Annotated in this window: 110 protein-coding genes (1 of these 110 only partly in view); 32 read left to right on the forward strand and 78 right to left on the reverse strand. The window is 65.4% G+C overall.

Annotation, left to right across the window (positions count from 1 at the left end; translation table 11 throughout):
- Positions 1-44: 44 nt before the first annotated feature.
- The 3 genes from smeF to smeD are packed head-to-tail and all read right to left on the reverse strand — an operon-like array spanning position 45 to position 5,802.
- The gene (smeF, locus tag VER16_RS16715; RefSeq protein ID WP_414716062.1) at positions 45-1,430 is read right to left on the reverse strand and encodes a multidrug efflux RND transporter outer membrane subunit SmeF; all 1,386 of its coding nucleotides are present in this window, start codon (positions 1,428-1,430) and stop codon (positions 45-47) included.
- The gene (gene smeE, locus VER16_RS16720; RefSeq protein WP_324809846.1) at positions 1,423-4,602 is read right to left on the reverse strand and encodes a multidrug efflux RND transporter permease subunit SmeE; all 3,180 of its coding nucleotides are present in this window, start codon (positions 4,600-4,602) and stop codon (positions 1,423-1,425) included. Before smeE ends, smeF begins: the two co-directional genes overlap by 8 nt.
- 12 nt (positions 4,603-4,614) lie before the next feature.
- The gene (gene smeD, locus VER16_RS16725; protein WP_324809848.1) at positions 4,615-5,802 is read right to left on the reverse strand and encodes a multidrug efflux RND transporter periplasmic adaptor subunit SmeD; all 1,188 of its coding nucleotides are present in this window, start codon (positions 5,800-5,802) and stop codon (positions 4,615-4,617) included.
- Positions 5,803-6,039: 237 nt separating this feature from the next.
- Between smeD and VER16_RS16730 the strand changes: the two genes are divergently transcribed.
- Positions 6,040-6,693 carry a TetR family transcriptional regulator gene (locus tag VER16_RS16730; RefSeq protein WP_200733975.1) on the forward strand — a complete coding sequence of 218 codons (654 nt, stop codon included), beginning with the start codon at positions 6,040-6,042 and terminating at the stop codon, positions 6,691-6,693.
- A 148-nt stretch (positions 6,694-6,841) separates the two neighbouring features.
- On the opposite strand, the gene hslU is transcribed toward VER16_RS16730, so the two are convergent.
- From hslU to VER16_RS16770, 8 genes are all read right to left on the reverse strand, one after another.
- A complete protein-coding gene (gene hslU / locus VER16_RS16735; RefSeq protein ID WP_324809854.1) occupies positions 6,842-8,215 on the reverse strand; it encodes an ATP-dependent protease ATPase subunit HslU in 1,374 nt (457 codons plus the stop codon).
- 60 nt (positions 8,216-8,275) lie between these two features.
- Positions 8,276-8,827: an ATP-dependent protease subunit HslV gene (gene hslV, locus VER16_RS16740; RefSeq protein WP_079223431.1), complete on the reverse strand. Its 552-nt coding sequence runs from the start codon at positions 8,825-8,827 to the stop codon at positions 8,276-8,278.
- Positions 8,828-8,912: 85 nt separating this feature from the next.
- Entirely contained in the window at positions 8,913-9,809 is an 897-nt protein-coding gene (xerC, locus tag VER16_RS16745; RefSeq protein WP_324809858.1) for a tyrosine recombinase XerC, read from the reverse strand.
- A gap of 16 nt (positions 9,810-9,825) precedes the next feature.
- Complete coding sequence (locus tag VER16_RS16750; RefSeq protein ID WP_324809861.1) at positions 9,826-10,500, reverse strand: DUF484 family protein; 675 nt, start codon at positions 10,498-10,500, stop codon at positions 9,826-9,828.
- Complete coding sequence (gene dapF, locus VER16_RS16755) at positions 10,497-11,348, reverse strand: diaminopimelate epimerase (RefSeq protein WP_324809864.1); 852 nt, start codon at positions 11,346-11,348, stop codon at positions 10,497-10,499. The genes VER16_RS16750 and dapF overlap by 4 nt, the downstream gene beginning before the upstream one ends.
- Positions 11,341-11,592: an LPS translocon maturation chaperone LptM gene (lptM, locus tag VER16_RS16760; protein WP_324809867.1), complete on the reverse strand. Its 252-nt coding sequence runs from the start codon at positions 11,590-11,592 to the stop codon at positions 11,341-11,343. Before lptM ends, dapF begins: the two co-directional genes overlap by 8 nt.
- A gap of 118 nt (positions 11,593-11,710) precedes the next feature.
- Positions 11,711-12,133: a YbaN family protein gene (locus tag VER16_RS16765; RefSeq protein ID WP_324809870.1), complete on the reverse strand. Its 423-nt coding sequence runs from the start codon at positions 12,131-12,133 to the stop codon at positions 11,711-11,713.
- A 54-nt stretch (positions 12,134-12,187) separates the two neighbouring features.
- On the reverse strand, positions 12,188-14,299 hold the full coding sequence (locus tag VER16_RS16770) for a S9 family peptidase (RefSeq protein WP_324809873.1): 2,112 nt from the start codon (positions 14,297-14,299) through the stop codon (positions 12,188-12,190).
- Positions 14,300-14,428: 129 nt separating this feature from the next.
- On the opposite strand from VER16_RS16770, the gene VER16_RS16775 reads away from it, so the two are divergent.
- The gene (locus VER16_RS16775; RefSeq protein WP_324809876.1) at positions 14,429-15,616 is read left to right on the forward strand and encodes a pyridoxal phosphate-dependent aminotransferase; all 1,188 of its coding nucleotides are present in this window, start codon (positions 14,429-14,431) and stop codon (positions 15,614-15,616) included.
- Positions 15,617-15,733: 117 nt separating this feature from the next.
- On the opposite strand, the gene VER16_RS16780 is transcribed toward VER16_RS16775, so the two are convergent.
- Both VER16_RS16780 and VER16_RS16785 read right to left on the reverse strand, forming a co-directional pair.
- Positions 15,734-17,830 carry a prolyl oligopeptidase family serine peptidase gene (locus VER16_RS16780; RefSeq protein WP_324809879.1) on the reverse strand — a complete coding sequence of 699 codons (2,097 nt, stop codon included), beginning with the start codon at positions 17,828-17,830 and terminating at the stop codon, positions 15,734-15,736.
- A gap of 69 nt (positions 17,831-17,899) precedes the next feature.
- Positions 17,900-18,214, reverse strand: a complete 315-nt coding sequence (locus VER16_RS16785; RefSeq protein ID WP_324809882.1) for a hypothetical protein — start codon at positions 18,212-18,214, stop codon at positions 17,900-17,902.
- A 125-nt stretch (positions 18,215-18,339) separates the two neighbouring features.
- Between VER16_RS16785 and VER16_RS16790 the strand changes: the two genes are divergently transcribed.
- On the forward strand, positions 18,340-18,942 hold the full coding sequence (locus tag VER16_RS16790) for a lipocalin family protein (protein ID WP_116865473.1): 603 nt from the start codon (positions 18,340-18,342) through the stop codon (positions 18,940-18,942).
- A 40-nt stretch (positions 18,943-18,982) separates the two neighbouring features.
- Here VER16_RS16790 and VER16_RS16795 read toward each other — a convergent pair whose 3' ends face one another.
- The 5 genes from VER16_RS16795 to VER16_RS16815 all read right to left on the reverse strand — a co-directional run bounded on the left by VER16_RS16795 (position 18,983) and on the right by VER16_RS16815 (position 22,538).
- Positions 18,983-19,282 (reverse strand): HigA family addiction module antitoxin, encoded by a 300-nt coding sequence (locus VER16_RS16795; protein ID WP_200752698.1) that lies wholly within the window; start codon positions 19,280-19,282, stop codon positions 18,983-18,985.
- 10 nt (positions 19,283-19,292) lie between these two features.
- Positions 19,293-19,571, reverse strand: a complete 279-nt coding sequence (locus VER16_RS16800) for a type II toxin-antitoxin system RelE/ParE family toxin (protein WP_324810114.1) — start codon at positions 19,569-19,571, stop codon at positions 19,293-19,295.
- A gap of 157 nt (positions 19,572-19,728) precedes the next feature.
- On the reverse strand, positions 19,729-20,418 hold the full coding sequence (locus tag VER16_RS16805; RefSeq protein ID WP_324809891.1) for a methionine ABC transporter permease: 690 nt from the start codon (positions 20,416-20,418) through the stop codon (positions 19,729-19,731).
- Positions 20,415-21,422, reverse strand: a complete 1,008-nt coding sequence (locus VER16_RS16810; protein WP_324809894.1) for a methionine ABC transporter ATP-binding protein — start codon at positions 21,420-21,422, stop codon at positions 20,415-20,417. The genes VER16_RS16805 and VER16_RS16810 overlap by 4 nt, the downstream gene beginning before the upstream one ends.
- Before the next feature lie 219 nt (positions 21,423-21,641).
- Positions 21,642-22,538: a DMT family transporter gene (locus tag VER16_RS16815; protein ID WP_324809897.1), complete on the reverse strand. Its 897-nt coding sequence runs from the start codon at positions 22,536-22,538 to the stop codon at positions 21,642-21,644.
- A gap of 152 nt (positions 22,539-22,690) precedes the next feature.
- Between VER16_RS16815 and VER16_RS16820 the strand changes: the two genes are divergently transcribed.
- Entirely contained in the window at positions 22,691-23,173 is a 483-nt protein-coding gene (locus tag VER16_RS16820; RefSeq protein ID WP_010481366.1) for a YajQ family cyclic di-GMP-binding protein, read from the forward strand.
- A 39-nt stretch (positions 23,174-23,212) separates the two neighbouring features.
- On the opposite strand, the gene VER16_RS16825 is transcribed toward VER16_RS16820, so the two are convergent.
- From VER16_RS16825 to VER16_RS16835, 3 genes are all read right to left on the reverse strand, one after another.
- A complete protein-coding gene (locus VER16_RS16825; protein WP_324809903.1) occupies positions 23,213-24,301 on the reverse strand; it encodes a helix-turn-helix domain-containing protein in 1,089 nt (362 codons plus the stop codon).
- A 358-nt stretch (positions 24,302-24,659) separates the two neighbouring features.
- Positions 24,660-25,787: an NAD(P)-dependent alcohol dehydrogenase gene (locus VER16_RS16830; RefSeq protein WP_324809906.1), complete on the reverse strand. Its 1,128-nt coding sequence runs from the start codon at positions 25,785-25,787 to the stop codon at positions 24,660-24,662.
- 17 nt (positions 25,788-25,804) lie between these two features.
- On the reverse strand, positions 25,805-27,271 hold the full coding sequence (locus tag VER16_RS16835; protein WP_324809909.1) for a benzaldehyde dehydrogenase: 1,467 nt from the start codon (positions 27,269-27,271) through the stop codon (positions 25,805-25,807).
- Positions 27,272-27,465: 194 nt separating this feature from the next.
- Here VER16_RS16835 and VER16_RS16840 point away from each other — a divergent pair, with 194 nt between their 5' ends.
- The gene (locus tag VER16_RS16840) at positions 27,466-28,032 is read left to right on the forward strand and encodes a DUF1415 domain-containing protein (protein ID WP_324809912.1); all 567 of its coding nucleotides are present in this window, start codon (positions 27,466-27,468) and stop codon (positions 28,030-28,032) included.
- The gene (locus VER16_RS16845) at positions 28,029-28,832 is read left to right on the forward strand and encodes an SDR family oxidoreductase (protein WP_324809916.1); all 804 of its coding nucleotides are present in this window, start codon (positions 28,029-28,031) and stop codon (positions 28,830-28,832) included. Before VER16_RS16840 ends, VER16_RS16845 begins: the two co-directional genes overlap by 4 nt.
- Before the next feature lie 127 nt (positions 28,833-28,959).
- On the opposite strand, the gene VER16_RS16850 is transcribed toward VER16_RS16845, so the two are convergent.
- On the reverse strand, positions 28,960-30,990 hold the full coding sequence (locus VER16_RS16850; protein ID WP_324809918.1) for a M3 family metallopeptidase: 2,031 nt from the start codon (positions 30,988-30,990) through the stop codon (positions 28,960-28,962).
- Between the two features lie 211 nt (positions 30,991-31,201).
- Between VER16_RS16850 and VER16_RS16855 the strand changes: the two genes are divergently transcribed.
- Positions 31,202-31,606, forward strand: a complete 405-nt coding sequence (locus VER16_RS16855) for a hypothetical protein (RefSeq protein WP_324809921.1) — start codon at positions 31,202-31,204, stop codon at positions 31,604-31,606.
- Positions 31,607-31,650: 44 nt separating this feature from the next.
- Here VER16_RS16855 and VER16_RS16860 read toward each other — a convergent pair whose 3' ends face one another.
- Positions 31,651-32,763, reverse strand: a complete 1,113-nt coding sequence (locus tag VER16_RS16860; RefSeq protein ID WP_200733463.1) for a PLP-dependent cysteine synthase family protein — start codon at positions 32,761-32,763, stop codon at positions 31,651-31,653.
- A 125-nt stretch (positions 32,764-32,888) separates the two neighbouring features.
- On the opposite strand from VER16_RS16860, the gene gloA reads away from it, so the two are divergent.
- Both gloA and VER16_RS16870 read left to right on the forward strand, forming a co-directional pair.
- Positions 32,889-33,407, forward strand: coding sequence for a lactoylglutathione lyase (gene gloA / locus VER16_RS16865; protein WP_324809925.1), 519 nt, complete (start codon positions 32,889-32,891; stop codon positions 33,405-33,407).
- Positions 33,408-33,477: 70 nt separating this feature from the next.
- Positions 33,478-33,906 (forward strand): VOC family protein, encoded by a 429-nt coding sequence (locus tag VER16_RS16870; protein WP_324809927.1) that lies wholly within the window; start codon positions 33,478-33,480, stop codon positions 33,904-33,906.
- 66 nt (positions 33,907-33,972) lie between these two features.
- Here the strand turns inward: VER16_RS16870 and VER16_RS16875 are convergent, their stop codons facing one another.
- The 4 genes from VER16_RS16875 to yddG all read right to left on the reverse strand — a co-directional run bounded on the left by VER16_RS16875 (position 33,973) and on the right by yddG (position 39,683).
- Entirely contained in the window at positions 33,973-34,404 is a 432-nt protein-coding gene (locus VER16_RS16875; RefSeq protein ID WP_108766407.1) for a CBS domain-containing protein, read from the reverse strand.
- Between the two features lie 362 nt (positions 34,405-34,766).
- On the reverse strand, positions 34,767-35,726 hold the full coding sequence (locus tag VER16_RS16880; RefSeq protein WP_324809931.1) for a pectinesterase family protein: 960 nt from the start codon (positions 35,724-35,726) through the stop codon (positions 34,767-34,769).
- A gap of 71 nt (positions 35,727-35,797) precedes the next feature.
- Positions 35,798-38,542, reverse strand: a complete 2,745-nt coding sequence (locus VER16_RS16885) for a TonB-dependent receptor (protein WP_324809934.1) — start codon at positions 38,540-38,542, stop codon at positions 35,798-35,800.
- A 190-nt stretch (positions 38,543-38,732) separates the two neighbouring features.
- Positions 38,733-39,683 carry an aromatic amino acid DMT transporter YddG gene (yddG, locus tag VER16_RS16890; protein ID WP_324809937.1) on the reverse strand — a complete coding sequence of 317 codons (951 nt, stop codon included), beginning with the start codon at positions 39,681-39,683 and terminating at the stop codon, positions 38,733-38,735.
- A 300-nt stretch (positions 39,684-39,983) separates the two neighbouring features.
- Here yddG and VER16_RS16895 point away from each other — a divergent pair, with 300 nt between their 5' ends.
- Positions 39,984-40,448 (forward strand): hypothetical protein, encoded by a 465-nt coding sequence (locus VER16_RS16895; RefSeq protein ID WP_324809940.1) that lies wholly within the window; start codon positions 39,984-39,986, stop codon positions 40,446-40,448.
- A 164-nt stretch (positions 40,449-40,612) separates the two neighbouring features.
- Here the strand turns inward: VER16_RS16895 and VER16_RS16900 are convergent, their stop codons facing one another.
- From VER16_RS16900 to VER16_RS16910, 3 genes are all read right to left on the reverse strand, one after another.
- Positions 40,613-41,209, reverse strand: a complete 597-nt coding sequence (locus VER16_RS16900; protein WP_324809943.1) for a hypothetical protein — start codon at positions 41,207-41,209, stop codon at positions 40,613-40,615.
- A gap of 199 nt (positions 41,210-41,408) precedes the next feature.
- Positions 41,409-41,870 (reverse strand): DUF2846 domain-containing protein, encoded by a 462-nt coding sequence (locus VER16_RS16905; protein WP_324809945.1) that lies wholly within the window; start codon positions 41,868-41,870, stop codon positions 41,409-41,411.
- 52 nt (positions 41,871-41,922) lie between these two features.
- Positions 41,923-42,291, reverse strand: a complete 369-nt coding sequence (locus VER16_RS16910; RefSeq protein WP_324809947.1) for a hypothetical protein — start codon at positions 42,289-42,291, stop codon at positions 41,923-41,925.
- Between the two features lie 428 nt (positions 42,292-42,719).
- Here VER16_RS16910 and VER16_RS16915 point away from each other — a divergent pair, with 428 nt between their 5' ends.
- On the forward strand, positions 42,720-43,115 hold the full coding sequence (locus VER16_RS16915) for a hypothetical protein (protein ID WP_324809949.1): 396 nt from the start codon (positions 42,720-42,722) through the stop codon (positions 43,113-43,115).
- Between the two features lie 392 nt (positions 43,116-43,507).
- On the opposite strand, the gene glmS is transcribed toward VER16_RS16915, so the two are convergent.
- Positions 43,508-45,346 (reverse strand): glutamine--fructose-6-phosphate transaminase (isomerizing), encoded by a 1,839-nt coding sequence (glmS, locus tag VER16_RS16920; RefSeq protein WP_324809951.1) that lies wholly within the window; start codon positions 45,344-45,346, stop codon positions 43,508-43,510.
- Between the two features lie 203 nt (positions 45,347-45,549).
- Between glmS and VER16_RS16925 the strand changes: the two genes are divergently transcribed.
- The 7 genes from VER16_RS16925 to VER16_RS16955 all read left to right on the forward strand — a co-directional run bounded on the left by VER16_RS16925 (position 45,550) and on the right by VER16_RS16955 (position 53,329).
- Positions 45,550-46,827 (forward strand): efflux RND transporter periplasmic adaptor subunit, encoded by a 1,278-nt coding sequence (locus VER16_RS16925; protein ID WP_324809953.1) that lies wholly within the window; start codon positions 45,550-45,552, stop codon positions 46,825-46,827.
- A 24-nt stretch (positions 46,828-46,851) separates the two neighbouring features.
- Positions 46,852-47,574, forward strand: coding sequence for an ABC transporter ATP-binding protein (locus VER16_RS16930; protein ID WP_108766417.1), 723 nt, complete (start codon positions 46,852-46,854; stop codon positions 47,572-47,574).
- Between the two features lie 10 nt (positions 47,575-47,584).
- Entirely contained in the window at positions 47,585-48,886 is a 1,302-nt protein-coding gene (locus VER16_RS16935) for an ABC transporter permease (RefSeq protein ID WP_324809957.1), read from the forward strand.
- Between the two features lie 20 nt (positions 48,887-48,906).
- Positions 48,907-50,124, forward strand: a complete 1,218-nt coding sequence (locus VER16_RS16940) for an ABC transporter permease (RefSeq protein ID WP_324809961.1) — start codon at positions 48,907-48,909, stop codon at positions 50,122-50,124.
- Between the two features lies 1 nt (position 50,125).
- The gene (locus VER16_RS16945; RefSeq protein WP_324809964.1) at positions 50,126-50,521 is read left to right on the forward strand and encodes a PDZ domain-containing protein; all 396 of its coding nucleotides are present in this window, start codon (positions 50,126-50,128) and stop codon (positions 50,519-50,521) included.
- 103 nt (positions 50,522-50,624) lie between these two features.
- Positions 50,625-51,971 (forward strand): sigma-54 dependent transcriptional regulator, encoded by a 1,347-nt coding sequence (locus VER16_RS16950; protein WP_324809966.1) that lies wholly within the window; start codon positions 50,625-50,627, stop codon positions 51,969-51,971.
- Positions 51,968-53,329, forward strand: a complete 1,362-nt coding sequence (locus VER16_RS16955) for a HAMP domain-containing sensor histidine kinase (protein ID WP_324809968.1) — start codon at positions 51,968-51,970, stop codon at positions 53,327-53,329. Before VER16_RS16950 ends, VER16_RS16955 begins: the two co-directional genes overlap by 4 nt.
- Positions 53,330-53,368: 39 nt before the next feature.
- Here VER16_RS16955 and glmU read toward each other — a convergent pair whose 3' ends face one another.
- Positions 53,369-54,736 carry a bifunctional UDP-N-acetylglucosamine diphosphorylase/glucosamine-1-phosphate N-acetyltransferase GlmU gene (gene glmU, locus VER16_RS16960; RefSeq protein ID WP_324809971.1) on the reverse strand — a complete coding sequence of 456 codons (1,368 nt, stop codon included), beginning with the start codon at positions 54,734-54,736 and terminating at the stop codon, positions 53,369-53,371.
- Between the two features lie 81 nt (positions 54,737-54,817).
- Between glmU and VER16_RS16965 the strand changes: the two genes are divergently transcribed.
- Positions 54,818-55,204, forward strand: a complete 387-nt coding sequence (locus VER16_RS16965; protein ID WP_324809973.1) for a GtrA family protein — start codon at positions 54,818-54,820, stop codon at positions 55,202-55,204.
- A gap of 159 nt (positions 55,205-55,363) precedes the next feature.
- On the opposite strand, the gene VER16_RS16970 is transcribed toward VER16_RS16965, so the two are convergent.
- The 9 genes from VER16_RS16970 to VER16_RS17010 form a co-directional block, all read right to left on the reverse strand.
- A complete protein-coding gene (locus VER16_RS16970; RefSeq protein ID WP_005411127.1) occupies positions 55,364-55,786 on the reverse strand; it encodes a F0F1 ATP synthase subunit epsilon in 423 nt (140 codons plus the stop codon).
- A 2-nt stretch (positions 55,787-55,788) separates the two neighbouring features.
- Positions 55,789-57,195, reverse strand: a complete 1,407-nt coding sequence (gene atpD / locus VER16_RS16975; RefSeq protein ID WP_108750369.1) for a F0F1 ATP synthase subunit beta — start codon at positions 57,193-57,195, stop codon at positions 55,789-55,791.
- Between the two features lie 37 nt (positions 57,196-57,232).
- Positions 57,233-58,096 (reverse strand): F0F1 ATP synthase subunit gamma, encoded by an 864-nt coding sequence (gene atpG / locus VER16_RS16980; protein ID WP_006471334.1) that lies wholly within the window; start codon positions 58,094-58,096, stop codon positions 57,233-57,235.
- Between the two features lie 97 nt (positions 58,097-58,193).
- Complete coding sequence (gene atpA / locus VER16_RS16985) at positions 58,194-59,741, reverse strand: F0F1 ATP synthase subunit alpha (RefSeq protein WP_006471335.1); 1,548 nt, start codon at positions 59,739-59,741, stop codon at positions 58,194-58,196.
- A gap of 44 nt (positions 59,742-59,785) precedes the next feature.
- The gene (locus VER16_RS16990; protein WP_324809980.1) at positions 59,786-60,313 is read right to left on the reverse strand and encodes a F0F1 ATP synthase subunit delta; all 528 of its coding nucleotides are present in this window, start codon (positions 60,311-60,313) and stop codon (positions 59,786-59,788) included.
- 2 nt (positions 60,314-60,315) lie between these two features.
- Positions 60,316-60,786 (reverse strand): F0F1 ATP synthase subunit B, encoded by a 471-nt coding sequence (locus VER16_RS16995; RefSeq protein WP_005419512.1) that lies wholly within the window; start codon positions 60,784-60,786, stop codon positions 60,316-60,318.
- Between the two features lie 106 nt (positions 60,787-60,892).
- Positions 60,893-61,198 (reverse strand): F0F1 ATP synthase subunit C, encoded by a 306-nt coding sequence (gene atpE / locus VER16_RS17000; protein ID WP_005411133.1) that lies wholly within the window; start codon positions 61,196-61,198, stop codon positions 60,893-60,895.
- A 73-nt stretch (positions 61,199-61,271) separates the two neighbouring features.
- On the reverse strand, positions 61,272-62,072 hold the full coding sequence (gene atpB, locus VER16_RS17005; RefSeq protein ID WP_324809982.1) for a F0F1 ATP synthase subunit A: 801 nt from the start codon (positions 62,070-62,072) through the stop codon (positions 61,272-61,274).
- A gap of 31 nt (positions 62,073-62,103) precedes the next feature.
- On the reverse strand, positions 62,104-62,436 hold the full coding sequence (locus VER16_RS17010) for a hypothetical protein (protein ID WP_313440587.1): 333 nt from the start codon (positions 62,434-62,436) through the stop codon (positions 62,104-62,106).
- Between the two features lie 512 nt (positions 62,437-62,948).
- Here VER16_RS17010 and VER16_RS17015 point away from each other — a divergent pair.
- On the forward strand, positions 62,949-63,767 hold the full coding sequence (locus VER16_RS17015; RefSeq protein WP_324809986.1) for a hypothetical protein: 819 nt from the start codon (positions 62,949-62,951) through the stop codon (positions 63,765-63,767).
- 153 nt (positions 63,768-63,920) lie between these two features.
- On the opposite strand, the gene lpdA is transcribed toward VER16_RS17015, so the two are convergent.
- From lpdA to VER16_RS17030, 3 genes are all read right to left on the reverse strand, one after another.
- Positions 63,921-65,729 carry a dihydrolipoyl dehydrogenase gene (gene lpdA, locus VER16_RS17020; protein ID WP_324809988.1) on the reverse strand — a complete coding sequence of 603 codons (1,809 nt, stop codon included), beginning with the start codon at positions 65,727-65,729 and terminating at the stop codon, positions 63,921-63,923.
- A gap of 107 nt (positions 65,730-65,836) precedes the next feature.
- Complete coding sequence (aceF, locus tag VER16_RS17025; RefSeq protein ID WP_324809991.1) at positions 65,837-67,528, reverse strand: dihydrolipoyllysine-residue acetyltransferase; 1,692 nt, start codon at positions 67,526-67,528, stop codon at positions 65,837-65,839.
- Between the two features lie 167 nt (positions 67,529-67,695).
- Entirely contained in the window at positions 67,696-68,211 is a 516-nt protein-coding gene (locus VER16_RS17030) for a DNA-deoxyinosine glycosylase (RefSeq protein WP_324809993.1), read from the reverse strand.
- A 186-nt stretch (positions 68,212-68,397) separates the two neighbouring features.
- Between VER16_RS17030 and VER16_RS17035 the strand changes: the two genes are divergently transcribed.
- The 3 genes from VER16_RS17035 (at position 68,398) to glpK (ending at position 72,276) form a co-directional block, all read left to right on the forward strand.
- On the forward strand, positions 68,398-69,027 hold the full coding sequence (locus tag VER16_RS17035) for an OmpW/AlkL family protein (protein WP_324809995.1): 630 nt from the start codon (positions 68,398-68,400) through the stop codon (positions 69,025-69,027).
- Between the two features lie 132 nt (positions 69,028-69,159).
- Positions 69,160-70,641 (forward strand): glycerol-3-phosphate dehydrogenase, encoded by a 1,482-nt coding sequence (glpD, locus tag VER16_RS17040; protein WP_324809997.1) that lies wholly within the window; start codon positions 69,160-69,162, stop codon positions 70,639-70,641.
- 135 nt (positions 70,642-70,776) lie between these two features.
- Entirely contained in the window at positions 70,777-72,276 is a 1,500-nt protein-coding gene (glpK, locus tag VER16_RS17045) for a glycerol kinase GlpK (protein WP_324809999.1), read from the forward strand.
- Between the two features lie 102 nt (positions 72,277-72,378).
- Here the strand turns inward: glpK and VER16_RS17050 are convergent, their stop codons facing one another.
- Positions 72,379-73,173 carry a MetQ/NlpA family ABC transporter substrate-binding protein gene (locus VER16_RS17050; protein WP_324810001.1) on the reverse strand — a complete coding sequence of 265 codons (795 nt, stop codon included), beginning with the start codon at positions 73,171-73,173 and terminating at the stop codon, positions 72,379-72,381.
- Between the two features lie 28 nt (positions 73,174-73,201).
- Complete coding sequence (locus VER16_RS17055; RefSeq protein WP_324810003.1) at positions 73,202-74,173, reverse strand: YafY family protein; 972 nt, start codon at positions 74,171-74,173, stop codon at positions 73,202-73,204.
- An 80-nt stretch (positions 74,174-74,253) separates the two neighbouring features.
- Between VER16_RS17055 and VER16_RS17060 the strand changes: the two genes are divergently transcribed.
- Both VER16_RS17060 and VER16_RS17065 read left to right on the forward strand, forming a co-directional pair.
- Entirely contained in the window at positions 74,254-74,853 is a 600-nt protein-coding gene (locus tag VER16_RS17060; protein ID WP_324810006.1) for a hypothetical protein, read from the forward strand.
- Positions 74,854-74,960: 107 nt separating this feature from the next.
- Entirely contained in the window at positions 74,961-75,737 is a 777-nt protein-coding gene (locus VER16_RS17065) for a DUF481 domain-containing protein (protein ID WP_324810007.1), read from the forward strand.
- Positions 75,738-75,871: 134 nt separating this feature from the next.
- Here the strand turns inward: VER16_RS17065 and hemC are convergent, their stop codons facing one another.
- The 6 genes from hemC to VER16_RS17095 form a co-directional block, all read right to left on the reverse strand.
- Positions 75,872-76,783 carry a hydroxymethylbilane synthase gene (gene hemC, locus VER16_RS17070; protein ID WP_324810009.1) on the reverse strand — a complete coding sequence of 304 codons (912 nt, stop codon included), beginning with the start codon at positions 76,781-76,783 and terminating at the stop codon, positions 75,872-75,874.
- Between the two features lie 550 nt (positions 76,784-77,333).
- The gene (locus tag VER16_RS17075) at positions 77,334-78,065 is read right to left on the reverse strand and encodes a LytR/AlgR family response regulator transcription factor (RefSeq protein ID WP_414716063.1); all 732 of its coding nucleotides are present in this window, start codon (positions 78,063-78,065) and stop codon (positions 77,334-77,336) included.
- A 10-nt stretch (positions 78,066-78,075) separates the two neighbouring features.
- A complete protein-coding gene (locus tag VER16_RS17080; RefSeq protein WP_324810013.1) occupies positions 78,076-79,119 on the reverse strand; it encodes a sensor histidine kinase in 1,044 nt (347 codons plus the stop codon).
- A gap of 3 nt (positions 79,120-79,122) precedes the next feature.
- A complete protein-coding gene (locus VER16_RS17085; RefSeq protein WP_324810015.1) occupies positions 79,123-79,782 on the reverse strand; it encodes an alpha/beta hydrolase in 660 nt (219 codons plus the stop codon).
- Positions 79,783-79,832: 50 nt separating this feature from the next.
- Positions 79,833-81,761 carry a glucans biosynthesis glucosyltransferase MdoH gene (gene mdoH, locus VER16_RS17090; RefSeq protein ID WP_324810017.1) on the reverse strand — a complete coding sequence of 643 codons (1,929 nt, stop codon included), beginning with the start codon at positions 81,759-81,761 and terminating at the stop codon, positions 79,833-79,835.
- Between the two features lie 447 nt (positions 81,762-82,208).
- Positions 82,209-82,376, reverse strand: a complete 168-nt coding sequence (locus VER16_RS17095; protein ID WP_324810019.1) for a hypothetical protein — start codon at positions 82,374-82,376, stop codon at positions 82,209-82,211.
- Between the two features lie 215 nt (positions 82,377-82,591).
- On the opposite strand from VER16_RS17095, the gene VER16_RS17100 reads away from it, so the two are divergent.
- Complete coding sequence (locus tag VER16_RS17100; RefSeq protein ID WP_324810021.1) at positions 82,592-82,978, forward strand: DUF2628 domain-containing protein; 387 nt, start codon at positions 82,592-82,594, stop codon at positions 82,976-82,978.
- An 80-nt stretch (positions 82,979-83,058) separates the two neighbouring features.
- On the opposite strand, the gene VER16_RS17105 is transcribed toward VER16_RS17100, so the two are convergent.
- Positions 83,059-85,593 carry a methyl-accepting chemotaxis protein gene (locus VER16_RS17105; protein WP_324810023.1) on the reverse strand — a complete coding sequence of 845 codons (2,535 nt, stop codon included), beginning with the start codon at positions 85,591-85,593 and terminating at the stop codon, positions 83,059-83,061.
- A gap of 313 nt (positions 85,594-85,906) precedes the next feature.
- Positions 85,907-86,800: an NAD(P)-dependent oxidoreductase gene (locus VER16_RS17110; RefSeq protein ID WP_324810025.1), complete on the reverse strand. Its 894-nt coding sequence runs from the start codon at positions 86,798-86,800 to the stop codon at positions 85,907-85,909.
- A gap of 233 nt (positions 86,801-87,033) precedes the next feature.
- On the opposite strand from VER16_RS17110, the gene VER16_RS17115 reads away from it, so the two are divergent.
- Positions 87,034-87,375 (forward strand): KGG domain-containing protein, encoded by a 342-nt coding sequence (locus VER16_RS17115; RefSeq protein ID WP_324810027.1) that lies wholly within the window; start codon positions 87,034-87,036, stop codon positions 87,373-87,375.
- A gap of 49 nt (positions 87,376-87,424) precedes the next feature.
- On the opposite strand, the gene VER16_RS17120 is transcribed toward VER16_RS17115, so the two are convergent.
- The 3 genes from VER16_RS17120 to VER16_RS17130 form a co-directional block, all read right to left on the reverse strand.
- Entirely contained in the window at positions 87,425-88,045 is a 621-nt protein-coding gene (locus VER16_RS17120) for a hypothetical protein (RefSeq protein WP_324810028.1), read from the reverse strand.
- Positions 88,046-88,207: 162 nt separating this feature from the next.
- Positions 88,208-88,660, reverse strand: coding sequence for a PA2169 family four-helix-bundle protein (locus VER16_RS17125; protein WP_150453060.1), 453 nt, complete (start codon positions 88,658-88,660; stop codon positions 88,208-88,210).
- 194 nt (positions 88,661-88,854) lie between these two features.
- Positions 88,855-89,178, reverse strand: coding sequence for a hypothetical protein (locus VER16_RS17130; RefSeq protein ID WP_324810032.1), 324 nt, complete (start codon positions 89,176-89,178; stop codon positions 88,855-88,857).
- A gap of 149 nt (positions 89,179-89,327) precedes the next feature.
- On the opposite strand from VER16_RS17130, the gene VER16_RS17135 reads away from it, so the two are divergent.
- Positions 89,328-89,969: a glutathione S-transferase family protein gene (locus VER16_RS17135; RefSeq protein WP_324810034.1), complete on the forward strand. Its 642-nt coding sequence runs from the start codon at positions 89,328-89,330 to the stop codon at positions 89,967-89,969.
- A 21-nt stretch (positions 89,970-89,990) separates the two neighbouring features.
- Here the strand turns inward: VER16_RS17135 and VER16_RS17140 are convergent, their stop codons facing one another.
- The 8 genes from VER16_RS17140 to VER16_RS17170 form a co-directional block, all read right to left on the reverse strand.
- Positions 89,991-90,977, reverse strand: a complete 987-nt coding sequence (locus VER16_RS17140) for a glycoside hydrolase family 43 protein (RefSeq protein WP_324810036.1) — start codon at positions 90,975-90,977, stop codon at positions 89,991-89,993.
- Between the two features lie 101 nt (positions 90,978-91,078).
- Complete coding sequence (locus tag VER16_RS17145) at positions 91,079-91,498, reverse strand: H-NS histone family protein (RefSeq protein ID WP_324810038.1); 420 nt, start codon at positions 91,496-91,498, stop codon at positions 91,079-91,081.
- A gap of 888 nt (positions 91,499-92,386) precedes the next feature.
- Positions 92,387-93,211, reverse strand: a complete 825-nt coding sequence (locus tag VER16_RS17150) for a DUF3037 domain-containing protein (protein ID WP_324810041.1) — start codon at positions 93,209-93,211, stop codon at positions 92,387-92,389.
- Complete coding sequence (locus VER16_RS17155; protein WP_324810043.1) at positions 93,208-93,957, reverse strand: HipA family kinase; 750 nt, start codon at positions 93,955-93,957, stop codon at positions 93,208-93,210. The genes VER16_RS17150 and VER16_RS17155 overlap by 4 nt, the downstream gene beginning before the upstream one ends.
- A 1,110-nt stretch (positions 93,958-95,067) precedes the next feature.
- The gene (locus VER16_RS17160; protein ID WP_200732846.1) at positions 95,068-96,147 is read right to left on the reverse strand and encodes a YagK/YfjJ domain-containing protein; all 1,080 of its coding nucleotides are present in this window, start codon (positions 96,145-96,147) and stop codon (positions 95,068-95,070) included.
- Positions 96,148-96,282: 135 nt separating this feature from the next.
- On the reverse strand, positions 96,283-96,576 hold the full coding sequence (locus tag VER16_RS19425) for a helix-turn-helix transcriptional regulator (protein ID WP_414716064.1): 294 nt from the start codon (positions 96,574-96,576) through the stop codon (positions 96,283-96,285).
- A 335-nt stretch (positions 96,577-96,911) separates the two neighbouring features.
- Positions 96,912-97,136 carry a DUF4224 domain-containing protein gene (locus VER16_RS17165; protein WP_324810048.1) on the reverse strand — a complete coding sequence of 75 codons (225 nt, stop codon included), beginning with the start codon at positions 97,134-97,136 and terminating at the stop codon, positions 96,912-96,914.
- Positions 97,137-97,143: 7 nt separating this feature from the next.
- On the reverse strand, positions 97,144-97,344 hold the full coding sequence (locus VER16_RS17170; RefSeq protein WP_324810051.1) for a DUF4224 domain-containing protein: 201 nt from the start codon (positions 97,342-97,344) through the stop codon (positions 97,144-97,146).
- A gap of 72 nt (positions 97,345-97,416) precedes the next feature.
- Between VER16_RS17170 and VER16_RS17175 the strand changes: the two genes are divergently transcribed.
- Both VER16_RS17175 and VER16_RS19430 read left to right on the forward strand, forming a co-directional pair.
- On the forward strand, positions 97,417-97,782 hold the full coding sequence (locus VER16_RS17175; RefSeq protein WP_324810054.1) for a hypothetical protein: 366 nt from the start codon (positions 97,417-97,419) through the stop codon (positions 97,780-97,782).
- Between the two features lie 20 nt (positions 97,783-97,802).
- Positions 97,803-98,108: a helix-turn-helix domain-containing protein gene (locus tag VER16_RS19430; protein ID WP_414716065.1), complete on the forward strand. Its 306-nt coding sequence runs from the start codon at positions 97,803-97,805 to the stop codon at positions 98,106-98,108.
- A gap of 1,077 nt (positions 98,109-99,185) precedes the next feature.
- Here the strand turns inward: VER16_RS19430 and VER16_RS17180 are convergent.
- The 5 genes from VER16_RS17180 to VER16_RS17200 form a co-directional block, all read right to left on the reverse strand.
- Positions 99,186-99,383, reverse strand: coding sequence for a hypothetical protein (locus tag VER16_RS17180; RefSeq protein WP_049419471.1), 198 nt, complete (start codon positions 99,381-99,383; stop codon positions 99,186-99,188).
- A gap of 66 nt (positions 99,384-99,449) precedes the next feature.
- On the reverse strand, positions 99,450-99,956 hold the full coding sequence (locus tag VER16_RS17185; protein ID WP_324810058.1) for a hypothetical protein: 507 nt from the start codon (positions 99,954-99,956) through the stop codon (positions 99,450-99,452).
- Positions 99,957-100,010: 54 nt separating this feature from the next.
- The gene (gene tmk, locus VER16_RS17190) at positions 100,011-100,685 is read right to left on the reverse strand and encodes a dTMP kinase (RefSeq protein WP_324810061.1); all 675 of its coding nucleotides are present in this window, start codon (positions 100,683-100,685) and stop codon (positions 100,011-100,013) included.
- Positions 100,686-101,028: 343 nt separating this feature from the next.
- A complete protein-coding gene (locus VER16_RS17195) occupies positions 101,029-101,643 on the reverse strand; it encodes a restriction endonuclease (protein WP_324810063.1) in 615 nt (204 codons plus the stop codon).
- Between the two features lie 163 nt (positions 101,644-101,806).
- Complete coding sequence (locus VER16_RS17200; RefSeq protein WP_324810065.1) at positions 101,807-102,421, reverse strand: hypothetical protein; 615 nt, start codon at positions 102,419-102,421, stop codon at positions 101,807-101,809.
- Positions 102,422-102,487: 66 nt separating this feature from the next.
- Between VER16_RS17200 and VER16_RS17205 the strand changes: the two genes are divergently transcribed.
- Positions 102,488-102,775, forward strand: a complete 288-nt coding sequence (locus tag VER16_RS17205) for a hypothetical protein (RefSeq protein ID WP_324810067.1) — start codon at positions 102,488-102,490, stop codon at positions 102,773-102,775.
- A gap of 97 nt (positions 102,776-102,872) precedes the next feature.
- Positions 102,873-103,841 carry a DUF4238 domain-containing protein gene (locus VER16_RS19435; RefSeq protein ID WP_414716068.1) on the forward strand — a complete coding sequence of 323 codons (969 nt, stop codon included), beginning with the start codon at positions 102,873-102,875 and terminating at the stop codon, positions 103,839-103,841.
- Between the two features lie 69 nt (positions 103,842-103,910).
- On the opposite strand, the gene VER16_RS17210 is transcribed toward VER16_RS19435, so the two are convergent.
- The 8 genes from VER16_RS17210 to VER16_RS17245 form a co-directional block, all read right to left on the reverse strand.
- Complete coding sequence (locus VER16_RS17210) at positions 103,911-104,852, reverse strand: hypothetical protein (RefSeq protein ID WP_324810069.1); 942 nt, start codon at positions 104,850-104,852, stop codon at positions 103,911-103,913.
- Positions 104,849-105,436, reverse strand: a complete 588-nt coding sequence (locus tag VER16_RS17215) for a DUF6932 family protein (protein WP_324810071.1) — start codon at positions 105,434-105,436, stop codon at positions 104,849-104,851. Before VER16_RS17215 ends, VER16_RS17210 begins: the two co-directional genes overlap by 4 nt.
- Positions 105,437-105,661: 225 nt before the next feature.
- A complete protein-coding gene (locus VER16_RS17220) occupies positions 105,662-105,913 on the reverse strand; it encodes a hypothetical protein (RefSeq protein ID WP_324810074.1) in 252 nt (83 codons plus the stop codon).
- Between the two features lie 436 nt (positions 105,914-106,349).
- Complete coding sequence (locus VER16_RS17225) at positions 106,350-107,051, reverse strand: hypothetical protein (protein WP_324810076.1); 702 nt, start codon at positions 107,049-107,051, stop codon at positions 106,350-106,352.
- Positions 107,052-107,609: 558 nt separating this feature from the next.
- Positions 107,610-110,165, reverse strand: a complete 2,556-nt coding sequence (locus VER16_RS17230; RefSeq protein WP_324810078.1) for a hypothetical protein — start codon at positions 110,163-110,165, stop codon at positions 107,610-107,612.
- A 3-nt stretch (positions 110,166-110,168) separates the two neighbouring features.
- Positions 110,169-111,686 carry a hypothetical protein gene (locus VER16_RS17235; RefSeq protein WP_324810080.1) on the reverse strand — a complete coding sequence of 506 codons (1,518 nt, stop codon included), beginning with the start codon at positions 111,684-111,686 and terminating at the stop codon, positions 110,169-110,171.
- An 11-nt stretch (positions 111,687-111,697) separates the two neighbouring features.
- The gene (locus tag VER16_RS17240; RefSeq protein ID WP_324810082.1) at positions 111,698-112,447 is read right to left on the reverse strand and encodes a hypothetical protein; all 750 of its coding nucleotides are present in this window, start codon (positions 112,445-112,447) and stop codon (positions 111,698-111,700) included.
- Positions 112,448-112,449: 2 nt separating this feature from the next.
- Positions 112,450-112,530 carry the 3' portion of a GNAT family N-acetyltransferase gene (locus VER16_RS17245; RefSeq protein ID WP_324810084.1) on the reverse strand. Its footprint extends 369 nt past the window's final position, so only the last 81 of its 450 coding nucleotides appear in the window; its start codon lies beyond the right edge, outside the window; the stop codon is at positions 112,450-112,452.

Below are 112,530 nucleotides of genomic sequence, written 5' to 3' on the forward strand. Positions count from 1 at the left end.
ATTCACCCGAAACGGGGTTTCGGCCCATTCACCAGACGCAGGGTTTACCCGCGTTCGTGCCAGCCGCCGCCCAGCACCTTGTACAGGGTGATGCGGTTGGCCTGCTGGGCCAGCTCGGTCTGCAGGCGCGCCTGCTGCGCGCTGTAGGCGGTGCGGCGTGCGTCCAGCAGAGTCACGAAGCTGTCCAGGCCGGCGTCATAGCGGGCCTGCGACAGGCGGTTGGCCGTTTCGGCTGCATCCACCAGACGCTGCTGCGCGCTCACCTGCTCGTCCAGGCTGACATTCAGCGCCAGCGCGTCGGAGGTTTCGCGGAAACCGCTCTGGATCGCCTTTTCATACTGCGCCAGGGCGATATCGCGGTCCGCATTGGCCACCGCCAGGTTCGCGCGCAGCTTGCCGCCCTGGAAGATCGGCAACGTGATCTTCGGCAGGAAGCTCCACACGCGGGTGCCGCTGTCGAACAGGTTGGACAGTTCGCCCGAGCCGCTGCCGATGCTGCCGGTCAGGGTGATGCTGGGGAAGAACGCGGCACGCGCGGCACCGATGTTGGCGTTGGCCGCCAGCAGCTGGTGTTCGGCGGCCATGATGTCCGGACGCTGCAGCAGCACGTCGCTGGGCAGGCCGGCCGGCGGCGGGGCCAGGGCAAGCAGCTGCGGTTCGATGCTGTCCGGCAGCAGGTCCGCATCGACCTGGCCACCGGCCAGCAGCGCAAGCGCGTTGCGGTCCTGGGCCAGCTGCCCGCGCAGGCGGGCGGCATCGGTACGCGCGGTTTCCACCAGCGTACGGGTCTGGCTCAGCTCCAGCCCGGAGCTGCCGCCACGTTCGTGGCGGGCCTCGGCCAGGCGCAGCGAATCCTCATAGGTCTTCAGCGTGGCCTCGGAGATCTTCAGCTGCTGCGCGTCGGCACCGTAGGTCAGCCACGCGGTGGCGGTCTCGGCCACCAGGCTCAGCTGCGCGTTGCGGCGGTTGGCAGCCACGGCAAAGTACTGCTGCAGGGCAGACTCGCTGAGGTTGCGCACGCGGCCGAACAGATCCAGCTCGAAGTCGGCCACCCCGACGCCGGCGGTGAACTGCTCGGTGACGCCGGCATTGCTGCCCTGCCGTTCCATCTGGCCGGTGGCGGCCAGGCCGGGCACGCGGTCGGCGCGCTGCACGCGGTACTGGCCGCGTGCCTTTTCCACGTTCAACACCGCCACGCGCAGGTCGCGGTTGTTGTCCAGCGCCTGGCCGATCACCTGCTGCAGGCGTTCATCGGTGAAGAAGTCGCGCCAGCCCAGTGCCGCAACATCGGTCACTTCGCCCTGGCTGGCTTCGGCCGGCCACTGCGATGGAATGGCCGGGGCAACGGCGGTGTTCTTCGGCGCCAGGGTGGAACAGCCAGCCAGGCCCAGGCTGGCGACGAGCGCCAGCAGCAAGGGGGTCTTATTCATGGGAACCTCCATGGGCAGCGTCATCGCGCGGAGCCGGCGGCGTGCCACCTCCGTTGCCCTTGTTGCGGTTGAACACGCGCTGCACCACCACGAAGAACAGCGGGATGAAGAACACGCCCATCACGGTGCCCACCAGCATGCCGCCCAGCACGCCGGTACCGATGGCGCGCTGCGCACCGGAACCCGCACCGGAGGCGATGGCCAGCGGCAGCACGCCCAGGCCGAACGCCAGCGAGGTCATGATGATCGGGCGCAGGCGGTCGCGGACCGCGTGCATCGTCGCTTCGATCAGGCCCGCGCCCTTCTCCAGGTTTTCCTTGGCGAATTCGACGATCAGGATCGCGTTCTTGCTGGTCAGGCCCACCGTGGTCAGCATCGCCACCTGGAAGTAGATGTCGCGCTCCATGCCGCGGAAGGTGTTGGCCAGCACCGCGCCGAGAATACCCAGCGGCGCCACCAGCAGTACCGAGGTCGGCACGCTCCAGCTTTCATACAGGGCAGCAAGGCACAGGAACACGATCAGCAGCGACAGCGTGTACAGCAGCGGCGTCTGTGAACCGGCCTGGCGTTCCTGGTAGGACAGCGCGGTCCATTCGATCTCGAAGCCCGGCGGCAGGTCCTTGGCGATGCGCTCGATCTCGGCCATGGCATCACCGGAGGCAACGCCGGCTGCCGGTTCGCCCTGGATTTCCATCGCCGACACGCCGTTGTAGCGTTCCAGGCGCGGCGAACCGTAATCCCAGCGCTTGGTGGCGAAGGCACTGAACGGCACCATCTCGCCCTGCCCGTTCTTCACCGACCAGACGTTGAAGTCGTCCGGATTCATGCGGAACGGTGCATCGGCCATCACGTACACGCGCTTGACGCGGCCACGGTCGATGAAGTCATCGATGTAGCTGCTGCCCCACGCCGCGGCCAGGGTGTTGTTGATCGAGCTGACCGACAGGCCCAGGGCGTTGGCCTTCTCCACGTCCACGTCGATGCGCAGCTGCGGGGTGTCTTCCTGGCCGTTGGGGCGCACGTTGGCCAGCAGCTTGCTCTGCCCAGCCGCACCCAGCAGCTGGTTGCGTGCGGCCAGCAGGGCGTCATGGCCCTTGCCGCTGGTGTCCTTCAGGAAGAAGGTGTAGCCCGAACCGATGCCCAGCTCCGGCATGGCCGGCGGCGGGAAGGCGAAGATGAAGGCATCCTTGATCTGGCCCAGCGCGCCCATCGCACGCCCGGTGATCGCACCGACGCTGTGGTCGGCATCGCGCTCCTTCCAGTCCTTCAGCTTGACGAAGGCCATGCCCGCATTCTGGCCCATGCCGGCGAAGCTGAAGCCCTGCACGGCGAAAATCGATTCGACGGCGTCGGCTTCGTTCTTCAGGAAGTGGTCTTCCAGCTTGGCCATCGCTTCCAGCGTGCGTTCCTGGGTGGCACCGACCGGGGTCTGCACCAGCGCCATCATGATGCCCTGGTCTTCATTGGGCAGGAACGAGCTGGGCAGGCGCGCGAACAGCACGCCCATCACCACGGCCAGCGCCACGAAGATGCCCATGAAGCGCCACGGGCGATGGATGATGCCCTTCACGCCGCGCTGGTAGGTTTCGCTGGAACGGTCGAAGCCACGGTTGAAGCCATTGAAGAAACGACCCAGCAGGCCCGTGTGGGCGACGTGGTGCTCGCCCTTCTTCAGCGGCTTGAGCATGGTCGCGCACAGCGCCGGGGTCAGCACGATGGCCACCAGCACCGACAACGCCATGGCCGAGACAATCGTGGCCGAGAACTGGCGGTAGATGATGCCGGTCGAACCGCTCATGAAGGCCATCGGCACGAACACCGCCGACAGCACCAGGCCGATACCCACCAGCGCGCCGGTGATCTGGCCCATCGACTTGCGGGTGGCTTCCAGGGGCGACAGGCCCTCTTCGGACATGATGCGCTCGACGTTCTCCACCACCACGATGGCGTCGTCCACCAGCAGGCCGATGGCCAGCACCATGGCGAACATCGTCAGCATGTTGATGGAGAAGCCCAGCGCGGCCAGCACGCCAAAGGTACCCAGCAGCACCACCGGCACGGCGATGGTCGGGATCAGGGTGGCGCGGAAGTTCTGCAGGAACAGGTACATCACCACGAACACCAGCACGATGGCTTCGATCAGGGTCTTGATGACACCCTTGATCGAGACCTGCACGAACGGCGTGGTGTCGTACGGCACGACGGTTTCCAGGCCGGCCGGGAAGCTGGCCTTCATGTCATCCAGTGCGGTGCGCACGCCCTCGGCGGTCTCCAGCGCGTTGGCGCCGGTGGCCAGGGTGATGGCGATGCCGGTGGATGGCTTGCCGTTGTAGCGGGTGACGAAGTCGTAGCTTTCCGCACCCAGTTCGACACGGGCGACATCGCCCAGGCGCAGCTCGCTGCCATCGGTGCCGCCACGCACCAGGATGTTGCGGAACTGTTCCGGGGTCTGCAGGCGGTCCTGCGCGTTGATGGTGGCGTTGAGCTGCTGGCCCTTCACCGACGGCGCACCACCCAGCTGGCCGATGGCCACCTGTGCGTTCTGCGCGGTGATCGCTGCGGTCACTTCATCGACCGACAGCTTGTAGGTGTGCAGCTTGTTCGGGTCCAGCCAGATGCGCATGGCGTACTTGCCACCGAACACCTGGATGTTGCCCACGCCCGGCACGCGGCTGAGCGTGTCGACGATGTTGGAACCCACGTAGTCGGCGATGTCGTTGGCATCCATGCTGCCGTCGTTGGACACGAAGCCGATGACCTGCAGGAAGCCGCTGCTGGACTTGGCCACGTTGATGCCCTGCCGCTGCACTTCCTGCGGCAGCAGCGGCATGGCCAGCTGCAGCTTGTTCTGCACCTGCACCTGGGCGATGTCCGGGTTGGTACCGGCTTCGAAGGTGAGGGTGATGGTGGCCTGGCCGTTGGCCGAGCTGTTGGAGGAGAAGTAGATCAGGCCATCAAGGCCCTTCATGTTCTGCTCGATGATCTGCGTCACCGAGTCCTCGACCACCTTGGCCGATGCACCCGGGTAGGTGGCGCTGATCTCGACGGCCGGCGGGGCGACCTCGGGATACATCGACACCGGCAGCTTCACCACCGCCAGCGCACCGGCCAGCATGATGATGATGGCGATCACCCACGCGAAGATGGGTCGATCAATGAAAAAACGTGCCATGGAATTCTCCGCTTACTTCGCGTCGCCGGCCGGCTGGGCGGCAGGCGTGGGGGCAGCGCCCGGCTGTGCCGGGGCGGCGCCCTTCTCGGTGGCCTGCACGGGCATGCCGGGGCCGATCTTCTGCAGGCCTTCGACGATGACCTTGTCACCCGGCTGCAGGCCGTCCTCGACCAGCCACTTGTCGGCCAGCGCGCGGCTGACCTTCACCGGGCGCACTTCCACCTTGTTGTCCTTGCCGACCACCATGGCGCTGGTATCGCCCTTGGCGTCGCGGGCGATGCCCTGCATCGGCACCAGCACGGCATCGGCGCGCACGCCGCCACCGATCACCGCGCGCACGTACATGCCCGGCATCAGCAGGCCTTCGGGGTTGTCCACCTTCACCCGCAGCGCGTAGCTGCCGGTGGTCGGGTCCACGCTCACTTCGGAGAACTCCAGCGCGCCCTTGTGCGGGAACTCGCTGCCGTCTTCCAGCAGGATGGTGACCGGCAGGGTCTGGTTGTCCTGCAGGCGGCCGGCGGCCAGTTCGCGGCGCAGCTGCAGCAGCTCGGCCGAGGACTGGGTCAGGTCGACGTAGATCGGGGTGAGCTGCTGCACGGTGGCCAGTGCATCGGCCTGGCCGACGCTGACCAGCGCACCCTGGGTGACGCTGGATTTGCCGATGCGGCCGCTGATCGGCGCGGTGATGCGCGCGTAGCCGAGGGTGACGTTGGCCGCGTCCAGCGCAGCCTTGGCGGCACCGACATCGGCCTCGGCCTGCTTCTGCGCGGCCACGGCGTTTTCCAGATCCTGCTGGCTGACCGCATCGACCTTGGCCAGCTCGGTGATGCGCCTGGCGCTCAGGCGCGCGGCGTTGGCGGTGGCTTCGGCGCGGGCCAGCTGGGCGCGGGCGCTGTTGGCCTGGGCGCGGTAGCTGGCGTCCTCGATCTGGTACAGCGGCTGCCCTTCCTTCACCAGGCCACCTTCGGTGAACAGGCGCTTGGCGACGATGCCGCTGACCTGCGGCCGCACTTCGGCGACCAGGAAGGCATTGGTGCGGCCCGGCAGCTCGCGGGTCAGGCCCACGCTTTCCGACTTCAGCGTGACCACGGTCACCTGGCCGGGGCCTTGCTGGGGCTGTTCGGGTTGGCCACCGCAGGCGGCCACGGTCGCGGCGATGGCCAGCGACAGCAGGAAGGGGCGGATTCGGGTCAGGGGCATGGGGCTGGGGCTCGGGGAAGGGAAAAGATTCTCAGCTTGCCGTGATACGCAGCCGCATCCCGGTCCTGGGGCGCGGTTGTCGCAGCGGGCAGGCATCCCCGCGCACGGCGCAGGCATCAGCAGGCGCGCGTACACGACGGGGAGCATGGGAGCGAAATATACATACATGCTTGTTTGTTTGTAAAGCGGTACAATTCAGGCTGGTTTCACCGGCACTGGTACCCACTCCCCCGACCCATGGCGCGCAAGACCAAAGAAGACACCCAGGCAACCCGCGAAGGCATCCTTGATGCGGCCGAGGCCTGCTTCCATGAACACGGCGTGGCGCGGACCACGCTGGAGATGATCGGCGCGCGTGCCGGCTACACCCGGGGCGCGGTCTACTGGCACTTCAAGAACAAGACCGAGGTGCTGGCCGCGATCATCCAGCGGGTGCACCTGCCCTTCATGCAGGAACTGGAGCGCACCTCCAGCGACGAGCGGCGCACGCCGATCCACGACCTGCGCGCGGTGATGATCTACTCGTTCATCGAACTGTCCGAGGACGAACGCCTGCGCAAGACCATGGAAATCATGCTGCGCAGCGATGCCTCGTCGGAAAGCCGGGCGCTGGCCGAGCTGCAGCAGTCCGGCTTCCGCGATGCACTGGACCGGATGGAGCGCGCCCTGCGCCGTGCGCAGGACCTGGGCCAGCTGCGCGACGGCGCCGACCCGAAGATCGCCGCGCGCATGCTGCACGCCACCGTGCTGGGCGTGCTGCACGGGGCGATGGTCGAACCGGAACTGATGGACCTAAAGCGCGACGGCATGCTCGCGCTGGACATGACCCTGGCCGCCTACGTGAAGGAAGGCGTGTTCGTGCCGGGTTCGATTCCCGAGCCGCTGCCGTAGGGTCGGCGCCCTCGCCTTCGCGAGGAATCCGACCCCATGAAAAAGGCCGCCTTTCGGCGGCCTCGCATGGCGGTAGATGCCAACCTTGGTTGGCATGCATACGGGGTCAGCGCCCTCGCTGGCGCGAGGGATCCGACCCCTTCCGGTGTTACAGGATGTAGCGGCTCAGGTCCGGGTCCTGCACCAGTTCACCCAGATGGGAATCGACGTAGGCGCTGTCGATGGCCAGGGTTTCACCGTCACGATCCGGCGCTTCATAGCTCAACGAATCCAGCAGGCGCTCCAGCACCGTGTGCAGGCGGCGGGCGCCGATGTTTTCCTGGCGCTCGTTCACCAGGAAAGCGATCTCGGCCAGGCGGTCGATGGCATCGGCGGTGAAGCTGACCTTGACGCCCTCGGTGGCCAGCAGCGCTTCGTACTGCTTGGTCAGCGCGGCCTTCGGTTCGGTCAGGATGCGCACGAAGTCGTTCTTGCTCAGTGCGCCCAGTTCCACGCGGATCGGGAAGCGACCCTGCAGTTCCGGGATCAGGTCGCTGGGCTTGGCCAGGTGGAACGCGCCCGAAGCAATGAACAGGATGTGGTCGGTCTTGATCGTGCCGTACTTGGTGGACACGTTGGAGCCTTCCACCAGCGGCAGCAGGTCGCGCTGCACGCCTTCGCGCGAAACGTCGCCACCGCCCACGTTATCCCCACGCTTGGCGACCTTGTCGATCTCGTCGATGAAAACGATGCCGTGCTGTTCGCAGGCTTCGATGGCCGCGGTGCGGATGTCGTCCTCGTTGACCAGCTTGCCGGCTTCTTCCTCGATCAGCAGCGGGCGCGCGGCCTTGATGGTCAGCGTGCGCTTGTGCGCCTTGGCGCCACCGCCAAGGTTGGCGAACATCGACTTCAGCTGCTGGCCCATTTCTTCCATGCCCGGCGGGGTCATGATGTCCATGCTGACGTTGGCGGCCAGGTCGAGTTCGATCTCGCGCTCATCCAGCTCGCCGTTACGCAGCATCTTGCGGAACTTGATGCGGGTCTCGTTGTCCTGCGCCGACGGCTCGTTGCGGGCCACGTCCGGATCGAAACCGATGCCACCACTGCGACGCGGCAGCAGCGCATCGAGGATGCGGTCTTCGGCGCGCTCTTCGGCCTGGGTACGCACGCGCACCTTGGCCTGTTCGCGATAGAGCTTGACGGCGGTATCGGCCAGATCGCGGATGATCTGCTCGACGTCCTTGCCGACGTAGCCGACTTCGGTGAAGCGGGTAGCTTCGACCTTCACGAACGGCGCATTGGCCAGGGTGGCCAGGCGGCGCGCGATCTCGGTCTTGCCGACACCGGTCGGGCCGATCATCAGGATGTTCTTCGGCATCACTTCATTGCGCAGCTCGGGTACCAGCTGCATGCGGCGCCAGCGGTTGCGCAGGGCGATGGCCACCGCGCGCTTGGCGTCGTGCTGGCCGACGATGTGCCGGTCCAGTTCCTGCACGATCTCGCGCGGGGTCATGGTGGCGGAGGAAACTTCGATCTTCGACATGGATGTGCTCACGAATGCGTTGTCGGTAGCGCCGGGCCATGCCCGGCGGATCGGGGAGCGTTACAGCTCCTCGACCACCACGTTGCGGTTGGTGTAGATGCAGATGTCACCAGCGATGCCGATCGCTTCACTGGCAATCGTGCGCGCATCCAGTTCGGTGTGCGCCATCAGCGCGCGGGCGGCCGACAGTGCGTAGGAACCACCGGAACCGATGGCGATGATGCCGTCCTCCGGCTCGATCACATCGCCGGTGCCGCTGATGATCAGCGAGGTTTCCTTGTCGGCTACGGCGAGCAGGGCTTCAAGCTTGCCCAGGCGGCGTTCGGTACGCCAGTCCTTGGCCAGCTCGACGGCAGCGCGCTGCAGCTGGCCGTGCTTTTCCAGCTTGGCCTCGAACAGCTCGAACAGGGTGAAGGCATCGGCGGCGGCACCGGCGAAACCGGCCAGCACCTGGCCGTCACGGCCAAGGCGGCGCACCTTGCGCGCGTTGCCCTTCATCACCGTGTGGCCGAGGGTGACCTGGCCATCACCGGCAATGGCCACGTGATCGCCGCGGCGCACGCAGACGATGGTGGTGGCGTGGAAAACATTGGGATTCTGACTGGGGTCCATGGAGCCTCCGGGGTGACAGAACCAGAGGTGGGGACTGCCCTGCGCCCTTCAAGCCACCCGCGACCGCCTGCCGCAGGGCCAACGTTCAGCTTTCCCCGCTGCCCTGGTTGCCGCTGCGGCGCTTGGCGCGCGGATGCGCAGCATCGTAGACCTTGGCCAGATGCTGGAAATCCAGGTGGGTGTAGATCTGGGTGGTGGCGATATCGGCGTGACCGAGCAGTTCCTGCACGCCGCGCAGGTCGCCGGAGGATTCCAGGATGTGGCTGGCGAAACTGTGCCGCAGCATGTGCGGGTGCACGTGCTTGAACAGGCCCTGGCGCTGGGCCAGCTGGCGGATGCGGATCTGCACCGCACGCTGGCTGATCGGCCCGTTGCGGCCGGGAAACACCGGCATGGCCGGGCCGCCGCCACTTTCCGCGCGCCAGGCCAGCAGCGCTTCGCGCGCGGGCCGCCCGAACGGCACCCGGCGCTGGCGGTTGCCCTTGCCCAGCACGTTGACCAGGCCGCTGTCGAAATCCAGGTCGCGCCAGGTCAGCGCACACACTTCGCTCAGGCGCAGGCCGGAGGAATAGAACAGTTCCAGCAGCGCGCGGTCGCGGCGGCCGAGGTCACCCTCCGGTTCCAGTTCGACCAGCTGCACCGCTTCATCGGCATCGAGCACCTGCGGCAGGCGCCGCGGCGCACGGGGCGCCTTCAGGGTTGCGGCCGGGCTTGCTTCGATGCGCCCGTGCTTGAGCAGCCAGGCATAGAAGCTGCGGCAGGCCGACAGGCGGCGCTGCAGGCTCTTGGCCGACAGCCCGCGACGATGCTCATCGGCGACGAACTGGCGCAGCGTCTCGGCATCCAGTGCCTCCACCGCCACGCCGCGCGGTTCCACCCACACCGACAGCGCATCCAGATCACGGCGGTAGGCATCGAGCGTATGTGCCGACATCCGCCGTTCCACCTGCAGGTGCTGCAGGAACTGCTGTACCGCGCTCATGGTCGTGCGGCCCGGCTCAGCGCTCGAAACGCTTCAGGCCAGCCACCAGGGCATCGCCCATCATGCGCAGGAACAGTGTGCCCATGCCCGGGTAGAAGCGGTTGGGGTCGTGGCTGCCGACGGCGATCAGGCCGATGCCCGGCAGCGGCAGCAGTGCGGTGGTCTGCACTTCGTCGCTGCGCGCGCCATACAGCACCGCGTTCTTTTCCGGCTGCAGGCGCCCACAGATCGGCTCGCCATCGTTCAGGCAATCTCGGAACGGGCCCAGCTGCGCGTCATCAGCAGCGATCACCTGCAGCCACTCGGCCTGTTCCAGCCCGGCCACCGGCGCGTGCACCACCAGCCGCACCAGGTCGCCGGCAAAATCTTCCTGCAGCGAGGCGGCCATCGCACGCAGGGTGTCAGCGGCGTTGTCCTGCTTCATCAGGGCCAGGGTCAGCTGGTGCGTGCGCACCGCCAACCGCTCGTTGACCTGGGCAGTGGCGCCCAGATCGGCCAAGCGTCGCGCCAGCTCGCGGTTCTTCTCGCGCAGCACTTCCAGCTGGTAGCTGGCCAGCGACGCGGTGGGGCCGTCATCGCGCGGCACCACCAGGGTCAGGGCCAGGTCCGGGAACTGCTTGAGGAAGCCGGGATGGCGCCGCAACCACGCAGCGACGTCATGGCCCCCGAGCTTGTCGACGGTCTCACTCATGCGATCCACTCCCCTTCGAAGACGAATGCGGTCGGGCCGGCCATGACCACCGGCTGGCCCTCGCCCGGCCACTGGATGCGCAGCTCGCCACCGGGCAGGCTGATGCGCGCATCGCCCTGCAGGCGGCCGCGCTGCATCAGGGTGACGGCGGCGGCGCAGGCACCACTGCCGCAGGCCAGGGTTTCGCCAACGCCACGTTCGTACACGCGCAGGCGTGCATGGTCCGGGCCCATCACCTGGGCGAAGCCCACGTTGACCGACTGCGGGAACGAGGCATGCTGCTGCAGCAGCGCGCCGACGCGCTCGACCGGCGCAGCATCGATCAGGCCCACTTCGATGACCGCGTGCGGGTTGCCCATCGACACGGCCGAGAAGCGCACGGTTTCGCCCTGCAACGGCATCAGGTATTCATCGCGCGGATGGGCAAAGCCCACCAGCGGCACCTGGGACGGTTCGAACGCCGGCACGCCCATGGCCACCGAGAAGCGGCCATCGCCCAGCACCTGCACCTGGTGGCTGGCCAGCGGGCTGTCGATCACAAAGCACTCGCCCTGGGCACTGCCCTCGCGCACCAGCCAGGCGGCGATGCAGCGCGCGCCGTTGCCGCACTGCTCGGAATTGGAACCGTCGGCATTCCAGATCCGGTAGGACGCCACCGAGCCGTCCGCACGCGGGGCTTCGATGGTCAGGATCTGGTCGCAGCCCACGCCCGTGTGCCGGTCGGCCAGGCGCGCGGCCAGTTCCGGGGTGGGCGGCGGCGTACCGTCACGCAGGTCGATCACTACGAAATCGTTGCCTGCGCCATGCATCTTGCTGAAGCGCAGGGCCGTGGAGCTGGCCTTACTCATTCCCACCGTCCACCGGCTTGATCGGGTCCGGGGTGACCGAGGGGCTGCCGTCGCTGGTCGGCTGGGTCGCTTCGGGCGTGGCTTCCGGGCTGGCTTCGGGCGCGACGGCCGGTTCGACCGTCTCTTCCACCGGCACCGGCTTCTGCGGCAGTACCAGCGGGCCCTTGTTGCCACAGGCGGACAGGAACAGCAGCGAGGCCGCTGCCAGCGGAATCAGGATGGCATTGCGATGGGAGATCTTCATGCGCCCGAGTATAGCCATTGGCGGCTGAGCGGTAGGTAGAGTCGACCGTGGCTCGAATATCGCGCGCAGCGCGGGGTTTTCGCCGGCGGCCGGGACAGCAGTCGACCAACGGTCGACTCTACCCCGGCGGCGGAGGCAACGGCCGTGTCCACAGCCAGATCGCCACCACGGCCATGCTGCCGATGGAAAACCACTTCACCCAGGCAACCGGCACGCACCACAGCATGATGGCGGCACACGCGGCCATGGTGATGGTGGCCATCCACTTGCCGTAGCGGCTGACCGCGCCGTGCGCCTGCCAGTTGGCAATGGCCGGGCCGAAACGCGGATGCTGCAGCAGCCAGGTGTGCAGGCGCTCGGAACCGCGCGAGGCGGCCCAGGCCGAGATCAGGATGAATACGGTGGTCGGCAGGCCCGGCACGAAGATGCCGACGATGCCGGTGCCGAGGCTGGCATAGGCCAGCAGCCACCACGCCCAGCGGAAACGCACCACGCGCGGCGGCGGCGTGTCATCCGGAGGCGGTGGTGCGGGCGCGGTCATGGCCGCAAGGATACCGGTTCAGGGTGCCAGGCAGTGCCCGGCACCCTGTCGAGATCACGGCTGGACGATGCCCAGCTGCTGCAGCACGAACGCATACGACTCGGACAGTTCGCGGTAACGCTGGAAGCGCCCGGACTTGCCGCCGTGGCCGGCTTCCATGTTCGTGCGGAACACGATCGGGTAGTGGCCAGTGTTGTCGTCACGCAGCTTGGCCACCCACTTGGCCGGTTCCCAGTACTGCACCTGCGAATCCCACAGGCCGGTGCCGACGAACAGCGCCGGGTAGGCCTGCTGCTTGACGTTGTCGTACGGCGAGTAGGACAGCATGTAGTCGTAGTACTGCTTCTGTTCCGGGTTGCCCCACTCGTCGTACTCGTTGGTGGTCAGCGGAATGGTCGGGTCGAGCATGGTGGTCACCACGTCGACGAACGGCACCTGCGCCACCATCACGCGGTAGTCCTGCGGCGCCTGGTTGGCCACCGCGCCCATCAGCAGGCCACCGGCACTGCCACCGGAGGCGGCAACGCGGTCCTTGGCCGCCCAGCCCTGCGCCACCAGGCCACGGGTGACGTCGATGAAGTCGTTAAAGGTGTTCTGCTTGTGCAGCAGCTTGCCGTTCTCGTACCAGTCACGGCCCATTTCCTGGCCGCCACGGATGTGGGCGATGGCGTACACCACGCCACGGTCGAGCAGGCTCACCGCGGTCTGGTTGAAGTACGGGTCCATCGACATGCCGTAGCTGCCGTAGGCGTACTGGAACAGCGCGCCCTTGCCATCCTTCTGGTAGCCCTTGCGGTAGACCAGCGACACCGGCACCTTCACCCCGTCGCGCGCGGTGATCCAGACGCGATCGGTTTCGTACTTCGAGGCGTCATAGCCGATGACCGGCTGCACCTTCAGCTGGCGGCGCTCGCCGGTGGCGGTGTTCAGTTCGAACACGGTGGTCGGGGTGGTCATCGAGGTGTAGACGTAGCGCAACCACGGCGTGTCGGCCTCGGTGTTGTCGCCCAGGCCCATCGAATACGCCGGCTCGTCGGCCTTCACGTAGTCGCTGCGGCCATCCTTGAACAGCAGGCGGATGCGCTCCAGGCCTTCGGAACGTTCGGCGATGGCGGTGTAGCTGTCGAACAGCTCGAAGCCTTCGATGAACACCGCATCGTCGTGCGCGATCCAGTCCTTCCACTGCGCACGCGAAGTGGCATCGGTGGGCGCGGTGACCAGCTTGAAGTTCTTCGCCCCATCGTTGGTGCGGATCACCCAGCGGCCGTCGTAATGGTCGGCGTCGTACTCGACGTCACGCTGGCGCGGGGCCAGCACGGTGAAGGTGCTCGGGTCGCTGGCCGGCGCGTAGCGCTCTTCCGAGGACACGGTGCTGTGCACGCCGATGGTGATGAAGCGATCGTCGCGGGTGCGGCCGATGCCCATGTAGAAGCTGTCGTCCTTCTCTTCGTAGACGACGGTGTCGGCGCTGGCCGGGGTGCCCAGCACATGCTTTCTCACCCGCACGGTCAGCAGGGTTTCCGGATCGTTCTCGACGTACAGCACGGTGCGGTTGTCGTCGGCCCAGACCAGGTTGCCGGAGCTGCCGGTGATGACGTCGGGCAGCACCTTGCCGGTGGCCAGGTCCTTGAAGCGGATGGTGTACTGGCGGCGGCCGACGTCATCGTCGGCCCAGGCCAGCAGCTGGTTGTCCTGGCTGACTTCCATCGCGCCGACGCTGAAATAGCCCTTGCCGGCGGCCATCGCGTTGACGTCCAGCAGGATTTCCTCGGCCGCCTCCATGCTGCCCTTGCGGCGCGCGTGGATGGGGTAGTCCTGGCCGGTCTCGTAGCGGCTGTAGTACCAGTAGCCGCGCTCGCGCGCCGGCACGCTGGAATCGTCCTGCTTGATGCGGCCGACGATTTCCTTGTACAGGGTGTCTTCGAGCGGCTTCAACGGCGCCAGCAGCTGGTCGGTGTAGGCATTCTCGGCCTGCAGGTAGGCCAGCATGTCCTTGTTCCCGCGCTTGTCGTCGCGCAACCAGTAATAGTCGTCGTTGCGGGTGGCGCCGAACGGCGCCTTGACCTCGTGCGGGTGCTTGGCGGCATCCGGCGGAACGGGCGGGGTGGCGGCGGTAACGGTGCTGGTCATCAGGCTGGCAAGCAACAGGCAGAGGGTGGATTTCATGAGATAGGGTTCCTGGTGCGGTTACGCAATGGCGTCCGTGGCGTAGGTAGGGTCGGGCCTGCTCGACTGACCGCAACCGCAGTCGAGCAAACTCGACTCTACCATTCCCGTGCGGCGTACCATGGCGGCATGAGCACCCTGCCCCACACGCCGGGCTACAGCCGGCGCAGCCATGAAATCGCTCCCTTCCACGTGATGTCCCTGCTGGCCCGCGCGCAGGCGCTGGAACAGGCGGGCCACGATGTGATCCATCTGGAGATCGGCGAGCCGGACTTCACCACCGCCGAACCGGTCGTGCGCGCCGGCCAGGCCGCACTGGCCGCTGGCCATACCCGCTACACCGCCGCGCGCGGCCTGCCGGCCCTGCGCCAGGCGATCAGCGGTTTCTACCGCAGCCACTACGGCCTGGACATCGATCCCGAGCGCATCCTGGTCACCCCCGGTGGTTCCGGTGCCCTGCTGCTGGCCAGCAGCCTGCTGGTCGATCCGGGCCGGCACTGGCTGCTGGCCGACCCCGGCTATCCCTGCAACCGCCACTTCCTGCGCCTGGTGGAAGGCGGCGCGCAGCTGGTGCCGGTCGGCCCGGACACCGCCTACCAGTTGACCCCGTCGCTGGTGGACCGGCACTGGAATGCCGACAGCGTCGGTGCGCTGGTCGCCTCACCCGCCAACCCCACCGGTACCGTGCTGTCGGCCGATGAACTGGCCGCGCTGTCGACCTCGCTGCAGGCGCGCGGTGGCCACCTGGTGGTGGACGAGATCTACCACGGCCTGACCTATGGCCTGGATGCGCCCAGCGTGCTGCAGGTGGATGACAGCGGCTTCGTGCTGAACAGTTTCTCCAAGTACTTCGGCATGACCGGCTGGCGGCTGGGCTGGCTGGTGGCGCCGCCGGCGGCGGTGCCCGATCTGGAGAAGCTGGCACAGAACCTGTACATCAGCGCGTCGAGCATCGCCCAGCATGCCGCGCTGGCGTGTTTCAGCGAGGAATCGATGGCGATCTTCGAGCAGCGCCGCGAAGCGTTCCGCCAGCGCCGCGATTTCCTGCTGCCGGCCCTGCGCGAACTCGGCTTCCGCATCGAGGTGGAGCCGCAGGGCGCGTTCTATCTGTACGCCGACGTCAGCGCGTTCACCGACGATGCGCAGGCGTTCTGCGCGCACTTCCTGGAAACCGAGCACGTGGCATTCACCCCGGGCCTGGATTTCGGCTTCCACCGCGCCAACCAGCACGTACGCCTGGCGTATACGCAGGAAGTGCCACGGTTGCAGGAGGCGGTTGAGCGGATTGCGCGTGGGTTGAAGCGCTGGGGCGCCTGACCGGCAGGCGCGAACGGCATCCACGCCATGCGTGACGTTCATGGGTAGATCCACGCCATGCGTGGATAGGTGGACCCAACGAAAAACGCCGCCCTAGGGCGGCGTTTTCCGTTCTGCTTACTTGCCGCCCAAGCGCTCCCACAGGAAGCTGTAGGCCAGGGCCGACATGTGTGCGGCCTGCGCGTTGTTGGCTGCGCCGCCGTGGCCACCTTCGATGTTCTCGTAGTAGGTCACGTCCTTGCCGGCGTCGATCATCTTCGCCGCCATCTTGCGGGCGTGGCCCGGATGCACGCGGTCATCGCGGGTGGAAGTGGTGAACAGCACCGGCGGGTAGGTCTTCTTCGCGTCGAACAGGTGATACGGCGAGAAGGTCTTGATGAACTCCCAGTCGCTGGTGTCCGGGTTGCCGTACTCGGCCATCCACGAAGCACCGGCCAGCAGGTGGCTGTAGCGCTTCATGTCCAGCAGCGGCACCTGCACCACCACCGCACCGAACAGTTCCGGGTACTGGGTGAGCATGTTGCCGGTGAGCAGGCCACCGTTGCTGCCGCCCTGCACGCCCAGGTGCTTGGCGGTGGTGATCCTGCGGGTGACCAGATCCTGCGCGACCGCGGCCATGTCTTCATAGGCCTTGTGACGGTTCTGCTTCAGCGCCGCCTGGTGCCAGCGCGGACCGTACTCGCCACCGCCACGGATGTTGGCGACCACGTACACGCCGCCCTTCTCCAGCCAGGCGCGGCCCATGCCACCGGAATAGCTCGGGGTCAGCGAGATCTCGAAGCCACCGTAGCCGTACAGCAGGGTCGGGTTGGAACCGTCCAGCTTCATCGCCTTGTCGTGCACCACGAAGTACGGCACGCGGGTGCCGTCCTTGCTGGTGGCGAAGTGCTGCTCGATCACCTTGCCTTCGGCATCGAAGAAGGCCGGCATGGTCTTCAGCGTTTCCGGGGCCTTGCCGATGTCGGCCAGGGCCAGGGTGGTCGGGGTCAGGTAATCGGTGGCGGTCAGCCACACGGCGTCGCTGTCGTTGCTGTCCACTGCGCCCACGGCCAGCGTGCCGAAGGCCGGCGCACCGACGAATTCGCTCTTCTGCCAGCCGTTGGCGCCCGGGGTCAGCACCGACAGGCGGTTCTTGACGTCGTCGAGCACGTTCAGCACGAGGTGGCTCCTGGTCCAGGTCGCACCGGCCAGCGAGGTGGTCGCGGTCGGGGTGAACAGGACTTCGAAATCACGCTTGCCGGCCAGGAAATCGTCCAGCTTGGTCGCCAGCAGCGAGCCGGAGGCGTAGGTCTTGCCACCCACGGTCCACGGGTCGCGCAGTTCCAGGGTCAGCCACTGCTTGTGCAGGCCCTTCTCGGCCGAGTTCGGCGCGTCGATCCTGGTCAGCGTGCCGTTGTCGGCGCGCAGGTACAGCTCGTTGTTGTAGAAGGCCAGCGTGCGGCTGACCAGGTTGCGCTCGAAGCCGGGGGTGTCATCGTGCATCGCCGCGATGTACATGTCGTCCGGCTTGCCTTCGTAGACCACGCTGGCCGAGGCCAGCGGCGTACCGCGCTTCCACAGCTTGGCCACGCGCGGGTAGCCGGAGGTGGTCATCGATCCGTCACCGAAATCGGTGTAGACGAACACCGAGTCACGGTCGATCCAGCCCAGGCCGCCCTTGGATTCGGGGCGGAAGAAGCCGTCCTTGATCCAGGTCTTGTTGGCCAGGTCGAATTCGCGGGTGACATCGGCATCGGCACCGCCGCGCGACAGCGCGATCAGGCAGCGGCTGTAGTCCGGGCGCAGGCAGTCGGCGCCGTGCCAGACCCAGTTCTCGCCCTCGGCCTTGTTCAGTGCATCCAGGTCGAGCACGGTTTCCCACTGCGGCGAGGCCTTGCGGTACTCGGCCAGGGTGGTGCGGCGCCACAGGCCGCGCTCGTGCTGCTGGTCCTTCCAGAAGTTGTAGTAGTAGTCGCCGATCTTCTGCACGCCGGGGATCTTGGCGTCCGAATCGAGCACCTCGCGGATGCTCGCTTCCATCTGCTTGAAGGCCGGGGTCTGCGCCAGGCGGCCCTCGGACTTGGCATTCTGTTCCTTGACCCAGGACAGCGGCTTGTCGCCGGTGACGTCCTCCAGCCAGGCGTAACGGTCGGTTTCTTCAGCGGCCACGGCGGTCCCCACCGAAGCAGCGGTCATCATGCCGGCCAGCAGGCAGGCGGAAGCGAGTCGTGACATTGCGGTTCCAGGCAGTCATAAGCGCTGGAACGCTAGCACGGATCCCCGGGCTGCCCCCCGTGTCGAAGGTCAGGCTGTGGCAGTGCGCGCGCGCCGCGCCCGCGCCGGCAGGCGGCGGGCCTGCACGCCGGGCTGGTGCAGGCGGCGCAGCCATGCGCGCAATGGCAGCGGGCAGCCCAGCAGCGCCCACCACGCGGCCAGCGGCATGCCCACCAGCCACAGCGGCAGCCAGCCCAGCCAGACACTGCTGCCGCGCGCGGCCGGCCACACCAGCACCAGCGCAAGCCCGGCCAGAGCCAGCTGCTGCACGCTGCGCAACAGGCGGCGGTCGGATGCGAAGCTGTCGCGTTCAGCCGGGGGGCGACGGGAAGAGCGTGCGTTCATGGGCGTTCTCGGCGATGGGATGATGCCCAGCTTGGCGCGCCGCCTTCTCAGAAGCTGCGACACCATTGACGGATCGAGCACACACAGTCGACCATGCTTGGGCACCCACTGGAGCGCGCTCCCGCATGTCCTCGATCCGCCCGTTCTGCGCCGTGTTGCTGGCTTTGTCCCTGGGAGGCCCCGCGCTGGCCGCCAGCGACCCGCCGTCGCCGCGCGCCAGCGCATCGGGGGCCTCCGAATACGGCGCACCGATCGATCTGCAGCGCTTCATGGGCACCTGGTACGTGATCGGCCGCGTGCCGAACTTCATCGAACGCGGCCATGTGGCCAGCGTCAACGAGTACACGCTGCGCGAAGACAACAAGGTGGGCATCGTCTACCGCTACCGCGATGGCTTCGGTGCGCCGCAGCAGGAAGTGCGCGCACGTGCCAGCGTCGACGCCGACAGCGGCAACCACGCCTGGCGCACCTGGTTCTACCGGATCGTGCCGACCCATTCGCGCGTGCTGGAAGTCGCCCCCGACTATTCGTGGGCGATGATCGGCTACCCGGGCCGGGAAATGGCCTGGATTTTCTCGCGCCAGCCGGACATGGACAAGGCGCTGTACAAGGAGCTGGCCGAGCGCCTGCGCGACGAGTACGGCGTGAACACCGACAAGCTCAAGCGCGTGCCGCAGCACGCCGACCAGGTCGGCAAGCTGGGCTACGAAGTGCCGAACGTGCGCTGAGAAAGCGTCGCTGGGCATGGCCCGGCGGACGTGACGTGCCTTACGCCGCCCGCGGCTGCACGCGGCGCTCGATCTCGCCGAGCGTGGGCAACGTCTTCAGGTCATAGGTGGCCTGCAGCGCCAACCACGATGCGGCATCACCTCCGAAATGGCGCGCCAGCCGGGCAGCGGTATCGGCGGTGATCGCACGTTCGCCATGGACGATGGCGTGCAGGCGGGTCGCCGGAACATCCAGCGCCCTCGCCAACGCGTTCACGCTCAAGGCCAGTGGGGAGAGGAACTCTTCGCGCAGGATCTCGCCGGGATGGATGGCCCGCAGGCGATTGTCGATTGGCTTCATGGCGAATGCCTCAGTGGTAGTCAACGATTTCCACGGATTGCGGACCGCTTTCGGTCCAGATGAAACACAGCCGCCACTGATCGTTGATTCGCAGGCTGTGCTGCCCTTTGCGGTCGCCAGCCAGTGCCTCCAACCGGTTGCCTGGCGGGCTGCGCAGGAACGCCAGCGTCTGTGCCGAGTCAAGCATCTGCAGCTTGCGTTCGGCTGCGCGTCGAATCGGCAGCCAGGCGCGCACGCAGTGGCCTTCAAACAAGGCGCGGGTATGCCTGCAACGGAAGGACCGGATCATTCCGCAAAACGCATTACGCCACGCGGAATATACCAAGCGACTGGATGTGCTGCCAGTCCCGGTTCGGTGATTCAGAGTTTCAATGGACGGATTGCGTCACGCCGCCGGGCATGGCCCGGCGCTACCCGAACGATGCCGGGCGACGCCCGGCATTGGGTTACTTGCGGGTGTAATGCGCGACCAGGCGGTCGCCGAGCATCTGCAGCAGCTGCACCAGGATCAGCAGCACCACCACGGTGACCAGGGCCACGTCGGTGCGGTTGCGCTGGTAGCCTTCGCGCAGGGCCAGGTCGCCCAGGCCGCCCGAACCGATCGCGCCGCCCATGGCGGTGAAGCCGACCAGGGCGACGGTGGTGACCGTGGCGGCGGCAATCAGGCCCGGCCGCGCTTCGGGCAGCAGCACCCGGGTCACCAGCTGCCAGGTGGTGGCACCCATCGACTGCGCGGCCTCGACCACGCCACGGTCCACTTCGCGCAGCGCGGTTTCCACCAGGCGCGCATAGAACGGCGCCGCACCGATCACCAGCGCCGGCAGCGTGCCGAGCACGCCGATCGACTGGCCCATCAGCCACAGCGACACCGGAATCAGCACCACCATCAGGATGATGAAGGGCACCGAACGCAGCAGGTTCACCACGATCGCCAGCACGCCATAGGCAAACGGACGACGCTTCATCTGCGGCGCGCCGAACACGTACAGCAGCACGCCCATCGGCAGGCCGATGGCCAGGGTCAGCGGCAGCGAGCCGGCCATCATCAGCAGCGTTTCGATGGTGGCCTTGCCGATATCCACCCACTTGTCCGCATCCAGGTGGCGGAAGAAACCTTCAGCAGCAGCGGCGATCATCGACGCAGTTCCTCAACGTGCACGCCGGCAGCCACGAATGCGGCCTGCGCGGCGGACTGGTCACCGCCCACCAGGGCGACCACCAGCTGGCCATACGGGGTGTCCTTGATCCGGTCGATGCGGCCGGACAGGATGTTGTAGTCGACGCCGGTCTGCCGCGCCACGCTGCCCAGCAGCGGTTCGTAGGTATCGCCGCCGAGGAAGGTCAGGCGCACGATGCGGCCGCCGACCACGTCGAAATCGCGGTGCAGCGTGCCCTCGTCCACATGCTCCGATTCGCTGACGAAACGGCGCGTGGTCGGGTGCTGCGGGTGCAGGAAGACCTGGGTGACCGGGCCGGTTTCCACCAGCTGGCCGGCATCGAGCACGGCCACGCGGTCGCAGACGCGGCGGATGACATCCATCTCGTGGGTGATGAGCACGATGGTCAGGCCCAGCTCGCGGTTGATCTTCGACAGCAGCGCGAGCACCGACGCGGTGGTCTGCGGATCCAGCGCACTGGTGGCCTCGTCGCACAGCAGGATCTGCGGGCGGGTGGCCAGCGCACGGGCGATGCCCACGCGCTGCTTCTGGCCGCCGGACAGCTGCGCCGGGTACTTCGCTGCGTGCTCCTGCAGGCCGACGGTCTGCAGCAGCTCGGCCACGCGCGCATCGATCTCGGCCCTGGCCACGCCGGCCAGTTCCAGCGGGAAGGCGACGTTGCCGGCCACGGTGCGCGAAGACAGCAGGTTGAAGTGCTGGAAGATCATGCCAATGCGCCGGCGCAGCGCGCGCAGCCCGTCGGCATCCAGCGCGGTGATGTCCTCACCGCCGATCAGCAGGCGGCCACCGCTGGGTTCTTCCAGGCGGTTGATCATGCGGATCAGGGTCGACTTGCCCGCGCCGGAATGGCCGATGATGCCGAACACTTCGCCGGCCTCGATGGTCAGGTCCAACGGCTGCAGCGCGCTCACTTGGCGGCCGGCAACGGCATAGGATTTGTGCAGGCGCTGGAACTCGATCACGGGCGTGGCTCACCGGCAGGGCAATGGAAGGGGCGTGCAGCCTACCAGCGCCGGCGCTTGCGCGCCTGCGCCTTGGGCCAGAATGTTATTCCTTTTGGTTCTAAGGATGCCGTGAAGCTCGTGACCGGTAGTGTCGAGCTTGCTCGACTGCTCTGCTGGCTGAACGGGAAGTAGTCGAGCAAGCTCGACTTTACGGGTTCGGCGGTCGGCCAGACAGGGTCAGGGATGATCCAGCGGCTTCGGCGGCTGCACCCGGTTCAGGCGCTCGCGGTGCAGCAGGTACAGGCCCGAGGCCACGATGATCGCCGCGCCGGCCCAGGTCCAGGCGTCGGGCAACTGGCCCCAGAAGGCCAGGTCCCAGCCGATCACCCAGACCAGGCCGCTGTACTCCAGCGGCGCGATCATCGACGCCTCGCCCAGCTGGAAGGCGCGGGTCAGGGCGATCTGGCCCAGCGCCCCGGCCAGGCCCATGCCGGCGATCAGCGGCGCATGCGCCAGCTGCAGCGGCACCCAGCCCGGCAGGGCCAGCAGGCCGGCACCGATGGCCATGATGACCAGGAACCAGACCACCATCGACTGGGATGTGTCGGTACGGGTCAGCAGGCTGACCGTGATGGCGGCGATGGCGTAGGCGGTGGCGGCGGCCAGCACCATCAGGCCGGGAATGGAAATGAAGCCATCCACGCCCGGGCGCAGCACCACGATCACCCCCAGCAGGCCGACGCCGATGGCCACCCAGCGCCGCGGCCCCACCCGCTCGCCCAGCAGCGGCACCGACAGCGCGGCGATCAGCAGCGGGGCCACGAAGTAGATGCTGTAGGCGGTGGACAGCGGCAGGTCGCGCAACGCGTATACAAAGCAACCGATCATCGCCATGCCCAGGCCGCCACGCAGCAGGTGCAGGCCCCAGCGGCGCGGAATGAGCGAGCGCGGGCCGGCGCTGGCCAGCACCCACACCAGCACGAAGGGCAGCGAGGCCGCCCCACGCAGGAAGGTGACTTCCAGCGACGGGTAGCTGGACGACAGCTGTTTCATGCCGGCGTCCATCAGCGAGAAGCAGGCCACGGCGGCGACCATCCAGGCCACCGCGCGCGAAGGGGAGCGTTGCGCGTTCATGGCCCATTATCGCCCGGCAATCGCCGTCTGTAGAGTCGAGCCATGCTCGACTGGCAGCACCGGCACGGGCAGTCGAGCATGGCTCGACTCTACAAACACCCCGGGGCCCACGCGATAGAATGGTGGCCACTGAATTCCGCGGAGCCACGCCCATGCCTTCCTTCGACGTCGTGTCCGAAGTCGACACCCATGAACTGACCAACGCCATCGACCAGGCCAACCGCGAACTGGCCACCCGCTTCGACTTCAAGGGCGTGGACGCGAAGTTCGAGCGCGATGGCGATGTGATCAACCAGACCGCACCGACCGAATTCCAGCTCAAGCAGATGAACGACATCCTGCGCGCGCGCCTGGCCGCGCGCGGCATCGACGTGCTGAGCCTGGAGTTCGGCGACATCGAAACCAACCTGGCCCAGGCCCGGCAGAAGATCACCGTCAAGCAGGGCATCGAGCAGAAGATCGCCAAGAAGATCGCCGCTGCCCTGAAGGAAGCGAAGCTGAAGGTGGAAAGCCAGATCAACGGCGACAAGCTGCGCGTGCAGGGCAAGAAGCGCGACGACCTGCAGGACGCCATCGCGGTGCTGAAGGCCGGCAAGTTCGAACTGCCGCTGCAGTTCAACAACTTCCGCGATTGATGGATGCCGTCGCCGGGCATGGCCCGGCGCGCTGCAACGTCAATCGCGCAGCAGCTTGTACAACGTGGTGCGCGAGATACCCAGCTGGCGGGCGGCCAGGCTGAGATTGCCTTCGGCCGCCTGCGCCGCCCGCCGTGCGGCTTCGCGCTGCTGCTGGCGCAATGGCAGGTCTGCGGCCGCCACCACGTGCACCGCTACCCGTGTGCGCGGTGCACGTGGTGCGCGCAGGTGCTGCAGGTACACCGCATTGCCCTCGCCCAGCCGCACCCGGTGCGCCGGCCCCGGCTGCAGCAGCCGACGCCGTTGCGCCGCGCTGGCACCGGCAAACACCGTCTCCATCGACAGCAGCGGCAATGGCCCGCGGCGCGGCAGGCCCAGCAGGCGGCGTGCCACCCGGTTGGCCGCGCGCAGCTGCCCGTCATCCTGCACCGCCAGCAGCCCCTGCAGCGGCGTGGCCAGCCAGCGCGGATCGTGCTGCACGGCCAGCAGGTGCACATCGGCCAGGCCCTGGAACAAACGGTTCTCGCTGGCCAGCGCGGCCTGCCGGAAGTAGCCCTGCAGCAGCGCCGGATCACGCTCGCCCAGCCCGGTGATGTCGATCGCCCCGCAGACCTGGCCATCGAGGTCGTGCAACGGTTCGCTCAGGCAGAACACCGGCGCGAAGCGCTGCAGGTAATGTTCGTTGCCACGCACCAGCGCGGGCACGTCATCGGCCAAGCTGACCGCTGGCGCCGTGGTGCCGATCTCGGCCTCACCCAGCCGCCGCCCGACCTGGATCGGCCGCAGCAGCGGTGCATCCTCCAGGCCATGCGCCTGCTGGGCAATCACCAGGCCCTCGCGGTTGGCGCAGAACATCGTCCAACCACGCCCACCGAAGGCAGCCCATAGCTGTTCCAGTTCGGGTTGCACGCAGCGCGCGAGCCGGCGGTCTTCGGGATCGCGCAGGCGCAGGCCATCGCCCTGCAGCGGCGGGTAGTAAGGCTCCTGCCCCGGCTGCACCCCGGCCGCGCGCGAACGTTGCCAGGAATGCTGCAGCGGCAGCGGCAACACCGCCAGGGACTGCACATCGCCTTCCGCGAACGCAGCACGCGCGGCGACCAGCTGTTGTTGCCCGACTGTCGTGGCCATCATGGAAGCAGAGTACACCCGCGCACGGCATGGCCGCGTTACGTCCTGGCAACGGAATGTTTCCCGTTTAAAGACCCGTTCAAACAAGGGGTTGGAGCCGTTTTCCGGTGGAAAACGGCTCCGACCCCGTGCCGACCAACGGTCGGCACCCACCAGAGCAGTGATGCCCTCCCGACAGCTCGCGGGAAACTGTCGAAGGCGGGGTGGGTCCGGTTGCGGGGGCGTGAGCGCCATGGATGGCGCGACCGAGCCTCCATGGACGGATTCACGGCGTCCCCCGCAACCGGACCCACCCCGCCATCCCACGGATAGCCGGCTTTTGATGTTGCCGGCCAGCGGCCGGCACTACCGATGCCCGTTACGCCGCGATCCGCAGGATCGGCTTCAGGGTGACCCCGCGCGTGCTGTCCTCGGCCGCCTGGTTGATCTGCTCCAGCGGATAGAACTTCACCAGCTTGTCGAACGGGAAGCGGCCCTGCTGGAACAGCGTCACCAGCTGCGGAATGAACACCTGCGGCACGCTGTCACCTTCGACGATGCCGCGGATGCTGCGCCCGCCCAGCAGCAGGTTGTTCACATCGAAACTGGCCGTGGTGCCCAGCTTCGGCGCACCGACCACACCCATCATGCCCAGCCCGCCCAGCGCCTCGATGCCGGCCGACAGTACCTCCGGGCGACCGGTGGATTCCAGCGCGAAATCCGCACCACCGCCGGTGATCGCACGCACCGCCTCGACCACATCCACCTCGCGGCTGTTGACCACGTGGGTGGCGCCCAACTCCAGCGCCAGCTCCAGGCGCGACGGCACCACATCGATGGCGATGATCGTGGTGGCACCGGCCACTTTCGCCGCCATCACCGCACTCAGGCCCACCGCACCGGCACCGTAGCTGGCAAAGCTGCTGCCCGAACGTACCTTCAGCGAATTGAGCACCGCACCGGCACCGGTCTGGATACCGCAGCCCAGCGGGCCCAGCAACTCCAGCGGCGCATCGTCGGGCACCTTGATCGCGTTGATCTCGCGCGCGATGGCGAAGGTGGCGAACGAGGACTGCGCGAAGAAATGATCGTGCAGCGGCTGGCCCTGCGCATCGGTGATTGCGGTATGGCCGTGGCCATCGTCGCCGCCGAAGTTGAGCCCGAAGAAATCCTTGCAGTAGGCACCGTGGCCACCGCGGCAGGGATTGCAGTGGCCGCAGGCGCCGTAGGTCAGCACCACGTGGTCACCCACCTTCAGGTCGCGCACGTTCGGGCCTACGGCTTCGACGATGCCGGCGCCTTCATGGCCGAGCACCGCCGGCAGCGGCACCGGGTAGTACTGGTCGCGCACGATCAGGTCGGTGTGGCAGAGGCCGGTGGCCACCACCTTCACCCGTACCTCGTCGTCCTGTGGGCCACGCAGTCGCGCCTGCTCGATGACGAAGGGCTGTTCCTTGCCGCGCACCACGGCGGCGGTGATCTCACGTGTTGCGGTGTTGTTGTTCATCGTGATGGTTCCTTCGATCAGATCGGATAGGCGGGCGCTTCGCCCTTGACGGTCAGCCACTGCCACTGGGTGAACTCTTCCCAGTTGGCCGGGCCGCCGATGCTGGTGCCGTTGCCGGACGCACCGACGCCGCCGAAGGGATTGATCACTTCGTCGTTCACCGTCTGGTCGTTGATGTGCAGCAGGCCGGTGCGCAGGCGCTCGCCGAGCTTCAGCGCGCGGCCGACGTTGCTGGACACGATGGCCATCGACAGGCCGTACTCGCTGTCGTTGGCCAGCTGCACGGCCTGCTCGTCATCGTCGAACGGCACCACCACCGCCACCGGCGCGAAGATTTCCTCATTGAACGCCGGGTTGTCGGCGGCCACGTTGCCGAGCACGGTCGGCGCGAAGAACAGGTCCTGGTGGGTACCGCCGGCTTCCAGCGTGGCGCCGGCCTTGACCGCGTCGGCCACCACGCGGGCGGCATGGTCGCGCTGGGTGGAGTTGATCAGCGGACCGATCGCCACGTCTTCGCGTGCCGGGTCGCCGACCTTCAGCGACTTCGCCTTGGCCACCAGCTTTTCCAGGAACGCAGCGTGGATCTTCCTGTGCACCAGCACGCGGCCGGTGGCCATGCAGATCTGGCCCTGGTGCAGGTATACGCCCCAGGCGGTGTTGGCCACGGCCAGGTCGAGGTCGGCATCGTCGAGGATGATCAGCGAGTTCTTGCCACCCAGTTCCAGCGAGACCTTCTTCAGGTGCTTGCCGGCCGCTTCGCCGACCTTGCGGCCTGCAGCGGTGGAGCCGGTGAACTGGATCATCGCCACGTTCGGGTCACTGGTCAGTGCCGCACCGGCAGCGCCATCGCCGGGCAGCATGTGCAGCACGCCGGCCGGCAGCCCGGCCTGTTCGAACAGGCGGGCGATGACTGCGCCACCGCACACCGCGGTGCGCGGGTCGGGCTTGAGCACCACGGCATTGCCGAGCGCGATGGCCGGTGCCACCGCACGCATGGCCAGGTACAGCGGGAAATTGAACGGCGAGATGACCCCGACCACGCCCAGCGGACGGCGGCGGGCCAGGTTCAGCCGGCCCGGTTCGGAAGGCAGGATTTCGCCGGTGCTGCGCGAAGGCAGCGCGGCGGCTTCGTGCAGCGCCTTGATGGTCACCTTGGCCTCGAAACCGGCCTTCAGGCGGGTCGAGCCGCTTTCGCGCACCAGCCAGTCCACCAGGGTGTCGATGTTGTCTTCGGCCAGGCGCGCAGCCTGGCGCAGTACCTGGGCGCGCTGCTCGTAGGGTGCGGCGGCCCATTCACGCTGTGCCTGCGCGGCGGCGGCAGCGGAGGTGGCGACCTGGGCGGCGTCGGCCAGGCCGACCTCGCCAAGGGACTGGCCGGTAGCCGGTTCGATCACCGCCTGGCGCTGGCTGGCGGCCTGCCAACGGCCGTCGAAGAAGGCGCCGGACCAGATGTCGTCCGGCAGCCACGGGGAAGATGCAGTCATGAGGTGTCCTCCTGTGTCGTGCGCCCATTGCACGCCTGGCCCGCCGCGCAGGCAATCGGCCATCGGTGCGATATCGGCAAGGGCTTGAATGGATGGGACTTTCAAGCATTGCCGGTGTCCAGTTCGTGGACAGTGAACAGCGCGTCGGTGACCGCGCGCCTACAATGGCGGCCCCGCCAGCCGATGCGCCCGCCATGACCGATACCACCCTGCCCTCCGACGACCCGATCGCCGCCACCCGCCTGTGGCTGGAGCGCATCGTGATCGGCCTGAACCTGTGCCCGTTCGCCAAGGCCGTGTACGTGAAGGACCAGGTGCGCTTCGTGCTGAGCGATGCGACCACGCCCGAAGCGCTGGTGGAACAGCTGGCCGAAGAACTGGTGCTGCTGCGCGACACCCCCGCCGAGCAGATCGATACCACCCTGATCGTGCATCCGCAGGTGCTGACCGATTTCCTCGACTACAACGATTTCCTCGACAACGCCGACGCCGCCATCGAGGCGCTGGACCTGCAGGGCATCCTGCAGGTGGCCAGCTTCCACCCGGATTACCAGTTCGATGGCGTGGCCGCCGACGATGCCAGCAACTACACCAACCGCGCGCCCTTCCCCACCCTGCACCTGCTGCGCGAAGACAGCGTGGAGCGCGCGGTGGACGCCTTCCCGGACCCGGACGTGATCGTGGAGCGCAACATCCAGACCCTGGACCGGATTGGCGTGCAGGGGTGGTACCGCCGCCTGCGCGGGGAAGACCTGTCGTGAGCACGGCCCCGCCCATCGCCATGTGGCCGGTGGCACCGCTGCAGGGCAAGGTGGTGCTGGTCACCGGCGGTGCAAACGGCATCGGCCGCGGCGTGGCCCAGGCCGTGCTGGGTGCCGGTGGCCGCGTGCTGATCGGCGATCTGGACGTGGAAGCGGGCCACGCCTGCCTGGACGAATGGCAGCGTGGCGACGATGCCGCGTTCCAGCGCCTGGACATCGCTGATGAAGCCAGCGTGCGCGACTTCATCGGCGCGGCGCAGCAGCGCTTCGGCCGCATCGATGGCCTGGTGAACAACGCCGGCATTGCCGGGCCGCACGGCACCACGCTGGAAAACATGGACTGGGACGAATGGCAGCGGCGGTTGTCTTCACTGCACGGTGCATTCCTGTGCAGCAAGCACGCGCTGCCGGCGCTGAAGGCCAGCGCGGCCGGCTCGATCATCAACGTCGCCTCCACCCGCGCCTGGCAGTCGGAAGCCAACAGCGAAGCCTACGCGGCGGCCAAGGGCGGGCTTGTGGCCTTCACCCACGCGCTGGCGATCAGTGCCGGCCCGGCGGTGCGGGTGAACAGCATCAGCCCCGGCTGGATCGGCACCACCGCCTGGCAGGCGCCCTCGCGCCGGCATGCGCCGGACTATTCAGCCACCGACCACGGCCAGCATCCGGTCGGCCGCGTGGGCAAGCCCGAGGACATCGGTGCACTGGCGGTGTACCTGCTGTCGTCACTGTCCGGCTTCAGCACCGGCCAGGATTTCATCGTGGATGGCGGCATGACCCGGAAGATGATCTACGCCGATTGAAGCGCCGCTTTTTGGGTGGGTGCGGACCTTGGTTCGCACCAATGGCAGCCAGTGCCAACCAAGGTTGGCACCTACCAGAGCGGTAATGCCAGCCAGTGCCAACCAAGGTTGGCACCTGCCAGAGCGGTTACGCCATGCCCGAATGGCGCAGCAACGCGTCGATCTGCGGCGCGCGGCCACGGAACGCCTTGAAGTTCTCCGCCGCCGGACGGCTGCCACCACGCGAGAGGATCTCGTCGCGGAAGCGCGCACCGGTTTCAGCGAGCGCCTGCGGGGCCTCCTCAAACGCCGCATAGGCATCGGCGCTGAGCACCTCGGCCCACTTGTAGCTGTAGTAACCGGCCGCGTAACCGCCGGCGAAGATGTGGCTGAACTGGTGCGGGAAGCGATTCCAGGCCGGCGGATGGTTCACCGCCACCTCGCTGCGCACGCGGTCCAGCAGGGCCAGCACGCTGTCCTGCGCCGGTTCGAACTGGCTGTGGATCAGCATGTCGAACAGGCCGAATTCCAGCTGGCGCACGGTGGCCATGCCGCTGTGGAAATTGCGTGCGGCCAGCATGCGCTCGTACAGCGCACGCGGCAGCGGTTCGCCCGTGTCCACGTGCGCGGTCATGCCCTGCAGGTGGCCCCACTCCCAGCAGAAGTTTTCCATGAACTGGCTGGGCAGCTCCACCGCATCCCACTCCACGCCGTTGATGCCGGCCACGCCGAGTTCGCCGATGCGGGTCAGCAGCTGGTGCAGGCCGTGGCCCATTTCATGGAACAGGGTGGTCACTTCGTTGTGGCTGAAGGTGGCCGGCTTGCCGTTGGCGCCGCGCCCGAAGTTGCACACCAGGTAGACCAGCGGCGTCTGCACGCTGCCATCGGCCCGCTCGCGGCGGTTGCGGCAATCATCCATCCACGCGCCGCCGCGCTTGCCTTCGCGCGCGTACAGGTCCAGGTAGAACTGGCCCACCAGCGCACCCTGCGCATCGACCAGGCGGAAGAAGCGCACGTCCTCGTGCCACACCGGCGCGCTGTCCTCCTGCACGCGCAGGCCATACAGCTGCTCGATCACCGAGAACAGGCCGCCAAGCACCTTCGGCTCGGTGAAGTACTGCTTCACCTCCTGCTCGGAATAGCTGTAGCGCGCCTGCTTCAGGCGGTCGGCAGCGAACGCCAGGTCCCAGGCCTGCAGGCTGTCGATGCCCAGCTGTTCACGGGCGAACTGCTCCAGCTCGGCACGGTCCTTGCCGGCGAACGGCTTGGCACGCGCGGCCAGGTCACGCAGGAAGGCCAGCACTTCGGCCGGGTCCTGCGCCATCTTGGTGGCCACCGAATAATCGGCGTACGAGGCAAAGCCCAGCAGCGCGGCCAGTTCGGCGCGCAGGGCGAGGATGCGGTCGATGTTGCCGCCATTGTCCAGCGCGTCATCGCCGAATTCGGACGCGCGCTGCGCACTGGCGCGGTACAGGATCTCGCGCAGGTCGCGATCTTCGCCCCAGGTCTGCACCGGCAGGTAGCACGGCATCTGCAGGGTCAGTTTCCAGCCGGTCTTGCCGTCCTTTTCAGCGGCGGCGCGGGCAGCGGCCTTGACGTCGTCCGGCACGCCGGCCAGCCGCGCTTCGTCTTCCACGATCAACGACCAGGCATCGGTGGCGTCGAGCACGTTCTGCGAGAACTTCGCCGACAGCGCCGACAACTCTTCCTTGATCGCGGCGAAGCGCTGCTGTGCATCGGCGTCGAGTTCGGCACCGCCCAGGCGGAAATCGCGCAGGGCGTTGTCCAGCACCTTGCGCCGCGCCTCGTCGAAACTGGCCGCTTCCGGGCTGGCGGCCAGCGCCTGGTACTGGCGGTACAGCGCCAGGTTCTGGCCCAGCGCGCTGGCAAAGCGGGTGACCCGTGGCAGGTTGCTGTTGTAGGCCTCGCGCAGCTCAGGGGTGTTGACCACCCCCTGCAGGTGGCCGACCAGGCCCCAGGCGCGCCACAGTCGTTCGGTGGCATCGTCCAGCGGGGTCACGAAGGTCTGCCAGGTGACCGGCTGCACCCGCTCGGCCGTGCTGACGGCGGCTTCGGCGTCGGCCAGCAGCACATCCAGCGCCGGCGCAACATGCTCCGGGCGGATCGCCTCGAAGCGCGGCAGGCCGGAAGCATCAAGCAGGGGGTTGGCATCGGTCACGGCAGATCTCCAGGTTACGGGCCCGGCGCGCGGGCATCCCTGTCCATATGGCGCTGGCCGCGCCGCCAGACAAGGGGGATGTCCCGTAGATCCACGCCATGCGTGGATGGCGCTTTCCACGGCCCCCCGGCATTCACGTCCGCCTTACGGGCCCGCGCCGAAGCTGGCGCTGCGGGGGAGACCGCAGCGGTACGTCATGAGGAGGCCCCACATGGAAGGTCTGGCTCCACGCTCCACCGCGACATCCGCCCGTTCGCCGGCGCTGACCGCCACCACGGACGAGCTGTCCTGGATCGCCGCGCTGTGCGATGCGGGCGACGATGCACCGCGCCACCTGGCCGAGCTGAAGGCGCTGCAACGCCAAGGGGGCCGGCTCAGCGAGACGCAGGAGTGGTACCCGTTCGAAGTGATCGAGCGCGGTGCCAGCCGCCTGCAGCCGGGCCATGAACGCGAGTTCGTGATCTGCATGCTGCTGTGGCTGAAGGCGCTGGCCCACGGCCGCGCCAGCGTGCTGGACCCCCAGCTGCATCTGGATGACCGCGCGATGGACATCGAGGCCCTGCCCGAGACGCTGCGCGACATCCTGCTGGATGCCTTCATGGATGCGGGGTACTGAGCGCGGCCCGCGAACGATGACACATGACCGGTGACCGGTTGTCGTTACAACGCTTCCAGGCTGCACCACGGCAATGCGGGCAGGCCCTGCCCGGCCACCGCCGCGGCCAGCTGCGCGTCGGCGCCGTCCACGTCGATGCCCTGGCGGCCGTACCACGCGGGGTCGTAATAGCTGTGCGCATAGCGTTCGCCCGCATCACACAGGATGCTGACGATGCTGCCCTGGTGGCCGGCTTCGCGCATCCACTGCGCGGCCTGCAGCACGCCGATGAAGTTGGTGCCGGTGGAGCCGCCGACGCGACGCCCGATCTGGCGGCTGACGTGGCGCATCGCCGCCAGGCTGAGCGCGTCGGGCACCTTCACCATCGCATCGACGCTGGTCGGGATGAAGCTCGATTCCACCCGCGGCCGGCCGATGCCTTCCACCCGCGAACCACCGCTGCAGGTCAGCCCGCGCCAGTCCGGCTCGCCTGCCACGGCGGCCTGGTAGCCGTCGAAGAACACCGAGACTTCCGGGTCCGCGCAGAGGATGCGGGTGTCATGGCGGCGGTAGCTGACATAGCGGCCCAGGGTGGCCGCGGTGCCGCCGGTGCCGGGGCTGCACACGATCCACTCCGGAATCGGGCTGGGCTCCTCGGCCATCTGCTTGAAGATGGATTCGGCGATGTTGTTGTTGGCGCGCCAGTCCGTCGCCCGTTCGGCGTAAGTGAACTGGTCCATGAAATGGCCGCCGGTCTCGCGGGCCAGCCGTTCCGAATCGCAGTTGAGGTCGCAGGCACGCTCGACCAGGTGGCAGCGGCCACCGTGGAATTCAATCGCGGCGATCTTTTCCGGCGAGGTGGTGGCCGGCATCACCGCAATGAACGGCAGGCCGAGCAGGCGCGCGAAGTAGGCTTCGGACACCGCGGTCGAACCGCTGGAGGCCTCGATCACCGGCCGCCCCTCGCGCAGCCAGCCATTGGCCAGCGCGTACAGGAACAGCGACCTCGCCAGACGGTGCTTGAGGCTGCCGGTGGGGTGGCTCGATTCATCCTTCAGGTACACGTCGATGCCCTCGAACCCGGGCAGCGCCAGCGGGATCAGGTGGGTATCGGCGGAACGGTTGAAATCGGCTTCGATCTTGCGGATGGCGGCGGCCACCCATTCACGCTGCGACATGGCGGGCAATCGTTGTCAGGACGGAACGGTGCGATCCGTGCATTGTACGTCGCGATGCCGTCAGGTGGCGGCCGGTAGAATGACGCCATCCGGCCATCACGGCCCTGTCTGAAGGACCTTCCCCCATGACCCTTCCCGCCCTGCGCGATGTTCCCGGCGTGGCTGCCCAGGCCCCGGCCGAAACCCACGGCTTCGTGTTCAACCACACCATGCTGCGGGTCAAGGACATCACCGCCTCGCTGGACTTCTACACCCGCGTGCTGGGCTACCAGCTGATCGACAAGCGTGATTTTGCTGAAGCCCAGTTCAGCCTGTACTTCCTGGCCTACGTGCCGGCCGGCGTGGCCGTGCCGGAAGACGATGCCACCCGCCGCGTGTGGATGGCCGGCCTGCCGGGCGTGCTGGAACTGACCCACAACCACGGCACCGAAACCCAGGATGGCCCGGTCTACCACGACGGCAACAGCGACCCGCGCGGCTTCGGCCACATCTGCGTCTCCGTGCCGGAACTGGAAGCCGCCTGCCAGCGCTTCGAGGACCTCGGCGTGCCGTTCCAGAAGCGCCTGACCGATGGCCGCATGAAGAACATCGCCTTCATCAAGGACCCGGACGGCTACTGGGTCGAGATCATCGCCAACGCCTGACCGGCCGCGCCAGGCGCTCGCCGGGCATGGCCCGGCGCTACCAGAGCGGTCCCCTTCTGAAGAGGTACGCATGGAAACGATGGAACTGCATCGCGGGCGCCTGATCGATCACCTGCAACTGGTGGTGCGCGACCTGGCCGCCAGCCGCCGCTTCTACCAGGCAGTGTTCGACAGCATCGGCATTCCCATTGCCGGTGAAGGCCCGGACTATTTCTGGGCCGACGAACTGTTCATTTCCACCGCCAGCAGCGAGGCGGCCGCCGGCCAGCTGACCGGCCGCCATCACCTGGCCTTCCAGGCACGCGATGCCGCCACCGTCGATGCCTTCCACAAAGCCGCTCTGGCGGCGGGCGGCACCGACAACGGCGCGCCGGGCGAGCGGCCCTACCACCCGGGCTACTACGGCGCCTTCGTGCTCGACCCCGATGGCAACAACATCGAAGTGGTCTACCACGGGCCGGCGATCTACAGCGCGGACTCGGTGAAGGTCAGCTTCTGATTCCTACGCGGCCCTGAAACGAAGAAGCCGGGCACTGCCCGGCTTCGTCCGTCCTGCACGGTCGCCTCAGTGGGCGGCCATGTAGATGTCCTGCAGCACGGCCTTTTCCAGCTCCAGCTCGCCCAGCAGGTTCTTCACGATATCGCCCAGGCTGAGGATGCCGATCAGACGATTGCCATCGGTGACCATCAGGTGGCGGCGGCGCGAGTAGGTCATCAGGGACATCGCCTGCTTCAGCGTGGCCTCCGGCGCGATGCCTTCCAGGCCGGTGGTCGGCACCGTGGAGATCACCCGGCGGCCGGCCTGCGGGCCGTCGTCGGCCAGGCTGCGCACGATGTCCTTCTCGGAGATGATGCCCACCGGCACCTCGTCCTTCATCACCACCAGCGCGGCGATTTTATTCGCGCTCATCTTGTGGGCGGCGGCACCGATGGTGTCTTCCGAATCGATGGTGATGACAGCTTCTTTCTTGGATTGCAGGAGTTCGCGGACGTTCATTCTTGTTTCCTGGTGCAGGTCACTGAAGTCAAAAAGTGTGCTCTTCCGAATCGCCCCCTCCCCGGGAACAGACCTTTCAGCGCACGTCTGGCGCACGGTGCGGCCGCGGAACTGCAACGGCCAGCAGGTGCTGCAACGCGAACGAGGCCGGTGAAGGAAAACCCGCAGGGCCTCGGACGATTCGATTCTACGACTGCCCCGCGCGGCCACTACCGGCACCGATGGGACGCTTCGTCGTGGAACCTGTCGACGATTCCGAGAATCGCACCTGCGGCAAAACCGGCGCTGAATACAGCCGTTTCAAGCCGCTCAAGTTCGCACCCGCGCGGCCGACGCACGCGCAATCGCCCGACCGTGCAAAGTCAGGGGAACGGCCGCCAGCTGCCGAGCACCGCCTCGGTGGTGTACTGCGCGGCCTCGTCACCGGACAGGTGATGCGACCACGCCACCCGTTCTTCCGGTGAAGCACCGGCACCGACGCTGCCGAACTCACCGTAGTAAGTGGTACGTTCGGCATCGGGCTTGTCCCAGTTGTGCCAGCCGGCCTGCACGATGTGAGGGCCCAGGTTGGACTGCAGGAACACCGTGCGCGCGAACGGCCGCCACGGCCGCCCCAGGTACGCCGTGCCCACACCTTCGCCACGCAGCAGCGCGCGACGGAACACATAGCCGAAGCGCTGCCCTTCCGGCGTGGACGCGGCCGTCACCCAGCCCAGCTTGCCCTTTGACACGATCGTGCAGTCATCGAACAGCGCCGTGGCCGCACCGAAGATGAAATCCACCGTGCCTTCGATGTAGCAGTCCTTGAAGTGCAGCACACTGCCTTCGTGCGTGTAGAGCGTGTCCTGGTTGCCGAGCAGGCGCACGTTGCGGAAGCCCCCGCGCGGCGGTGCTGCATACAGCGCCAGGGCCTGGCCGACATTGCCGGCGGTGTTCTCGATGGTCAGGTCCTCGGCGATGAACTCATCGCCGTACACGTACACCGTGGCCGAACCACTGGTACGCATCGCCTTGCCGGTGGCCGGGTCGACCAGGTCGGCATAGTTGTTCCAACTGAGGATGGATGCACCCGCACCCGCGCCGCGCAGGGTCACCCGGGTCTTCTCCTTCGGCACCTTCACCACGCCGCGGTACATCCCTTCGCGCAGCACGATGACCTGGCGCGTGCGGTTGCCATCGGGCACCGCATCGATGGCCGCCTGCACGCTGCGGTAGTCACCGCTGCCATCGGCGGCCACCACCCAGTCGCGCGCGGCAGCTGGCAGTGCGGCCAGCACCAGCAGGCCGGCCAGTGGGAGAGAGAAAAGACGTCTGTTCGGCATGCGGCATCCTGCAGGCAAGAGGGGCAGCGCGCGGCCGGCACTGCAGGCCGGCCGCGATCCAGAGACAACGATCAGAACTTGTAGCGCAGGCCGAGCAGGAACTCACGGCCGGTCTGGGTGTAGGTGAGCGGCAGTTTCCACGCCGAAGTCCCCACCCACTCGTTGCTGGTTTCGTTGGTAAGGTTGATGCCTTCCAGGCTGACTTCCAGATGATCGTCGATCTTCCAGCTGATCGAGGCATCCACGGTGTCCACCGCATCCATGCCGTGGAAACTGAAGCCCTGCACGCTGGCCGGCACCTGGGTGTAGTAGCCATCGCGGTGGGTGTAGGACACGCGTGCACCCAGCTTCTCGCCTTCGTAGAACAGCGTGCTGTTGTACGAAATCTTCGACAGCCCGGTCAGGTCGGTCTTCAGCGAGGCCGCACCGGTGGAGGTCAGGTACTGGATCTGCGAATCGACCCAGGTGTAGTTCAGCTGCAGGCCCAGGTTGCTCCACCGCCCTGGCAGGAAGCTGAAGGGCTGCACGTAGTTGAACTCGGCCCCCTTGAGGTCACCACCGGGTGTGTTCAACGGGCGGGTGAAGGTGAAGTCTTCATTGGGCGACACGCCGGTGCCATCCAGCAGGCTGGCCGGCAGGCCGCTGGCGGTGAACGGCATGACCGTGCTGGTGCCCTGCACGAAGCTTTCGATGTCCTTGTGGAACAGCGCCAGGCCCAGCAGGCCGCCTTCCTGGAAGTACCACTCCACGCCCAGGTCCAGCGTGCGTGCACGGATCGGGTCCAGGTTCGGGTTGCCGCCGTTGACGTAGCGGTGGCCGCTGGACAGGCTCAGGGTCGTGCCCGGGGTCAGCGAGGACAGGCCGGGGCGTGCCATCACCTTGGCCGCACCGAAGCGCAGCATCAGGTCCGGGGCCAGCTCGGCCACCAGGTTCAGCGAGGGCAGCGTATCGGTGTAGTCGCGCGACACATGGGTCAGCACCATCGCGCCATCCACCGTGGAATAGCCGGTGGAAGACTGCGAGGTCTTGACCCGGCGCACGCCCACGTTGCCCGACACCGGCACGCTGCCGACATCGAAGCCGAACTCGCCCATCAGCCAGGCGCCACGGTCACGCTCTTCCACGCTGCGGCGGGTCGCGTTGCGTTCGTACAGCTGGTAGATGCCCTGCCCGCTGTAGATGCCCAGCAGATCCGACAACGCGGCCAGGTCAGGCACTGCCCAGGCATCAGGCGAACCGGCCACGCCGCCCAGGCGGGCGATGTCCACCAGCGCCGCCGGCACGGTATAGCTGCCATCGGCAAAGGCCGGCACCACGGTTTCGCTCTGCCGGCGGTACTCGCTGGTATCGAACGAATAATCCTTGGCGAGCAGGCCGCCACGCAGGGTGAACGCCGGGCCGAAGTTCCAGGTGAAATCCAGCGCACCGTTGTCGAAGCTGTTGCTGGCGTACTGCGGGCGCAGGCGCACTTCAGCCAGCGTCCAGCCGCTGGCGTCGGTGGGGTCGATGCCGTAGTTGAAGGTCGGGTGGGTGAAACTGTCGCGGAAATCGTAGCTGTAGCCGGACACGTTGGCCTTGTCCATGATCAGCGTGGTCTGCACCGGGTTGGCGTGCTCGGACTTGGAATGGCCGACCAGCAGGTTGACCTTGAACGCATCACTGAAGCGGTGCTCGCCACTGAGCGACACCTGCTTGAACTCGGTGCTCCATTCATCGCGGCGCTGTTCCGAACGCACGCCGGCACCGTCGAACACGCCATACAGCAGCGCGCCGGACGTCGGGTCGATGTAGCCGTCGCGCAGCACCATGTTCTGCTTCTGCGCCGAGTAGGCAAACGAGATCGCCTCAATGTACTTCTCGCTGCGTACGGTATCGATCTTCGAGTACAGCGCATCCAGCGCGAACTCGGTATTGTCGGTCGGCTTCCACTGCAGCGCTGCGGTCACGCCCAGGCGCTTCTGGTCATGTTCCAGCAGCGTGTAGCGCGGGAAATACGGGTGCCACACGCCATCGGCCAGGCCGGCGGTGAACGGCGAGCTGGGGCTGAAGCCACCATTGCTGCTGGCGCTGTACCAGCGGCCGGTGTTGCTGCCCTCCTCGCGCACCTTGCGCTCGGAATACGCCACCGACAGCAGGCCACCGAAGCGACCATCGGCCCACGTATCGGCGATCAGCGCCGCGGCGCGCGGGCTGGCCTTTTCGGAAAGATCATTGAAGCTGCCCTGCCCGCTGGCCGCGAAGGTGAAGCCGTCGTAGTCGAACGGGCGCGCGGTGCGCAGGTCCACGGTGGCACCCAGCGAACCCTCTTCCACGTCGGCCGAGGCGGTCTTGCGTACGATCAGCTGCGAAAACAGGTCCGAGGCGAACACGTTGAAGTCGAAACCACGGCTGCGGTTGGTGCCGCCGGACTGGTCGGAGCCGCCGACGGTGGTCAGCGCCTCAAGGCCGTTGATGCGCACGCGGGTGAAATCCGGGCCGAGGCCGCGCACGGAGATGTTGCGGCCTTCGCCGGCGTCGCGGGTGATGGTCACGCCCGGGATGCGCTGCAGCGATTCGGCCAGGTTGAGATCGGGGAAGTTGGCGATGTCCTCGGCCACCACCGCATCGACCATGCCCTTTTCCGAGCGCTTGATGTCCAGCGCCTTTTCCACGCTGGCGCGGTAGCCGGTCACCGTCACCGCATCCAGTTCGGTGGGGTTGGCCGCGGCGGTGTCCTGTGCGGCAGCAGGGCCGGCCAGAGCCAGCAGCACGGCACTGGCCAGCGCGTTGGCAACAAAGGTAACCGGTGTCTTTTTAAGATTCAGCCTGTGCGTCATGAAAATCCCTTGCAATCACTGCTACTGGCGGTCGAGGGTGCCGATCAAGAAATGACACCGGGGGACACGAAACGTAGCAGCGTCATGGAACTGACACATCATGCGGTGCAGCAAGACAGCGGCAGGCACCCACAAGTGACTGCCCACAAAGGAAATTCGCGCACCGCCCGGCAAGCCGCCAGGCGGAGGGTCAGGCCGTATATGCGGCCGGCGGCGCCGGGGGCGGCAACGGCCGCGCCCGGGTCGCCCACCAGCACAGCAGCGAGCCTGCGGTCACGCAGGCCACGCCCTGCACGAAGCCCATGCCCGGGTGCAGCGACAGCCACACGCTGCTCCACAGCACCGACAACACCGGGGCGAAGTAGGAGAAGATCGCCATCGAGGTGACGTTGCCGTGCTGCAGCCCATGGTTCCAGCACGAATAGGCGGTGGCGGTGAGCAGGCCGAACACGGCCACCTGGGCCAGCCCGCCCCAGTGCAGGTGCAGCGGCGGCGCATCGCCCAGCGCGTACTTCAGCCACAGCACCGCGGCGGTGGCGATCATGAACAACGGCACCGCGTTGCGCGAACCGCCGATCCGCTTGGTCACCAGCGAATAGGTGGCCCACATGCACGAGGCGGCCAGCGCCAAAGCATAGGCCAGCGGATTGCTGCGCAGGTTGGCCAGCAGCATCGCCGGCGACCATGCGCCTTCGCCGGTGATGACCAGCACCACGCCCAGCAGGCACAGCACGGTGGCCGGCAGCAGCAGCCAGTTGCCGCGCTGCATGCGGGTGAGCACGGTCAGCAGCACGGTCAGGCACGGCCACAGGTAGTTGATCATCACCAGTTCCAGCGCCTGCCCACGGTGGTGGGCCAGGCCGATGGACAGCGACAACGAGATCTCGGTGCCGATGAACAACGCACCGCCGATCAGCAGGTAGCGTCGCGGCAGCTGCGAGGGCCGCGGCACGCCCAGGATGAGCGCCGAGAACACCGCGGCGGCCGTGAAGATCAGAGCGGCGCCACCAACGGCACCGAAGATCTCGCTGATCGTGCGCAGCATGCCCAGGGTCGGGCTCCACAGCAGCACGGCGCTGGCGCCGATGAGGGTCGGAAGATGGGGTGACGCGGAAGCGCGCAGGGCGCGGAGGCCGTACATGGGGGCGACGACAACAGGGAGCATTCGGTTGAAAGGCACGCGCAGCGATGCGCCCGGCCCCGACAGCGGGACAGGCAGATCATGCGGACGCGTGGGTCCTGGGGAGTACGCTGGTCCGTAGCGTCGTCCCCGGAACGCCCCGGCACTGTGCGTTGCAGGGGGGTACGGCGGGAGGCGGGTTACAGCAGCCGACTGGCCGAAGCGGATTGTACGCTTTCGATGTTGCGCTGCAATATGGCGCTGTTCATGCGTGGCGCAGCGGGTAGAATTTCCGGCTCCATACGCAAAGGAATGCCTGCCATGACATCGCCCCTCATCCGCTTCGCCGCCCCGCTCATCACCGGCCTGCTGGCCGCGCCCGCCGCACATGCCATCGACGCCGCGCAGTGGCAGAAGGTCGCCCCCATGCTGCAGGCCGCGCTGGAATGCCGCGCCGAACCGGATATTGCCTCGGCGGCATGGAAGGCGCTGTCCGCCGATCCCTACAGCACCACCGACCCGATCACGCCGCCGGTTGCCTTCAACGTGTTCGGCCTGCCGGTCCGGGATGTCTCGTTCTACATCGATCCCGATGGCGAAGTCGGTGCCAGTTACACCGCCACGTTTGCCACCACCAAAGCGACCGTGCGCGCCGCTGCCAAGCTGGATGGCAAAGGCCACCGTGCGACCCGCATGGGCGACCTCGGTGTCGGCGGTATCGGTGAGACCCAGCTGACCTGCACCGTGGCCGGTACCACTGACGCCACCGACGACGAGAACAGCTGACCGTCGTCAGTCGGCCGAACGGCTCAGCACCTGCGCGGCTTGCATCCCGTTCAACGGGGTCTGGATGCAGACCGGATGCCACCGGAGTGCCGGCGCACGTCCTGCCCGCCGGCAGCCATGATCCTCCATGTGAGCCTCAGCGGCCGATGCCAGGCGCACCGGGCTCAAGAGCGGCGTTGCGCGCGCAGCGCATGCACCGCGCACGGCCTCATCGCGGCGACGGCCCCAAGTGCGACGAACGGAATCCACCCCGCCGACAGCAAGGAAAACGGATCACCGGCGATATGCAGACGGCGGAAGTCGCCACCACTGAAAGCACTCAGGAAAAGGACGCCGATCAACGGGAACGCGACCATCACCACGCAGCATGCAAGCACGCCGCCCAAGGTTCGCCGCTGCACGATCCACTCACGCAGCACACCATCGGCGTGGTAGGTCGCCAACACCCAGGTCGACAGGAAACTCAGCGGAAACAGCAGCGGCACAATGCTGTAGTAGGTCGCGGCAACGACACCCAGACCGGAGCGGCGCGAGTACCCGTCTCCCGGCCCCAACGCGCGCAATGCTCGCAGCCACTCAGGCAGTGGCGCCGCAGTTTCCTGCAGATGCAGCACCCACAGCGTCAGCCCGGTGGCGGTCGATAGCACCACCACCGCGAGGATCGCAGCGATGACCACCAGCCTGTAGCCCAGACACCAGTGCAGCGAAGGCGCGGACTGCGCAGGCGCCCAGCTAGGTTGCGACATCAGCATGCGCTCCATTGCGATCGCGACTGCTGCAGCCGAGCCGCAGGCAACGTCTCACTTCCGCATTCCATTGCACTTCTCCTGCCCGCCGGGGCCACGACGCCAATGGCGGGTACTGTTGGTTGGCGTGATGGCCGCGCGGGCACCCATACCAGGTGCGCGGCCCGGTGGCGATGGCCCATCAGCCATCGCCACCTGCAACGACCCGCTTACCTCACTTCGAACAACGCCCGCGCTGGGCCAGGCTCAGCTGTGCCACCTGGCGGCGGCCCTCGGCCTCGGGCATCACCGTCAGCTTGGCACCACCGACAAACACGCCCATCTTGATCGACTGTTCGATGAAGTAGTTGCGCCCCGCTTCGGTGTACAGCTTGACGTCGTTGGGCGAGAACTCCGACTCGGTGGAAATCACGTGTTCCTGGTTGCCCGGCACCAGGGTGTAGAAGAACACCTTGTTGGCCGTCTCACCCAGGCACTCGCCATCGATGCGCAGATCCTTCTTCAGCGCCTGGCCGACGAAGGAGTTGCGGTACACATACACGCCTGCCTTGCCCTCCTCGGGCACCGGGAAACTCTTGGCCACGTCCAGCTGGCCCTTGTCCGACATCGGAACACTTGCACACCCGGACAGCAGGCTGATCGCCGCCGCCATTGCAACCACGTGCCACTTGCTCATCTACAGCCCCCTGTAATGCGTGCCCTGCACGCGGAATGAAACCTGGTCAGCCTCACCACTGCGGGTGGTAGGCGTCGATGTACTCCGATTCGGCCACGCCCTGATTCACGAAGCGCTGCAGGTCCGCGCCCAGCGCGCTGCACGCGTACTCAAGCGCGGCCTCGATGCTTGAAAAGGTCGCGCTCGGCAGATCCTCCGGATCTTCCGATACGTCCGGGAAGCTGTACAGATCCAGATGGTCAGGCGTCCCCACGTCGGCCACCTCATACAGCCGCACAGTCCAGCAGCCATCCCGGTCCCGGTCGATGCCCAGAAAGCGGATCACCTCGACATCGCCCTCCCGTCGCCCAGACAGCAACTGCTCGACACTGCGGCCATTGCGCAGGTTGGCAAGCAGATCGAAATGCGAGAGGTGGCGCATGCATCCTCCGTGATGCGGGCAGCGGCGTGCGCAGATGGTGCCATGTTGGAATGGAGTGTCGCAATCGGCACGCCACGCCCTGCGCATGCAACAAATCGATTATTTGCACATCTTTCGATCTTTCCAACTTTTCTCATTGGCGGCCAAGGCCATCCATGCGAAACATGGACCGCCACCGGAAAATGGTGGCACGGGCTTGCAATCCCGTTTGAACTACCTAGCGGTTACGCTTGTCTGCCGGCGTCGCCCACCCCCTGTGGGTGGCGCCGGCAGGCATTCTGCCCGCGCACCTATGGCGGGCGGTGCGTGGGGGCCTCGTGCCCGCCGGCTTTTCGCTAGGTGATTCACCGGTATTGCAACCACGCACCGTCCGCCACCCTCGCTGTTAGGCGGGGTGGCTCCTTTGCCGCATGCATGAGGAAGCCGCCATGAGCACCACGCGATACCCGTATCTGTTCGCCACCCTGGGCGAAGCCGCCAACACACTGCCCGAAGAACTTGCCCAGCCGCTGGAAACCACGCTTGCCGCCCAGCAGGAAGGCGTCACCCTGCTGGGCAGCCTGCAGCGCATCCGCCAGGTGGACGCCGCTGATGGACAGCCGCTGCACCGCACCGGCCGCAGCACCGGCCAGTGCATGGCGCTGGCGCGCATCAACCGGGCAAACGCCGGGCTGACCGTGCTGCTGGAACTGCTGCATGCCAGCGAGCGCGTGCGCGTGGATGGCGACGACGCGCAGCAGATCGGCAACGATGTGCGCGAAGGCCTGCTGCTGGCCTGCCGCGGGTTGTCCGAATATGTGGATGTGCAGGTGCACGCTGCCTGAGGCTGTTCCGCCGGGCGTGGCCCGGCGCTACCTCCGGTCCGTCATGGGCGCCACAACGGATGCGTATCCCAGCCGGTGACGGCGCCGATGCCGTGCACCCGCGCCAGGCTGCTCACAGAAAGAGGCGGCTTTACGTATCGGGCCGTGCTGGCACACCCAACAGCGGGCATAAAAAATCCGCCAATTTGAGCGCTCCGCGACGATGCGCGTCAGAGGCGTGGCGGGTGTGTTGGCTGCAGGCTAGTGCCTTCAGTCAGGCCGATCAAGTGCCGCGATGTGCTGGGCTGGGCAGGCGCGAGGAGGGGGGGGGCGTGGCCAGCGCCACGTTCCGCCGGGCATGGCCCGGCGCTACCGATGTTGGCAGCGCCCGGCGGCCATTGGCCCAGAGGGCCTTACTCCACCGTAACACTCTTGGCCAGGTTGCGCGGCTTGTCCACGTCGGTGCCACGTGCCAGGGCGGTGTGGTACGCCAGCAGCTGCACCGGAATGGTGTGCACCACCGGGCTGAGCACGCCCGCATGGCGCGGGGTGCGGATGACATGCACGCCTTCGGACTCGCTGAAGTTGCTGTCCTGGTCGGCAAACACGAACAGCTCGCCGCCGCGCGCACGCACTTCCTGCATGTTCGACTTCACCTTTTCCAGCAGGCTGTCGTTGGGCGCGATCACCACCACCGGCATGTCCTCGTCCACCAGCGCCAGCGGCCCGTGCTTCAGCTCACCGGCCGGATAGGCCTCGGCGTGGATGTAGGAGATTTCCTTGAGCTTGAGCGCGCCTTCCAGCGCGATCGGGTAATGCAGGCCACGGCCCAGGAACAGCGCGCTGCTCTTGCGGGCGAAGCGTTCGGCCCAGGCGGCAATCTGCGGCTCCATGTTCAGCGCGTGCTGCACGCTGCCCGGCAGGAAACGCAGCTGTTCCAGGTAATCGGCTTCCTGCGCGGCATCCACGCGGCCGTGCAGCTTGCCCAGCACCACGGTCAGCTGGAACAGCGCGGCCAGCTGGGTGGTGAAGGCCTTGGTCGAGGCCACGCCGATCTCGGCGCCGGCGCGGGTGTAGCAGACCAGTTCGCTGGCGCGCGGAATGGCGCTTTCCGGCACGTTGCAGATCGACAGCGTGTGCTTGTGCCCCAGCGACTTGGCGTACTTCAGCGCTTCCATCGTATCCAGCGTTTCGCCGGACTGGGAGATGGTCACGATCAGGTGCTTGGGGTTCGCATAGGCCGCGCGGTAGCGGTACTCGCTGGCGATTTCCACGCTGCACGGCAGGCCGGCGATGGATTCGATCCAGTAGCGCGCGGTCAGGCCCGAGTAGTAACTGGTACCGCAGGCCAGGATCTGCACGCCTTCGATGCCGGACAGCACGGCCTCGGCATGCTTGCCGAACAGCTCGGCCGGGAAACCACCGGCGTCGATCGCCGCTTCGATGGTGTCGCCCAGCGCGCGCGGCTGTTCGTGGATTTCCTTCTGCATGAAGTGGCGGTACGGGCCCAGTTCCAGCGAGGCCAGCGACACGTCGGACAGGTGCACGTCGCGCTCGACCGGCTGGTCGTGCTCGTCGAACACCTGCACGCCATCGCGGCGGATGTCGGCCGTGTCGCCCTCTTCCAGGAAGATCACCTTGCGGGTGGCCGAGATCACCGCCGAGACGTCGGAGGCGACGAAGTTCTCGCCTTCGCCCAGGCCGACCAGCAGCGGGCAGCCCATGCGTGCGCAGACGAAATGGTCCGGCTCGGCACGGCTGACCACGGCCAGCGCATAGGCGCCGGTCAGTTCCTTCACCGTGCGCTGCAGCGCGCCCAGCAGGCTGTCGCCGCCCTTCAGATGGTGGTGCATGAGGTGGGCGATCACTTCGGTGTCGGTCTGCGACTCGAAGGTGTAGCCCAGCGCGCGCAGCTTCTCGCGCTGCTCTTCGTGGTTCTCGATGATGCCGTTGTGCACCAGCGCCACGCCGGCACTGATGTGCGGGTGCGCATTGGCCTCGGTCACCCCGCCATGGGTAGCCCAGCGGGTGTGGCCGATGCCCAGCTGGGAATTGAAGCCTTCGCTCTCGGCGGCAGTGGCCATTTCCGAGACACGACCGGTGCGGCGCACGCGGCGTACGTCCGGGCGTTCAGCCCGGTCGATCACCGCGATGCCGGATGAATCGTAGCCGCGATACTCCAGCCGCTTCAGTCCCTCGATCAGCACTGGTACCACATCGCGATCAGCGATCGCACCCACGATTCCACACATGTCGCGCTTTTCCTTGAAGACGGTCGCCGCATTCTAGCGTGGGCGTCCGCTTCGTCCCCCCTGTCCGCTTAATGAAAGTGTCCGCAGCGGTGTCCGCGGACACCCGGACACTCGAAGGCCAATCGCAAGCCATTGAAAAAACAGAAGATAAAGTTGGCACGGAGCGTGCTTTCACTCATTCACCACCGACAGGCACGCACCCGATGATCCGCGACACCTCAGCCCAGGACCAGGTCGTTTCCGCCCCCTCCGCCAGCGCCCCCCGTGCGGCCTGGCAGCGTTACCGCTGGCCGGCCCTGGGCGCGGTCGCCCTGCTGGCCGCCATCGGCTGGGCGGTGCATGCCTGGTCCAACGCCAGCCGCTCTTTCGACAGCAGCCGGGTACGCATCGCCGAAGTACAGCGCGGGGACCTGGTGCGCGACATCGCTGCCGACGGCCGCGTCATCGCCGCCAACAGCCCCACCCTGTACGCCATTTCCGCAGGAACGGTGGACCTGAAGGTGGTGGCCGGCGACGTGGTCAAGAAGGGCCAGGAGCTGGCGATCATCGACAGCCCGGAACTGCGCAGCAAGCTGGCCCAGGAACAGGCCACGCTGGCCGGCCTGGAAGCCGAGGCCAGCCGCGCCGCACTGGACGCCACCCTGGCCCGCGCCAAGTCGCGCAAGGAAACCGACCAGGCCAGCATCGAACGGCAGGCCGCCGACCGCGATCTGCAGCGCTACCAGCGCGGCTACGACGGCGGCGCGGTGCCGCAGATCGACCTGGCCAAGGCCCAGGACAGCCTGAAGAAGGCCGACATCACCCTGGCCAACGCCACCACCGATGCCCGCCTGCAGAGCCAGGGCGCCGACCTGGATGCGCGCAACAAGCGCCTGCTGGCCGACCGACAGAAGGCGGTGGTGGCCGAAGTGCAGCGCCAGGTGGACGCACTGACCCTGCGCGCCCCGTTCGACGGCCAGGTGGGCCAGGTGCAGGCCACCCAGGCCACCAACCTGGCGGCCAACGCGCCGGTGCTGGGCGTGGTCGACCTGTCCAAGTTCGAAGTGGAGATCAAGGTGCCGGAAAGCTTCGCCCGCGACCTGGCCATCGGCATGCCTGCGCAGCTGACCGGCGGCAACGGCAAGCCGTTCGCCGGTGAAATCAGCGCGGTGTCGCCGGAAGTGGTCAACGGTGAAGTGAACGCGCGCGTGCGCTTTGCCGCCGCGCAGCCCGAAGGCCTGCGCCAGAGCCAGCGCATGTCGGTGCGCGTGCTGCTGGATACGCGCAGGAACGTGATGAAGGTCGAGCGTGGCCCGTTCGTCGAACAGGGCAACGGCGTGGCCTACGTGATGGACGGCCGCACTGCGGTGCGCCGGCCGGTGGAACTGGGCGTCAGCAGCCTGGGCGAAGTGGAAATCAAGTCGGGTGTGCAGCCGGGCGACCGCATCGTGGTCTCCGGCAGCGACCTGTTCAAGGACGCCGAACGCGTCTCCGTCAACTGACACATCCTGGAGAGAGGACACCCCATGTACATGCTCGAAATGCGTTCGGTCGCCAAGGTCTTCCGTACCGAACAGGTGGAAACCCATGCACTGCGCTCGCTGGAACTACAGGTCAAGGAAGGCGAGTTCGTCGCCGTCACCGGCCCGTCCGGTTCCGGCAAGACCACCTTCCTCAACATCGCCGGCCTGCTGGAAACCTTCACCAGCGGCACCTACATGCTGGACGGCCAGGACGTCAGCACGCTGGGCGACGATGCGCGCAGCCGCCTGCGCAACCAGAAGATCGGCTTCATCTTCCAGGGCTTCAACCTGATTCCCGACCTGAACCTGTTCGACAACGTGGACGTGCCGCTGCGCTACCGGAAGATGAGTGCCGGCGAACGCCGCGAGCGCATCGAAAAGGCACTGACCCAGGTCGGCCTGGGTTCGCGCATGAAGCACTACCCCAATGAGCTGTCTGGCGGCCAGCAGCAGCGCGCCGCCATCGCCCGCGCCCTGGCCGGCAGCCCGCGCCTGCTGCTGGCGGACGAACCGACCGGCAACCTGGACACGCAGATGGCACGCGGGGTGATGGAACTGCTGGAAGAGATCAATGCCGCCGGCACCACCATCGTCATGGTCACCCATGACCCCGAACTGGCCGCACGCGCGCAGCGCAACGTGCACATCGTCGATGGCCAGGTGACCGACCTGGTACGTGAGCCGGTGCTGGCCACGCCGCGCCGCATCGTTGCCGTCAACGAGTGAGGGCCTGACCATGTTCGCCTACTACGCCCGACTGGCGGCGCGCAGTTTCCGCCGCAACAAGGTCCTGACCGCGCTGATGGTGGTGGCCATCGCGCTGGGCATCGGTGCTTCGATGACCACCCTGACCGTCTTCCACGTGCTCTCCGGCGACCCGATCCCGGACAAGAGCGATCGCCTGTTCTACGTGCAGCTGGACCCGGCCCCGCGCGGTGGCTATGTGCCCGGCGAGGAACCCAACTCGCAGATGACCCGCTTCGACGGCGAAGCCCTGCTGCGCGAGGCCAAGGCCGAGCGCCAGGCGCTGATGAGCGGCGGTGGCGGCACCATCGAGCCGGAGGGCAGCACCCTGCAGCCGTTCTCGATCGATACGCGCTGGACCTCGGCCGATTTCTTCCCGATGTTCAACGTGCCGATGCAGTACGGCCGTGCCTGGACACGCCAGGACGACGACGGCCGCGCACGCGTGGTGGTCATCTCCAAGGCCCTGAACGACAAGCTGTACCAGGGTGGCAACAGCGTGGGCAAGGACATCCGCATGGATGGCCAGAGCTTCCGCATCGTCGGCGTGATGAAGGAATGGAATCCCGAACCGCAGTTCTTCGACCTGACCACCGGCAGCTACGGCAAGGATGAGGATCTGCTGCTGCCGATGTCCACTTCACTGGACATGAAGCTGGGCAGCAGCGGCAACATGAACTGCTTCGGCGAGAACCCCGACCGTGACAGCTATTCGTTGAACGCGCCCTGCACCTGGCTGCAGTACTGGGTCGAGGTGGACCCGGCCAAGGCCGATGACTACCGCCGCTACCTGGAAAACTATTCCAGCCAGCAGCGTGAGGCCGGCCGCTTCGAGCGCCCGCCGAATGTGCGCCTGCGCAACGTGATGGAGTGGCTCGATTTCAACGGTGCGGTGCCCAGCGATGTGCGCCTGCAGCTGTGGCTGGCGCTGGGCTTCCTGGGCGTGTGCCTGGTCAACACCGTGGGTCTGCTGCTGGCCAAGTTCCTGCGCCGCAGTGGTGAGATCGGCGTACGCCGTGCGCTGGGGGCCAGCCGCGGCCAGATCTTCCTGCAGTGCCTGGTGGAAGCCGGTGCGGTGGGTGTGGTCGGTGGCGTGCTTGGCATCGGCGTGGCGCTGCTCGGCCTGTTCGCCGTGCGCCAGCAGCCGGTGGACTACGCCAAGCTGGCCCATCTGGACGGCAGCATGCTGCTGCTGGCCATCGGCCTGACCCTGTTTGCCAGCATCGCCGCTGGTTTCCTGCCCGCCTGGCGTGCGATGCAGGTCACCCCGGCCATCCAGCTCAAGTCGCAGTAAGTACCGGAACGAGGACTCCCATGGACATCCGCCCCATCCTCAGCACCCTGCGCCGGCACAAGACCGCCGCCGCCCTGATCGTGCTGGAAGTCGCCCTGACCTGCGCCATCGTCTGCAACGCGCTGTTCCTGGTCAGCCAGCGCGTGGAAAAGATCAGCATGCCCAGCGGCCTGGCCGAGAACGAACTGGTGATGGTCCGCGTCAGCGGCATCGGCAAGCAGACCAACGGCATGGCCCGCACCCGCGAGGACCTGGCCTCGCTGCGCGCCATCCCCGGCGTCACCAGTGCCACCATCATCAACCAGCTGCCGTTCCGCGGCGGTTCGTCCAGCAGCAGCATCCAGCGCCAGCAGGAACAGGAACGGCCGACCACCGAAGCCTCCATGTACACGATGTCCGAGGATGGCATCCGCACCATGGGCATCAATGTGATCGCCGGGCGTGACTTCCAGCCCGACGAGTACATGGACTACGCCACGGTCAGCAAGGCCGGTTCCACGGACAAGGCGATCCCGGTGATCTTCAGCCAGGCCACGGCCGCGAAGATGGAACCGGACGGCAGCGCGCTGGGCAAGACCTACTACATGGGCAAGCAGCCGCTGCACGTGGTCGGCATCGTCGACACCCTGACCACACCCACCGGCTGGGACGACAACTGGAACGAGTCGATGATGATGCCGCTGCGCCGCGGCTTCGATGAGGGCGGCACCTACATGCTGCGCACTGCACCCGAGCGCCGCGACGAAGTGCTCAAGGCGGCCGTCGCCGCGCTGGAGCGCAACGATGCCAACCGCCTGATGCGTGACAAGAAGACCTATGAGGAGCAGCGCAACGATTACTTCAAGAACGACCGTGCCATGGTCGGCCTGCTGGTGACGGTGTGCATCGCGCTGCTGGTGGTGACCGCACTGGGCATCATCGGCCTGGCCAGCTTCTGGGTGCAGCAGCGCAGCAAGCAGATCGGCATCCGCCGTGCGCTGGGGGCCACGCGCGGGCAGATCCTGCGCTACTTCCAGACCGAGAACTTCCTGCTGGCCACGCTGGGCATCGTGCTGGGCATGCTGGCCGCGTATGCCATCAACCTGGCACTGATGAACATGTACGAGCTGCCGCGCATGCCGCTGCTGTACCTGCCGCTGGGTGCGGTGCTGCTGTGGGTGCTGGGGCAGATCGCGGTGTTCGGCCCGGCCCGCCGCGCCGCCGCAGTGCCGCCGGCCGTTGCCACCCGGGGGGCGTGAGATGCGCACCCTGGTCCTGGCAATGGCGTTGGCCCTGCCGCTGCCCGTGCTTGCCGGCAGCACCTCGGTGCAGACGATGAACTGGCAGCAGGATGGCGCGCGCCTGGCACTGCGTTCCACCGAGGGCCAGGTGGAAGTCGAGGCGGCCAGCCCCGAGGCACGCTTCGGCGTGCGCCGGGGCGACCGCATCGTGCGCGTGGACGACACGCCGGTCCGCCAGATCGACCAGCTTGCCGCCGTGCTGCGCCAGGCCGACGCAGCGGGCAAGGCGCAGGTCTTCCTGCTGCTGCGGCGCAACGGCCAGACCCTGAGCGTGCCGGTGGCCGTGGCCCCCTGGAAGACCGTGCTGGTGCCACCGCCGGCACCACCACCGCCCCCGCCGCCACCGCCGCGCTGATGTGCCCCGGCCCCTGCGGGGCCACGGGTTTGGCTATGCTTGATGGGTAGCACCGGCCTCACGGCTCTCTCGGCGCTGCCCATCCCTTTCCCAGAACGCTTCCATGCCCGCGATCCTGATCATCGACGACAACGCCAGCGTGGGCACCGCCCTGGACGTGCTGTTCTCCCTGCATGACATCGACACCCTGCAGGCGCAGAGTCCGGCCGAGGGCCTTGCGATGCTAGAGGCGAACGCCGTCGACCTGGTCATCCAGGACATGAACTTCACCGAGGACACCACCTCCGGCGAGGAGGGCGAGGCACTGTTCGCGCAGATCCGCGAGCGCCACCCGGACCTGCCGGTCATCCTGCTCACCGCCTGGACGCACCTGAGCAGCGCGGTGGACCTGGTCAAGGCCGGTGCCGCTGATTACCTGGCCAAGCCGTGGGATGACCGCAAGCTGCTGACCACGGTCAACAACCTGCTGGAGCTGTCCGAAGCGCGTCGCGAGCTGGACCAGCGCCGCGCGCGCGAACAGCGCCAGCGCAACGCGCTGGAAGAAAAATACGCGCTGTGCGGCGCGGTGTTTGCCGACCCCGCCAGCGAACGTGTCATTGCCCTGGCCTGCCAGGTCGCGCGTTCGGAACTGCCGGTGCTGATCACCGGGCCCAACGGCGCCGGCAAGGAGAAGATCGCGCAGATCATCCAGGCCAACTCGCTGGTGGCCAAGGGCGCCTTCGTGGCGGTCAACTGCGGTGCCCTGCCCTCCGAGCTGATCGAAGCGGAACTGTTCGGTGCCGAAGCGGGTGCCTATACCGGTGCCAACAAGGCACGCGAAGGCAAGTTCGAAGCGGCCGACGGCGGCACGCTGTTCCTGGACGAGATCGGCAACCTGTCGCTGGGTGGGCAGATGAAGCTGCTGCGCGTGCTGGAAACCGGGCGCTTCGAACGCCTGGGGTCCAACCGCGAGCGCCAGGTCAAGGTGCGGGTGGTCAGCGCCACCAATGCCGACCTGCCCTCGATGATCCGCGATGGCAACTTCCGCGAGGATCTCTACTATCGACTCAACACGGTGGAACTGGTGCTGCCGCCGTTGGCCGAACGCCCCGGCGACATCGTGCCCCTGGCCGAGCGCTTCCTCACTGCCGGCAAGCCGCTTTCCAGCGCTGCCATGGCCGCACTGCAGCGGCATCCATGGCCGGGCAACGTGCGCGAACTGCGCAATGTCATCCAGCGCGCCGAACTGCTGGCCAGCGGCAACCGCATCGACGTGGCCGACCTGAACCTGCCGCGCGCCCCGGCGGCACCGCGCCCGGCGCCGGGTACCAGCAACGATCCCGACCGGGCACGCATCGAAGACGTGCTGGCCCGCAACCACGGGGTCATCGCCCAAGCCGCCGCCGAACTGGGCCTGAGCCGGCAGGCGTTGTACCGTCGCATGGACCGCCACGGCATCCCGCGCGAATGAAGCGACGCTCCTTCACCTTCCGCCTGTTCCTGCGCCTGCTGCCGGTGCTGGCGCTGGCTGCTGCGTTGCCGTGGCTGCTGGCGTACTGGATGAACCACGGCTGGTGGGTGACGGGCATTTCCACCGCCGTGCTGCTGGCGTTGATGTGGTGGTCGCTGCGTCGCGCCACCGCGCCGGTGCGCTCGCTGATGCGGGCACTGGCCGGCACCACCAGCAGCTACCGCGATGGTGAGTTCAATTTCGGCGTGTACTGGCCGGGCAACGACGAATTGGGCGACCTCGTCGAGGCACATCGTGAACTGGGCGACGTGCTGCGCGAGCAGCGCCAGGGCCTGGTGCAGCGCGAACTGCTGCTGGACACGATGGTGCAGAACACACCGGTGGCGATGCTGCTGATCGCGGCGGGCGGTGATGGCATCTCCCGCGTGGTGTTTTCCAACCTGGCCGCACGCAAGCTGCTGCATGGGGGCTGGAAACTGGAAGGCCAGCGCATGGAAGAGGTGCTGGAGCAGCTGCCGGTGGAACTGCGTGATGCCATCGCACGCGGTGGCGACAGCCTGTTCGCGGTGCGGGCGGAGGTTGAGGACGGCGTCGAGCCCGATGAGGACGACGAGCAGGTCTACCATCTGTCGCGGCGCGCGTTCCATCTGAACGGCCGCCCGCACGACCTGCTGCTGGTGCGCCAGCTGACCGCCGAACTGCGCCGCCAGGAAGTGCAGACCTGGAAGAAGGTGATCCGGGTGATCAGCCACGAGTTGAACAACTCGCTGGCACCCATTGCCTCACTGGCCCATTCCGGTGGCGAGCTGGTCAAGCGCGAACGCTTCGACCGCCTGCCCGAGATCTTCAGCACCATCGAAGACCGCGCCCGCCACCTGGAAGGCTTCATCCGCGGCTATGCGCGCTTTGCCAAGCTGCCACAGCCGCAGCTGCAGACCGTGCACTGGGCGCCGTTCCTGTCCAGCCTGCGCCAGCAGATTCCGTTCGGCATGGACCGCGAACCGGACGAGACACTCAGCAGCCGCATCGACATCGCCCAGTTCGGCCAGGCATTGCTGAACCTGCTGAAGAACGCGCACGAAGCGTGTGCCGAGGCGGACCCGCCCAACGACGACGTGCAGGTGCAGCTGACCCGGCTTCCGCAGTGGCTGCGACTGGACGTGCTGGACCGCGGCAAAGGCATGAACGAGCAGGTGCTGCAGAACGCGCTGATGCCGTTCTATTCAACCAAGCGCAACGGCACCGGCCTGGGCCTGGCGCTGACCCGCGAGATTGTCGAGGCGCATGGTGGACGCGTGTCGCTGCAGAACCGCGGTGATGGTGGGTTGTGCGTGTCGATCCTGCTGCCGGTGAGTTGATCGGTTGGCCGCATCCACGCCACGCGTGGATGCGGTGCCTCAACCCTTCTTCACCGGCCGCTTCCACCCCTCGATGGTTTCCTGCCGCGCACGGCCCAGGGTCAATTTGCCGTCCGGCGCATTGCGGGTAATGACCGAACCGGCGGCGATGGTCGCGCCCTCGCCGATGGTCACCGGCGCCACCAACGCACTGTTGGAACCGATGAAGGCGTGGTCGCCGATGGTCGTGGTCGACTTGTTCACCCCGTCATAGTTGCAGGTAATCGTGCCTGCACCGATGTTGACCTTGCTGCCGATCACCGCGTCACCCAGGTAGGTGAGGTGGTTGGCCTTGCTGCCCACGCCCAGGGTGACCTTCTTGGTTTCCACGAAGTTGCCCACGTGCACGCCATCGGCGAGCACCGTGCCGGGGCGCAGGCGCGCGAACGGCCCGATCTGCGCGGCACCTTCGGTCACCACGCCTTCCAGATCGCAGTGCGCGCGCACTTCGGTACCCGGCCCCAGGCGCACATCCTTCAAGCGGGTGAACGGCCCCACGGTCACGCCATCGGCCAGCTCCACCTTGCCTTCAAGGATCACATCGACATCGATCAGCACGTCGCTGCCGACCGTGACCTCGCCGCGGATATCCAGCCGCGCCGGATCCAGCACCCGCGCGCCCTGCGCGCACAGCGCACGTACCGCACGGCGCTGCCATGCACGCTCCAGCTGCGACAGCTGCCAGGGATCATTCGCGCCTTCCGCTTCCTGTGCGTCGGACACCAGCGCCATCTCCGCCGGGGTGTACTCGTGCGCGGCGAAGGCGAACACATCGGTCAGGTAATACTCGCCCTGCGCATTGCTGTTGGACAGCTGCGACAGCCAGCGGCGCAGCGCCGTCGATTCGGCGGCAATGATGCCGGTGTTGATGGTGCGCACGCGCAGCTGGTCATCGTTGGCATCCTTCTGCTCGACGATCGATCCGACCCGGCCTTCGGCATCGCGCAGCACGCGGCCGTACCCGGTCGGGTCATCGACCTCGGCCACCAGCACCGCCAGTCGGCCCGGCTGGGCCAGCAGGTGGCGCAGGGTGTCTGCGCGGATCAGTGGCACATCGCCATACAACACCAGCACCTGGGCCGCATCGGGCACCTCCGGCATGGCCTGGGCCACCGCGTGGCCAGTGCCCAGCTGCTGCGCCTGTTCGGCCCAGAGCAGGTCGGGCTGGTCGGCGAAGTGCTGGCGGACCGCTTCGCCACCATGCCCGTACACCACGTGGATGGCGGACGGCTGCAGTTCCCGCGCCGCTGCGATCACGTGCGCCAGCATCGGCCGGCCGGCGATGGGCTGCAGCACCTTCGGCAGCACCGATTTCATGCGCTTGCCAGCGCCAGCGGCGAGGATGATGACGTGCAGGGGTTGGCTCATGGGGAACGGTCCGTAGGTCGTTGCCGCTGATTCTAGAGCGTTGGCCGTTAACATGGCGGCCTGCCCGCCTTCATCGCGAACATGAGCCTGCTGCGCCAGGGAAGCGCTTACCTCATCATCGGCCTGCTGCAGCTGCTGCTGGACTGGCTGGTGTTCGTCGCCTGCACGGCCGCTGGCCTGCCGGTGGTGCCGGGCAATGTTGCCGGGCGTCTGGCCGGCATGCTGCTGGGGTTCTGGCTCAACGGGCGTTTCACCTTCGCCGATGCGCAGGGCCGACAACGGCTCGGTTGGCGCCGCTTCACCCGCTTCCTGCTGCTGTGGCTGCTGCTGACGGCGGCCAGCACCCTGCTGGTGGCAGCCGCCGACCAGGCGCTGGGCCTGCAGTACGCCTGGCTGGCCAAGCCGCTGGTGGAAGGCGCGCTGGCGTGCGTGTCGTTCCTGCTGCTGCGCTATGTGGTGTACCGCTGAGGCGCTGCGCGCGGTGGTCGACCAACGGTCGACGCTACCCCGTCGTTTTTTCCCGATCGATGTGTCGCGCCATTGGTTTTGCCCCACCGGTCCCCGCGCCGCCGGCACAAACAAAAACGCCGGCACGGGGCCGGCGTTTCTGCGGGTGTGGCGCGAACCTCAGTGCTTGAGGGTCTTGCGCAGACGCTCCAGCGCCTGCAGCTGCACCACGGCCTCGGCCAGCTTCTGCTGGGCTTCGGCCACTTCCATGGCTTCACCGCGGTTGGCCAGGATACGCTCGGCTTCTTCCTTGGCCTTGCGGACCGAGGCTTCGTCGATGTCCTGCGCGCGGATCGCAGTGTCGGCCAGCACGGTCACCACCTGCGGCTGCACTTCAAGAATGCCGCCGGAAATGGCGAAATCCAGCTGCTCGCCGTTCGGCGTGGTGACCACGACCTTGCCGGGCTTGAGTCGGGTGATCAGCGGGGCGTGCTTGGGCGCAATGCCCAGCTCGCCCAGCTCACCGGTCGCCACGACCAGGGTCGCTTCGCCACGGAAGATTTCCTGTTCAGCGCTGACGATGTCGCAACGAATGGTGCTCATGATCAGGCCTTCTCAGCCATCTTCTTGGCCTTCTCGACCGCTTCTTCGATGCCGCCGACCATGTAGAACGCCTGCTCCGGCAGGTGGTCGTACTCGCCATCGACAATGGCCTTGAAGCCACGGATGGTGTCCTTCAGCGGCACGTACTTGCCCGGCGAACCGGTGAACACTTCGGCCACGTGGAACGGCTGGCTGAAGAAGCGCTCGATCTTGCGGGCGCGCGACACGGCCTGCTTGTCTTCTTCGGACAGTTCGTCCATGCCCAGGATGGCGATGATGTCCTTCAGTTCCTTGTACTTCTGCAGGGTCTGCTGGACGCGCTGGGCGGTGTCGTAGTGCTCGTGGCCGATGACCAGCGGGTCCATCTGGCGGCTGGTGGAATCCAGCGGATCGACGGCCGGGTAGATACCCAGCGAGGCGATCGAACGCGACAGGGTGACGGTCGAGTCCAGGTGGGCGAAGGTGGTCGCCGGCGACGGGTCGGTCAGGTCGTCCGCGGGAACGTAGACGGCCTGGATCGAGGTGATCGAACCGTTCTTGGTCGAGGTGATGCGTTCCTGCAGCACGCCCATTTCCTCGGCCAGGGTCGGCTGGTAACCCACGGCGGACGGCATGCGGCCCAGCAGTGCCGAGACTTCGGTACCGGCCAGGGTGTAGCGGTAGATGTTGTCGACGAACAGCAGGACGTCCTTACCCTTGCCGTTTTCGTCCTTTTCGTCGCGGAAGTACTCGGCCATGGTCAGGCCGGTCAGGGCGACGCGCAGACGGTTGCCCGGCGGCTCGTTCATCTGGCCGTACACCATCGCCACCTTGTCCAGGACGTTGGAGTCCTTCATTTCGTGGTAGAAGTCGTTGCCCTCACGGGTACGCTCACCCACGCCGGCGAACACGGACAGACCGCTGTGCGCCTTGGCGATGTTGTTGATCAGTTCCATCATGTTGACGGTCTTGCCGACGCCGGCGCCGCCGAACAGGCCGACCTTGCCGCCCTTGGCGAACGGGCACATCAGGTCGATGACCTTGATGCCGGTTTCCAGCAGTTCGGTTGCCGGGCTCTGGTCTTCGTACGACGGGGCCGCGCGGTGGATTTCCCAGCTGTCGCTGGCGGCCACCGGGCCGGCTTCGTCGATCGGACGGCCCAGCACGTCCATGATGCGGCCCAGGGTGCCAGCGCCGACCGGCACGGAGATGCCGCGGTCGGTGTTGATGGCCACCAGGTTGCGCTTCAGGCCGTCGGTGGAACCGAGGGCGATGGTACGCACCACGCCGTCGCCCAGCTGCTGCTGGACTTCGAGGGTGATTTCGGTGTTTTCGACCTTCAGTGCGTCGTACACCTTCGGCACCGACTCACGCGGGAATTCGACGTCGACGACCGCGCCGATGATCTGAACGATCTTGCCCTGACTCATTGCTGCATCCTCTAATGTGTGCTTTGAACGAACGCGGTCAGACTGCTGCCGCGCCGCCGACGATTTCGGAGATTTCCTGGGTGATCGCTGCCTGGCGCGCCTTGTTGTAGACGAGCTGCAGGGTGCCGATCAGCTTGTTGGCGTTGTCGCTCGCCGCCTTCATCGCAACCATGCGTGCTGCATGCTCGGAGGCGACGTTTTCCAGCAGTGCCTGGTACACCAGCGACTCGATGTAACGCGTCATCACGTGCTCCAGCACGGTCGCGGCATCGGGTTCGTACAGGTAGTCCCAGTCGTGGTGAGCGACCTGCTTCTCAGCCGGCGGCAGGGGCAGCAGCTGATCGAAGCTGGCCTTCTGCGTCATGGTGTTCACGAAGCGGTTGTAGACCAGGTACACGCGGTCGACCTTGCCTTCGGTGAAGGCGTCGAGCATGACCTTGATCACACCGATCAGCGATTCCAGCTTCGGCACGTCGCCGATGTGGGTCACGCTGCCGACCATGTTGACCTTCACGCGACGGAAGAAGGTCGATGCCTTCTGGCCGATGGTCACCAGGTCCACTTCGGCACCCTTGTCCTGCCATGCCTTGGCTTCGCCCAGCATCTTACGGAACAGGTTGTTGTTCAGGCCGCCGGCCAGGCCGCGATCGGAGGAGATCACGATGAACCCGACCCGCTTGACCTGCTCACGCTCGACCAGGAACGGATGCTGGTAATCGGTGCTGGCCTGGGCCAGGTGGCCGATCACCTGCTTCATCGCCTGCGCGTACGGACGCGAGGTCTTCATCCGATCCTGCGCCTTGCGGATCTTGGAGGCCGAGACCATTTCCAGGGCGCGCGTCACCTTGCGGGTGTTCTGCACGCTCTTGATCTTGGTTTTGATTTCGCGTCCGCTTGCCATCTCTTGTTTCCCGTGGCGCGGGGCTGTTGCCCCGCGTTGTTCAACCGTTTGTCATCTGGTCCAGCGGAGCCAGCGGCTCCGCTCTACAGGACCGCGATTACCAGCTGCCGGTGGTCTTGAACTCGGCGATGCCCTTCTTGAAGGCACCTTCGATGTCGTTGTCCCAACCGCCGGTGGCGTTGACCTTACCGACCAGCTCGCCCTGGGTGTTGGCGAAGTGGGCGTGCAGGCCTTCTTCGAAGGCCAGCAGCTTGTTGACCGGCACGTCGTCGAGGTAACCCTCGTTGACGGCGTAGATCGACAGCGCCTGGTTGGCGATCGACATCGGCGCGTACTGCTTCTGCTTCATCAGCTCGGTGACGCGCTGGCCACGTTCCAGCTGCTTGCGGGTTGCTTCGTCCAGGTCGGAAGCGAACTGCGCGAACGCAGCCAGTTCACGGTACTGGGCCAGCGAGATGCGGATGCCGCCCGACAGCTTCTTGATGATCTTGGTCTGGGCCGAGCCACCGACGCGCGACACCGAGATACCGGCGTTCACGGCCGGGCGGATGCCGGCGTTGAACAGGTCGGTTTCCAGGAAGATCTGGCCGTCGGTGATCGAGATCACGTTGGTCGGAACGAAGGCGGACACGTCGCCAGCCTGGGTTTCGATGATCGGCAGCGCGGTCAGCGAGCCGGTCTTGCCGGTGACCTTGCCTTCGGTAAACTTCTCGACGTATTCCTCGGACACGCGGGCAGCGCGCTCGAGCAGACGGGAGTGCAGGTAGAACACGTCACCCGGGTAGGCTTCACGGCCCGGCGGGCGCTTCAGCAGCAGCGAGATCTGGCGGTAGGCCACAGCCTGCTTGGACAGATCGTCGTACACGATCAGCGCGTCTTCGCCGCGGTCCATGAAGTACTCACCCATGGTGCAGCCCGAGTAGGCGCTGATGTACTGCATGGCAGCCGATTCGGAAGCGGTCGCGGCAACCACGATGGTGTGGGCCAGCGCGCCGTTCTCTTCCAGCTTGCGCACGATGTTGGCGATGGTCGAAGCCTTCTGGCCGATCGCAACGTACACGCACTTGATGCCGGTGCCCTTCTGGTTGATCACCGCATCGATGGCCATCGCGGTCTTGCCGGTCTGGCGGTCGCCGATGATCAGCTCGCGCTGGCCACGGCCGATCGGGATCATGGCGTCGACCGACTTGTAACCGGTCTGCACCGGCTGGTCGACCGACTTGCGCCAGATCACGCCCGGAGCAACGCGCTCGACCGGAGCGGTCAGGTCGGTGCCCAGCGGGCCCTTGCCGTCGATCGGCTCGCCCAGCGCGTTGACGACGCGGCCCAGCAGTTCCGGACCCACCGGCACTTCCAGGATGCGGCCGGTGGTCTTGGCGACGTCGCCTTCGCGCAGGTGCTCGTAGTCACCCAGGACCACGGCGCCGACCGAGTCGCGCTCCAGGTTCAGGGCCAGGGCAAAGGTGTTGTTCGGCAGTTCGATCATTTCGCCCTGCATCACGTCGGCCAGACCGAAGATGCGCACGATGCCGTCGGACACGCTGGTCACGGTGCCTTCGTTGCGCGATTCCGCGGCCAGCTTGACCTTCTCGATGCGGTTCTTGATCAGTTCGCTGATTTCGGAGGGGTTGAGCGTGGTTGCCATCGTCAAGTCCTAGTGCCGGCAGCGGGGCCGGACGTTAAATGAATTCAGTTAGCGAGCGCGGTCTGCAGACGGGCCAGCTTGCCCTTCAGCGAACCATCGATGACCACGTCGCCGGCGTCGATCACGGCGCCGCCGATCAGCGAGGCATCGACCGCGGTGGTCACTTCGACCTCGCGGTTGAAGCGCTTGCGCAGCGCGACCTTGATCGCGTCCAGCTCACCGGCCGACAGTTCGGCCGCCGAGGTCACCGTGGCCTTGACCACGTGCTCGGCTTCGGCGCGCAGGGCGTCGAACATGCCAGCGATTTCCGGCAGCAGCGGCAGACGATGCGATTCGGCCAGCACGGCGAGGAAACGCGAGTAGGTCTCACCGTGGGTTTCCGGCGCCAGCAGTGCGACGGCGTCGTCGCGACCCAGCTCCGGGTTGGCGAGCAGGGCCGCCACGCGCGGGTCGGCGGCGACGTGGGCGGAGAACGCCAGGGCGTCCGACCACGGCGCGAACGTGCCTTCGTCGCGCGCGGTCGCGAAGGCGGCGCGGGCGTACGGGCGGGCAAGCGTGAGGGCCTGGCTCATCCTTAGATCTCCGAGGCCAGCTCGTCGAGCAGCGCCTTGTGGGCGTTGGCGTCGATTTCGCGCTTGAGCAGCTTTTCGGCACCGGTCACGGCCAGCGCGGACACCTGCTTGCGCAGATCTTCACGGGCACGGTTGGCGGCGGCGTCGATTTCAGCCTGGGCCAGTTCCTTCTGACGGGTGGCTTCGGTGATTGCTTCGTTACGGGCAGCATCAACGATCTGGTTGGCGCGCGCGTGGGCCTGGTCGATGATCTCGTTGGCCTTGGTGCGTGCTTCTTTCAGCGCTTCGTTGACCTTCTCCTGCGCCTGGGCCAGATCTTTCTGGCTGCGGTCGGCAGCAGCGAGGCCTTCAGCGATCTTCTGCTGGCGCTCTTCGATCGCGTTCATCAGCGGCGGCCAGATCTTGGTCGCGATGATCCAGATCAGACCAGCGAAGGCGAGCGCCTGCGCAAGAAGGGTGAAATTGATATTCATGGTTAGCTCGATCGCTGGTTTCGGGGTGGACGCGCCGCCGTAGCGGCGCATCCGGCCTTCATCCGAAACCGGGTGCATCAGCACCCGGTCGTCTCAAACCGCTGTATCAGCCGGCCAGAGCCTTGGTGACGGCGCCAGCGAAGGCAGCCGACAGCGGGTTGGCGAAGGCCAGCAGCAGGCCGACGGCGACCGAGATGATGAACGCGGCGTCGATCAGGCCGGCGGTGATGAACATGCGGACCTGCAGGACCGGGATCAGTTCCGGCTGGCGGGCGGCCGACTCCAGGAACTTACCAGCCATGATGGCCAGACCCAGACCGGCGCCCAGCGCGGCCAGGCCGATCATGATGCCGACGGCAAGGGCGGTGGAGCTCTGAATCTGCGCGAAGTTGGTCAGGACGGCGAAGTACATGGTTATCTCCAGGAACTAAGTTGCTAAGGGTGATGAAACGGATGAAGGTTGAAACGCGTTGAAGCTTGGAACTTTAGTGAGCGTCTTCCGACAGGCTCAGGTACACGATCGACAGCATCATGAAGATGAAGGCCTGCAGCGGGATCACCAGCAGGTGGAACAGCATCCAGCCCAGACCGAATGCACCACCGGCAATGGCACCGAAGAAACCGGCACCACCCAGCACCCAGATCAGCAGGAACACGATTTCGCCGCCGAACATGTTGCCGAACAGTCGCATCGCCAGCGAGATCGGCTTGCTCAGCCACTCGACGATGTTGAGGATCAGGTTGAACGGCATCATCCACTTGCCGAACGGCGCCGTCAGGAATTCCTTGATGAAGCCCAGCAGGCCCTTCGACTTCAGCGCGAAGAACAGCATCAGGAAGAACACGCTGAAGGCCATGCCCAGGGTGGCGTTGACGTCAGCGGTCGGCACCGGCTTCCAGTAGTGCACACCCGCCCATTCCAGCGGCTTGGCGATGAAATCGGCCGGGATCATCTTCAGCAGATTCATCAGCAGAATCCAGAAGAAGATGGTGATGGCGATCGGCGTGACCAGCTTGCTCTTGCCGTGGTAGGTGTCCTTGGCCTGGCGGTCAACGAACTCCAGGCAGATCTCGACGAAGGCCTGCCACTTGCCCGGCACGCCGGCCGTGGCCTTGCGGGTACCCATCCAGAACGCGACCACGATCACCAGGCCCATCAGGACGGCGGTGAGGAAGGTATCGACGTGGATGTGCCAGAACATCCCTTCGCCATTGCCGACCGGTGCGGTCAGGTTCTGCAGGTGATGCTGGATGTAGCTGGTAGGGGTTAGAGCCTCGCCCGCCATGTGTCCGGAACCTTAGTCAATTGAATTTTTGTCAACGCCTGGCCAGAGCCAGGACCTGGAACGTCAGGCCGACGAAGATACCGGCCAACAGCGCCAATGCAGGCAGCTTGAAGACCAGGAACCCCGCCAGCAGGACGCCGAAAACGACCGCCCACTTCGCCACGATCGCAATGATCAGGCGTGCCATGGCCGATCCCGCGGCCAGAGCCCCCCCACCCAGCGCCATCCGTGCCGCCACCCAACCACCGGCCGAGACCGCGACACCGGAAAGCAGGGCGCCGAGGGCGTACTTCGGCCCTGCCAGCAGGAAGGCCAGAGCCAGGACAGCCACTGCGGCCAGCGGGTAGACCGCGGCGCGCAGCATCAGTCGCCGACCCGTTTCAACGGAGTTCAGCACAGGACGTCCCGCGTGGTTACAAGTGAATGGCTGAGGCCGCTACAGCAGGGGTGCCTCATCGAGCCGCCAAATTATAGCAATGGGACAATTTGCGAGACAACCGCTGCCTGTTCATCCCGGGAGCCGCAAGTTGCCGAATCGGCAGGATTTTTACGTACCACCAGGGGGACAATCGCGTCCGCACCATGCTGCAGCGCAACGTATTCAACTTTGGTCGCAGGCCACGGAACTTTTCCAGGCGCACCCTGTCCTACCTGTCGACCTGCCTGCAGCAACCTCGTCGACGCTTCGCCCCGCAGGTCCCAGGATGGCCCCGTAGTCCGCTCCGGGGCCATCTTCTTTGCAGAGCCCGGCATTCCTGCAGGGGTGGGATCGCGCTGAACCGTCCACATCGCGTGGACCATACGTTCACGAATGGTGGACGAGCACGTCCGGCACAGTGGCCTCCATCCCGAATGAACCACTGCAAGGACACCACGATGCGCCCCGTACCCACCCTGCTCGCCCTCTCGCTGATCGCCGCCGGCGCATCGTTCGCCAATGCCGCCCACGCCGCCGAAGGCGATGACCGCTTCGCGCTGCGCCTGGGTGCCATGAACATCGATTCGGACAACACTCTGCGCGGGCAGAGCAACGTCGCCGGCCAGGACGTCGGCTTCTCCGAGGACTTCAAGCTGGGCGGCAAGGAATGGGAGCCGCGCATCGACGGCATGTTCCGCATCAGCAACCGCCAGCGCCTGCTGTTCAACTATTTCAAGTACGACAAGGACCGCCGCGAGACGCTGGGCGATGATGTCAGCTTCGGCGACGTCAATGTGCCGGCCGGCAGCTTCGTCAAGGGCGAGCTGAAGTACCAGGTGGCCAGCCTGGTCTACGACTACTCGGTGGTGGACACCGAAACCTTCGACCTGGGCCTTCAGCTGGGTGCGGAGTACGCCAAGGTCAGCACCAAGGGGTACGCCGATCTGGGCACCGTCTACGAAGGCCAGTTCCTCGACGAGAAGACCGACGGTGTCGCCCCGGTGGTGGGTGCACGCCTGAGCTTCACGCCGTCGGAAAAGTGGATGATCACCCTCCAGGGCCAGTACCTGAACACCCGTTGGGGCAGCTTCGATGACTACAAGGGCGACCTCAGCCGCGCCAATGCCATCGTCGATTACCGCTTCACCGACAACTTCGGCGTGTTCGCCGGCTACGACTGGTTCAAGCTGGACGCCGACAAGAAGGGCAGCGACGGCACCATCGGCCTGAAGCAGGAGTTCAAGGGCCCGGTGGCCGGTATCAGCGTCAGCTTCTAAGCGTTACCGCGCGTTCCCCAACGCGGCGCCTGGCAACGGGCGCCGCGTTTTTGCGTGGCGTACCGGCGACCTGCGTCCGGAGCGGTAGAGTCGACGCCACATACAAAAAAACCCGGCTTTCGCCGGGTTTCTCGTGTGCAATGCGCAGGCGCGTTACTTCTTCTTCGGCATGTACAGATCGGTGATGGTGCCGTCGTAGATTTCCGACGCCATCGCCACCGACTCGCTCAGCGTCGGGTGGGCATGGATGGTGTGGCCGATGTCTTCGGCTTCGGCACCCATTTCGATGGCCAGGCCGATCTCGGCCAGCAGATCACCGGCGTGCACGCCGACGATGGCACCACCGATGATGCGGTGGGTCTCTTCGTCGAAGATCAGCTTGGTGAAGCCTTCGGTACGACCGATGCCGATCGCGCGGCCGCTGGCGGCCCACGGGAACTTGGCCACGCCGACCTTCAGGCCCTTGGCCTTGGCTTCGGTCTCGGTCACGCCCACCCAGGCGATTTCCGGGTTGGTGTAGGCCACCGACGGAATCACGCGGGCGACCCATTCCTTCTTGTGGCCGGCAGCCACTTCGGCGGCCAGCTTGCCTTCGTGCGTGGCCTTGTGGGCCAGCATCGGGTTACCGACGATGTCGCCGATGGCGAAGATGTGCGGCACGTTGGTGCGCATCTGCCGGTCAACCGGGATGAAGCCGCGGTCGGTGACCTGCACGCCGGCCTTCTCGGCATCGATCTTCTTGCCGTTCGGCGAGCGGCCCACGGCCACCAGCACGCGGTCGAAGGTGCCCTGCGCCAGGGCCGGCGACTGGCCTTCCTCGGCGGCTTCGAAGGTGACGGTGATGCCCTTGGCATCGGCGGTGACGCCCGAGGCCTTGGTCTTCAGGTGGACTTCGATGCCCTGCTTCTTCAGGCGGTCGGCCAGCGGCTTGACCAGGTCCTTGTCAGCGCCCGGCATCAGCTGGTCCATGAACTCGACCACGGTGACCTTGCTGCCCAGCGCGCCATACACGGTGGCCATTTCCAGGCCGATGATGCCGCCGCCGACGACCAGCAGCGAGCCCGGCACTTCGGCCAGCTCCAGCGCGTCGGTGGAATCCATCACGCGCTTGTCGTCCCACGGGAAGTTGGGCAGCTTCACCGCCTGCGAACCGGCGGCGATGATGCACTTCTGGAAGCGCAGCAGCTGGGTGCTGCCGTCAGCGGCGGTGATTTCCAGTTCGTTGGCCGAAACAAACCTGCCGACGCCCTGCACGCTGCGGACCTTGCGCTGCTTGGCCATGCCGGCCAGGCCCTTGGTCAGCTGGTTGACGACCTTTTCCTTGTACTGGCGCAGCTTGTCCAGGGTGATGGTCGGCTTGCCGAATTCGACACCGAAATCACCGGCATGGGCCACTTCGTCGATGACCGCTGCGGCGTGCAACAGGGCCTTGGACGGAATGCAGCCCACGTTGAGGCAGACGCCGCCGAGGCTGGCGTACCGCTCGACCAGCACGGTGTCCAGGCCGACGTCGGCGGCGCGGAAGGCGGCGGTGTAGCCGCCCGGGCCCGAGCCCAGCACGACCATCTCGCATTCGATGTCGGCCGGCTTGCCGCTGGACAGCGCCGGCTTCGGTGCCGCCGGCTCGGCCGGTGCGCGGTGCGACGGGGTCACCGGCGGCTTGCTGGCCGGGGCGGCTGCCGCCGGGGCCGGCGCAGCGACCTTGGCCGGGGCTTCGGCGGCACCTTCAGCGTCCAGCAGCACGACCACGGCGCCTTCGGACAGCGTGTCGCCCAGCTTGACCTTGATTTCCTTGACCACGCCGGCGGCCGAGGACGGCACTTCCAGGGTGGCCTTGTCCGATTCCAGGGTCACCAGGCCCTGGTCCTTCTTCACCGTGTCGCCGACGGCGACCAACACTTCGATCACCGGCACATCGCTGTAATCGCCGATGTCGGGAACCTTGACTTCAATCGTGGCCATGGTGGTTTTCCTCATGCCCGGCCGGCGTGGCCGGCGGGCTGTCACTGCATCTGTTCACGCGGCCGCGCCAGGGGGCAGCGGCCGCACGGTGGGGGCGAAGCGGTGCCTTACAGCAGCACGCGGCGCATGTCGGCCAGTACCTGCGACAGGTACGTGGTGAAGCGTGCGGCCAGGGCGCCATCGATGACGCGGTGGTCGTAGCTCAGCGACAGCGGCAGCATCAGCTTCGGCGCGAACTCCTTGCCGTTCCAGACCGGCTGGATGGCGGACTTGGAGACGCCGAGGATGGCCACTTCCGGTGCATTGACGATCGGGGTGAACGCGGTGCCACCGATGCCGCCCAGCGAGCTGATCGAGAAGCAGCCGCCGCTCATGTCGGCCGGGCCCAGCTTGCCGTCGCGCGCCTTCTTGGCCAGCTCGGTGGTTTCCTGCGCGATCTGCACCACGCCCTTCTTGTCCACGTCGCGGATGACCGGCACGACCAGACCGTTCGGCGTATCGGCGGCGAAGCCGATGTGGAAGTACTTCTTGAGGGTCAGGTTTTCACCGCTGGCATCGAGCGAGGCGTTGAATTCCGGGAACTTCTTCAGCGCCGCGGCGCTGGCCTTGATCAGGAAGGCGAGCATGGTCAGCTTGATGCCGGCCTTCTCGTTTTCCTTGTTCAGCGCCACGCGCAGGCCTTCCAGGTCGGTGATGTCGGCCTGCTCGAACTGGGTGACGTGCGGGATCATCGCCCAGTTGCGGGCCAGGTTCGCACCAGAAATCTTCTTGATGCGCGACAGCGGCTGCACTTCGGTCTCGCCGAACTTGCTGAAGTCGACCTTCGGCCACGGCAGCAGGTTCAGGCCACCACCGGCGGCGACGGTGGCACCGCCGGCAGCCGGCACGCCACCGCTGAGCGCGGCCTTGACGAACTTCTGCACGTCACCCTTGGTGATGCGGCCGCCCTTCTCGGTGCCGCTGATCTGCAGCAGGTCCACGCCCAGTTCGCGGGCGAACACGCGCACGGCCGGGGTGGCATAGGGCACCTTGGCCGGCAGCACGCCATCGGCGTTGAACTGCACCGGCGGGCTGGACGGCGCGCCCGCGGACGGGGCAGCGGCGGCCGGGGCCGGGGCACTGGCCTGGGCCGGAGCCGGGGCAGCGGCCGGCGCGGCAGCCACCGGGGCCGGGGCAGCAGCTGCCGGAGCGGCGGCGCCTTCGGCTTCGATGATGGCGACCACGGCACCCTGCGACAGGGTGTCGCCGACCTTGACCTTCAGTTCCTTGACCACGCCGGCCACCGAGGACGGCACTTCCATGGTGGCCTTGTCGCTTTCCAGCGTGACCAGGCCCTGGTCCTTCTTGACCGTATCGCCGACGGCGACCAGCACTTCGATGACCGGGATGTCGGTGTAATCACCAATGTCCGGCACCAGCGCTTCAACGGCACCGCCGCTGGCGGCCGGCGCGGCCGGGGCAGCAGCTGCCGGGGCCGGGGCGCTCTGGGTAGCGGCAGCCGGGGCGGCCGCCTTGGCCGGGGCCGGGGCGGCAGCGGCCGGCTTGGCGGCCTCGCCTTCAGCCACTTCGATCAGGGCCACGACCTTGCCCTCGGAGAGGTTGTCACCGACCTTGACCTTGATTTCCTTGACCACGCCGGCGACCGAGGACGGCACTTCCATCGTGGCCTTGTCGCTTTCCAGCGTGACCAGGCCCTGGTCCTTCTTGACCGTGTCGCCGACGGCGACAAGCACCTCGATTACCGGGATATCGCTGTAGTCACCGATATCGGGGACAAGTGCTTCCTTGATTTCGGCCATGGGGATAACTCCGGCAATCTGGTGTAGGGAAACGTCTATTGTGCGGCCAGAGGGGGCCATCGCCAACCGTTACAGGTGTTTTCAGTACGCACGCCGCCGGGACACGCTGTTGCCACAGGCCTGAGGGCACTTCCAGTCGGTAGCGTATTGTCCCGGTGATGTCCGCTTCATGTCGCCAGCGCGTCAGCCAGCGGCTGCCAGGCCTGGCGCAGGCGCGGCAGGGACCACGCGGCATTGGCCGGGCTGGTGGAGGGCAGTGCGAGCAGTGGCGGCGCTGCTGCCAGATCCGGCACAACCCAGCGCTGCAGTGCCTGCCAGGCCACGCCGCCGTTGCAGGCGACCAGCCGCAGCTGCGGCAGGCCGGCGATCAGTGCGGGCAGCGCATTGGGCACTTCTGAACCCCGCACGATGTCTGCATCGAGGCTGCCGCGCCGCTCGCACTGCCCGATCACATCCCACAGGCCGACACCGGCATCGGCCAGCGCGCGCAACCGCGCCGGGTAGGCAAGCGCCGGATCGAACCCGCACAGATCACCCAGCAGTGGCCAGAAGCGGTTGCGCGGATGTGCGTAGTACTGCTGTTCCTGCAGCGACGCCACGCCCGGCATCGAACCGAGTACCAGCACGCGGCAATCCGCGGCGACATGCGCCGGCAGGCCGATGCACAACGCATCACTGCTCACGTTTCCTCCAACTGCATGAACGCCCGCATATGCATGAAACCCCTTTAAAACAGCGGTTTCGCTCTGCCCGCTGAACAATGGAAACCAAATTTTAACGCGCGTCGGATTCGATTCATGTTGAGGCGACTACGGTGACATCGCCCCGCAACCGGGGGCCCAAAACAAGAAAGAACAGGAGATACCCCCATGCGTTCCATCCGTATCCTGAGCCTCGCCCTGCTGACCTCCGCTGCCTTTGCACCTGCTGCCTTCGCGCAGGACACCAGCAGCACCGACACCGCCTCGGGCAAGCATTTTGCCGTGGTGGGTGGCGTCACGCTGCTGCAGCCGAAGAATGATCCCATCGACGGCGTCAAGAAGGTCGATGGCGGCCCGGCACCGACCGTCAGCTTCAGCTACTACGTCAACGACAACTGGGCCGTTGAGCTGTGGGGTGCTGCCGACAAGTTCGACCACCGCGTCAAGGGTCCGGGCGATGCCCGCCTGGGCAGCGTCGAGCAGCAGCCGGTCGCACTGAGCGGCCAGTACCACTTCGGCCAGGCCGACAACGTGTTCCGTCCGTTCGTGGGCGTTGGCTACTTCCAGTCGTCCTTCAGCAACGAGAGCTTCGCCGGTGGCGATGACATCCGCCTGAAGGATGCCAAGGGTGCCATCGGTACGGTCGGCGTGGACATGAACATCAACTCCACCTGGTTCGCCCGTGCCGATGCCCGCTACATGCGCTCGCGCCCTGACGTGAAGATCGACGGCGTGAACGTGGGTGAAGCCAAGATCGACCCGTGGACCGTCGGCGTCGGCGTCGGTGCCCGCTTCTAAACACACCGCAGTTCCACTGCAATGAAACGACGGGCCCTGCGGGGCCCGTCGTTGTTTTGTAGAGTCGAGCTTGCTCGACTGCTTTTCAGGGCAGTCGAGCAAGCTCGACTCTACCAACGGTTGGGGGACGCCATGCACGAAATCGACCTGCTGGTGATCGGTGGCGGCATCAATGGCACCGGCATCGCCCGCGATGCCAGCGGCCGAGGTCTGCGCGTGCTGCTGTGCGAGCAGCATGACCTCGCCGCGCACACCTCAAGCGCCAGCAGCAAGCTGATCCACGGCGGCCTGCGCTACCTGGAACAGCGCGAGTTCGCGCTGGTGCGCAAGGCGCTGGGCGAGCGCGAAGCCGTGCGCCGGCAGGCCCCCCATCTCGTCCATCCACTGCGCTTCGTTCTGCCGTGGGAACCGCATCTGCGCCCACGCTGGATGCTGCGCCTGGGCCTGTGGCTGTACGACCATCTCGGCCAGCGCAGCCCGGCCTTCCCACCCTCGCGGTCGCTGCAGCTGCGCGCCGATGCACTGGGATCGTGGTTGTCGCCACACCTGCAGCAGGCCTTCAGCTACGCCGATGCGCAGGTGGACGATGCCCGGCTGGTGGTACTCAACGCACTGGATGCAGCCCAGCGTGGCGCGCGCATCCTGACCGGCACCTGCTGCACCGATCTGCAGCAGACACCCGCGCACTGGCGGGCAACCCTGGAAGACCGCAACGGCCAGACCCAGCATGTGCAGGCGCGGGCCGTGGCCAATGCTGCCGGCCCCTGGGCCGGTGGCATGGTGCAGCGCATGCAGCCCGGCGATGGTCCGCCCGCACTGCGGCTGGTGCAGGGCAGCCACATCGTCCTGCGCCGGCCCTGGCCCGGCCACAGCGCCTGCCTGCTGCAGCAGCCGGACGGGCGCGTGGTGTTCCTGCTGCCGTTCGCCCACGACCATCTGCTGGTGGGCACCACCGATACCGACTACCGCGGCGACCCGGCGCGCTGCAGCGTGCTGCCTGCGGAGATCGAGTACCTGTGCGCTGCGGCCAACCGCTACCTGCGCGAGCCGATCCATGCGACCGACGTGGTCTGGCAGTTCGCCGGCGTGCGCCCGCTGCTGGCCGACCCGGACCCGCAGGCGGCGAAGGTGAGCCGTGATTACCGGCTGCAGCTGCAGGAAGGCGGCGCGCCGGCCGTGCACGTACTGGGCGGCAAGCTGACCACCTACCGGGTGCTGGCCGAGGAAGCACTGGACCTGCTGCGCCCACACCTGCCCGGCACGGGCCCCGGGTGGACCGCCCACGGCGATGCTTTGCCCGGCAGCGACTGGGGCGATGCGGATGCAGCGCAGGCGCGGCTGCGGGACCACGCCCCGTGGCTGCCAGCCGCACTGGCACGGCGCTGGGCCGAAGCCTATGGCAGCCGCAGCGCGGCACTGCTCCACGGCGCAACGAAGCCGGCCGATCTGGGCGAAGACTTTGGCGCTGGCCTGCATGCGCGCGAAGTCGCGTGGCTGCAGCAGCACGAATGGGCACGCAGCGCCGAGGACGTGCTGTGGCGACGCAGCAAGCTGGGCCTGCGCCTGGACGCAGCGCAGGTGGCGCGCCTGCAGGCGTGGATGCAGAAACGGTAGAGTCGAGCTTGCTCGACTGCCGCGAAAAGCAGTCGAGCAAGCTCGACGCTACAGATCACAGGCAATCGCGCACCACCCGCCGTTGCCATCCATCGCGATGCCGTAGGATTTCCCCATCACCACCGGAGATGCCCCATGACGCCCCGCTACGTGCTGGCCATCGACCAGGGCACCACCAGTTCGCGCGCGATCCTGTTCGACCGCGCCGGCACCATCGTCGGCAGCGCACAGCGTGAGTTCAGCCAGCTGTTCCCGCAGCCGGGCTGGGTGGAGCACGATCCGCGCGAGATCCTCACCAGCGTCTACGCAACGATGACCGAACTGCTCAGCCGCGAGCAGATCGACCCGCGGCACATCGCCGCACTGGGCATCACCAACCAGCGCGAGACCACCGTGGTCTGGGACCGCGCCACCGGCCAGCCGATTCACAACGCCATCGTCTGGCAGTCACGGCAAAGCCAGGCGATCTGCGAACGGCTGCGCTCCGACGGCCACGAAGCATTGATCCGCGAGCGCACCGGCCTGCTGATCGATGCGTACTTCTCGGCCACCAAGGTGCGCTGGATCCTCGACCACGTTGACGGCGCCCAGCAGCGTGCCGAACGCGGCGAACTGCTGTTCGGCACCATCGACAGCTGGCTGGTCTGGAACCTCAGCGGCGGCCAGGCCCATGTGACCGACTACAGCAACGCCGCGCGCACCCTGCTGTTCAACATCCACACCCTGCAGTGGGACGAAGACCTGCTGGCGCTGCTGGACATCCCGCGCGCGATGCTGCCCAGCGTGCACGACTCCAGCGCGGTGTACGCGCATACGCGGCCACAGTTCTTCTTCGACCACCCGATCCCGATCGCGGGCATCGCCGGTGACCAGCAGGCGGCACTGTTCGGCCAGGCCTGCTTCCAGCCGGGCATGGTCAAGAACACCTATGGCACCGGCTGTTTCATGCTGATGCACACCGGCACGCAGGCCGTGCGTTCGCGCAATGGCCTGCTGACCACCATCGCCTGGGGTGTGGATGGCCGCGTGGAGTACGCGCTGGAAGGATCGATCTTCATTGCCGGATCAGTGGTGCAGTGGCTGCGCGACGAACTGCGCATGATCGACCGCGCCAGCGACAGCCAGGCCCTGGCCGCGAAAGTGGAAGACAGCGGCGGCGCCTACCTGGTACCTGCCTTTGTCGGCTTGGGTGCGCCCTACTGGCGCAGCGATGTGCGCGGGGCGATGTTCGGCCTGACCCGTGGCACCAGCAAGGCGCACTTCGTGCGTGCGGCGCTGGAGGCGATGGCCTACCAGACCCGTGACGTGCTCGATGCGATGCAATCGGATGCGGGCATCGCCCTGAGCGAACTGCGCGCCGATGGCGGTGCGATCGGCAATGATTTCCTGGCGGGGTTCCAGGCCGACATCCTCGGCGTGCCGCTGCTGCGACCACGCCTGACCGAAACCACGGCGCTGGGTGCGGCCTACCTGGCCGGGCTGGCGGTCGGGTTCTGGGAAAGCCGCGAACAGATTGCCGCGCAATGGGGCCTGGACCGCCGCTTCGAGCCGCAGATGGAGGTGGCGCGGCGCGAGAAGCTGTATGCCGGCTGGCAGCAGGCCGTGGCGGCCACCCTCGCCTTCCACGTCGACTGAAACTGTAGCGCGAGCCATGCTCGGCTGCTGTTGGCGGCACGCCGTAAAAAAAGAGCCGAGCATGGGCTCGGCTCTACATGACAACGCGGCGGCGCCCGAAGGTCAGAACGCCGGCAGCACCGCGCCCTTGTACTTGCTCTCGATGAAGGCCTTCACCTGCGGGCTGGTCAGTGCCTTGGCCAGCTTCTGCACGCGGGCGTCGTCCTTGTTGTCCGGGCGCGCGACCAGGAAGTTCACGTACGGCGAATCCTTGCTCTCGATCGCCAGCGCATCCTGGGTCGGGTTCAGGCCGGCGTCCAGCGCGTAGTTGGTGTTGATCAGGGCCAGGTCGACCTGGTCCAGCACACGCGGCAGCATGGCCGAATCCAGCTCGCGGAACTTCAGCTCCTTCGGGTTGGACACGATGTCGCGCTGGGTGGAAAGCGCATTGGTCGGGTCCTTCAGTTCGATCACCCCGGCCTTGTGCAGCAGGATCAGCGCGCGGCTGTTGTTGCTCGGGTCATTGGGAATGACCACGTCGGCGCCTTCACGCAGGTCGGCCAGCGACTTGACCTTGCGCGAGTACGCACCGAAGGGCTCGATGTGCACGCCGATCACCTTGGTCAGGTCGGTCTTGCGGTCACGGTTGTAGGCATCCAGGTAGGGCTCGGTCTGGAAGTAGTTGGCATCCACCTGCTTCTGCACCAGCTGGTCGTTGGGCTGCACGTAGTCATTGAACACGCGCACGTCCAGGTCCACGCCTTCCTGCTTGAGGATGGGCTTGACCACCTCCAAGATCTCCGCGTGCGGCACGGCGGTGGCGGCCACCACCAGCTTCTGCGAGGGCTCGCCGGACTTGCCGCAGGCGGTCAGGGCCAGCGCAGCGGCGAACAGGGGCAGCAACAGGGTCTTCTTCATGGGGACAGAGAGTCTCTCGGGGGGAGGATCAGGATTTTTCGTAGTTGGTCAGGGCCAGGCCCAGCAGTGCCTTGGCCTGCTCGCGCAGCATCACCGGCTCGACGATCTCGGCATCGGAACCGTAATGCAGCACGTCCATCAGCAGCTCACGCGAGACGCTGTAGGGCACCTTCAGTTCGTAGCGGCCATCGGCCAGGAACCGGCCCTGCTGCTTGGAATGCCAGTGCTCGTCGGCCACCCAGCGCGCGGCCTTGGCACTGAACAGGATGGTCGCCCAGCCCTTGGGCGGGCCGGAGAAGATGCCGTAGCTGGCGCCGAGCTGCTCATCCAGCTCGCCGTCGGCCACATCGCGGGCACCGTCGTCGACCACCCGTGCCTTGTGCACGCGGTCCACGGCAAAGCTGCGCAGCGCGTCGCGGTCGTGGTCCCAGGCATCCAGATACCAGTTGTCGCGGTAGTGGGTCAGGCGCTGCGGGGAAACCCTGCGCCGGGTCGACTCATCGGTGGAACGGGCGCGGTACTCGAACGCCAGCTGCTTGCGCTCCAGCACGGCCGAGGCGACGGTGCGGAAACTGCCTTCGTCGAACTTGCGGCCACGGTGCGGGATCACCCGCACCCGGTCCACCGGCCAGTTGGAAACGCCGGCCTGCGCCGCGAGCAGGCTTTCAATGCGCTGCTGCAGCGGTGCCAGCACCGACGACAGCACGCCGCCGCCGGTACGTGCCAGCAGGTGTTGCGAGGCCAGCAGGGCGTGCAGCTCCTCCGAGCTGAGCCAGAGGCCGGGCAGCTCGAAGCGGTCGCTTTCGTCGGCCTGGTAACGGAAGCCGGCCTCGCCGTCGCCCTCGATCGGAGCCATCAGCGCGTCGCGCAGGAAGGCCAGATCACGGTAGACGGTGGCACGGGAACAACCGAGCTTGTCCTGCAGGGTCGCCACCGTCACCGGATAGCGTGCGGACTTGAGCAGACGATGCAGGGCGGTGATGCGTTCGTATCGGTCCATGCCCCGATTATGTCCGAGTCGCGGGCGTTGTGCGGGGGCTTTGGGCTATCGTGGGCGCCTTCTGCCCGATGGAACGCCCGATGCCCCGCCTGCCTGCCCTGCCCCTGCTGGCCTGCCTGCTCCTGGCGGCCTGTGATCGTTCCCCGTCCCCGGCCACCTCGCAGGGCCCGGTACCGGCAGCCGATCCGGCTGAAGCGGTGCGGGGGGCCAGCCAGCGCCTGGCCGAGGTGCGCAGCTTCCATGCCGAACTGGATGTGGAAGGCGCCGCCCTGCCGGTACGCAGCAGCATGGACTTTGTAGCCCCCGACCGCTTCCGCCTGCAGACCGCGTCCGGGCCGCAGACGATCATCGGCGACACCATGTTCCTTCAGTCTGCGGGTGCGACCCGCCAGGTGCCGACGCCTGCTGGATTGCTGGATCAATGGAGGCAACCGCTGACCGGGGACGTACCGTCCACCCCGATGAAGGCCGAGGACCTGGGCCGGCAGTCGCTGGACGGGGTCGACACCCGCCACTACCGCCTGCTGGGCGCGGCCGGCGAGCGGCTGGAATACTGGGTGGACGACCAGGGCCTGCCGCGGCAGATCGTGCGCAGCGGCAGCAACCAGGGCCGCCCTTACCAGCTGCGTCTGCGCTACTCACGCTTCAACGACCCCGCGCTGCGCATCGACCGCCCCTGAATGGGCGCCGGCGGCAACGCCTGCTGAAGCGGCGCTGCAACCCCGTTCTGACGGTCATGGTGCTTCCAGTATCATCACGGGTTGTTAACCGCTTCGGAGAGCCCTCGATGTCCCTGCGCGTGTCCCTGCTTGTGCCCCTGCTGCTGTGCGCACCCCTGGCCTATGCCCAGGATGCCTCCGAACTGGCGGCGATGACCTCGCCGTGGAGCGGCAGTGGCGGCGAACTGGGCTTTGCCGCGGCCAGCGGCAACAGCAGCACCGAGAGCTTCAATGGCGCCCTGCGCCTGCGCTACACCGATGGCGACTGGGTGCACACCATGGACCTGTTCGGCCTGCGCTCCAGCTCCAAGGTGACCGAGACCAACGACGACGGCACCACCACCCGCCGCGACAACACCACGGCCAACCGCTATACCGGCGCCGCCGGCAGCGCGCTGCAGCTGGGCGAACACCGCCAGCTGTTCGCCAAGGTGCGTACCGAACGCGATGACTTCGCCACCTACGACCGCCGCAGCTCGTTCGGCATGGGCTACGGTACGCGCCTGTTCAACACCGAGAAGTTCTCCTTCGACGCCCTGCTTGGCCCGGGTGTCAGCCGCACCCACAGCACCGAGGACGACCGCACCCGTACCGGCCTGATCGGCCAGGGCCAGTTCGACCTGAAGTACGCGATCACCGCCAACACCGATCTGGTCAACACCCTGCTGGTCGAATCGGGCTCGTACAACACCTTTGGCCAGAATGATTTCGGCGTGTCGGTGAGCATGAACGAGCACCTGGCCCTGAAGGCCGGCTGGCAGGCCCGTTACAACAGCGATGTCGCCGACGACAAGCGCAGGACGGACACCCTGACCACGATGAACGTGGTCTACAAGTTCAAATGAGAAACGGGCGCCCCAGGCGCCCGTCTTCTTTTGTAGAGTCGAGCCATGCTCGACTGCTGTTGGCCAGCCAGTCGAGCAAGCTCGACTCTACGAAAGCCTCAGTCGAGCATGGCTCGACTCTACAGAGGCACGCTTCAGACGTTCAGCAGTTCGCCTGCGCCCGCATCCAGCAGCATCTTCGCCACCTGCTGGCCCAATGCGTCCGGGCTGCTGGCCGGGCCCACCGCCTCGGCGCGCACCGCGCGACCATCACTGGCGCTGCCAACCATGCCCTGCAGGTGCAGGTCCTGGCCCTGCCACTGCGCAATGGCGGCCACCGGCACATGGCAGCTGCCATGCAGCGCGCGGTTCATCGCCCGCTCCGCCTCCACGCAGGCACGTGTGTCCGCATCGTCCAGGCCGGCGAACAGCGTCATCAGCCGCGCATTGCCACCATCACACTCCACCGCCACCGCGCCCTGCGCCGGCGCCGGCAGCCACTGCGGCGGCTGCAGGCGGGCGACGATGCGATCGCCCAGGCCCAAACGTTCCAGCCCGGCCACGGCCAGCACGATGGCGTCGTAGCCACCGTTGTCCAGCTTGGCCAGGCGGGTGTTGACGTTGCCGCGCAGGTCCAGCAGCTGCAGGTCAGGACGCAGCGCACGCAGCTGGGCCTGGCGGCGCAGCGAGGACGTGCCCACGCGCGCACCGATGGGCAGCGCATCCAGTGAGGCGTACAGGTTGGACACGAAGCCATCGGCCGGATCGTGGCGGGTCAGCATGGCCGGCAGTGCGAAGGGCGCATCCAGTTCCATCGGCACATCCTTCAGCGAGTGCACCGCGCAGTCGGCCTCACCGCGCAGCATCGCCAGCTCCAGTTCCTTCAGGAACAGGCCCTTGCCACCGATGGCGGCCAGCGAGCGGTCGAGCACCTCGTCACCGCGGGTGCTCATCGGCACCAGCTCCACGTGCAGGCCGGGATGGTGCTGGCGCAGGCGGTCGGCGACGTGTTCGCTCTGCCAGAGGGCGAGCGGGCTCTTGCGGGTGGCGATGCGGACGGTTTCCATGCGGGCATTATCGCGCCTATCGGCGGGATACGGCCAACGGCGGAGCCCCTCGTGGCGGGTGCGGGTTGCGGTTGGAAGGCGCGCTTAGCCGGGGCGGTGGGGTCAGGCGGGGACGCCGTGAACCCATCCATGGGGGCTTGGCCGCGGCATCCATGCCGCGGACACCCCGCCTGACCCCACCGCCCCGGCCCCTGACAGTTTCCGTGCGCGCCAGCCACGGAAGATCAAAAGAAAAATCAAAAGCCGGCGGCTTCCGGGGTCAGATCCCTTTTCCGCAGGAAAAGGGATCTGACCCCTCTTACCCCCTCCGATAACAACAATGCCTTTGCCATCCGTCACCGGGAAATTCGCGAGGGTGAGGCGGGATGGGCGGGCGGGACCGTTGGCGCCATGGATGGCGCCATCGAGCCCCCATGGATGGGTTTACGGCGTGTCCCGCCCGCCCATCCCGCCTCACTCAACACGCAACAGCACAGAGCCGACCAACCGGCTGTTGCTGTTGCTTCAGACGTTGCTCGTAAGCAGTCGCGGCCGCAGGCCGCGCGGACACCTACAGATGCCGCAGTTCCTGCTTCAGCGTCGCCACGCAGCGACGGCTCACCTCCAGCGGCTGCTTGCCATGCCGCAGCACCGCCTGCACCTGCCCGCCCACGCCACGCCGCAGCTCCACCAGCTCATGGCGGGCCACCAGGCAGTTGCGATGGATGCGCACGAAACGGCTGGCGAACTCCTCTTCCAGCGATTTCAGCGATTCCTCGATCAGGTCTTCGCCGCGCGCGTGGTGCACCACCACGTACTTTTCTTCGGCCTGCAGGTAGTGGATGTCGTCCAGCGGAATCAGCCGCAGACTGCCACGCAGCCGTGCGCACACCATGCTGCGGGCCTGGCCGCCACTGCTCTGTTCGGGCTGGCCACTGCGGCCGGCCAGGAACGTACGCGCGCGCGCGATCGCCGCTGCCAGGCGCTCTGCACGCACCGGCTTCATCAGGTAGTCGATTGCCGCCGCTTCGAATGCCGACAGCGCATGCGCATCGTAGGCCGTGCAGAACACCACGGCCGGGCGCGGTTCGAAACTGGCCAGATGGCGTGCGGCCTCCAGGCCATCCAGGCCGGGCATGGCGATATCCAGCAGCACCAGGTCGGGCTGCAGTTCCGCACAGGCGTGCAGGGCCTGTTCGCCGTTGCCGGCCTCGGCCACCACATCGATGCCCTCCTGCGCGGCCAGCAGGCTGCGCAGGCGCTCGCGGGCCAGCGGTTCGTCATCGGCGATGACTACCCTCACGATCATTCCCTCACTGGATCGGCACTGTCACCTGACAGGCATAGTAGCCTTCGCTCCAGCCAGCCGTCATCCGCGCGGCCCGGCCAAAACGCCATGCCAGGCGGTGGCCGATGCTGTGCTGCGCATGGCCTGCGCCCCGGGCGAGGGCCAGGCCCGGGGCCTGTGGGTCCGGGGCCGGATTGCGAACTGTGATCTGCAGCTCATTGTTCCTGCAGGCCAGCAGCAGCTCGATGGTGCCGCCGTCGGGCAGGCGCGAAATACCGTGCAGCACCGCGTTTTCCACCAGCGGCTGCAGCACCAGGCGCGGCAGCGGCAGATCCCAGGGCAGCGGCTCCTCGCGCTGCCAGCGCACCTGCAGGCGATCGCCCAGGCGCAGCGATTCAATCGACAGGTAGCGCTCGGCCAGTTCGCACTCGGCCTGCAGGGTGGAATCGCCTTCGCCGGCACCGAGCGCGGCGCGGAACAGGTCGGACAGATCCAGCACCGCGCGTTCGGCCACCGCCGGATCGCGATGCAGCAGGCTGGCGATCAGGTTCATGCTGTTGAACAGGAAATGCGGGCGGATGCGCGCCTGCAGCGCGTCGGCCTGGGCGCGCGCGTTGGCCTGTATCTGCGCCGCCCAGCGGTCACTCACATAGAAGTAGCGCAGCGCCAGCGCGGTGATGAGCGCCGTGGTCGCGGCGCTGCCCAGGGTGAAGCGCCAGAAGCTGATGCCGCGGGTGAAATTGTCGCCCAGCACCGCGTACAACGCATGGACGACGCCGGCACAGGCCACCGCGATCAGCGCTGACAGCGCGATGGCCAGCACCGCGCCCAGCGCCTCGGGCAGGGTCGACAGCGCCCGCCGCAGCAGGCACAGGCAGGCGCTGACCGCCAGCGAGAGCCACAACGCGAAGCCACTGGCCGAGGCCAGCTCGCCCAATGTCCAGTGACGGCTGCCATCGGGGGCCAGGGCCAGCACCACCACCACCAGTTCGGCCAGCCCCAGCATCGCCAGAAGGCGCGGCAGGCGGCACAGTTCCGGCATCCACGGCGGGCTGGCGCTGGCTGCCATGGCTCAGGCCACGCCCAGCCGTTCCTGCAGCCAGTCGCCCAGCGCCTGGATTTCCTCGGCACACACCTGGTGCGCCATCGGGTAGCGCTGCCACTGCAGCGACAGGCCCAGCGTGCGCAGCACCTGCGCGCTGTGCTCGGCCACCGCCAGCGGAATCACCGGGTCACCACTGCCGTGGGCCATGAACACCGGCACGTCGACGGCGCCGTCGACGCGGCGGGCCGCTTCGGCATCAGGCAGGTAGGTGGACAGTGCGATCAGGCCGGCCAGCGGCGCGGTGCGCTCCAGCGCGGCGCTGAGGATGACCGCGCCGCCCTGCGAGAAGCCGGCCAGGAAGATGTGGTCAGCAGCGATGCCACGCTCGATCTCGCGCGCGATCAGCGCGTCCAGCTGGGCCACCGATTCACGCACGCCGGCCATGTCGGCACGCGAGCGGAAATCCATGCCGACGATGTCGTACCAGCCGCGCATCGGCACGCCGTTGTTGATCGTGATCGGCCGCACCGGTGCATGCGGGAACACGAAGCGCAGCGCCGGCCACTGCGGGCGCACCAGCTCGGGCACGATGGGCGCGAAATCATGGCCATCGGCCCCCAGGCCATGCAGCCAGATCACCGACCATTGCGGCGAAGCGCCGGTTTCCTGTTCCACCGTTTGCAGCATGATGCGGCTCCTTCAAGTTCGAGCCGCATTATGCCGCCGCCATGGGCCGATCAGTACAGCGGCGGCTGCTGGGCGGCTTCGCGGCGCAGTTCGGCGGCCCGCACCAGCACGGGCGGCGGCGTGTTTTCCTCGGGGATGTCCAGCAGCCCCAGGCGGTGCAGGAAGCCACCGGGCCCGCGCGAAGACGTCAGCGCCACCACCGGAATGGCCAGCACCATGCCGATCACCACCGGTGCCATCCACGCAGCCAACGAGGGCGACACCGCCCAGGCCAGCATGCCCATGAAGGCACCGAACACACCCAGTCCGCCATAGCCACGGATCAGGGCCATCCAGGAAATGCCACCGTCGTCGCGCTGCTGCGCATCCCAGCCCGAATCGCGGCCGGACAGCACTTCGGCCACGCCGCGCGACTGCACGTACATCACCACCGGCGCCATCAGCGCCGCCAGCACGGTTTCCACCAGCATCGACACGAACGCGCGGAGCGCACCACCGCAGCCACGGCGATCCACCGGGTCCAGCAGCATGGCCAGGTAGCCCAGCACCTTCGGCAGCAGCAGCACGGCCATGGTCGCGCCGAACAGGCGCACCACCTGCTCCTCATCCTGTGCGCGCCAGTAGACGCTGGGCGAGAGGTGCAGCAGCGCGTTGAAATCGATGCCTTCCTGGAACAGCGGGATGGCGATGCCGATCAGCATCAGCATGCCCCACATCGGCGCAGTGAAGTAATGGCCGATGCCGATCAGCATGTGCACGCGGCTGATCCAGTGCAGGCCGCTGCTGCCGACCACCTTGCCGTGCTGCAGGTTGCCCTGGCACCAGCGGCGGTCGCGCACCAGCATGTCGGTCAGGGTCGGCGGGCCTTCCTCGTAGCTGCCGCCGAGGTAAGGCACCATGTGCGCGGCCCAGCCGCCCCGGCGCATCAGCGCGGCTTCGACGAAATCGTGGCTGAGCACGTGGCCGCCGAACGGCTTGCGGCCGGGCAGTGCCGGCAGGCCGGCCTGGTCGGCGAAGGCGCGGGTGCGGATGATCGCGTTATGGCCCCAGTAGTTGCTCTCGGCGCCATGCCACCAGGCCACACCCCGGGCGATCACCGGCCCGTACACGCGCCCCCCGAACTGCTGCATGCGGGCAAACAGGGTGCGTCCACCAATCACCGACGGCAGGGTCTGGATCAGGCCGACATCGGCGTTGTGTTCCATGCCGGCCACCAGGCGCACGATGCTGTCACCGGTCATCAGGCTGTCCGCGTCCAGGATCAGCATCTGCGGGTAGGCGCCGCCGAAACGGCGCACCCAGTCGGCGATGTTGCCGGCCTTGCGCGCGCCGTTGTCGCTGCGGCGGCGGTAGAACAGGCGCACATTGCCATCGGGCACCAGCCCGCGCAGTTCATTGAAGACCTGCTCCTCGGCACGTGCGATGTCCTCGCGACGGGTGTCGCTGAGCACGAAGAAATCGAAGCGTTCCAGTTGCCCGGTGGCGGCCACCGATTCGTAGATCGCGCGCAGGCCGGCCAGCAGGCGCCGCGGGTCTTCGTTGTAGGTGGGCATCAGCAGCGCGGTGCGACTGTGCACGATCGGTAGCGGTTTATCCGGGTCGATGCCCAGGCGGTAGCCGCGGTCGAACACGGCAGTCAGGAAGCCGGCCACGGCACTGGCGAAGGACAACGCGATCCAGGCGAACAGACCGACGAACAGCACCAGCAGGCAGGCTTCGAGCACGCTGATGCCGTTGGTGGACAGCACCCGCCACATCATCCGCGTGGCCACGGCAGTCATCGCCGCAGTGCCACCGAACAGGTACAGGCGGCGCAGCTTGATCATGCGCGGCGAGGTGCGGTGGCGCGGGACCTTGAGCTTGCCTTCGCGCAGGGTCTGCTCGGGCATCTGCAGGGGCGCTTCGGGCGGCAACAGCGCCCAGCCGGCATCCAGCTCGGGGTTGCCCGAGCCGGCGTGGGAGGTGGCTTGAGCTTCCATCGCGTCTACTCCGCCCAGGCTGCACGGCTGGCCTTCCTGGCCAGGCGGCACGCACCAGGGTTCCCCGCGCGCATTCCCGGCGCCCGCACTTGTCCTGCCTGCGACGGCGTCACGCCGCGCAGTCGATGTCTGTCACTACCGGAACCCACACGATCTCCAACGGGGCGGAATCGAAAATGCGGCTCAGTCTAGGGTGCCAAATGTAAGCCGGGCGCGAAGGTCTACGCCGGGAAATTCCCCCATTCAGCAAACAGCGGGCGATGGCGGGCCCGAGCATGCCGTGCCGACGCAGGCGGGGCGGAAACTGGATCGAGCAAAATAATAATGATTCCCAACCAGGGATCCGCCGTCCCGGTAGTCGCCAACCTCGGTTGGCGCCGCGCATCCCGTGTAGAAGCGTGCCAACCAAGGTTGGCACCTACCACGTCAAAACCTCATCATCGCCCGTCAGGGCAGGGTCGCCTCAGGCGCTGCGGGATCGCGGTTCGCCGCGCGCGCGCGGTCCATCGCCACCGCCAGTTGCTGGCGGGCGAGCAGTTGTTGCGCCTGCACCACTTCGGGTGTCGGCAGAAGCACCGGTCCGGGTGCGTTTTCCGGTGTAACAGGTGTGGTCATGCAACCTCCGTGGACGTCCCGCAGACGCCGGGGCAAGGCCCGAACGGCAGCGGAACTGCGCACCCTATCCTAAAAACAAGGCGGGTGGGTGACGGTGCGGCGCTCGGACGCAAGGGCTCAACGGGTTCAGCGTCACATTTTTGACGGGTCAGACTGGTTTCCTGAATGCGAGGCATTTATCATAAAAACGTTTTCTCACAGGGACGTCCCCATCCGTGAACGCAGTCGATCTCAATCAGTACAGCCCCAAGTGGCAGTTCCGCTTCAACTTCTTCCAGCAGCACGGCGCCCCCAAGGAGCCCGGCTTCAAGCAGGCCTGGAAGGCCCTGTCCTTCGGCGACCGCCTGAAGGTCAACATCAACTTCTTCGCCTTCTTCTTCAACTGGATCTACCTGCTGATCCTGGGCATGTGGCGCAAGGCCATCGTGGTCGTTGGCATCTACTGCGCGCTGATCGTGCTGGTCTTCGTGCTGCCGGAGATCGTGGTCCGGGCGCTGTGGTTCGCCACCAGCTTCCTGGTCGCCTCCAGCACCAACTACAGCTACTACCAGGAAAAAGTGAAGGGCAACACCAGCTGGAACCCCTTCGAAGGCATGTTCTAAGCTGCCGCCGACGCCGGGCACCCGCCCGGCAGGCTGCTCCGACGACGCCCGGCTCCGGCCGGGCGTCGTCGTTTCCATCATCAGGCAGCGCGCAGGGTGGCAGCCGCCGGAACCTCAGGCTGCAGGCGGAAGCGCGACACCGCCACCGCCAGCTGCTCGGCCTGGTCTTCCATCGCCCGTGCGGCAGCGGTGGCCTCTTCCACCAGCGCCGCATTCTGCTGGGTGGTTTCGTCCATCTGCACCACGGTCTGGTTGACCTGCTCGATGCCGGCCGACTGTTCGCGCGAGGCCGCTGAGATCTCAGCCATGATGTCGTTCACCCGGCCGACCTGGCCAACGATGTCCTGCATGGTGCGGCCCGCGCCGTGGACCAGCTGCGCACCGGCGCCGACCTGCGCCACCGACGCGTCGATCAGCCCCTTGATCTCCTTGGCCGCACCGGCCGAGCGCTGGGCCAGTGCGCGCACTTCGCTGGCGACCACGGCAAACCCCCTGCCCTGTTCACCCGCGCGCGCCGCTTCCACCGCCGCATTGAGCGCCAGGATGTTGGTCTGGAAGGCGATGCCGTCGATCACCGAGATGATCTCGGCGATGCGCTGCGACGAATCCTCGATCTGCTCCATGGTCCGCACCACCTGGCTGACCACCTGCCCGCCCTCGCTGGCCACGCCCGCCGCCGACGCCGCCAGGCTGTTGGCCTGCTGGGCATGTTCGGCGTTCTGGCGCACGGTGGAGGTCAGCTCCTCCATCGACGCGGCGGTTTCTTCCAGGTTGGCGGCCTGCTGTTCGGTACGGCGCGACAGATCGCTGTTACCCGAGGCGATCTCGCCCGCAGCCAGGCGGATGCTGGCCGCCGACTGCTGGATCTGGCCGACGATCCGGGTCAGCTGCTGCACCGTGCTGTTGGCATCGTCACGCATCACCGCGAACACACCGTGGAAATCACCCTGCATGCGCGTGCTCAGGTCACCGGCGGCAATCGCGCGCAGCAGCGTGGACAGCGCGGCCAGGTTCTGGTCGCTCACCTGCATCATGGTGTTGAGCGTTTCCACCATGCGGCGGAAGTCGTGCTCGAAGCGCTGGCTGTCGCCACGCACCGCGAAGTCGCCTGCGGCGGCTGCAGCCGCAAGCTGCTGGATCTGCTCGTTGATGGCACCCAGGTTGGCCTTGGTGGTGGCCATGGCGGCGGTGAACACCGCCTTCTCGCCCGGCAGGGCCTCCATGTCCACACTGAGGTCGCCCACCGCATAGCGCTGCATCACCTCCACCAGGCGCTGGGTGACCGCGGTGCTGGACGCCACCAGCTGGTTGCTGTCGGCCACCATGCGGCCGTACTCGCCGGGGAACGCGCTGGCATCCATGCGGTAGCTGATCTGGCCCTCGTCATGGCGCTGCGCCATCTCCGCCTGCGCGGTCATCACCGCCTGCAGCGTGCCACGCATGCCCTGCATTGCCTCCAGCAGGCGACCCACTTCATCGTTGCCGCGCGCTGGCATGGCCGTGTCCAGCCTGCCAGCCGCTACGTCGCCGGCGATGCGCACGGCTTCGGCCAGCGGACGGATGGCCAGGCGGCGCAGCAGCACGTAGACACCCGCACTGAGGGTAAGCGCGGCCAGTACGCCCACCAGCAGGGTCAGCCACAGCAGCTGCCGCGCCTCGGCCACGATCACCGCATGCGGCACCACCACGCCCAGTGCAAAACGCTGCGGGGCGCTGCCCACCTGCATCGGTACGTACAGGCGCACGTTGCCGGCAGCATCCGGCTCGAACGCCTCGAAGGTCCTGCCTTCGGCAATCTGCGCCAGCATCTTCAGGGTGCCAGCATCGGTGCGCGGCTTGCCGATTTCGGCCGCATCGGCCGCCGCCAGCACCACGCCCTTGGGCGAAAGCAGTTCGACCCGGCCGGCGCCCATCGGGGTCAGCGTCGCCAGGTGCTTCTGCAGCGCCGCCAGCGAGAAGTCCACGGTGAACACACCCAGGAACGTGCCGTTTTCCACGATCGGCGTGGTGAGGGTGCTCATCAGCACCTGCTGGCCGCCGATGGCATAGGAATAGGGTTCACTGACCTTGGAAAGCCTGTCGCGGCTGGGCCCCATGTACCAGTCACCGGAACCACTGGGAGTATCGGTGTAGTCGGTCAACGGCGACTGCTGCGGCTTGCCCTCCTGCCAGGCCCAGTAGCTCATGAAGCGACCGGTGTCGTCATGCGCTTCGGTGTTGACGAAGTCCGCATCCCTGCCATCGAAGGCATTGGGCTCCCACATCGTGCTCTTGCCCACCCACTCCGGGTGCGCATGCAGCTGTTCGCCGATGATGGCGGCCAACGCAGCACGGTCGGGCACGTCGCCGCGGGCACGCTGGGCCAGTACCGCTTCGGCCATGGCATCGTTGCTGGCAAAGGCCGTGCCGAGATCAGCGGCGACCTTGCGCGCCTCGGCGTTTGCTTCGCTGGCCATGGTCTGGCGCGAGGCGCCGACCAGGCTGGCGCTGGCCTGGCGGTAGATCAGGAAGGCGGTCACACCGAAGCACAGCAGCGCGATCAAGGCGGTGCCCAGCATCAGCTTGTGGGCGATGCTGCCCGGGCGGCGGGCAGCGGCAGAGCGGGAAGAAGGCATGGGGAGGATCCGCAGGCAGTTCAGGACAACCGGCACCACGACGGCACCGCGCAGATGCGCGATCCCTCGCGCCGCCACCTGCCGGCTGTGGATCGGAACCCACGGTGGCAAGGCACGTACCGGGTTAGCGGCAAGGCGCGGGGACGGTTGAGGAAAACTGCGAACTGGAACCTGAATCCGGTCAGATTTGCGGGTGGCACCGGACTTGCTCGACGCCGCCGTGGGTAGAGTCGATCTTGCTCGACTGCTTCTGGCACGGCCAGTCGAGCATGGCTCGACTCTACAAAAGCAGAGCCGTCGAGCAAGCTCGACGCTACGAATCGACGCGGTCGCCCAGCCACTGCATCCGCGGCAGCACTTCGATGCTGCCCGCCGCGTACTGCTGCAGTACGCCCTCCGGGCCGAAACGCGGCTGCCAGCCCAGCGCCCGGCGCAGGCGGCCGCTGTCGTAGACACGATCGATGCTCAGCGGCAGCGGCCAGCCGCGCCGTTCGAACTCGGCCAGCAGCTGTGGCACCCGCCGCGCCAGCACCTGCCGCGGATTGGCCGCCAGCTCCAAGCAGTCGCTGCGATGGAACGGCGTGGCCGCACAGGCGATGTAGCGCTGGAAGCTGCCACCGTCATCCCCCAACAGCGCCGCATGGGCACTGGCCACGTCACGTGCGTCGATACCGCGGTGCAGGCGGAACATCGCCATGCGCTCAGGCGGCTCGGGGAAGCAGCGCGCCATGCGCAGCACGCGCACGTCAAAGCCCTCGCCCGCTGCCTGCTCAGCCAGCGCTTCGGCCTGCAGCTTGGTGCGGTGATAGATGGTGCGCGGCAGCGGCTCGGTGGATTCATCGATCCAGCGGCAACCACCGGCCACCACTGCGTGGCCGTACAGCGCCGTGGTGCTGGTCAGCACGAAGCGGCGGGCGCCGGCCTGCTGGGCCAGCTGCAGCATCTGCGCGGTAGCGTCGACATTGATCTGCTGGAACACCGCATCAGGCACCAGGCCGACATGCGGCGCATGCAGGGCGGCGGTATGGATCACCGCGTCGACACCCCGCAGCGCACGCTCAAGCGCCTGGCGGTCAGTGACATCGGCGATGATGCGGGTGGTGTTGAACGGGCTGCGGTCCAGCCCCACCACGTCATGCTCGGCAGCCAGCGCACCGAAGATCGCGCGGCCGATCCGCCCCGAACTTCCGGTCAACAGGATCTTCATTGAATCCATTCACTCAACAGCGCCCGGGAGCTACCGGGATACGTTGATTCTAGGCATGCAGGATGGTGCGGCGATAGCCTGTTCACACAGCGCCTTCGATAACACGGCGTCAAACACGTGCATTTCCCGCGTGAATGCGGGCGCAGGGATGTCCACCTGTCGTTAGCCTTGGCTGTGCAGCATGGGACCGGTCGTCCGCGCAGGCGGCGCCCCTTCCGCACAGGAGACACAGCATGGCCACTGCACCCCACGGCGGGCAGAACCGCGGTTTTGCATCGATGGATGAAGACAAGCAGCGTACGATTGCAGCCAAAGGCGGGCGCGCTGCGCATGCCTCGGGTAACGCGCATGAATTTGATTCCGCCGAGGCGCGCGTGGCCGGCCGCAAAGGCGGCGTGGCAATCAGCCGCAATCGCCAGCACATGGCGGCCATTGGCCGCGAAGGCGGACATGCACGGCATGCCAATGCGCAGCGTCAGCAGCAGATGCAGATGCAGCAGCAGCAGCAAGAGCAAGAGCAACAGACGCCTGCCGCATCGGCGTGGCCGCGACCCACGCCCGGGCAGCAGCGCTGACAGTACCCTGCCTCACCCGCACCTGCGATGGCACATCACCGGCCTCTCATCAGGGCGCGGCGCATGACCCACGGGTGGGGCAATACATGTCCAGCGGCGGGGCCACCTTTTCCCGGCAGGCCTCGTCAGGGCAACTGGTGCGAAACGCATCCACCTCGGCTGGCGATGGCTGGCCGCTTGCTGCGCGCGCCAGTTGTACCTTGAACGGGTGCCGTTCCAGCAGCCAGGGCTGCCGGCGCTTCACCAGCTGCAGCGATTCATCTGCCCGGTCGCTCACGTAGAGGGTACCGCCCGTCACGTCCATCGGCGTGCTCTGCCACGTGGCATTGATTTCACCGATATAAGTAATCTGGCCTGGGACCACAGTGAACGACACGGACGCCAGCTCGGCATGAGCCTCCGGCCTGACCATGGGGTTCCCTAACAGGACGCCCACGTAATAGCGGCCCTGTTTCATCGGTACGGCCATCAGCCCACCACGGCACGCGAACTCGACGACGTGGCCACCCTGCACGGGCGCGGTGCCGCTGGCATGCACCATCAGGACATTGACCCCACGGCCGCAGTGGGTGGACATCAGCACCACGCCCTGGTCCGGCGCGAGCACCGAATCCGGTTTCACATACGCCACCTTGCAACCCGCCAGCGCCAGCAACAGCACGCCACCCACCCATGACATCCTTTTCATGCCTTTCGCCCCAGGGGTTCGTGCGCGCATCCTAGCGCGGCCACAGCCAAGCCGCCACGGGCTGCAGGCCCAGGCTACGGGAAACAAAAAGGCCCCGCTTGAAGCGGGGCCCCGCGAACGGCCTTGGCCATGCGGCTGCAGCGATCAGGCCGCCTTCATCGCATGCTTGCGGTCGCGCATCACGCGGTGGCAATCCTGCACTTCCGGCAGCCACGCGGTCACTTCCTGGCGCACGGCCGGCGGCAGGTCGTTGTCGTTCAGCACGTCCTTGAACGCAGCCAGCAGGCGGTCTTCCGATTCTTCCAGCTCGGCGACGTAGCCGTAGTTGGTATCACCGAAGGCAGCGCGCACCTTGCCGTAGAACTGCTGCATGGAACCGACCATGGTGCCGTGCTCGGCCGGCTTGCCGCCGGTGGCGACGACCGCGCTGCTCAGTGAGGAGACGATGCGCGCCTTGACGCCGGCGATGCGCACGAACAGTGCGGACAGCTCGGTGTCCTTCACCTTGGTCGCGGCCTCTTCGTAGAACGACTTGCCGTCGCGGGCGATCTCGATCAGGTCGTTGAGGCGGTGTTCGATGGTGGACTGGGTGCTCATGGTGTTTCTCCTTGATCGGGTCTGCGGGATGAGGGCAGCGGTGTGTCCGTTGCCTGCAGGACCAGAGTGGAGAAGTGCATGTGCGGCGCGGGTGAGCACTGTTTTATGCAGGAATCACTGTCTCGAACGGCAACTGACTGTTCACGCTCTCTTGCATGTGATTCACGCGACGAGAACGATTGCGCACGTGCTCATCACTCAGACAGTGCGCCATGCGCTGACGCGAATTTCGACAGCGAAGACGACTCGACGGGCAGATCGCTTGCCAAGCACCATTCCACAAAGTCAGCCACCGCCACTGTCACCCGGAGAGTGCCGACCCCACTCACTCTGGCGAGCCACACGTGGCGCTCAATATCTTTCTCCCACTCGGCAAACGTATCGTGCCAGTCACGCTCAGGCAGGAGCGCCTTGAAGATGGCGTACTCTTCCTCCCGGAACCACGCGAACGCAAGAAACGATGCGTCATCCTCGCGGGGAGAAGGAAGCGGCACGAGGGCGGGACGACGGTGTCTCATGGTTCCATGACCTCGGTGGAGCGTCGCTGAAGTATCCGACAGCGGTCCCTTTCGGTAAATGCTCAGGTAGGTGCGGCCAGGTGTCGATTCCCGCCCCCGTCATTCGTCGGAACAGGAAAGGCAGGCCCGTCGCCTGCAGGAGCACCACCATGCACCCGATCCTAACCGCCTTCGCCACTTCCCCCGACCGCGGCCAGGGCCTGGCCCGCGACATGCGCGTGCGCTGGGCGCTGGAGGAACTGGGCATCGCCTACGACGTGCAGCTGCTGACCTTTGCTGAGATGAAGGAACCCGCACACCGTACGCGCCACCCATTTGGGCAGATTCCCACCTGGCAGGACGGCGACCTGCAGCTATTTGAATCCGGCGCGATCATCCTGCACCTGGCCGAACAGCATCCGGGCCTGCTGCCTGCGGATGCGAACGGCCGCATGCGCGCGATCGTGTGGATGTTCGCCGCGCTGAACACCGTGGAGCCTCCGATTGTCGAGCGTTCGATGGCCTGGGTGCTGGAGCGCGAACAGCCCTGGTACGCGCAGCGGCTGGTGATGCTGGACGAGCGCGTGCGGCGGCGGCTGCAGGAACTGTCGACGCGGCTGGGCGACGGCCCGTGGCTGGACGGCGCGTTCAGTTCCGGCGACCTGCTGATGGTGTCGGTGCTGCTGCGCTTGAAGAGCAGCGGTATCGTCGATGAGTTCCCCGGGTTGGCTGACTACGTGGCGCGCGCGACGGCGCGGCCGGCCTACCAGCGCGCGTTTGCCGCGCAGCTGGCGGTGTTCCAGAACGCCTGATTCCTTGCCGCTGCGCTGGCCTCAGCGCAGCGGATCGGCTGCCACGCCCTCATGGGTGATCTTCACTGGCAGGATGTGGCCCTGCGCATCGAATTCCATCCGCTCGATGGCGGTCTCGCGGTGGTCACGGGCGGTGTCACCGTGCGGGCGACGGTGGTAGACGATGTACCAGCGGTCGGTGACCGGCACTTGGATCACCGAGTTGTGGCCGGCGCTGGTGGCGATGGCCTCATCCTGCTGCAGCACCGTGCCGACGCGCTTGAACGGGCCGGTGGGTGCATCGGCAATGGCATAGGCCACCGTGTAATCCGGGCCGCCCCAGCCGCCCTCGGACCACATGAAGTAGTAGCGCCCACCGCGCTTGAACATCAGCGGGCCTTCCACGTACTCCGGCGCCGGCGTGATTTCCTTGAACAGCGAACCATCGGCCAGCGGCAGCACGCCGCTGAAATCGTCCTTCAGGCGCACGATGTTTGCGTGTTTCCAGCCGCCGTAGATCATGTACCAGGCGCCATCGTCATCCTTGAACACGAACTGGTCGATGGGCTGCGCGCCATTATGGAAGGCGCCCACAAGCGGCTTGCCGAGCAGATCCTTGTAAGGGCCTTCCGGGCGGCCGGCCACGGCTACGCCGATGCCACCCAGCTCGCTATCGTTCTTGATGTCGTTGGCGGCGAAGAAGAAGTAGTACTTGCCCTTGTTTTCCACCACGGATGGCGCCCACATCGCGCGTTTGGCCCAGGGCACGTGCTTGGCGTTAAGAACGTCGGCGTGTTTGATCCAGTGCACCAGATCGGGCGAGGAGAACGCATCGAAGGTGGTCTGCGCGTCGTACTCGGCGGAGGTGGTCGGGAATATCCAGTAGCGGTTGTTGAACACCGCGGCTTCCGGGTCGGCATACCAGCCCTGCAGGATCGGATTACCCGAGGTGACCGGCGGCGCGGCCTGCGCGCCCGTTGCCAATGCTGCTGCCATGCAGGCGGCCATCATCCACTTGCCCAACGCCATGCCGTGCGCTCCCGTGCTGGATAGATGGGAGCATATTAGATCGATTCAGATGCGGAACGCGCAGGCAGCCCCACCCAATGCACGGGAGTGGGACGCAGGCCTCAGGCTTTCTTGATGACGGTGCGCTTGCCGATGCTGCTGGTCTTGCCCGCGGTCGGCTTGGCCAGGCCCGGAATCAGGAAATCGGTGACCTTGTGGCCCATGGACACCTTGTGTGCCAGCCAACGCGGCATGCGGCCACGGCCGGTCCAGGTCAGGCGCTTGTATTCCGGATCGCGGTACTTGGGTGCGACCTTGCCGGATTTAGGTCGGGCGGGTTTGCGTGCGGGTGCGGGTGCTTCACCGGCTTCGTCACCGAAGAGTTCTTCGATGGTGTAACCGGCTTCAGCGGCAGCGGCCTTCAGCAGGCGGCGCACGGCGGCGGCCGGGCGGCGGGTGGTGATGAGGGCTTTGCGCTGTTCGGCCGCAGCCACCAGAGCGCCCAGCTCCCGAAGGCTGAGCGATTCGATATTGATAGTCATGCGGAGAAAGGTCTACTGCGGCGGGCTGGGTGTCAAGTTTCCTTTAATGATGACAAGAAAGAATTACCCACTCCTCAGTCTCATCAGCGCGTGAATCCTCGAGCTACACGGGCTGCGCTGGCCTCATCACTGTTCAATCTGATCGCCCTCGTCCGGAGGACCGGCGGCATGGACAGTCGTTCCGGCAAGAGCAGGAACACTCGGAGAACACTCGCGTAAGCAACTCAAGGATGAAAGAGGTCACACCATAGGTGAATACAATCCCCACACAGAACACGACGAAAACTAGAACAAGAACAGCCATCATGATCAGATAGTCCATGCTATCAACCTATCAGCTTTGGCTGACCCTCAGCACTGGTGTGTCGAGGCTCACAACGGATCACTGCCTATCGACATGCACGGGGAAAGCAGTAGACCAGCTAAAAATGCACTTCCGCACCCTCAAGGCACGCATATTCCTACCAAAATAATCTAGCCAACTGTGGCTTCTGAACCATGAAAGCAATCCAAAACCAAGTCAAAAACGTCAACATGGCTTAGACTCAACCTCCAAGTACAACACCCAACGATCACATTGGGTGCAGGCATGGGAGAGCAGTCCAGTCAATTGAACTGGGGAGAGCGTGTCATGTTGCCGATTGAGGTGAGCAACGGCGCAAGCATTCGCTGGATGGCCCAACTTGGCCGCAGCGCATCAACCAGGTCGTGCGACCCAGATGAACGCGTGGCGTGACACACCTTGCCACAGCGACGGCAAAGGACTTTCGGCGGCGGGACGCCCGACGTCAGCCGGAAACATTTATCACTGCGCGGAGACCGGCTCCTGCAGCAACCCAACCCTTACGGAGGAACATGAAAAACCCCACCGAAGCGGGGTTCTCAGGGCTAGAGCTTAGCCTGTCTCGCTACCTGCAAAATTGCATCCGCGTGACGTAGCGGTTCTACGATTGCACCAGCATTTCTGAGATCACCAGCAATCTCAGCTGCTGCTTGGATTCGCTTGTCGCCATCGCGCGCTTCATCGATAGCAAAAAGAACCGTACCGGGGAGCTGCCCGTGCTTCCGCAATCGAGCTACTCGACCAAGCCAAGCCTGGCCATGTTCGAAAATTTTGTACGGCTCGTCCTGGTCCAAGTTGAGTGGTTTGATCACTATCTGCGGCGCACGCGGATTGATTGATACGAAGGGGAACTTCACTGGATAATTGTCATCGCCAATTACAGTTTCTGTGAAGTAACTACGAAGCTCGGCATTCGCCAACAGGGCGTCCAACCTCTGGCGCATGGCCGTTTCGTGGTATTCCTTCGTTGCAAAGTCCCGCTCCACAAAACGTTCGTAGAGCCTTTGCAACGTATCATTTGGATGACCATCGCTCATGATGGTGCGGGTCGCCCCAAATCGAATCAAGGCTTCACGCGATCTAGTGATCTCGCTAAAAGCCGAAGTAGCCTTGATCTGATCGTGCAAGACTGCATTTGCGAACCTCTGCAGGTCCTCTTCAATGTAGCGCAAAGCTTCACGGTAGACTCGCGCTTCAAGTCCATCGAAAAAGTCGGTGATCCTTTTGGTTCGCCTTAATGGAGCAATGCGAGCACTCAGATAACGCATCTGCGGGCACGCCAAGACCACGCCTACGTTCGCGAACTCCCCAGTCTCTGGATAGGGCATGAACTGAATGATGGCGTATTGGCAAGGGACTCGCAAAGTCATGGGAGCCTCCATAGGTCCTGGTCATAACAGCGTGCCACCAGTGCGAGACTGGCGGCTGGATCGAAATCGGTTGGTATCGTCTGTTCGTCGTCGTGGTACAGCCACTCGCCAGGAACGCGACCCCAAGCATTGTCCCACCACAGGTCAAGAGTAGCTTTCATCCGATCAGCGTAGTGTGCCATGAGCATCAGATCCGAAGACAACGCGGCGAATTCAGCTTGGAAGACATGCGTCGCCAGGAAGGTCCCGGGGTCGAAATCTGGGTCGAAGGCTTGATTGTGATCGATCACCACTAGGTTGCTACTTGCCGCATCCCACAGCAGGTTTGGGTTCCCGCCAGTCGCTGTCAATGATCGATCCGCGTTCCGGACCCACCAGTCGAATGCAATTACGTCACGACGCACTTCGAGAGGGACTCGACCAGCCTGAACGAAAAGAATTTCATTCAGATTATAAGCGGCCTGAGACGCGAAAACTGGGCCAGACCCAAGGTCCCGACCTTCTGGGTGAAGATCAGCTAGGCCATCAGGGACGTAAGCGATCTCAAACTGAGGCACGTTGAGCCCGAATCCGGACGCCAGCGTGCCAGCCATCCACTCGCAGATGAGGCTGCGCTTATTGGCTGCCGAGCCTTTGACGTAATAGAGCGAGTTGTCATCGCCGCGGCACAAGAAGGGCCGCGTGATCCCCTGATCGGATCTACGGAGAATCTCTTCGATGTACACCGGTGGCTTGGCAAAACTCATCGAACCCTGCGCCCCCTGATCATTCGCCTAACAAGGCGCCAGATGCCCTTCCCATGTCCGGCGTACTGCTGCCGATTTCCGTTCAGATGCTACCCGGCGAGATGTCACCCTGCTAGCAAATTCGGTCAAGGGGGATCTGATCCAGGTGTTTACCGGGAAAGGACACGTGACCGATCAACGACAACCGGGGCGCTGGAGGCCTTGGGGCCTGACAGAACTTAGTTGATCGGGTCAGTGCAGTGGGTACAGTGGCTGTCCACAATAACCACCGCCGCAGGCCAGTGCCAACCGGTCTTGCCGATCAGGCCCTTGGTCAAGCCGGCGCGGGTGATCCGGTCTATGCTGTATGGCCCAGACAACGGACTCGAATTACCTGAACATCAACGTGGTGGCCCACCAGCAACCACATCGATGTCTCATCTATTTGATTTAACTTCATTTTTGTCCGCCACTAGCAACTTTCGACTCACCATTCGACTCACTTTGAGCTGCGATAGATGAAGCCGGGGCCTAGCCAGATTCAGGCGGTGAACTCAGACTGACCCGTTCAGCACAAGGATGAAGCTATGCAAAAAAGTGACGAGGATCAGAGTGCCACCCCTTCCTTTGAGGAGGGTTGTTCCCGCCTGGAGCGAAGCTTTGGACTGGAAGGCGATCCACTAACCGAACAAATGTGCCTTACCCCTCTGGCATCCGTTCGCTTTCGATCAGTCACGGATGCGCTGGCACTTGCCCGAACGCTTCACAGAAGCGGAAGCGTCGAGGCGGCTTGGTATTACCTCTGCTATGCCAAGTCCATCGTCTCTCATCAAGACGGGTTCATGGAGGGCAGATACGAATCATCAGACCGGGCCGGCGCGGCTCGCTTAGCGGCTGAGTATGGCCGCCTAGGGGCGGAAAGAAAAAAAGCGATCAACGAAGCGAAGCGCGAGGTCGCAGTTGTCGAGTTGCTGAACCAGCACAAGGCGACGCCATTCCGAATTAGGCGCCAACTGAAAGAAGCCGCCGCCAAGCTCGGGCCTGGCGGCGGCAGGTTACACACTGATGCGGGGTGGGGATATCGGCTCATCAAGCAGACACGCCTCTACGATCTTTACGACAGCCTAAGCGCTAGGCGGAAGCCCTAGTTTCCAGCCCCAAAGAGGGCGCGAGGGCCGGACCAGCCTTGATCCCACCGTACGGACCGCCCAACCCGAACGTGCGCGCGCGACCTTCGGGTCGGAAGCGCAGGTACAGATCAACCTTCGTCAAGTAGCGCAGCGCGTCTTCCAGGCACACCCACTTCTCGTCGTCCCCGCGATTAACCATGCCAATGCCGCAACGATCATAGGCGTCCTTCTTCTTGTTGCAGTTGAAGAACATGCCTTTGGAGGCGGTTACCTTCTCCTGCCAATAGCGGCCCAGCAAGTCCCCGAGGACGATGTCGCGAGACACACGCTGCCCGTCGAAGAAGATAGCCATGTGGAAGTGGTGGCCTTTCTCCAAGCCGTATTCCATCTTCCACATGTAACCTGCGAGGTGTTCGGCATACGCCCCCTTGCGGAGATGGTCTAGAAAGCGATCACGATGGGTCTGCGCGTCCTTCAAGGTCATTGCCTGCCCCCTGAAGCCACTCCCTGGACAGAAGTTCGAGAAGTATTCCAGGTCCAGGCGAACCACCAGCAGCTTGGAGTAGCGTGCCCGCAGCGCCTTGAGCAGTCGTTTGCAAGACTTAGCGTTCTCGCGCTCCGCCCGCTTCAGGTTGCCCAGACGGCGGCCTAAGGCCTCCCCCTTTGCGAAGGCCCGGATCTTCGCTACCGCAGCATTGAGGCGCGGGACGTCCTCCGGCCAAGCCTTGCCTCCCAGAAACATGAACGGACCGAGGAAACGCTTGAACAGGGTAAAGAGCGGGCTATGGCGGTGAGCGGGGAAGTGCTCATCAATTTCCCGGAGACCGGACTTGAGGCAGAGCAGGATGGAATCGCCCAGCTCGGTCTTTTCAACCCACTCGCGGCCGTGCTTCGTCATGACTCCGAACGGCGCCTTACGGCTTGCCATTAGCTTACCCATCATCTCGACAATACGCTTGACCTCTAAGACTGCGTTCAACTGGTGGGTGATGAAGAGGGTGCCGTCTTCACCCCAAACGTAAGCGCGTTCGCGCATGAAACTGCTGTTGTTCTTCAATGGTGTTTTCATTGTCGTTGCCATCCCCATCCCTCCTACTGGAGGTCAGGAGTAACAGTGTTTATTCCTACTGAGCCAATGTAAGAAGATGCCCAGCACACGTGCCGTTTCCAGCCCATGCAGGGGGCTAAGATCGGCGTCGATCTAGGAAATTTAGGGCTAGCGGCGCCCCACCTCCCTGGCCTGAATCAGGCCCACAACGAAGTCATCAACTTCATGTTCAAGGAACAGGACTGACGCTCCCAAGCGAAGCGGCTTCGGGAAGGACGGCAGGTAGCTCGGCGAGCGCTTGTTGAGGTAGCCGTACAGCGTGGATCGTGCGATGCCCAAGCGAGCCTGGACTTCTGCCCGACGGAGCATTCGGAGTGGTTTTGGTGAGTTGTTCTGCATGACGCCTGGCCGTCTGTGGTGTGTGGACGAGCCTACGAACCAAGCGCTGGCAGAACCATCCATTTAGCCCCCTGTAGAAAAATACAGTGCGTAAGCCATTGATTTATTTGACCCAAAATTCAGCCGGGATCTAACTTTTCAGAGGGGAGGAACTAGTTAAAAAGTGGCCGGGGCCAAAAAATGCGCCCCGGCTGATCGTCAGGTCGAGCGACTGCTTGCCAGAACGCCTGCCATGAAGACGACCGCGAAGGCGGCCAGGTACTCGAGGGGGGAATTGGATCGTTCGATGAACACGATAGGCTCCTAGTCAGTAGGGAGCCGGCATTGCGCCGGCATAGAGGAGAGGCTGATGCCCCTCCCTATCGTGTTATGGGTTTGAAATTCGTTTGCTTGGCCGATCAGCCAGGAAGTGGCCCGAGCTTGTTGGATCGCCACGGGACGGCTTTGACAGCCGGCGCCGGCTCGTCGATGCCCACTGCGGCCCGCAGGACCACCGGCCACCCGTACCCATCGATGTAGTGGCGGATGCCGTTCTGGCGAAGGAACTGGAGCTGTCGCGCCTTTAGAGGTGTACGCGTCAGCGCCTTGATCTCGTCCTTGGTCAGGCAGAGCTTTTCAGACATTTCAAACCTACTTGTTAGAACGCCACACGGGCCTAGGCGCGTCAGGCCTCTCTGGCGCTCCCACGGCCTTACGCAGCACGATCACCCGGTTGTACTCGTTGATGTAATGAGGGATCCGATTCTGCGTGAAGAAGGCCAACTGCCGCACCCTGATAGGAGTTCGAGTGATCTCTTCGACTTCATCGCGCGAAAGCACTTGCCCATTCATCGGACATCTCAGAGTGGCCTGTGCCGATCATGCCGCAGGGCGCTACTCTCGGGTACAGACAGAGGAGACGCCATGGACGAGTTGCCAGCCGAACTGCTGCTTGAGCAGGAGATCGCCCTGCTGAGGCAGCAGCTGACCGCCCTGCGGATCGACCTTTCTGGCAAGGACTGGCTAACCGTGGACGAGGCCGCGCACTACTGCGGCGTGTCAGTCAGCCAGTTCAATTCGAAGGCCGGAGAGTGCGGCCTTTCTCCTAGACAGTTCATGGGGAAGAAGCTCTACGAGAAGAGCGAGCTGTACAGGGCAATCCACGACTCGGGCAGCTGGAAGTCGCGGAGCGCGGTCACTTCCGCTCCTTCGGCTGGGACCACCTCGCCCCAGGTCGCGGAGGCATTGGCCCGACTGCGGCGCCATGAACAGCGCCAGGGGAAGCGCTAGTGGCCCTGTCTGGAAGGCTGATGACGATTGCCGAGGCGGCAGAATGCAGCGCCTGCTCGCCCAAGACGATTCGAAGAGCCATAGACGCAGGCCAACTTGTGGCTGTCCGGCTAGGAGCTAGTGCCAGGTCGGATCGCATTCACCCGGCCGATCTTGAGGATTGGTGGGAGCGCTCGCGGCGGGCATCGGCAGTAGGGCAAGCAGCACCAAGAACATCCCAATCAGTCCCCCGCCCTGGCTCGGCCGATGAAAGGCTTGCGGCCCTCTTGGCACCGACGAACCGGAGAACTAAGGGTCGCCGGCGGACCGACGCGCGGCAGGCTTAGCGGCGGCGGCCGATGCACTGCTCCGCTTGCCTTTCCGGCCCTTCGGAATGCCCCTGTTCTCGTCCCTCCATTTGAGAACCTCTCCTGCAACCCAAGTCGCTGGCCGCATTGATACACGCAAAGGGAAATCCGGCCTGCAGGCGACGGTCTCTAGGACCGTGCGTGGCGCCAAGCCTAAAAGGATCCCGACGTCATGTGCACCGATTGCCCTCAGTTCCCACGGTACGGTGCAATCTTCACTAGACATGGCGCTTCCTCCAATCGATCTGCTACGGCCCGCGACAGTAACTCTGTGCCTTGCTTGCGCTGACTTGGTATCGAATGGACGACTGCATAGCGTCATCAGCCTCGACTGCGCAGGTCTGCCTGGGATCCATCCGCGAAGCACACTTGGCCAAGGTCTCTGCCGACCTGGCCATCTCATCAGCGGCTAGCAAGAACTCGTTGCAGAGACTTCCGACCGCCGACGCCAGATAGTTAGAGCGGCCACTACCGTAGCGTTCCGCATCGTCCACACTCTCCGGGCTTGCGATGGCCGGCGCGTTGAACCTGGGCCAGCCGCCGCTGGAGTCTGCCAAGCGATATGTAGTCGGTTCCGTCGGAGCCGAAGGGCTCCTATAGACCGGTTGGGAATAGGTCGACGCCTGGGCACTGGGCACGTATCCGGATCCGTATCCTCCCCTCGGCGGAGGTAGCGCGTACGGATCCTTCTTGCCAGCTTGGCCCGTATAGGGGTTGTAGTTCCCCCGCGTTGAGTAGTTGTCCTGCGTCGACCGATTCGGAGCGCTTCTGTAGTGCGGGGCGACATAGGTCCCGTCCTTCTTGACGTAACCGCTGACCCGAACGCCGCGCGCATCAGCCACGCTTGCCCACGCCAATGCCAGCCCCAGAAAGAGCATCAGAAATCCTTTCACTGCCCCCACTCCCCTGCCTCTGGGGTCATCCCCAAGAGGGCGTCCTGCAGCCGGCGTGGCTGCCTGAGCGGATGCTACCCCTCATTGGATGCGGAGCCAATTCATGGCTATAGCTCCGAACCCAAGGCGATGCCGAAGCCAGGCGGCGGGACTGCCTCCAGCCTTAAGAACTACTCAAGACCCTCAGGACAAGATCGTCGCCATTCGCCAGCCATTCGTGTTCGTCGATGAACCAGGCACCGCCGACCTTGCGGCCGGGCAGCTTACCTTCGCGCAGCAGTCGCTGCAGAACCTGCATGGACGGGCGGCTGCCCTCTTCGAAGTAGCGGTCTAGCCACCGCTCGGGCGTCATCAATCTCATCGTGACCCTGCAGCACCCCAGCCTTCGCGACGAATAGAGTAGCCCCCGCGACGACCAAGGGAATGGTCACACCCTTGAGAAATCGGCATTGCTGGGTCGGATTCTCCCCTTCCATGGCCCCTTTGCCCTGGGCTTGATCTCCGTCGGCGGCTGGATCGGCTCCAATGCGGCCATCACGCGGGCCGATGCTGCAGCCGCCGCCGCGCCTAGGCGTTCGGCCTGTTGCTGTTGCTCAGGAGTAGGCGGCAAGCCAGGCAGCGGTGGCGCCGGCTTGATGGGTGTGCTGTCGGTCAGGCGGACGACCGCCTCTCGCAGCGGCAGGCCCGGGTACAGCCTGGCGGCGCACCAACGCTCGGCGAAGCGCTTGCCCTGGAGAATGCTGGCGACTGGGGCGTTCTTGGTCTGCCACATCTTCAGGGCGTCCAGATGGAGGCGGTAACCACCCTCGCGGGCCGAGGTGACGCTGGCCACCTCGCGCCCGTTCCACCACAGTGCCCAGCGGTCACCCATCTGCACCCAACCCGACGGGATGGGGGCGGTGCGAAAGCCTTGGTAGCCAATCGAGGGGAGCATGGCCGTAAGAATACGGCCGGGAGTCGCAGAGACTGCGATTGCGAGCTGACTGGCTTAAGCCAAGTGCCCTTCCATCAGCGCGCCGACCTTCTGGATGTTCTCCAGCGACAGGTTACCGACGTTCTGAGCGAACAGGACCACCAGCCGTGCGTAGCAGTCCTCGAGGACGTCTGCTTCTGGCTTAGATGCGTCCACCACCACCTTAGATCGCTCCGCCATGCCTAGGAATATCTGCCGGCACATGGCCAGATTCTCCTCATTCTCGAAGTGGTTGGGGCGGTCACCGCGTGCACGGATCCGCTCCAGCCCTGTGGCCGGTTCTACGTCGAGTAGCAGCATCAGGTGCGGCCGCGGCGCGAAGTCGTTCGCAGTCGACAGGTCTTCAATGGGCAGCCCAGCGGCGCCCTGGTAGGCCACCATGGACGGGAAGTAACGGTCCAAGATCACCACTTCACCGCGCTGCAGCGCTGGCTCAATGAACTGCTCGACGTGATCGCGACGATCCGCTAGCAGGTATTCGACCTCCTGCTCCGGGCTCAGACGACCGGATTCGGCGGATTGACGAAGTTTGGCGCCCCAGGGGCCATTGGTTGGCTCTTTACTGGTCGAAACGGCCACGCCATGGGCGCGCAGCCGCTCGGTCAGGCCTTTGGCCAAGGTCGACTTGCCGGCCCCATCGATTCCCTCGATGGCAACCAGCAGGCCACCGGGGATGGTGATGCTCGTCATGCGGGGTAGTGTATCCAATTGCCCCGGCACCGCCAGAGGGGGACGGGATGCTATCCCGAAATCGAGAGCCACTGCCAGCCTTGACACCCCGCGCGCTCACGCGACGGGAGGCTCTAGAACGCCGGAACCCTATCTCCGAGGCCTGTTACCAGGCGGGCCCCTGAGAGTGACCCCCGTCAAGGAGAGGTCGCCGGGGAACAATTCGAACCCCAAAATAGCGTCAAACTGAACGGACAAGTCCCCCAGATAGTCAATCAGCTCGTGCATGATGCCTCTATAGCTTGCGGCGCTAAGGGTGACGTGAGGCGCGACAGATGCCACCGAGAGTTTAAATTCTTCGATACTAGGAGGCGGATGTTGAAAATCGGCTGTCGCCAGATGGGGGGGCAATAGATCCAATATTCAACATTGATAGCATCATTACCAAGATGCCATTTTGCTCTCTCAAAGCATCAAATTCAGCCTTCTTTTCTGCTGACAGATCGCTGCATGCCCTATCCCTTGCAGAATTGATCGGCTCGATGAACTGCAGCGGCTTATCAGCCGCGTCCCCCACCAACGGGCAGAAATATCTATACCACCAAGAATTGAAATATCGCTGCTGAAATTCCAAGTAGGTAAGGCCTGAAATATTGGTATTCGCCGTGTACTGCTCCGCGCCTGACTGCAGCCCTACCTTTGAAACAATAAATCCAATATTGGCCCCCGTCTCATGCATCACCGTTGTAAACGAATGCACTACCGACTGAGGAATTGCAGAACCCCAATTCTTGCACTCAACAACGTATTTAATGTTATCAAGACTAGCGGAATCCAATGCCAAGACATCCAGAGTTACGGAGCCCCGCGAAGTTTCCACTGTAACCTCGGTATCAGCAATGAGGCCCAGATTTGTGAATATACGTGCCACACCATCCTGAAGATCTTTCCAACTCTGCGGAAGCGGGTCATCAATCACGGATTGCTGCCTATACAGGATTCGACACGAGGTTATCAGCAAATCTCATACCTCACCCTGAGCGCGGATGCCGGGGCGACTTCGCCCAGGTGACTACGATTCGTCTGACGCCTGGCTGTCGAGGCATCGGCCGACATGTAGCGCGCTGCCCCGCTATGAGCCCCTAGAGGGGTCCAATATCTTGGACAGTCGCCTGCCCCTGCCGTAGGACAGCCGCCAGCAGACGACCGCCTGCCACCGTCCTTCCTACACGGCCATTGAGCCAGGCGGCCTGCAGCCGACCGGCCACCAGAACATCCTCTGGATCAAAGCTGTCGCTTCTCCCCTTCAGTGGATCGCCAGGCGACGCCAAGCCACCAGCCAGCTGCTGCACTCGCGCGGGCTCCCCGCTGACGCTTTTGGCATATGCGGTGGCCACCATGCGCCCCGCCTGAGGTGACCACCCGCCCAGGACGAGTTCGGTTCCTATAACCGACGGAGCCATTCCGGCGTTCAGCGCGGCTTTCTCGTACGCTGGCCACACCTGGTCAACCACAAGTCCAAGCTCCCTGCCGAGCTGCTCCATGGTGAAATCCGCGCGGAAGCTGGCCTGCAGGGCCAGTTCGTAGATGCGTAGGAAGAACTGCGCGCTTCCCCGAGTCGCCAGCACCAGATTGTGCTGGGGGATCAGTAGTAGTTTGGCCCCCGCTGAGGGCGCTCCGGTGAGTGCGTCCTCGGCCAAAGTGTCGACGGCAACAAGGAGCTGGTCAGCGCGCAGCAGAACATTGAGGATGCTCAAAGCTCGGGTCCATATGGGGCCAACCCACTATTGCCGTTATTCCACTCACTGTCGATGGGAGCTCACATGGACACCCCCAGCGTTGCCGGCGCCCATGCCGGCGTTGAAGCAGAACTTGCCGCCCAACTGGGATACATCAAGGCTCTTGAGTACGGCCTCCGGGCGGCAATCGCGGCACACCCAGCAGCGGAAACAATGGCCCTACTGTGGGCACAGATGCTGCCCGAGATCTCGGATCATCATGCCTCGACTGGCCACGTTGACTTCAATGCGGCACTGCAACGTGGCCTCAGGACGATTGGGGCGCAAATCAACGAGGCGGCTGGGATCATGCCCTTCGATCCTGTCACATAGTTAGAAAGAATCCTATTTGGGACATCAGCTCTCTTCAGGCGCTGCCGAAGTCTGGCGCCAGCGCTACACTCAGCCGATCTCATCTTGCACGCCACAGATGCAGCTACCGACAAAAAAAAATCACCACTACGTGTGGGCGCACTATCTACGGCGATGGTCCTGCGATGGAAAGCGGGTCTGGTTCCCTTCACCCAGGGGAAAGATCATTTGCGATTCAGTGCAGGGGGTCGCACGCGAGCAGCACTTCTATCGCGCAAACCCGATTTCAGAACGCCAACTGAATCTACTTGAGCGAGTATTTAGTGTCCACGGGGACCACGTCCGGGAAATACATCGCCGACACCTCGAGGCTTGGCGAGATATCCAAGCAATGGAGGGAGCACTAGTCGACCAAGGCCAATGGGGACGAGATGCTGCCAAGACCCTGGAAATTCATCGAAGTAATTTCATTGAGAATCTCCACTCAGGCCACGAACTGAGAGCTAGACCAGTAATCGATGCGCTAGCAGCGCATGACTTTTCTGTGTTGAACTCTCAGGAATCACTGATCCACCTCATGAGCTTTCTCGGCCATCAGATCACGAGAACGAAGCTATTCCGTGATTCTTGCCTAGACACTCTGCGGGATACGTTCACGAAGGACCTCGCAGACGATTTTTCGAGTGCGTGGTGGTTCGTTTCCTACATGTATGGCGTCAACCTCGGGTGGCACTTCTTTGCACACCGAACCCTTGAACGACATTGCGTGCTCGTGACCGATCCAGAGCACCCCTTCATCACGTCTGACCAGCCGATACAGAACGTGCTACCCAAAATCGGTACGGCACCGCCAGAGAAGGCAGATTTCGTCTACCCCATCTGCGCAACGGTAGCGTACGCGATCTGCGACACAGATCAGTTCGCGGCAGGAGTTAACGCGGTATCACCCGACACGGTCAACCACTTAAACATGATTCAAGCCCAACGGGCTCAGAGCTACATTTTTGGAAATAGTGAGGCGATAGTCCGCACTTTCTGGAAGCATAGAGCACGCAAGGCGACGGTGACCGCAGAAAATCAACCGTAGAGCGACGCTTTCCCTCAACTTCCCGCCTAATGAATCCAGCGCTACAGATATCCTTCGATAAGGGCAGAACTACTCGATACCCATCATTTCCAGCTCCAAAAGCGTGTACTTCTCGCGGACAACCTCCCCATTCCGCCGCACCCTAACGACTCTCACCTTCGCAATCGCATCGCGATTTACAAACTCTCGATTGAATCTCAACAACTCTTCAGCCGTATACGACTTTGCAATCTTTCCACGAATTGCTACGCCGTCTGCCTGGCGGCGGAACTCAAATTGATGAGCGTCAGGCAAAGTTCCAGACAGTTGCCCATGAATGGACTCGTCGCCTTCTTCCACTGAAGTAGACTGAGCACGCTCCGCTGCACGAGAGACTGCGTCTGGGCCGAACGAGTTATCTCGATCACCAGCAACGACCCTCAGCGTAGCGCCGTTGCTTTTCATCAAATCAAAGAACTCCCTAGCAGTACTTAGGACTCGCTGATCGATATCTTCTACCGCAGTCCTATATTTTTCTTCATCGGGCTCTCCAAAGGCACTAAGCATCCTCGATGTCTCTTCGACAGCATGCTTCAATGGTGCATCAAGCATCTCTGTCTGATCGTGAATCTCCTCTAGCAGGAACCCAAATGAACCTCGAACCACATTTGTAATGTGAAGCGATGAGGCCCCCTTATTGGGCACCACACCACGCTGCCCTAGCCTCCCTGCCTCGTGGGCCATTACTTTGGCGATGATATCTTGAAACTTTGCAACGGCAGATCCACCGAATTCTGTTTCTATCCCACGAGTACCCACTACTGGGCGCCCACCAAAGAAGAGCGCAGCAGAGGCGCCCGGCAGATCAGGCTCCTCCTCCATCCTAGCCAAAGCGGCTTGCAACTCGCCCAAACGCGACTCAAGACTGAACCTCGCCATCACGTCTTCATCAGTCAGCTGATCAAGCAAAGAGGTGACTGCAGCGATATCAGCCTGCGTAAAGTCACGATCCAATTTCCTAACTCTGCTCACGGGGCTACCCCTTGACTCGCTACCAACGGCGCCGGGCCGAGAACCGCTTGCGCCGCAATGTCATCAGCAACATCTGCCAGGTCTACTTGGAGCATGCCCTTCCATACATCGTCACCACGCCTATGAGAAAACAGGCCAAGGTAATACCGGGTGAAATTCACCAACCCTATCGGACTGGCATTCATGTCGGTAAAAAAAGCATCAAGCTTGTAAGCGGCCTTGACGGCTACGCGGTCAAAAATCGCCGCATTTGCATACATTAGGTGCCGCAGTTGGGGGGCGGCCAAAGCATTCTGCGGCCGGAACAAGAAGCTCAGAAGGTCGAGGTCATTGGGCTCCTTCTGCTCCAAAAAGCTGCCATCCAACCATTGGAAGCCTTGAACGAACCCTAGCGCTCGTAGCGCGGCTCTGTGCTCCAACCAGCCACGCAGTATTTCTCTTCGGCGCTCACTATTTCCTAAGGTAGTCACCACCTCAAGCGCAGACACGACATACGGCGACATGTCTTCTGGCTGACCGCCCGGACCGTTCGCACCAACATAGGGCGGAAGTACCCCATTAATTCCAAAGGGGGGAATTGGCATAGGCCCTAAGCTCTCCAGTGTAGGCGCGGTATCCGTTCCGAGCTGAGGTCAACTATGCAGGTCTGCTCCAACTAGCCGACTTCGCCTCCCCTTTACAGTACGGCAACTTACAGTTCAACGAAAGCGGTCGCCAAACTCGGCCGTCCCTGAACAGGCAGCCGGATTGGGCACATCAGGCGGCGAACGTCGGGGACGAGCACGATCGGCTTTATGACCTGACAGAACTCAGTTGATGGGGTCTGCACGATAGGCATAGTGGCTATCCACCATGACCATGGCGGACCGCCCTACGAAGGCCACGACCAGGCCACAGGCACACGCCTCACCGACCTCACCAGGGCACCCGTCCTCATGCAGGAGGTAGTGCCAGTTGATCTTCCCGATCAGGTCCTTGGCCAGGCCGGCTCGGGTGATCAGGTCTACGTAGTCCACCTCCCCCTCTGCCGAAAGGACTTGGGGGGCATCACAAAGCAACATGGAACCGCTCCTTCTAGGGACTCCAAAGACCGGAAGTTAGGCCGACCTAAGCTGTTTGGCACGCATCGCGCGCGCGTAGAGGTGTAACTAAATTCCGAAGACCCGGCCGGCCTCGCGCGCGTGCGCGCGTACATGTCGCGAAATGGGAGGCAATCGCTGGGGCGATGGGCGCGATGGGGGCCGTATCGTAGGAGCCCGTCTACCCACCTACTTTAGGGCCTGACAAAACTGCTTCGCCCGCCAGAGGCTTGCGCGTAGAGGCGTCCAGAAACTCCCGCGCCCTAGCCGATGGGCCGACCTTGTCAAAATAACCCATTGATTTCAAAGCAAAACTCAAAATTGAGTCGCGTGAGGACTCCTGTGTCAGCACCTGACTTCCCGAAGGACAGCAGCCAGCTGACGGAGCGTCATTCGCTCCCCGCCCTTCCAGGCGTTCCTAGCCGCCTTGGCCTTTCCTTCGACGCTGCGCGGGCCGGTCGCCTGCTCCCACGGTCGCCAGTTCTGGATTGCCTGCGCCTGTCGCCGGCGCCGCTCTGGGGTCCAGCCATTGCGCATCTGAGATCTCCTCCAATAGTTCGTTCGGCCGTCTTTTGCTTTCCGCGCGCCCGGCCTCATCCGGGACCGACACGGGGCTGCCTGGGGGGTGGTTGTTCACCTGCTGGTGGCCGCCGGCAATGTTGGCCTGCTTCACGAACGCCACGGCTCTCGGGTTCTTGATCTCGGCCAGGGTCTCTAGGGTGGTCCGGCATTGGGACTGCGCCTTCAGGGCCAGCCGCATGTAGGTCTCCATGGCGCCCATATGCTCCCCCATGTTGAGGGCCGCTCGACGGCTCATCTCCAAGAAGACCGCATTCAGGGCAATGGCTTGGCTGGTCAGCAGCCCATCGGCCTGGTCGGTCTCGCCCTTGGCGGCACGCCCTACTACCGCCCGGGTCGACTTCACCAGCTCGTTCAGCTCGTTCCCGCCGGCCACCCCGGAGTGCTGCGCAAACAGCAGGCTGACGAAGGCGTTGCTGGCAATGCCCTCAGCAATCAGCCCGGCCGACTTCTCCTCCAGGGTCTGCCCCTTATCGAGAGGCACATCGAGCTTAGCCGAGCGCTGGCTGGCACCGTCGGCGGGCCGGTTCTCTTTCCTCATGGGGTTCAATTCCTCTGTGCAGGGGGGCGCCCTGCTGGTGTTACGATTTGTCGACTCAAGGAGGGGCTATGGACACCAGATGCCTGCGGAGACTCACTACTCCCGCTCTGACGGCGGCGTCCCTAGCTCTGCTATTCGCCCTCACGGGCTGCGAGCGAGACTCCTGCAAGGAATACTCTCGATTCACCTGCAAGCAGCTTGAAACTCAGACCTTCAACGTCTACTACTACGAAGGCAAGGAGCCACCTGCGGAGCCGAATGAGCTGTTCCTTGGCACGGCTGTTGGGCTCCAACAGTGCGGAGCAATTGCCTGGGATGCCGCGCAGGCTAGAAGAAGAGACAGCGCGGAGGACTGGTCTTATATCTGCTGCCTGCAGACTGACGAGTCATCATGCGCTGAGAAGCATCGATGACTGGAAAATCACGCACCCATGGAGTGATCAGATGAGCAAGGAAAAGTTCGACCTGTCCAACGTCGGCGGCCAGCCGAAGGATTGGGCTCAAAAGGATCGTGAGGCGGAAGTAGAGTTCTCAGGCTGGGAGAGCCTCAAAGTCGTCCTAACGCCGGTTGTCCGTGTCGTTGCGATTGTCGGAGGAGTTGGCTACTTCCTGTTCCGCGTTGCCAAGTACTTTGGCTAGATCCTGCAAATCCTGGTCACCCGTCTTCTGCCCTTCTTGCGCGACATAGTTGATGAACGAAGGGATCTGAGACTTAGGAAGCGTGGTGGCGTTGGCCAAGAACTTCACTGCTCGCGGATTGGTGAGCCACCGGGCAGCTGCATTTGCGCTGACGCCCGCTCCGAGGAGCAGCGCCGTTCCGCCTGTGAACATGCTTCCCACCAGCGACGCGCCATACGTCAGGCCAGCCAGACTCTTGGCGGTGCCAGGCGGGTTCTTAAAGACTCCGGCGCCCTTGTCGATCATGTCGGCCACCTTTGCGATGCGATCCACTTGCTCGCTGAAACCCTTTCCGTAGCGGTCGAACAGCGCGCGGCGGGCCTCGGTGCTGACGTTGTTCCAGTTGGTGAGGAAGGTCCGGGCACTGAACACCTCACCGGTTGCGTCTTGCGCACCTGGACTTGCTCTCCCGAGGCGCTTGATGGCGGCGGCGGTAACGGCCCGCTGACTCTCGACGGGCAGTGACTGAAGAACGGACCGCAGTGTGGAGCCACCCTCCTTGCCAGTGGCCATAAGCGACGAAAACACCTTTTCAGCGCCGCCGGCACGGTCAATCACGCTTTCAATGTCTTCAATGCGACGCATACCAGCGCGGGTGTAGGCGTTGGCCCGACTGTAGGCCGCAACGGCTTCCGGGCCAGCTTCCTGAGCGGCGACACCCAGATCTTCCGATAGAGCCGCGTATAGGGCTTTGAACTTGGACCTGGGGAAATCGGACGCTAGCCCGGCATCCTGTAGCTCTTCTCCCACCAAGGAGCGAAGCTTCTTGACGGCCTCATATGGCAGTCGGCCGCCGGCGCGTTCCGCAGCAGCAGTCAGGTCGCCAATGGTCGCTTCGATCTCTGCGGCCTGTGAAACACGGTCTCGCGCGATCTCGGTGGCCTCAGCTGCGGCCTGCTGGCCCGGAGCAACGTTTGCCTGGGCCGGTGTATACCGGCCGGGGAATCGGGGCTGCCCAGCCACGGGGAAGTACCGCTGCGCAGCATTGGCCTGGTCGTTGGCAAAGGCAGCGAACCGCCCAGCATCCTGAGAGGCAGAGTCACGCGATGCATAGAGCTGATTGACCTTGGCAACCGCCTCATCAAGCGACAACTGCTGGGGGGTGGGAATCGCCAAGTCCGCCTCAACAGCATTCCCAATTCCGGTAATGCGCCCGTTCTGGAACAGTCGAGCAGTATTCGGTGCTCCAGGAGACTTGATCGGATTACTGAGGGAGTCCAAGGTGGCGCGGGTGTTGCCCATTGCCACGCCTTGGGCGGGGGGAATCAACTCGTCAACCTTGTCGTAGAGCTGATCCTGCGTCGCCTTAAACTGGCTGCTGAAACCGCCCTCGTCGTAGATCCCACGCTTGATTGCCCGGCCTGCACGCTCGCCGCTAGCGCTACGCGAGAAGTCGTTGGCCATCTTCCCCAAGCCGCTGGATATCTCGCCCGATTGACGCTCCGCAGCCCGAGCCATGACCCCCGAACTGGTGGGACCCTGAGCCAGAAGATTCTCCAACCCCTGCACCATAGGGTTGCCCGATGCCTGACCTACGGACGGTTGCGCTCCCAGTGCGTTGAAGTCGGCCAAACGGTTCTTCATGTTCTCGCCAGATCCGCCGCGCACCACCCCGCGTAAGCCCGCTGCGCCACCCGCCGTGACGAGACCCGGCCCCAGGCCACCCGCAAGACCAGCCAGCAGCTGGTTGCCTTGCGATCCGCCAGACTCTCGGCTGATGGACGATGCGCCGGAGCCCGTGGCGGCAGAGACGGTCTGCAAGCCGGGCTGCGCCGTCAGGAAGTTCGCCAGCCTGTTCTCTACCGGAGCCACATAGCCCGGGGTGCGGATTGCGGCACCCCTACCCATGTTCGCTAGCGCATTCAGGCCAGCACCAGCGCCCAGCGTCAGGCCGGTTCCGGTCAGCGCCTCGCCAATGTCACCCAGCACGCGGTCGCCGGAGGTCTGCGCCTTGGGCAGGCCAAGCTGATCGGCCAGGGCGCCAAATTCCTCCCGGTACGGACGAACCTGCTGCGCCCCGACGGCGCGCAGGATCGGATTCACCAGCGCATAGTTGCCAGCGTCGCCGCCGACTGCGCCGATAAGGCCTCCCAGGCCCTGCAGGACGGATCGTGCGCCGAACATGGTGTCGCGCAGAGGGCCATACTCCCAGCCATCCGGGGCGGTCTGCGGCTGCTGCTGGGCCGGCGCAGCCTGCTGCGTCGCGCTCTGGCGTGTGCCTCCCACGATCTCGGCTTCAAGCGGCGCCTGCCCTGGCCAGTTCACCGTGCGACTGGTGTCGGAATCGAAGGCCTGCCGAACATAGGCATGCTCTGCCTGCGGAACGTTTGGCGCGACCACCTCGTTCCAGTACTGGTTCCGAGCCTCTTCCTGCTGCTCCGGTGCTAGCGCCTGATAGGCAGGCGAAGCCGCTACCTCAACCCATTTCTTGGCCATTAGTCAGTTCCAAAGGTTGCTGTAACTGGAGGCGGATGAGGCAGCTGCCGGAGCTCTCGCCGCTGGCGATGCGGCTGGCCGCTCTGATTGGGCGCGCTCCTCATCAGCAAGGGACTGCTGAACCGCAGAACGCCAGTTCTTGTAGTGCGTTTTTACCCGATCAAGGTTCGTTCGGATCTGGTCTTCGGACTGATTTGGATCGAGATTGGCAATCGTGGACTGCAATGCCACCAGTTCCTGCACGGCAATAGCGCCAAGCGCGCCGCCGGTGGGCGACGAATCGCGCATTTGCTGCAGCCTGTCGAAGCCGAGGTTGGCCTTGATCGTTTCCAGCTCCGCAGCCAGGTTGTAGGACGGGCTCCCTTCAACTCCACGAGAGCGCGCGCCTACGAAGCCAGTCGAGTACGGGCTCAGAAGGCCAAGAGCCTTGTCCAAAGACGTCTCGACATTCCCGGCCGAGGAAAGAGCCTGCCTGTATTGCTGGATGCGCTTGGGGCGCTGCGAGGCATCCTTCGCCTGAGCCTCCGCTGCCGCTGTGCCGGCCGCTTGGGTGATCGCCCCCTGAGTCTTGACGTCCTGCAACTGACGCTCTTGGGAAAGCCTGTTGGGGAAGTTCGCGTTTTCGACTCCGGCCTTTGCTGCCTCCGTGAGAGCCGCTTGATCCTCTGGGCTTCGGCCAACGAACGGGTTCATGGTGGGGCCACCCGGGGCATTTACCATCCGGTCGGGCATCTGTACCGACCCGCCATCGGGAACCAGACCCCACGCGGTGGGGTTTTGCATAATTGCCTCGCGAAGCCCCGGCTCGGTCACCTGGGAAACATCGACCACCTCGCCGCCCGCCCCACGGAAAATCGTGGGCTGTTGCTGGCTGGCGAATGAGCCATACCCTGATCCATCGCCAACAACCTGCGCCCCGATCTGGCGCGGGTCAACGGCGACCAGCCGCTCCAGCCCATCAGGCCCCCTCACCTTCTGATAGGTGATTGCCGCTGAGGACTCGCGGCCTGCCAAGCCGAGGTTGATCCGGCGGGCCTTCTCGCGATCCTCCGGCGAAAGACCTGCAGTCATCATCTGGAAGGACCGAACATCCGTCGGCATCTGCCCGCCGGTGCCAGCCATGTAGAGGTCATTGGCGCTTTTCATAATGACCGCCTCGGTTTCAGGGGACCACCGAGGGGCGCCAGACACCCCCATCTTCTGCAGCTCGGGGAGCATCCGGTTGTTGTACAGGCTCTCTCGGGCCTCTGGCGGCATGGTCGTAAGCAGCTTGGCCATGTTTACCATCGTGGTGGTACGGCGATCATCGTCACTTACGAACGCCTTCTGCTGCTGCTGGGCAGCCTCTAGATCGATTGCCGCCATCTGTCCCAAAAGCGAGTTCCGCTGCTCCATCGGCGCACTGTAGGAGAGGGAAGCAAGCTGGTTCAGTTGGTTGGTGTCGCGTTGCTTCTTTATCTGCTGCCCGAAGTTCAAGCCGCCCTGGAGAGATGCCAGGAGATTCTGTTGGTAGTCTGCCATTGCTAGCTCCCTCAGCCGCCGAAGCTGGATTTGCGGCCATTACCCAAGGCCAGGAAATTCTGCATGTTGTTGCCAAAACCCAGATTGGATCCTGGCGACGCGGTGACTGACTGACCCCAAGCAGACGATGGCTGCCAGCCGGACAGTCCGTTACCGCCACCACCGGCCGCCCCTGCATAGGTGCTGGCTGCCGCTGCCAAGGCATTGCCATACCCCGCCTGCGTCATCGGCCCTGCAGACGCGATCTGGGCCAGTGCGTTGCCCTTGATGCCCATGGCATTGGCGAACTGGTTGCCGTAGTTCTGTCCGAGCTGGCCCAGGTACTGGCTCTGGTTCTGACCCATGCTGGCCAGGCCCATCAGCGAGTTCCGGTAGTTGCCCAAATTCTGCGTGGCCAGCCCCGAGGACAGGGCGATGCGATCAGCGTCAGCGCCGCCGGAGTACAGGCCGCCGCGCGCCGCCGCGCTACGGTCCAGACCTGCAAGCCCCGACTGCTGGGCATACAGGTAGTCCGGCGAGTTCTCAAAGGCTGAGTAGTCGCCAGCCGCCAAGGCGTTCAGGCCGGTCAGGGCGTTGTTACCCGCCTCTAGGTACGGCATGGCCTCCTGGCGCGACTGGTCGTAAATGCCCTGCTGGGTGTCCAGCGTCTGCTGGGCTGCGCTTGCTTGGGCGCGGCCCGCCTTCTTCTGTGCGGCGCCTTGGCGATTGGCCGAATAGGCCATGCCGGCGCCGACCACTGCTGCTGCGGTGATAGCGGCCATTGTCAGAGATCCTTCGTGTAGGAGATTTCGGAGCGCGCATAGCCCATCCGCTCATACAGAGCGGCGGCTTGTGGCGGGCTGTT

This window comes from Stenotrophomonas sp., from assembly GCF_035634915.1.
Classification (GTDB): Bacteria; Pseudomonadota; Gammaproteobacteria; order Xanthomonadales; family Xanthomonadaceae; genus Stenotrophomonas.

Coding starts and splice junctions, on each gene's coding strand:
- VER16_RS17095 (WP_324810019.1), bottom strand. CDS start 82,376: ATGACCACACCTGTTACACCGGAAAACGCACCCGGACCGGTGCTTCTG.
- VER16_RS17050 (WP_324810001.1), bottom strand. CDS start 73,173: ATGAAGAAGACCCTGTTGCTGCCCCTGTTCGCCGCTGCGCTGGCCCTG.
- atpD (WP_108750369.1), bottom strand. CDS start 57,195: ATGAGTCAGGGCAAGATCGTTCAGATCATCGGCGCGGTCGTCGACGTC.
- VER16_RS16830 (WP_324809906.1), bottom strand. CDS start 25,787: ATGAACAACAACACCGCAACACGTGAGATCACCGCCGCCGTGGTGCGC.
- VER16_RS16840 (WP_324809912.1), top strand. CDS start 27,466: ATGACCGATACCACCCTGCCCTCCGACGACCCGATCGCCGCCACCCGC.
- VER16_RS16900 (WP_324809943.1), bottom strand. CDS start 41,209: ATGGAGCGCATGCTGATGTCGCAACCTAGCTGGGCGCCTGCGCAGTCC.
- aceF (WP_324809991.1), bottom strand. CDS start 67,528: ATGGCCGAAATCAAGGAAGCACTTGTCCCCGATATCGGTGACTACAGC.
- smeE (WP_324809846.1), bottom strand. CDS start 4,602: ATGGCACGTTTTTTCATTGATCGACCCATCTTCGCGTGGGTGATCGCC.
- VER16_RS16860 (WP_200733463.1), bottom strand. CDS start 32,763: ATGTCGCAGCGTGAATGGGTGGCCGCCGCCATCCGCAAGATCGAAGCC.
- VER16_RS16730 (WP_200733975.1), top strand. CDS start 6,040: ATGGCGCGCAAGACCAAAGAAGACACCCAGGCAACCCGCGAAGGCATC.
- VER16_RS16820 (WP_010481366.1), top strand. CDS start 22,691: ATGCCTTCCTTCGACGTCGTGTCCGAAGTCGACACCCATGAACTGACC.
- VER16_RS19435 (WP_414716068.1), top strand. CDS start 102,873: ATGCAGCTACCGACAAAAAAAAATCACCACTACGTGTGGGCGCACTAT.
- VER16_RS17180 (WP_049419471.1), bottom strand. CDS start 99,383: ATGAGATTGATGACGCCCGAGCGGTGGCTAGACCGCTACTTCGAAGAG.
- glpD (WP_324809997.1), top strand. CDS start 69,160: ATGCACGAAATCGACCTGCTGGTGATCGGTGGCGGCATCAATGGCACC.
- VER16_RS16925 (WP_324809953.1), top strand. CDS start 45,550: ATGATCCGCGACACCTCAGCCCAGGACCAGGTCGTTTCCGCCCCCTCC.
- VER16_RS16750 (WP_324809861.1), bottom strand. CDS start 10,500: ATGAGTGAGACCGTCGACAAGCTCGGGGGCCATGACGTCGCTGCGTGG.
- VER16_RS16880 (WP_324809931.1), bottom strand. CDS start 35,726: ATGCCGAACAGACGTCTTTTCTCTCTCCCACTGGCCGGCCTGCTGGTG.
- VER16_RS16870 (WP_324809927.1), top strand. CDS start 33,478: ATGGAAACGATGGAACTGCATCGCGGGCGCCTGATCGATCACCTGCAA.
- dapF (WP_324809864.1), bottom strand. CDS start 11,348: ATGAGTAAGGCCAGCTCCACGGCCCTGCGCTTCAGCAAGATGCATGGC.
- VER16_RS17160 (WP_200732846.1), bottom strand. CDS start 96,147: ATGGCAACGACAATGAAAACACCATTGAAGAACAACAGCAGTTTCATG.
- glmU (WP_324809971.1), bottom strand. CDS start 54,736: ATGAGCCAACCCCTGCACGTCATCATCCTCGCCGCTGGCGCTGGCAAG.
- VER16_RS16970 (WP_005411127.1), bottom strand. CDS start 55,786: ATGAGCACCATTCGTTGCGACATCGTCAGCGCTGAACAGGAAATCTTC.
- VER16_RS17105 (WP_324810023.1), bottom strand. CDS start 85,593: ATGCCTTCTTCCCGCTCTGCCGCTGCCCGCCGCCCGGGCAGCATCGCC.
- VER16_RS17205 (WP_324810067.1), top strand. CDS start 102,488: ATGGACACCCCCAGCGTTGCCGGCGCCCATGCCGGCGTTGAAGCAGAA.
- glpK (WP_324809999.1), top strand. CDS start 70,777: ATGACGCCCCGCTACGTGCTGGCCATCGACCAGGGCACCACCAGTTCG.
- VER16_RS17240 (WP_324810082.1), bottom strand. CDS start 112,447: ATGGCCGCTATCACCGCAGCAGCAGTGGTCGGCGCCGGCATGGCCTAT.
- VER16_RS16965 (WP_324809973.1), top strand. CDS start 54,818: ATGAGCCTGCTGCGCCAGGGAAGCGCTTACCTCATCATCGGCCTGCTG.
- VER16_RS16780 (WP_324809879.1), bottom strand. CDS start 17,830: ATGTCACGACTCGCTTCCGCCTGCCTGCTGGCCGGCATGATGACCGCT.
- VER16_RS17185 (WP_324810058.1), bottom strand. CDS start 99,956: ATGCTCCCCTCGATTGGCTACCAAGGCTTTCGCACCGCCCCCATCCCG.
- VER16_RS16775 (WP_324809876.1), top strand. CDS start 14,429: ATGAGCACCCTGCCCCACACGCCGGGCTACAGCCGGCGCAGCCATGAA.
- VER16_RS17165 (WP_324810048.1), bottom strand. CDS start 97,136: ATGTCTGAAAAGCTCTGCCTGACCAAGGACGAGATCAAGGCGCTGACG.
- VER16_RS17135 (WP_324810034.1), top strand. CDS start 89,328: ATGCACCCGATCCTAACCGCCTTCGCCACTTCCCCCGACCGCGGCCAG.
- VER16_RS16800 (WP_324810114.1), bottom strand. CDS start 19,571: ATGATCCGGTCCTTCCGTTGCAGGCATACCCGCGCCTTGTTTGAAGGC.
- VER16_RS16790 (WP_116865473.1), top strand. CDS start 18,340: ATGTCCTCGATCCGCCCGTTCTGCGCCGTGTTGCTGGCTTTGTCCCTG.
- xerC (WP_324809858.1), bottom strand. CDS start 9,809: ATGAGCGCGGTACAGCAGTTCCTGCAGCACCTGCAGGTGGAACGGCGG.
- VER16_RS17115 (WP_324810027.1), top strand. CDS start 87,034: ATGGCCACTGCACCCCACGGCGGGCAGAACCGCGGTTTTGCATCGATG.
- VER16_RS17215 (WP_324810071.1), bottom strand. CDS start 105,436: ATGCCAATTCCCCCCTTTGGAATTAATGGGGTACTTCCGCCCTATGTT.
- yddG (WP_324809937.1), bottom strand. CDS start 39,683: ATGTACGGCCTCCGCGCCCTGCGCGCTTCCGCGTCACCCCATCTTCCG.
- smeF (WP_414716062.1), bottom strand. CDS start 1,430: ATGAATAAGACCCCCTTGCTGCTGGCGCTCGTCGCCAGCCTGGGCCTG.
- VER16_RS17125 (WP_150453060.1), bottom strand. CDS start 88,660: ATGAGCACCCAGTCCACCATCGAACACCGCCTCAACGACCTGATCGAG.
- atpE (WP_005411133.1), bottom strand. CDS start 61,198: ATGTACTTCGCCGTCCTGACCAACTTCGCGCAGATTCAGAGCTCCACC.
- VER16_RS16815 (WP_324809897.1), bottom strand. CDS start 22,538: ATGAACGCGCAACGCTCCCCTTCGCGCGCGGTGGCCTGGATGGTCGCC.
- VER16_RS17140 (WP_324810036.1), bottom strand. CDS start 90,977: ATGGCGTTGGGCAAGTGGATGATGGCCGCCTGCATGGCAGCAGCATTG.
- VER16_RS16930 (WP_108766417.1), top strand. CDS start 46,852: ATGTACATGCTCGAAATGCGTTCGGTCGCCAAGGTCTTCCGTACCGAA.
- VER16_RS16795 (WP_200752698.1), bottom strand. CDS start 19,282: ATGAAGCCAATCGACAATCGCCTGCGGGCCATCCATCCCGGCGAGATC.
- VER16_RS17010 (WP_313440587.1), bottom strand. CDS start 62,436: ATGCTGCGCGCCGCGGTCTACCCGCTGGCCGCAGTGGCTGTCCTGGCT.
- VER16_RS17065 (WP_324810007.1), top strand. CDS start 74,961: ATGTCCCTGCGCGTGTCCCTGCTTGTGCCCCTGCTGCTGTGCGCACCC.
- VER16_RS16940 (WP_324809961.1), top strand. CDS start 48,907: ATGGACATCCGCCCCATCCTCAGCACCCTGCGCCGGCACAAGACCGCC.
- VER16_RS19430 (WP_414716065.1), top strand. CDS start 97,803: ATGACGATTGCCGAGGCGGCAGAATGCAGCGCCTGCTCGCCCAAGACG.
- VER16_RS16905 (WP_324809945.1), bottom strand. CDS start 41,870: ATGAGCAAGTGGCACGTGGTTGCAATGGCGGCGGCGATCAGCCTGCTG.
- VER16_RS16915 (WP_324809949.1), top strand. CDS start 42,720: ATGAGCACCACGCGATACCCGTATCTGTTCGCCACCCTGGGCGAAGCC.
- VER16_RS17035 (WP_324809995.1), top strand. CDS start 68,398: ATGCGTTCCATCCGTATCCTGAGCCTCGCCCTGCTGACCTCCGCTGCC.
- glmS (WP_324809951.1), bottom strand. CDS start 45,346: ATGTGTGGAATCGTGGGTGCGATCGCTGATCGCGATGTGGTACCAGTG.
- VER16_RS16945 (WP_324809964.1), top strand. CDS start 50,126: ATGCGCACCCTGGTCCTGGCAATGGCGTTGGCCCTGCCGCTGCCCGTG.
- mdoH (WP_324810017.1), bottom strand. CDS start 81,761: ATGGAAGCTCAAGCCACCTCCCACGCCGGCTCGGGCAACCCCGAGCTG.
- VER16_RS17060 (WP_324810006.1), top strand. CDS start 74,254: ATGCCCCGCCTGCCTGCCCTGCCCCTGCTGGCCTGCCTGCTCCTGGCG.
- VER16_RS16955 (WP_324809968.1), top strand. CDS start 51,968: ATGAAGCGACGCTCCTTCACCTTCCGCCTGTTCCTGCGCCTGCTGCCG.
- VER16_RS16910 (WP_324809947.1), bottom strand. CDS start 42,291: ATGCGCCACCTCTCGCATTTCGATCTGCTTGCCAACCTGCGCAATGGC.
- gloA (WP_324809925.1), top strand. CDS start 32,889: ATGACCCTTCCCGCCCTGCGCGATGTTCCCGGCGTGGCTGCCCAGGCC.
- VER16_RS17150 (WP_324810041.1), bottom strand. CDS start 93,211: ATGACTTTGCGAGTCCCTTGCCAATACGCCATCATTCAGTTCATGCCC.
- VER16_RS19425 (WP_414716064.1), bottom strand. CDS start 96,576: ATGGATGGTTCTGCCAGCGCTTGGTTCGTAGGCTCGTCCACACACCAC.
- VER16_RS17015 (WP_324809986.1), top strand. CDS start 62,949: ATGCGCCCCGTACCCACCCTGCTCGCCCTCTCGCTGATCGCCGCCGGC.
- VER16_RS17175 (WP_324810054.1), top strand. CDS start 97,417: ATGGACGAGTTGCCAGCCGAACTGCTGCTTGAGCAGGAGATCGCCCTG.
- VER16_RS17110 (WP_324810025.1), bottom strand. CDS start 86,800: ATGAAGATCCTGTTGACCGGAAGTTCGGGGCGGATCGGCCGCGCGATC.
- VER16_RS16765 (WP_324809870.1), bottom strand. CDS start 12,133: ATGACCGCGCCCGCACCACCGCCTCCGGATGACACGCCGCCGCCGCGC.
- VER16_RS16855 (WP_324809921.1), top strand. CDS start 31,202: ATGGAAGGTCTGGCTCCACGCTCCACCGCGACATCCGCCCGTTCGCCG.
- VER16_RS16895 (WP_324809940.1), top strand. CDS start 39,984: ATGACATCGCCCCTCATCCGCTTCGCCGCCCCGCTCATCACCGGCCTG.
- VER16_RS16835 (WP_324809909.1), bottom strand. CDS start 27,271: ATGACTGCATCTTCCCCGTGGCTGCCGGACGACATCTGGTCCGGCGCC.
- atpB (WP_324809982.1), bottom strand. CDS start 62,072: ATGGCGGGCGAGGCTCTAACCCCTACCAGCTACATCCAGCATCACCTG.
- VER16_RS17235 (WP_324810080.1), bottom strand. CDS start 111,686: ATGGCAGACTACCAACAGAATCTCCTGGCATCTCTCCAGGGCGGCTTG.
- VER16_RS17230 (WP_324810078.1), bottom strand. CDS start 110,165: ATGGCCAAGAAATGGGTTGAGGTAGCGGCTTCGCCTGCCTATCAGGCG.
- tmk (WP_324810061.1), bottom strand. CDS start 100,685: ATGACGAGCATCACCATCCCCGGTGGCCTGCTGGTTGCCATCGAGGGA.
- hslU (WP_324809854.1), bottom strand. CDS start 8,215: ATGTCGAAGATCGAAGTTTCCTCCGCCACCATGACCCCGCGCGAGATC.
- VER16_RS16995 (WP_005419512.1), bottom strand. CDS start 60,786: ATGAATATCAATTTCACCCTTCTTGCGCAGGCGCTCGCCTTCGCTGGT.
- VER16_RS16785 (WP_324809882.1), bottom strand. CDS start 18,214: ATGAACGCACGCTCTTCCCGTCGCCCCCCGGCTGAACGCGACAGCTTC.
- hemC (WP_324810009.1), bottom strand. CDS start 76,783: ATGGAAACCGTCCGCATCGCCACCCGCAAGAGCCCGCTCGCCCTCTGG.
- VER16_RS17130 (WP_324810032.1), bottom strand. CDS start 89,178: ATGAGACACCGTCGTCCCGCCCTCGTGCCGCTTCCTTCTCCCCGCGAG.
- atpA (WP_006471335.1), bottom strand. CDS start 59,741: ATGGCAACCACGCTCAACCCCTCCGAAATCAGCGAACTGATCAAGAAC.
- VER16_RS16875 (WP_108766407.1), bottom strand. CDS start 34,404: ATGAACGTCCGCGAACTCCTGCAATCCAAGAAAGAAGCTGTCATCACC.
- VER16_RS17145 (WP_324810038.1), bottom strand. CDS start 91,498: ATGACTATCAATATCGAATCGCTCAGCCTTCGGGAGCTGGGCGCTCTG.
- smeD (WP_324809848.1), bottom strand. CDS start 5,802: ATGCCCCTGACCCGAATCCGCCCCTTCCTGCTGTCGCTGGCCATCGCC.
- VER16_RS17080 (WP_324810013.1), bottom strand. CDS start 79,119: ATGGCAGCCAGCGCCAGCCCGCCGTGGATGCCGGAACTGTGCCGCCTG.
- VER16_RS16825 (WP_324809903.1), bottom strand. CDS start 24,301: ATGGCCACGACAGTCGGGCAACAACAGCTGGTCGCCGCGCGTGCTGCG.
- VER16_RS16770 (WP_324809873.1), bottom strand. CDS start 14,299: ATGAAATCCACCCTCTGCCTGTTGCTTGCCAGCCTGATGACCAGCACC.
- VER16_RS16885 (WP_324809934.1), bottom strand. CDS start 38,542: ATGACGCACAGGCTGAATCTTAAAAAGACACCGGTTACCTTTGTTGCC.
- lptM (WP_324809867.1), bottom strand. CDS start 11,592: ATGAAGATCTCCCATCGCAATGCCATCCTGATTCCGCTGGCAGCGGCC.
- VER16_RS17170 (WP_324810051.1), bottom strand. CDS start 97,344: ATGAATGGGCAAGTGCTTTCGCGCGATGAAGTCGAAGAGATCACTCGA.
- VER16_RS16805 (WP_324809891.1), bottom strand. CDS start 20,418: ATGATCGCCGCTGCTGCTGAAGGTTTCTTCCGCCACCTGGATGCGGAC.
- atpG (WP_006471334.1), bottom strand. CDS start 58,096: ATGGCAAGCGGACGCGAAATCAAAACCAAGATCAAGAGCGTGCAGAAC.
- VER16_RS17155 (WP_324810043.1), bottom strand. CDS start 93,957: ATGAGTTTTGCCAAGCCACCGGTGTACATCGAAGAGATTCTCCGTAGA.
- VER16_RS16990 (WP_324809980.1), bottom strand. CDS start 60,313: ATGAGCCAGGCCCTCACGCTTGCCCGCCCGTACGCCCGCGCCGCCTTC.
- VER16_RS16950 (WP_324809966.1), top strand. CDS start 50,625: ATGCCCGCGATCCTGATCATCGACGACAACGCCAGCGTGGGCACCGCC.
- lpdA (WP_324809988.1), bottom strand. CDS start 65,729: ATGGCCACGATTGAAGTCAAGGTTCCCGACATCGGCGATTACAGCGAT.
- hslV (WP_079223431.1), bottom strand. CDS start 8,827: ATGGACCCCAGTCAGAATCCCAATGTTTTCCACGCCACCACCATCGTC.
- VER16_RS17225 (WP_324810076.1), bottom strand. CDS start 107,051: ATGAGGAAAGAGAACCGGCCCGCCGACGGTGCCAGCCAGCGCTCGGCT.
- VER16_RS16935 (WP_324809957.1), top strand. CDS start 47,585: ATGTTCGCCTACTACGCCCGACTGGCGGCGCGCAGTTTCCGCCGCAAC.
- VER16_RS17085 (WP_324810015.1), bottom strand. CDS start 79,782: ATGCTGCAAACGGTGGAACAGGAAACCGGCGCTTCGCCGCAATGGTCG.
- VER16_RS17055 (WP_324810003.1), bottom strand. CDS start 74,173: ATGGACCGATACGAACGCATCACCGCCCTGCATCGTCTGCTCAAGTCC.
- VER16_RS17220 (WP_324810074.1), bottom strand. CDS start 105,913: ATGTTGCTTTGTGATGCCCCCCAAGTCCTTTCGGCAGAGGGGGAGGTG.